This window comes from Opitutaceae bacterium (genome assembly GCA_041395105.1).
Taxonomy (GTDB): Bacteria; Verrucomicrobiota; Verrucomicrobiia; order Opitutales; family Opitutaceae; genus B12-G4.
Map to the genome: position 1 here is coordinate 1,037,604 of JAWLBB010000001.1, position 115,343 is coordinate 1,152,946.

The window sequence follows — 115,343 nt, forward strand, 5'->3', positions numbered from 1 at the left end:
GCTCACCCTCCTCGTGGTGCCCGCCCTCTACAAGTGGTTCGCCATCAATCCCGAAATTGAATCCTAAACCATCATCATATGAAGGAAATCAAGGCATACATAAAGGCTATCAAGCGCGACGAAGTCACAAATGCACTGCACAGGATCAAAGGACTCCAAGGGGCCAGCTTCTCGAACGTGCTGGGTTTTGGTCGAAGCAAAGAGATGAGTTCCGGCCATGCTTCCGGTTCCGACGTGTCCGGCTACGTAAAACACGTTAAGGTCGAAGTTGTCTGCGACGCCGAGCTTGAATCCGCGGTGGTGGAGGCGATCCATCGAGCGGCCCACACCGGGCTGCGGGGTGATGGTCGGATCTTCGTCAGCGATATTGGTTACAGTATTCGGATACAGGAGGATCCTGAAGCGAGACCATCAAGATCCGTTCCGCTGAACGATCCAACGACTGAATCTTAAGGGCAGATACCCCGCGCCTTATGAGCATTCGAGCGCTGAAGGTTCCATGCCTCGGGCATCTGTCTTGGATTCGTAGAGCCCGCTGAACGCGCCTGGATCACTAGCCTCGTTCCGCCGCTTTACTCCTGTTGCTCGTGCGCGGCAAACCCAAGAAAAGGATGAATAACGACGACCACCTCAAAGGGAACCACCACGGGGAGCACGGCCACGACTGCTGCGATGATCACGATTACGGCAGACCTGTGAAGGAGCGAACGGTATTGAATGAGGGTGTCGCAGGGGATATCCAGATCAACCTGCGCGTCGAGGGGATGGATTGCTCGGAGGAAGTCGCGCTGATCGAAAAGGCGCTACGGCCAATGGAAGGCGTTCGCGAAGTGCGGGCTAATGTGGTGACTGAGAAAGTAACCATCGCCCACGACGAGCGCGTTAGCCAGCGGGCCTTGATCGAAGCCATCGGCGCGGTGGGTTTGAAAGCGGAACCCGCGGACGCTCCGCGCGATAACGACGGTGCGAGTGCCGCCCAGCATGCACGGGCTATCTCGGTCGGACTTTCCGCCGTCCTTGCGACGCTCGGACTGGTCGTGCTTTGGACGGGGCTCGGGCCGGAGTGGTTGGCGGTCGTACTCTTCATCGGCGCGATCGTCTCAGGCGGCTGGTTCATTTTTCCGAAGGCGGTCGGAGCTGTGCGGCGGTTTTCGCCGGATATGAATCTGCTCATGACCGTCGCCGTCATCGGCGCGGCCATCATCGGCGAATGGGCGGAAGCTGCCGCCGTGGTCTTCCTCTTCGCGCTCTCCGAAATGCTGGAGGCATTCAGCGTCCAGCGGGCGCGGCGCGCCATCGAATCGCTGCTCGATCTCACGCCCGCCACGGCGCTCGTGAAGCGAGGCGACACTTTCGAAGAACTGCAGGTCGAGCAGGTGGAAATCGGCGAGGTGATCGCGATCAGATCCGGCGCGCGCGTGCCGCTCGATGGCGAAGTCACCAGCGGTGCGTCGGCCATCAATCAAGCGCCCATCACCGGCGAATCCATGCCCATCGAGAAGAAGCCGGGCGACACCATTTTCGCCGGGACAATCAACGGCGAAGGCTCGCTCGAAGCCCGAGTCACCAAGGCGTCCACCGACACGATGCTCGCGAAAATCATCCACCTCGTCGAGGAGGCGCAGTCGCAGAAAGCGCCCTCGCAGCGATTCGTCGACGTCTTCGCGAAATACTACACGCCTGCTGTGATGGTGCTTGCGCTACTCGTTTTCTTCGTGCCGCCGATCGCTTTCGACGGCGATTGGTTCACATGGACCTATCGTGCGCTCGTGCTGCTCGTCATTGCCTGTCCCTGCGCGCTGGTCATTTCCACGCCTGTCTCTATTGTTTCCGGACTCACCGCGATGGCCCGGCGCGGCGTGCTCATCAAGGGCGGCGCGTTCCTTGAGTCCATCGGCCGTCTGCGCGCGCTCGCGCTCGACAAGACCGGCACCATTACCGAAGGCCGCCCGCGCGTCCTCGCCGTCACCGCACTTGGCGGAAAATCCGAGGACGAAATCCTGCGCATCGCCGCTGCCATCGACACGCACTCCGATCATCCGCTCGCCCAGGCCGTCACCGCCTATGCAAAGGAACGCGGCACCGAGTTTCCGCGCGGTGAGAACTACCAGTCGCGCACCGGGCGCGGAGCCGAAGCGGAGATTGATGGCCACAATTACTTCGTGGGCAACCACCGCTTCACCCACGAACTGGCCGTCTGCTCCGAGAGTCTCGAACGCCAGCTCGCCGAAATCGAAAGCCGTGCCCAATCCGTCGTCGTAGTCGGACACCGGCCCCACGCCGATTGCCAGGGCGAAGTCCTCGGCATCCTCGCCATTGGCGACGCCATCCGAGCCAACGCCGGGCAAGCTATCCGCGACCTGCACACCGCAGGCATCGAGCGCGTCGTTATGCTCAGTGGAGACAACCAGCGCACCGCCGACGCCATCGCGGAGCAAACCGGCATCGACGAAGCCCATGGCGATCTTCTACCCGACGACAAAGTCGCCCGCATCCGCGCGTTGCTCGCCGAGCATACGCATGTCGGCATGATCGGCGACGGCGTGAACGACGCCCCGGCGATGGCCGCCGCTACCGTCGGCATCGCAATGGGCGCGGCCGGCACGGATACCGCCATCGAGACCGCCGACATCGCCTTGATGAAAGACGACCTGAGCAAAGTCGCCGAGACCATCCGGCTCGGACGTCGCACCTTGGGCATCATCCAGTTCAACATCGCCTTTGCTCTGGCGATCAAAGCCGTCTTCCTCGTCCTTGCGGTGCTCGGCTACACCAGCCTCTGGCTCGCCATCCTCGCTGACACTGGTGCCACTTTACTGGTGATCGCAAATTCGCTCCGCTTGTTGATGCCAAGAAACTAAGCCACCCCATCTTCTGGAATTATGATTCGTAACGACAATCCCCAAAAGTGCCGTTTCGCTGCTCAAACGAAGAGTGTCCAAGAACGGGATACGCCGACTCCGTACCTCAGTTCTTTGGTTGGTAGCTGGCTTGGGGGCATCGATTTTCCGATCGAACTTGGGTTTTCAGTAGGGGTCCGTAGGGCCGAAATTCCGGGAGGTGGTCAACCATCGATGGAGTTTGACCCAATCAGGGCTCAAAAATCTCAGTATCAGTCAACGTATCAGATACACGGAATTCATATCAGCTGATGATTACGAGATCTGTAATGGTATCTTCAATCGCGATCGCACTTGGCTTACAGTTCCTCACGGCACTGGATGCTTTAGGCAATAGGGAGTCAACAGATCTGACTCTTCCATCGTATCTTGGCCAAACGGAGATCGTTCGTGACCTCTTGAGTGCTGGCGTCGATGTGAATGAATCGAATGCCGACGGTCGTACGCCATTGATGTTCGCCTCTGCTGCGGGCCAGATTGAGGTCATGAAGATCTTGTTGGAGGCAGGGGCTGATCCTGGTGCGGCTGCTAGAGACGGAACCACGGCCTTAATGGCGGCATCCGAAGAGGGTCATGCGTCAACTGTTGCGATTCTGTTAAGGGCGGGTGCTGGCGTAAACGCTCAATTGGCCGACGGTCGAACGCCGCTGATGGCGGCCGCATTCTTTGGGTATACCAAGATTGTAGAGACTCTATTGGAAGCGGGGGCTGATCCACGACTGGCTGATCGTCGTGGAAGGACAGCACTCATGTGGGCGTCTCAGAGTGGCCGAGTCGCGGCGGTGACGATCTTGTTGAAGAACGGAGGCAACGTTGATGTTGCGGCGAATGATGGCGCAACTTCGTTGATGTTGGCGGCTGAGGAGGGAAAGCTCAAAGTCGTCAGAATGTTGATTGAAGCAGGGGCAGACTTGAATTCGGCGGCAAACAATGGGGCGACAGCTCTAATTTTAGCGGCAAATTATGGCAGGTTGGAGGTTGCCAAGGCTCTTATTGGTGCAGGAGCAAGAATTGACGCAGTTACCGGCGATGGTGTCACCGCACTCATAATGGCAAGTCAGAATGATAACGTCTCGATCGTTTCCGCTCTTCTGAAAGCGGGTGCGGATGTAAATGCAGTGACTAAGATTGGGGCTACGGCGCTTATGACCGCTGCTGCTCGGGGGAATGCTGAAATTGTCAGGATTCTTCTGGAAGCGGGAGCCGACGAGAATTTGACCATGAATAATGGCGCAACAGCTTGGATACTGGCAGAAGACAACGGTCACGCCGTTGTTGCCCGAGTTCTTTTGGAATGGAACAGATAGTCGGAGCGCACGCTTGTACTGCATCTTCTGTGTCATTAAGGAAGCGGGATGATCTCAATCATATATGGCAGTTGGCATGACTAACATCGACATTGATATTGCCGTCTTCGCATTCCTCCAGAATCTCTCTCTATGCTCTTGTTTATGGGGAAACCAAGGTTCTTCAACTTGTAGTCTGATAATGAACAATATTCGGTCTGAATTGGATTCGTCGTCTGGTCTTCAGTCAGCGCGGGTATCGAGAGCGGAGCCATGGCGACTGCAAGGGAAGATCTCGCTTCCTTGATAGCGCCTGGTTCCTCATTTCGATTTTCATGGAATAAGCGATACTCCGAAACGCTTCATAACGTATGCCGTAATGACAAAGCATAAAACCGTGAGAAAGATACTTGCGCCAAGTGATGTCCAAAAACCTAGCCCGCGATTTAGCATCCAAGGCATGAGTAAGAACATGGGCAATGTTGGTAAGGCATACCAAAATGTATAATAAGCATGATTAGATATTTTGCCTATCTCTTGGTCTTCGATGTAGAGCCATATCATAATCATGATGGTCACCAGAGGCAAAGCTGCCAAGAGTGCGCCCAAACGATCAGCCCGCTTTGCCACTTCGGAAACTGCGACAATGATAAACGCTGTCACGGCATATTTGATGAGGAGTAGGAGCATTGTTTTTTGGTCGAACGTCAGAGGTCAGGTGGGGCGGGGCTAGTTGTCGTTGCTTGCAGCGGTTTGTGGGCGCCCAGCTTGGGCACGTAGTAAATGAAATGAAAGTCCCCCTATCGGAGAACCAAGCATGATCAAACACGAAAGAAACGACTATCCCGCTGAGTGGGACCATCTGTGGAAGGGTAGAGGAAACTGGCGAGTGGATGAAGAAGAATCGTTTAGAACGCCGACACGACGGATGAGTTGGCACTACACAGCGAATTCCACTGGTTCAGGTCGAGAAGGTAAATACGGAGGTTCTGCCGGGAAGCAACGCGTTCTTAGAGGCTGTCTTAAAAGTGATGAAATGTGTCGTTTGGTCAGAAAAGGCCACGCCGCAAGGCACATCCCAAATGGGGTATCCCTGTAGGGCTTTCCCTTTGGGATGGAACGCGGCACCGTGGTTATTTCTGTCCAAACCCTTCGGGCAGAGTTGCTTTGGGCTCGTGGCCGGCGTTGGGCGCGAGGACCAGGGCCTACAGGCCCGGGCACCTCGCTCCCGCCTTGCCCAACGACCCAAATCAATCTCTGCGACACGCTTCAGCACTTTTAGGACAGCCTCTTACCTGGGGAACTCCCATGGAGGAAATGCCGTGAGAAGTCAGCAGAGGCCATAGTAGTCTCTTCAAATGAGCCGTGAGTAGCCGGCCATGTCTTGCGTGGGGCGAAGGACAGGGAGGTCTAGTCTCAATTGAGATGAAGGCCCAAACTCCATTCCCACGGCCAAGCCAGATGGCCAGCCTGATTCAGTTCCGATTCAAATCAAATGCGGGCTGACCGATCGGGTACGTTACGGTTACCACGTCGTTCACTGCGTCCTGGCGCAGCCTCTCCGCGAGGCGCAAGCAGGTTACGCACCAGGCATTGACTTTGTCGATGCTGGCGAAGGATTCAACGTGAACCTCTCAAGCGTTGAAGAAAGAACCACTCGAAAGCCACAAGAGCAACGATGGCGCCGATGGCAATGATTACGATGGTGGGGTCGACCATGACTTTCATGACGACGAAGACGGTCAACACCAGGGAGTCCAGCAAGATCGCCACAATCAAGACCCACGGATGCGCACCGACTTCGCTGCCGAGATGGCGTAGAACTCCCCAGTGAATGACTATGTCCATGATCAGGTAGAAAATTGCTCCGAGTGAGGCGATCCGGCCAAGATCAAAGAATGCCGCGAGAATCGACGCCAACACGACCGTATAGACCAAGGTGTGCTTCTGGATATTGCCGGGCATGCCGAAATGGCTATGCGGGATCAGTTCCATGTCGGTCAGCATGGCCAGCATTCTGGAAACGGCGAAGATACTGGCGAGCAGGCCCGATGCGGTGGCAATGATCGCGATTCCGACCGTAAACCATACGCCATAGTCTCCCATCGCAGGGCGGGCAGCTTCTGCCAGCGAGTAATCCCGCGCCTGCGCTATCTCGGAAACTGTGAGTGTGGATCCGACGGCCCAGGCCACAAGAAGATAGACAACCAGGCAGATCGCCAGTGAGATGACGATGGCTCGGCCGACATTCTTTTTCGGGTTCTTAACCTCGTCGCCACTGTTCGTGATCGTGGTGAAGCCTTTGTAGGCAAGGATTGCGAGCGCCACACCCGCCACGAATCCGCCCCAAGAACTCCTCTCGCCGATACCCGTCTCCGCCGGTTCAAAGGAAAAGCCCGTCGCGGCGAGCGTGATCACGGCAAAGAGTAGAATACCGCCAATCTTCAATACTGCGGTAACTTTTGAAATTCGGCCGATAACTTTGTTTCCGGCGACATTAACAAGGAATGCAAAAGTGATCAGGCCGATCGCGAGAATCGGCACAAGAACGCCTGCATCGCTAATGCCCAGAGCGTGTAGGGTGTAGGTGCCAAACGTCCGCGCGACCAGGCTTTCGTTGATGACCATGGATATAGTCATCATAAGGGCTGCTGCTCCGGTGATGGTTGAGGGCCCGTATGCCTTCTTGAGGATCATCGCGATCCCCCCAGCCGATGGGTACTTGTTTGAGACCTTGATGTAGGAGTAAGCGCTGAAGCCGCTGATCACCGCCCCGATCAAGAAGGCGAGTGGAAACAGAGTTCCTGCGAACTCAGCAACCTGTCCCGTTAATGCGAAGATTCCTGCGCCGATCATCACACCGGTACCCATCGCGACCGACCCGAGTAGGCTCAGGCTGCCCTTTTCATATTGGCTATCCTTCATTTCAGGGTGGAGTCGGTGGGTGTGCCAGCTCAGTAATTATGAGCTTGAGAAGATTCTGGGCGGCGCCAGTCGATCGGCTCATCGGGTTGAGTTGATCTCCAAAGAAGAGTCGGGCTATGCCGCTTGATGAGCGTCTCGTCGGGGTCAAAACAGCTCTATCGACGGCAGCTGGCGAGTACCGGGAAGGTCATTGTCAACAGATCTGGCTCGGCATTGCTCTATTTCCGAGTGACCCTAATGGCGAAGACGATCAGGACAACCAGCGCGACAATCATGGCAGCCCACCAGATCCACATCCAGCCTCCGGGCCATCCATGTGCGTGTTGCGCAAGGTCGTACATTTGGTTTGTGTCCATCAGAGTGGGGCTCCGCTTCCGCCTTTAGCCCGGATGTTTCGTGAAGGAGTCGTTGGTTCTTTAATTTTGGTTCCGGGTTTGATCCATTCGCTGTTCTTGGCCTGAGATCGGTGTTTTTGGCGAATAGTCGATTGATCAGGCGACACTCCCCCTTACCCCCCATTGGTCAAAAAGGGCGCCGGGGCAGCGCCAGGAGGCAGGCTACGGTGGCGAGAGGCTGGTAGCAGCTTGGGTGAAGAGATCTTTGAGCGGATGATGGGAAGAGATGGATTCGAGTCATCGATTTCTTGCGGATGATGACGGCGCCAATCTTGATAAGCTTCAGGCGGATAGATGCGACGGTGGCTCGGGCCAGGACGCTTCCTTTGAGGACAAGACGTCTGAGGGACTCCAACAGCGTATACGCCAAGCCCGACAAGAGGATTCGCCATTGATTGGCCCACCATCGGTGGGCACTGACACGATCGGCGAAGAGCATCATCTGCTCCTTGATCCGGTTTTCCATCTCGCCTCGGATACAGTAGCGCTGATCGTAGAGTCGCTTGGGCTCGCCAACGATGTTGGTCACGATGAATCGCGGATTGGCCCCCTTGCTGGTGTGCTCGGCCTTGACGATGATCGAGCGGATCCAGCGCCAGGAACCTGCGGCGTAATCAAAGCGATCGAAGAGCCGCTGCTTTTTGCCGGTTAACTCATGAAGAGTGCGGGCGCGCTGCATCAGGTCCTGGGCATGATCGAGCAGGCGGCTGTTTCGGGCGATACCCACGATGTATTTGACCTCGTTGCGATCACACCAGCTAAGCAGCAGGTCGCGGCAAAAGCCGCTGTCAGCGCGGAAAACAAACCGGGTGCGCGGCCAGACCTGCCGCAATCGAGTGACCAGAAGCTTCAGGATCGCAGCGGCATGTTTGGCACCATCGTTGTTGCTTGGACGAAGATAGGCCACAAGCAGCTGGTCACCGCAAAACACATACAGCGGAAGAAAACAATGGCAGTCATAGTATCCATGGAAGTATCGACCCTCCTGGCTTCCATGAACCGGGGCGTCGGTCGCATCAAAATCCAGGATGACAACCGGCGGAGGGCTCTTGTGCGAAGCGATGAACTGCTCGATCAACACCTCGTTGATCGTCCGGGCGCTCTGACGTGTCTGGGCGTTTTCAAAGCGTGACAGGGTAGGCGCACTCGCCAGCTCGCAATCTTTGCCCACGGCGATCTGGTGGATGCTGTCGTGACGCAACTGGGCCGAATCGTTCAGATCCTCCCATCCGGCGCACAGCCCATAGACTCTCTGACGCAGCATTGATTCTGACTCGTGGCGCACCTTGCCCACCTGTCGTTCGTCATCGAGGCGTTCGGCTACCTGTTCGATCAATCCCAGCTTCCGGTCGACCTGCTTAACCAGCAAAAGCCCTCCATCTGAGCTGATCTCGCCACCGGCAAAATCCACTTCGATCTTGCGGCCATTTACTCTTGAAAACCCGATGCCCTTGAGGCACATTTTCTTCATCGCGTGTTTGGTTGATTATTTTGCTACCCACTGATTATCAGTGGGTAATCAGACACGCGATACTTTTTTACGAAATATCCAGGTTAGCAAGTTGGGCAATTGGCCCGATCCAAAGTCAGATCGATATCGTTGACTGCTTCGTCAAGCGAAGCGGGGTTAAGGTTTGGACCGGCGTCGGCCGCCACGGTACCATAGGACCGGTGGCGGCGAGAAGTCGGTTAGCTTGGGGTGATCGGATAGCTAGTTATGGCTGTGGGCATTCTGGGCGCCACTACCATCCGGATCTCCCATCATCATTTCCATCATGGGACACGACATATCCATTCCCCCGTCGGCTCCTTGTCCCTTTCGTTTCTGCATCTTCTGCATGTGGGCCATCATCTGCGAGTGCATTTGCATCATGGAGGTGTTGTCGGACGGCAGCTCTGCCAGGTTCTTCTGCTGATCCTCGGTGAGAATGGCGCGGGCCTTCTTTCCCATGGATTTCTGAAGCTTCTTTAGGTCGTTTACCTGTTTATCGGTCAGCCCGAGTTCGTCTTTGCTACCCAGGAGCATGGATGGTTCATTTGTTGAGAGGTCGGCACGCATCATCATGCGGGCTTCCTTCATCATGGCAGGGGACATGCCCGTCATCTGCATCATGTTCTTCATCTTGTCGCTCTGTGCCATCGCGCTGGAACCGCCCATGCCGTCATTGGACTTCATCATGGATGACGAATCGGCGGAAGTTTTGGTCATCGAGTCACCCGATTCGTGGTCGTGCCCCGTGTTCGTTTGTGCCCATGCTGTCGTTCCTACCATCAGCGCCAGGACTGTTGTTGCCGAAAATTTGACTGCCTTCATTGTGATCATGGTGTGCCTATTCTTTTCTGTGGAGATATTTGCTTTGAACGGAAGTTGACCTTCGGGGATTACTGTAGGTGATTCCTCAAACAGATCTGCGGGTCTCCACCAGATTGCTGGAGATTGATTTCCGATACTTCAGGTCTGCCTCCACCTCTTTTAACGCAGGGAACTCGAATTTCCCTCGGAATTCTTTGAGAAAGGATCGGCGAACGAATTCTGTCTCTGTTTGGTCGACAGAGATTCTATCTTCCTTGCGGTTTCAGAACAGGACACTTACTCCTCCGCCCCACCCGAATTCGGAATGCCAGCGCAGTTCCAGGGCTGTGTTTTTGGTCAGCACATAGTCAAGGGCGACCATGCCTTCCCATTGAGTATCCAGATCGTATTTGACTTCCATTTCGAGGGCGATGCGCGGTGTCAGCATGACTTCACGTGCCAGCGCGAAGCGCGCGTCTCCGTCGGTGCCGATCCAGGAACGTGAATACAGATTGAGGGGCAGGGTATAGGCCAGTCCCACGATGCCGCGGGACCCTTCAAGGGAGGTTTCGGCACCGAGAAAGTCGCCTCCGACAAAGACGGTGGTAAAGCGATTGAGGTAGCGTTCATAGACGGGAATCACCTCCCATTCCGTCTCGGGGACATTTCCCCAGCCAACCTGCCATTCGACGCCGAAAATATTGCGGCTGTTGGAGTATTCGGCCCATCCTTCGGTCATGTTGGAGACGAACGCTGCACGGCCGAATAGGAAGTAGGGGTCTTCGTAGAGCTGCCAGCGTGTAGCGGCCGTGGCGGAATCCGGTTCAAAGCCCTCGTATTCCACGACGCGAGCCATGCCGGCGTGCATGTGATAGAGCAGGTGACAGTGAAAAAACCAGTCTCCCTTTTCATTGGCATCGAATTCAATGACCGTGGTGCTCATCGGTTCGACATCCACGGTGTGCTTGAGCGGGGCATGATCGCCCTGCCCGTTGATGACGCGGAAGAAATGTCCGTGCATGTGCATCGGATGATGCATCATGGTTTGGTTGATCATGATGAAGCGCACCACCTCCCCCTCCCTGATTCGAATCGAGTCGCTGGCGGACAGGGGGGTGTTGTTGATGAACCACACGTAGCGTTCCATGTCGCCGTCGAGGGTGAGGCGGATCTCGTGAACGGGTTTGGCAGGGTCCAGGGTCGTGGGCTGCGTGGCACGGAGCCTGGCATAGGGCGGCCAGGGGCGCTCGGCTGACGCGTCTTCGGCGAGCAGGGGCTGTGAGCTGATGTCGGCCACCATCCAGGCGAATGTCGGTGGAGCCACCATCGGCGGCATGGGCTGTCCCGTCTCGATGGGTTTGGAAGGATGCATCGCTACGGAGGGTGCAGACATTGATTGATGTCCAGCATCATGGGACATGGCGTTCATCGGATCCGCCTTCTGGGATTTCGCGGTTGGGTCATGGTCACCATGGGCCATGTCGGTCATGACCATGTCCCCCATATTCATGCCGGGGCGATCGAAGTCGCCGGCCTTTACGTGGTCGTCCGGCATGCCGATGACCCCGGCCGGGGTGAGCGCAAAAGCCTTTTTCCAGGTGAAGTTCCCCATCGCCTTATAGAGATTGGGCGCGGGGACCAACGGGGCGTAGTGTTTTTCGCCCTCTCCGATCCAGAGCGAAGCGCGCCCAGATCGGTCGTGAGAAGTCGCGCGAAATTCGAATTGGCCGTCTGCGGGCACCGTCACCAGGACATCGTAGGTCTCTGCCACTCCAATGAGCAGGCGTTCGATCTGAATCGGTTCGACGTCCTGGCCGTCGGCGGCAATGATGGTCATCGGGCTACCTGCAAATTGGAGGTGGAAAAAGGTGCTGGCGGAGCCGTCGATGATACGTAAACGCACCTGCTCACCGACCTGGGCCGGGAGGTGATCGTCGACCTCGCCGTTGAGGAGGAAACGGTCGTAGGCGACGTCCGAGATATCCATGGCGGGCATGCGTTGCAGTTCCCGTGTGAGGTAATCCTTCAGGAGTCCGATTCTGATCGCACCAAGGACACTTTGGCTGCTGCGTTTGCGAATGCTGTAGTATTCATTTCCCGCGCGCAAGGTGTGCATGACTTCGTGCGGACCTTCATTGGTCCAATCCGATAGCAGGACAACCTGCTCCTTGAGTTCTGGGAATCGTGGATCGCCGTTCCGTGGCAGGATGACGATTGATCCATAGACGCCACTCTGTTCCTGCAGGTCGGAATGTGAATGGTACCAATAGGTGCCACTTTGCCGGATCGGGAATTCGTAGGTGAACGTCTTCCCGGGGTGGATTGGTGGAAAACTGATGAAGGGCACTCCGTCCATGCCGGGTGGCACGAGCAAACCATGCCAGTGGATCGACGTAGGAACGCCCATTGCGTTCGTAACTTGAATGCGTGCGGTATCGCCTTCGACGAATCGAAGGGTCGGACCGGGAATGCTTCCGTTGATCGTCATGCCCTCGACCGTACGCTGTGCCTTGTCAACCGTCTGCTCCGCGATGGTGAGGTGATACTCTGTCACGGCCGGTCGGGCATTTGGCAGGAGGGTCAGCGGGAGTGCGAAACTCAACAGTGCCCTGTAGATTCGATCCGTATTCTTGATCATCTTCATGTTTGCGTTCGTTGGGCCGCAGTCTGCCCACTGGCTCAGACTCCGGTATTCTCGGAGACTCTTGCTTGTGCGGGGGATGCCTTTGCTTTGACGCGAAAACGTTATGCCAGCGCATCACCGGGACGGCCAATCTGATGCTCACGTCCTTGGGTCGAGCAAACCAGAGTCAACCGCTGACGAACAGAATATTTGATTTGGGCGTGACGCAACCCTGACTCTGTCTGAACTGTGCAGAATAAGCTACCAGATGTCGGCTTCGAGTGAGTCCTTTTTGGGCCACCCGGTTCGATTCTCCATGATTTGGGGACTCCCTCAAAGGCTACCGATCATAGAGAAGATGTCGCCGGTTGGACACGAAAGGTTCCACCATCAGTTTTTCGGGTGGTCGATGGATATTTTTGAGTTTCTGTGGAAAAAGTGAGGGAGAGTATGTTTGGAAGCGTTTACATTCACGTAACCGAAGAGATAGAATCAAAGCTGATTATGGAGCATGAAATCCTTGACGGAGAAGAATCTTTGGACCCGACTTCGACTCGACGAACTGGGACTGGGATGCATTGCCCGATGCCTGCCAGCCCTTGGGGCATCGCGCTATCGATGAAGCTCCCGCCGTCTGGCGGCCGATGAATTCGAAGTACTTGGACTGGATGATCTTGGTATTGTCCTCATACGGAATCACCAGGGACGTTTTCGTCCGAGTGATGCCGGTGGTCTGTATTGGTCTATTTGCGACCGCCGACTTGGCCTTCAGCGAAGGTACTGACGCGTTTTCGAGCGTCCGGCTTGAGGACTATCTGCAGCAGGCGAACGACTCGAATCCAGGCTTACGCGCCTTTGAGGATCACTATGAGGCCTCGATGCAGCGAATTCCGCGGGCCGGCGCATTGCCCGATCCGAAACTTCAGATCACGAATTTCGTCGAGTCGGTCCAGACCCGGACAGGTACTCAGCAGAATGTGGTCATGCTCAGTCAGGGCATCCCCTGGTTTGGCAAACTTAACCGGGCGAAAGCGGTGGCATCCGCTGAAGCCGAAGCGCTCTGGTTTTCTTTTCAGGCGCGGCAACTTGCCCTGGCTCGCACGGTCGCGAACGGCTACTTCGAATACGGTTTTCTGGGTAAATCACTTGAATTGACACGCCAGAATCTCTCTCTTTTGCGCCGGCTGGAGCCTATCGTGGAAGAACGGGTTCGAGGCGGGGGGGACGCCAATCCTCTGCTTCGGCTGCAGGTTGAGATCGGGATGATGGACGATCGGGAGAAGTCGATCCACAGGAAGCGTGAAGCCCAGAGCGCCCGCCTGAATGGCTTGCTTGCACAGTCGGGTAACAGCGTTCTGCCCTGGCCGGTCTTGACGGCCCCCGAAACCGATTCTCTGGACCTCTCAGGTCTGGTCTCGGCGCTGGAGTCGGGCAACCCGGAACTGGCCATGCTGGACCGCAAGATCTCCAGCGCGGAGGCGCGTCGTGAGCTGGCCCGCCTGGAGAACCGCCCCGACCTGACCTTCGGTGTGAACTACATCCAGACCGACGCCTATGCGGGTTCGATTGATCCCGACGCCGGGAACGACCCATGGGGCGTAACCCTGGGCATCAGTATCCCAATCTGGGGCGCCAAGAATGAAGCAATCCGAGGGGAGGCCTTGGCGGCCCGATCCGCAGCCGGCAATGAACGGCTGGACCGGGAGAACAGCCTGAAGGCGGATTTGACGATCCAGTATACAAATCTTGAGGACGCCAATCGACGACTGGAACTCTATGGCGATCGGTTGCTCAACCTGGCGCGTCAGGCACTTGAGATCACCCGGACAAGCTATGAAGGCGGCCGGGCTACCATTCTTGACGTGATTGACAGCGAACGTTCGCTTCTCGAACTCGAACTGAGCTACTGGCGCGCCGCGGCGGATGCCTGGCAGAGCCGTATCGCTATCCAGACGCTGGTCAACCAACCCATTGCCGAGGCTTTCTTGCCCACTTCCATCGATGAATAAGAAACTATGGATCCTGCTGATCGCGACCGGCGCCGTGGCGCTGGTTGCAGGAATGCTGCTCGAGCGTATGTGGTCGAGTGGACCGGCGCCCGAGCACGGGCACGATCATGCCACTACCTCAGCTGCCCAGGAGGCTTCCGTCATCTGGACCTGTTCGATGCATCCCCAGATCCAGCGGTCCGAACCCGGTGCCTGTCCCATCTGCGGGATGGATCTGATTCCCCTGATTGAAGATGACTCGGCCGACGAGGGTCCGCGGGTGCTCACGATGTCCGCCAGTGCCATGGCATTGGCCGATATAGCCACGACAACGGTCATCCGCGCGGTGCCGGAAGTGGAGGTTCGATTGGTGGGCAAGCTCGATTACGACGAGACACGTTTGAAGTCGCTCACCGCCCGGTTTCCGGCTCGGATCGAGCGGCTGTTCGTCAACTACACCGGGATCGAAGTCCGGAAAGGTGATCATCTGGCCGAGATCTACAGTCCGGAACTGTTGATGGCCCAGCGGGAGTTGCTGGCCGCGGTCCAGTTCGATCCCGGTGGTGTGACTGCGGAGATTGCCCGGGAGAAATTGCGGCTCTGGGATCTGCTTCCGGAGCAGATTGAAGGAATCGTGAAATCGGGTGAAGCCCGTGATCATTTTGAACTGCGCGCTCCCATCGGTGGGGTGGTCGTCCAGAAGAATGTGAAAGAGGGCGACTACGTGAAAACGGGGGATACGCTTTTTCGGATTGCGGATCTCTCGACACTCTGGCTTCCGCTGGAGGCCTTTGAGACGGATCTCCAATGGCTGCGCTACGGCCAGACGGTCACTTTCGAAGTGGAGGCCTTTCCCGGGGAGGCCTTCGAAGGTCGCATCGTCTTCATCGACCCGGTGTTGAATGAGCGCACCCGGACGGTCGGGGTCAGGGTAGAAGTGGCCAATCCCTCCGGTCTCCTCAAGCCGGGGATGTTTGCCGAAGCCACAGTTTTTTCGCAGATCGCCTCGGGTGGCCGGGTCATTTCGCCCGAGTTGGCGGGGAAATGGATGAGCCCGATGCACCCGGAAATCGTCAAGGACGGGCCGGGCCAATGCGATGTCTGCGGGATGGACCTAGTCCCGGTGGAGTCACTCGGGTATGAAGCGATGGAAGAGGGTATCCTGCCGCTGCTCGTTCCCACCTCGGCTGTCCTGAGAACCGGCCGGAGGGCGGTGGTCTATGTGGCGATGCCGGACCGAGAAAGGCCGACCTTTGAAGGTCGTGAGATCACGCTCGGCCCCCGGGCCGGAGATGTTTTCCTTGTCCTCGACGGCCTGGAAGAAGGTGACGAGGTGGTGACGAACGGTGCCTTCAAGATCGACAGCGCATTGCAAATCCTGGCCCGTCCCAGCATGATGAACCCCACCGGCGGCGGTCCGGTGCCCGGTCACGACCACGGAGCGGCCACGGCGGCGCAACCCGAAGACGTCCAGATGGGTAACGCGATGGAGGCCGCCCTTTCCTCCGAGGAAACCCTCGGGCTGCTGGAGCACTACTTCGACCTGCAGGCCGCCCTGGCCGCGGATGAGCCGGACGCAGCGAAGGCCGCCCTGGTCGCGATGCTTGAGACGGTGGGTCATCGGTCCTCCGTGGCCGACCTGCTTCACCAGATGCTGGAGGCGGACGATCTTGCCGGGATGCGCCGTCCCTATTTCGACCGGCTCTCGTCGATGCTCATCGTCGGTGTGCGCGAACACCCAAAGTTGATCGACCAAACCCTTTTCCTCAAGCATTGTCCCATGGTGTATCCGGATCATGGAGCCGATTGGCTCCAGACGGACGAGGCCACGCAGAATCCCTATTTCGGCGGGGCCATGCTCTATTGCGGGGAGACGGTGGAAACGCTGACCGTCCCCTGATCCGCTCCAGACGCAATCTCCATGCCTCCCAGCCAAAAACCGTCCCTCATTGACCGACTGATCCGGTTTTGTCTCGAAAACCGGTTGGTCGTCGTTCTCTCGACCTTCGTCCTCATCGTCTGGGGTCTGATGGTGGCACCCTTCGACTGGGAGTCTGAACACCTACCGAGAGACCCGGTCCCGGTCGATGCCATCCCCGATATCGGGGAGAATCAGCAGATTGTCTTCACGGAATGGATGGGGCGTTCACCACAGGATATCGAGGACCAGGTCACCTATCCGCTGACCACGGCACTGCTCGGGCTTCCCTCGGTCAAGACGATCCGCAGCTATTCGATGTTCGGCTTCTCGTCGATCTACATCATCTTCAAGGAGGACGTGGAGTTCTATTGGGCACGCAGCCGTATCCTGGAGAAACTCAACAGTCTGCCGTCCGGAACGCTTCCTGGCGGGGTGCAGCCGCAACTCGGGCCGGATGCGACCGCTCTGGGGCAGGTCTTCTGGTACACCCTCGAAGGGATGGATGCAGAAGGGAGTCCCACGGGTGGCTGGGGTCTGGATGAACTACGAAGCGCCCAGGACTGGTATGTGCGCTATGCTCTCCAAGGAGTGGACGGAGTGGCGGAGGTCGCGTCGATCGGCGGCTTCGTTAAGGAGTACCAGGTCGACGTCGATCCGGACGCCCTGCGAACCTACGGGATCGCCCTCCACGAAGTGTTCAACGCGGTCCGTGGAAGCAACCTGGATGTCGGTGCCCGTACGATTGAGATCAACAGTGTGGAGTATGTCATCCGTGGGCTGGGTTTCATTGAGGACCTCGATGATCTAGGGCAGACCGTCATCACCCAGCGCGATAACGTCCCGATCACCCTGGATCGGGTGGCCCAGATTGAGTATGGTCCGGCCCTGCGGCGCGGGGCGCTCGACAAGGCGGGGGCCGAGGCCGTCGGCGGCGTCGTGGTCACCCGCTACGGAGAAAATCCTCTGGCGGTGATCAAGCGGGTCAAGGCGAAGATCGCCGAGATTTCGCCGGGACTGCCCCGCAAGACGCTGGCGGACGGGACGGTCAGTCAGGTGCAGATCGTTCCCTTTTACGACCGGACCGCGCTGATTTACGAGACGCTGGGTACTCTTGAAGACGCGGTGCGTCAGCAAATTCTGGTGACCATTATTGTCGTGATCGTGATGGTCATGCACCTGCGCAGTGCGGCCCTTATATCCGGAGTCCTGCCCTTGGCCGTTCTGTTTTCCTTCATCGGGATGAAGGCCTTCGGGGTGGACGCCAATGTGGTGGCCCTTTCCGGAATCGCCATAGCCATTGGGACGATTGTGGACATGGGTGTCGTTCTGATTGAGAACATTCTCAAGCACCTCGACGAGGCGCCTCCCGACGAAAACCGGCTCGAGGTGGTTTATCGGGCCTGTGCCGAGGTGGCCGGTGCGGTGGTGACGGCTGTGTTGACCACGGTGGTCAGTTTCCTGCCGGTCTTCACCATGGAGGCAGCGGAGGGCAAACTCTTCCGTCCGCTGGCCTACACCAAGACCTTTGCTTTGATCGGTTCGATCATTGTCGCGGTGACTATTATTCCGCCGCTGGCCTACTGGTTCATCGCGGGGAAACCCAAAACCGGTTGGGCCAAAATGGGCTTATGGGGCGGCCTGGCCGTCGCCGGAGTTCTGGGATCGCTTGTCGTCCCCTGGTTTCCGTGGTGGCTGGGGGTATTCCTGGTGGCGGTGGCCTGCTTTCATCTTTTCGGTCGACGCCTGCCGGAGACGGCCCGGCGCGGCACGCTTTTCGGGTTCAACTTCGTGGTGGCCATCTTGGTGGCCTTTATCCTGGCGGCGGACTGGAAACCCCTCGGCCCCGAGGCTCAGTTCCGCAATATTGTTTTTGTTTTTCTGGTCGTCGGGGGACTCCTGGCCTTCTTCACTCTGTTCATTCGCTTCTATGGCAGAATGCTGGCCGCGGTCCTGCGGATGAAGGCGGTCTTCCTCGCCGCCAGCACTCTGATCATCCTTTCGGGATTTGCGGTCTGGCTGGGGTGGGGGACTCTCTTTGGTTGGATGCCAGAATGGCTGCGGCAAACCCGGCCGTTCGTGGCGATGGCCCATCAGGTCCCGGGCATGGGCAAGGAGTTCATGCCCTCCCTTGACGAAGGGTCCTTCCTCTATATGCCGACCACCATGCCGCACGCCTCGATCGGCGAGGTGATGGATGTCATCCGCAAGCAGGACATGGCCATCAATGCTATTCCTGAGGTGGAACTGGCGGTGGGCAAACTGGGTCGGGTGGAGAGCCCGCTCGATCCGGCGCCCATCTCGATGATCGAGACGATCATCACCTACAAACCGGAATTCATCACCGACGAGGCCGGGCATCTGCGCACTTATGCCTTTGATTCCAAGACCGAGGCCTTTCGACGCGACGCCGAGGGTGAGCTTATCCCGGATGAAGAAGGTCGACCTTTTCGAAACTGGAGGCCGGAGATCCGCAGTCCCGATGATATCTGGGCGGAAATCGTCAAGGCGGGATCCATCCCGGGCACGACCTCGGCGCCGAAGTTGCAGCCCATCGCGGCACGAATCGTCATGCTCCAGAGCGGTATGCGGGCACCGATGGGTCTGAAGGTCTATGGCCCCGATCTCGAAACAATTGAGAAGGTGGCACTCGATATTGAAGGGACCCTCAAGCAGGTGCCCTCAATCAAGGCGGAAGCAGTCCTAGCCGATCGAATCGTGGGGAAGCCCTATCTGGAGATCGAGATCGATCGTGAGGCTATCGCCCGGTATGGAATTCGTATTCAGATGGTTCAGGATGTGATCGAGGTAGCCATAGGAGGCAAGCCGATCACACAGACCGTCGAAGGGCGGGAGCGCTATCCGGTTCGCGTCCGTTATCCGCGGGAGTTGCGCGATACAATCGAGGGCATCGAGATGATTCTGGTCAGCGCGCCAGACGGTACCCAAATCCCCTTGCGAGAGATCGCGCGGATCAATTACACTCGTGGTCCCCAGGTCATCAAGAGCGAGGACACCTTTCTTGTCGGCTACGTCATCTTTGACATGCAAGAGGGCTTCGCCGAGGTCGAGGTGGTTAACCAGGCGCAGGAGGTCCTTCAGCAGAGAATCCAATCTGGCGAACTCGTCATCCCCGAAGGTGTGAGTTATCGATTCACCGGCAGCTATGAGAACCAGGTCCGGGCGGAAAAGAAGCTGCGGGTTGTCCTGCCCATCGCTCTATTCGCGATCTGGCTGATCCTCTATTTCCAGTTCAAACGAATTTCGACCACCCTGTTGGTCTTTTCCGGGATCCTCTTCGCCTGGTCCGGTGGTTTCATTCTCATCTGGTTCTATGGCCAGTCTTGGTTTCTCAACTTCGAACTCTTCGGGCAGAACCTCCGATCACTCTTCCAGATGGGTACGATCAATCTGAGCGTGGCAGTTTGGGTTGGGTTTCTCGCCCTGTTTGGTATCGCCACTGACAACGGCGTCATTGTTTGCACCTACCTCCAACAGGTATTCAGAGAAAAGGTACCTCAGACGGTCGAAGCCATCCGAAAGGCGACGGTGGAGGCGGGGGTCAGGCGGGTGCGCCCGGCCATGATGACGAGTGGGACGACCATCCTGGCCTTGCTCCCGGTGCTGACGTCGACGGGTCGCGGTGCCGATATCATGGTGCCCATGGCTATTCCCACCTTTGGCGGTATGCTCCTGGCTATTTTGACCATCTTCATCGTCCCGGTACTCTATTGCGGCCTGGAGGAGTTGAAGCTTCGTTTCACCAAAAACAGATAACAGAAACAGATATGAACACCATACGACAAAAGGTCCGTCTTCTCTTGGTCGCTAGCATTCTTGCCACGGGAGCCATGGCTGCAGCTCAGCAGGAACCAAACAACCCATTGGTTGAGTCCTATATGAAAGTGGGGACAGCCTTGGCTGATGATGATTTGAGAACTGCCCAAGGTGCGGCTGCCGCGATGATCGAGGATTCCAAGGTAGGAGGAATCCCTGAACAGGTTTCGACTGCGGCCTCATCAGTGGCCGATGCCAAGGATCTCGCGAGTGCACGAGTCGGTTTTCAGGCACTATCAACCGCTGTTCAGAATATGATCGAGGAGTCTACATCGGACGGCGAAAGCGTCTATCTGATGCGCTGCCCTATGGCTTTCGGAGGAAAAGGAGGAACGTGGCTTCAACTGACGACGGCCGTTTCCAATCCCTACTTCGGCTCAAAGATGCTCCATTGTGGCGGAGTTGTTCGGGAGATTGAGGGCGGCCCGGCAACGGACTCAGATCACTCCCACTCAAATCATTGATCAGGATTACGGTAAGAGGCTCGCGATCTGCCAAAAGTTTCGGAATCACGGGTTTTGACGAGGGATAACGCCTCCCGCTGCGTTTAAGGAGGAAAGGCACAGATAACCGGCGTTCGTACCTATCGGGCGTTAGTGAATGGAATCTTTGGGGTCCCGCTCGAATCGGGATCTCCCGATCAATCGGGCCATAATGCAGTGAATGGTCAATTACCCCCATGCTAGAACTCGTTAGTCAGCCCGAATATGTCCACGTTCTCACGAATCCAGTGGTCACTCACCTACTGCCGGTTGCGGCCGTCCTTCTCGTAGCTTCGCTTTTCCTAAGGGGACGCATTCTTCTGGTGACGTCCCTGTTACTTGTCACGGTTGCTTCCTTGTCGGTCTGGCCGGTCGTCCGTTTCGGGCAGCAAGCCCATGAAGAGGTGGATGCGCTTGCCGATTCGACCGGAAGAGACTGGCTGGAGGTGCATATGCAACGGGCCGAGCTTTGGGCTCCGCTGTTTTATGCCACGGCCGGTATATCACTGCTGGCTCTGTCTGTTGGAGCGAAGTGGCCGAATCTGGCAAAACGAATTGCGTTCGCTCCGGCAGTCCTTGCCATTGTCGCCAGCGGCGTTGCTGGATACATTGCCTATCCGGCAGGCAAAATCAGGCATGAGGAATTTCGGACTACCGAGCCTCCGCGTGAGGAACTCCACGAGAACGAGCATACCCATTAGGGCCTGCCTCAACCTGGATTATTGATATGAACCGAATCATCGAGCAATTTCTGGAACGTGAATCAACAGAATTACTGGACTATATCTGCACAGGGATTCAAAAGGAGGAGTTGAATCTTCCGGGACCGGATTTCATCGACAGAGTGCTGATTGCGTCTGATCGATCGGTGCCCGTATTGAACAACTTGCAGCGGATCTTTTCGCACGGCCGTTTGGGAGGTTCGGGCTATCTTTCGATCCTGCCGGTGGATCAAGGGATTGAGCATTCGGCCGGCGCCAGTTTTGCTCCGAATCCCATCTACTTTGATCCGGGGAATATTGTGCGACTTGCGATTGAGGGCGGCTGCAACGCGGTCGCTTCCACCCTGGGAGTCTTGGGAATAGTCGCTCGGTCGCATGCCCACAAGATTCCGTTTATAGTGAAACTCAACCACAATGAGTTACTGACCTATCCGAATGAACACGATCAGATCTATTTCGCAGATGTGCGCCAAGCCGCCGCAATGGGAGCCGCCGCAGTAGGGGCAACTGTCTATTTCGGCTCCCCGGGGTCCCATCATCAGATTGTAGAGACGACTCGGGCCTTTGCTTTGGCTCATGAGTTGGGCCTGGTGACAATTCTGTGGTGCTATCTGAGGAATCCGGCCTTCAAGACGAAGGGTCTGGATCATCACACGGCGGCTGATTTGACCGGCCAGGCAAATCATCTTGGGGTGACCATCCAAGCTGATATTGTGAAGCAAAAACTGCCAACGCACAACGGAGGATTTCGTGCGTTCGAGAACTTCGGGAAGACCGACTCACGAGTCTATGACCAACTTGCGACTGATCATCCGGTCGAGTTAACTCGATATCAGGTGGCCAACGCTTACATGGGCCGGGCAGGACTGATCAACTCCGGAGGTGCATCGGGGGAAGATGACTTTGATGAGGCCATACGCACAGCGATCATTAACAAACGGGCAGGAGGCATGGGTCTGATTTCTGGAAGAAAAGCATTTCAGCGGCCGTTTGCTGAGGGTGTAAAGCTCCTTCAGGCGATCCAAGATGTGTACCTTGAACCGTTGGTTACCGTGGCGTGATCGGTGAGAAAACTCGTAGTTCTTCCAAAGATTTTATGAGGGTTAGGCTGTGTGCAAGCGTTCAAGTGAATGAAGTTTCGTGTGAGCCTGAAGGAAAGCTGGACGAGTCGAAAAATCACTTCATCCAGAAGCACGCGATCCCATCACTAACCAGGTAATACAGAGGAACTCAAAGGAAGCCACAATGAAGAAACGAGCAAGCAAGAAGGCAGTAAGGGTGATCTCATGTGAAGCACCTGAGGCGCAGGAGGTCTATGTCGCCGGAACGTTCAATAATTGGAATCCGAAAGCGACTCCTCTCAAGCGAGCATTAAGCGGGAGGTGGAGTGCCAGACTCAATTTGGAACCTGGTCGATATGAATACCGATTTATCGTGGATGGTGTCTGGTGTTGCGAGCCGGGGTGCGAAGAAGATCCGTCATGTCCCTTGTGTGTCCCCAACGGGTACGGGTCTATGAACAGAATCCTGAGTGTTTCTCCAAAAACAGCGACGGCCACTAAGGCGCCATTACGCAGTTCCTAGAGCCAATTGAAACCAGAATGACTGATTTCTTTAGCGCGGATCACCTTTGCGATTCAGATATCGCCGACGTATATCCCGGCAGCTATGACCGAAATCCGTTCGCTAGAACCCCGTCTTTGAGCATATGAAAGAGATAAAGGCCTATATCAGGCGAGAGTGCCTTGACCGTGTGGTTAATGCTCTGGCGCATGTCCCCAGTCTTTCAGGCGTCAGTCTATCCACCGTCAGTGGTTTTGGAAGGAGCCGCGGTCGCCTGAGGTTTGTCGACTTTGAGACGCACATCAAGATCGAGATTGTATGTCGGGATTCACTAGAGCCAGCCCTGGTCGAGGTGATCAGGAGGACTGGATGTACTCATCAGCGGGGTGATGGGAAGATCTTTGTATCCTCGATGGACAGGGTGGTGCGGATTGAGGATGGGAGTGAAGGCGAAACGTGTGTTTGAAGTAGGGAATTCGCTCTAATTTGGGACTGTTTCAAGGTGGGCTAGCATCTTTTGAAGCCGCTTCTTAGCGCGGTGGATTCGGAGTTCTACGGTCTTTGGGGTTGTCGAAAGAAGCTCGGCGGCCTCCTTCTGCGTTCGCTGTTCAAGTGTGCAAAGGATCAAGGGTAACTTCAGTTTGTCTGGAAGTAGGTTTATTGCCTCGTGAAGCTGACTCAGATCGTCGGAACTTGCGGCTTGCTCGTCTGCAACGGGTGTGTCGTCGGCGATGTCAAGGGAGGGCGTTGATGCAGGCGAAGTCTGGTCGAGAGAGACAAATTCCGGTGCCCTGGTCCGGCGGCGCCCCGCATCCCGACAGAGGTTCAGGGCAATCTTGAAAAGCCACGTCTTGACCGTGGATCGAGGACGAAACGGTCCTGCCCTGAAGTAGGCCCGGACAAAAGACTCTTGGACGATGTCTCGCGCCAGGTGTTCTTCGCCCGCGTATCGTAGTACGAAATAGTATAGCGGAACCTGGTGGCGCTCCATCAACGTCTCAAGTGCAGATCCGTCTCCGGCCCGAATCGCCTCAAGCAGCTCCAGGTCAGGGTCCTCTTTTCGCTCTTTCACGGGGCCGTGGTCAGCGCCATCTCTGCATACTGCATGAGTTGTTGGGTCTGATCGGGGTCCAAAACTGTAGTCATCTCATAGAGGTGGGCGATGGATAACTTCTGGAGTTCGCCCATGTTGAAGTGTAGAGCCTCGACTGCGGCGGCAACTCTTGGTGTGAAGGTTCCTTCCTCTCGAAGGGCAATTGCCAGCTCGGCCTTGGATTTGGCAAGTGCGTTTCGAAGCAGATCTCCTTCGGCGGCGAAATGCTCTTCGATTTCTTCAAGGGCGATCAGTTGCGCATCGGAAATATGGAGCTGGGCGTGCAGCCAGTTGTGCATGTCACGGGATGATACCGGCTTCTCCCTGACAAAATAAGACGTGGTCAACGACGAGATCGCGGCAACTGCGAACACTGAGACAAAGAAGATGATGACGGTACGCATAGGTCAATTGAGTCGCTCGCGTGTGGGCAATGGCTTTTCGGGAAGGATCTCCACGTTCTCAAAAACGTCCAGATGGAGCGATTGGCGGGCGTAGGCCGCTCTTTCCGAGACGGGAGCAGGAACTGGACTCCAGATCCGCGGAATGGCACCCACAGAAACGGCAAAAACCAAAGCCAATACTGCGATTCTTGGTTGAAGTAAGAGTTCGCTCCAATTGAGAACAGGAAGGACTCGCGTCCAGAAGGTTGGTCGTTCGAGACGACGGGAGATATCGGCCCTGACTTCGCGCCGCAGATCCGGCGGGTTGGGTCGTTCTTGTTGACTCAGTTTGGAGAGCAACTCGTTGATCTCGTCTTCTGTCATGGATTGTCTATGGTTTGCTCGACCTGCCTGAGCAGGATAGAGACTGGTTCAGACCCTACCCTGGTTTTCAGGATTGATTTTCCGGAGGCTTCCGCCGTCTGCCGCCTAGACATCAGACCAACCGATCGAGATCGGGGAATTGTCGTGTGTCGGTGACATGAAGGTCAATTAAAACTCCAGGAATTGAGGTCTGAAACGTTGATACTGTGAGATTCAAAATATCCGTTGTTTGTTGATAATGCGTTAGTTAGCGATTGATTGGTCAACCTGGTCCGACTGAGAAGTTGGAAAGTCCGGTAGTCCGTTCAATCTCCTTTAACGCCTAACGGCGGTCTCGCCCTCGCTTTTTCTTGGTCCTTGAAGGCGTTTGGGGTTGGCTGTGCGAAGCAGGCTCATAGCGGAACGTTGAGGCGGAAACGGAATGAATTGGCGATTGGGACAGCGACGGATGAACCGGTGGGCTCGATTGTACGGTGGGGGTAATGGTGAAAAGAATTCCCATTAGTTGTGAGGGATTCGCTAGGGCGACCCGTTTAAGGAGATGAGTGTCTGAAATATGAAGCACGACAATGAAGACACAACCAGGTCGCTTGGAGTGAGCCGCCGCAGGATTTCGGGGTCGATCAACATTCAGAATGTTGGCTCTGCCTTGCCTGCAATCATGAAGAACGAGCGGAGGATGATCTTTGCCTCCGTCGTCTCAGGTATCGTCTTGGCAGTTGTCGGGTTGCACCCTTTGATAGAGTTATTCCACTGGTGGCGGACAGGACCCGAAGGCGGCGCGCCAGTCTTGCGGGACCTTTTGGGCCCTTCAATCTCGGCATTCAGTTTGGAAATGGCCCCAATGACAGCGGTGATTGTCGTTGGTGGTGGCCTCGCCGGACTGCTCTTTGCCGTCCTACAGATACGTCTATTCAGATGGCGTTCGGTCAATCATGAAACCCGGACAATGGATAAGGAAGACTTGATGGAAATTATCCGGATTGGGGAGAGTGAGCGGATCGAATTTAAGTCGTCTCTTCGATGGGACGAAAGATTGGAACGGGTCAACAAGAAGCTCGAGCTTGCGATCGCAAAATCAGTCGCTGGATTCATGAACCGGGATGGTGGAGAACTTCTGATTGGAGTGGGCGATCATGGCGAAATCAAAGGGATAGAGCGAGACTGCCAAACTCTGAGTCGTTCCGACTGGGATGGGTTTGAGCGCTCTTTGATGAACATGGTGACCGATAGATTGGGAGCGGTAGCCTCTACGTTAATCAGGAATCGGAAATACGGATTAGATTCAAAGAGCGTTTGTCGCGTCTCCGTGCAACCGGCAACCGAGCCAGTCTTCTGCAAGGATGGCAACATCGAGCGCTATTATGTCCGGACGGGAAACACAACCCGTGAACTAGATGCGCATGAGGCTGTTGACTATATCACAAGGAGGCACGGGGCGGTTGCTCGATAGGATCTGAACCCGAAGTGAGGGATGGCTGGCCGATTGGCGTTTAACCTATTGAGAACAGCAAGACCTTGAGGTCCACGGTGACCTTCTCGGCGTGGGATCAGCTCAGATTTGTCTGAAGCGTTCGGCGAGGCGCCGTGGGGTCGGTCAAGAATTCCCGAAACAGTCAGTATAAAACAAAATGAAGACTAATTACCCGAAGCTGATGATTGCGATGCTCCTGAGTATTCCAAGCACTCTGATTGGTGAAAGCGGGGCGAATGAGGAGCTGATGCCCGTTCCTATCGGGCACTCAGATGGAGCTTCTGTCGCGGAGCCAAACACCGAAGGGTTGAGAGGGACTGGCAACAGCCAAGAGGTGACGCGGCAATCGGATCAGGCGCTTGAAGTCAACCGGCGCAGTACGATGATTGTAAATACTGGGATTTCCCGTAGTGACCCGTCGGTGGTCCTGGGGCTTGCCGAGGAGCTATCTCTTTCCGATGATCAGGTGCTGGTTCTCAAGGCACTCGCGGCCGTCGCGCGACAGAAAGCAAGATCAGTTCTCTCGGACGAACAGCGAACTCAGTTGGATGTCCTTCCATCCGCGCCGGAGTCGATGAGGGAGATGCACGAGAGGTTGATGGCTGAACTGCCAGAGATGGGTGTCGGTCAAGCAGGCCCCGGCGGGATGGATTCATGTCCCGTTTTCCAGATGATGATGGAGGAACTGGAGGCTGTTCTGGGCGAGATGGCAGAGCATCGACACTAGAGCGTCCACGAGCATTTTCCGCTAGAGGGCCCGAAAGGGAGAAGATTGGCGGTGATTATCTATCTGCGAGTTTCGCTAAAGAACCTACAATCTCGATGAGAAAGAGTAAGAGCGAGAAGCGTTGCGATGATTACGATCAGTTCTCTGAAGAGTATGATGCTTGGGATGCCGAACATCGTTCGGTGGAGCGGCAAAGGCGCTCACTCGTCCGTTCGTTGAAGGGCAAGATTCTGGAGGTAGGAGTCGGAACCGGAGCCAATCTCGAATATTATCCTGAGGGAGCTGACGTAACGGGCATTGATGTTAGCACTGGCATGCTGGAAAAGGCGGTCATGCGGGCACGGGCCCGTGACTGCTGCAACATTAAACTCCTCAACGCGGATGCTGAGAATATCCCGTTTCTTGACGACACCTTTGATGCGGTCGTCGGGACCTTTGTTTTCTGTTCATTTGAGGATCCTTTACGAGCGGCAAGGGAGGTGAAGCGGGTAGTCAAATCCGGTGGGGTGTTCGTGACACTTGGCTATCACACTAAAATGGTAGCCAAAATCCTGCAGGAATCGGGTTGGATCATCCGGTCGCAGCTGGAATGGGATTCCGTCGATCGACCGATCGGGAAGATCGTGGCACGCAAGACGGTCGATTCAATCTGGGGCGTCGGGAGCATCGGAGACCACTCCAAATGAATCCACACCAGCGGAATAGTGTCCGGAGTGGGCGCTCTGGCCACATCTTGACGATCCGATCGCGAAGGAGGTGAACATTACCGAAACGATTCCAGATCAACATGCGGCGGGCATCGAAGCCGTTCGCAGCGATGCCCTTCGCTTCGATTTGTGGGCGGTTGTTTTCGTATTATCGGCCGGCATGTTCGGCTACGAGATTCTGCTTACGCGCATCGCCTCGGTACTACTGACAACCGATCACTTGTTTCTAGTTCTTGCCTTTGCGCTGCTTGGCCTCGCCTTGGGGGCCATTGTTGACTACCATATCGCGGTACGACGGGGACAGGTCGTGAAGAGCCCACCAGGCCTGTGGCTGACCTGGAACGGCGCCGTAATCGTCGTGTCGATCATTGCGTTGGTCAGACTCGGGCCGAGCGGCGGAGCTGCCGTACTTGCGGTATCAGCGGCACTGCCGTTTGCCAGTGCCGGAATGATCTTCTCGCGGTTGTTTCGACTTTACCCCGGGCTGACGGGCAGTCTCTATGGCGCCGATCTGCTCGGTGCCGCCGCGGGTGCGCTTCTCGTTCCGGCGAGTTTGAGTGCGATGGGACCGGTACAGACGATCATACTATACGCGGTGGTTCAGGCAGGCGTGGGAACGGTCTTGATCATCCCGACGAGAAGGGGCCGGTTGGGGTTGATGGCGGCGGCCGTTGCTGTGCTCGCCGGCGGTGTGTTTGTCTTCAATTGGCACGACGGCCTCGTCGGCCCGATTCCGGTCGGGCGCAGTGTAAACAAAGATCTGTATCGTCTTTCAGCGTCGGCGGTGGGTGAAGTCGAAACGGTTGATTCGAGGTGGAGTAATTTTGGTCGCACCGACCTCGTAAGGTTCGCCCGTGAGCCTGATTCGATGTCCATCTTTATCGACGGCGCTGCGGGTACGCCGATGTTTCGCTTCGACGGGGATCTCAGTGCTCGATCGGTCGCGTTGCGCAACGTAAATCGCGCTTCTGCAGGTGCGCTGCCGCTTGCGCTGCTTGAGAGCGATCAGAAGGACAATGCCCTGATTATCGGGCCTGGCGGCGGGCGGGACGTACTCCTGGCTTTGCAAGCTGGCTTCAAGCGAATCACCGCGGTCGATGTCAACCCGCAGATGATCGAGATTGTCAAAGCCAACGAGGCATTTAATGGCGGCCTCTACACAAAGTTCGACAATGTGGATATCATCGTCGATGAGGGGCGTCGGTATCTGAGGGCGAGCAAGGATCGTTACGATCTCATCACGCTGTTCATGCCGATCACCAAGAGCAGCCGCGGACTCAACGCATTCGCTCTTTCAGAAAACTACCTGTTCACAAAGGAGGCGTTTCGCGACTACCACGACCACCTCACTAGCGAAGGAATCGTGCTGATCATGGCCCACAGCATGGAGGAGGCTGTGAAGCTCACGACCACGGCTGTCGAGGCGTTGCAGGCGGAGGGGCTTTCGGTAGGCGAAGCGATGGATCACGTTTACCTGCTTGGATCACACACCATGCCTTACTTCGTGCTCACGAAACGACCGCTCGACGCGGCCCGGAGTGCACAGATTCACGCTCTGGCGCACGCGCCGACATTCGATTCCCGGTATTCCTACGTTCCGGGCGTTGAGCAGGATTGGAGTCCTTTGCCGGTTTCCGCTTCCGCGACCGGTGAAGTGTCGATGATGAACCCGCTACTCTACGATCTGGCGGAGGGAAATTTGCCACTGGGGACGGTCGAACGCGGGCTCGGCCTAAACCTAGTTCCGGCGACGGATGACCGGCCGTTCTTCTCGCAGTTTGGTTTCGGTCCGCCCGGGCTTGTGTTGACGGTACTTTGGGTGTCGCTCGTGACCCTGGTTGCGGCCGTGATTATTCCGGAAAAGCGACTGTGCCGTCGCCTCGTGAAATCGGCGCGAGGATCCGGTGTGTGGCTGCCCGTGTGGTTTGCCGGCATTGGCGTGGGATTCATCGTGTTCGAACTCGTGCTGCTCCAGAAACTCGCGTTTCACCTCGGTGATCCGTCGCGCAGCCTCATCCTGTTGCTGGCATCGCTGTTGATTGGAAGTGGTGTGGGAAGCCTGTTCACCGTTCGGATGGGCGAACGCGGGGCCGTTTTCGCCGGCATTCTCAGTGGTGCCGGCGCGATCGCGATCGCGTTTTTGCTCCCCGTGGTATTCCAGGTGCTGCAGACGGCATCACCCGCCGTAAAGTTGGCCGTCGCGGGCGCACTTTTGGTCGTTCAGGGCGTGCCAATGGGCATGATGTTTCCGATCGGACTGCGTGTGGCCGACCGCACCTTTGGTCCCGTCGCGGTGCCGTGGATGTGGGCGATCAACGGAGCGGCGTCGGTCGTCGGGAGTGCGCTCACCGTTGTATTGGCAATGACCGCCGGCTACAACTGGAGCCTGACCCTCGGGGTCGTCTGCTATGTATTAGCGGCGTTTGCGGCTTACCGAAGCACGCGCTCTTCTTCCCGATCAGGCGGGGAGTTGAAGGAAAATCAACTGGCCGGGAGGTTCACATGATCTCAGCTGCCTCGTGTCGCAGCGAGTTTGAAATCGTAGAGGTATTCCTGACGTGCTCGCTCCGTGTCGTTGCGCACGAGAGGTGTGTGGTCAGTCCGTCATCGCGAGTTGAATGGGAGATTCTATGAATCACGAGAAAATCTCAACACGTGGCGCTAGACAACTGGACTCGATTCGTGAAGAATATGCCGGTATCGCCCGGGTCTACGATTCGCGCTGGTCATTCTACATCGCGGCCTCGACACGCGAAACAATCGCACGATTGAATATTCGGCCGTACGAACGAGTGCTTGATGTTGGGTGTGGTACGGGAATCATGCTTGCCCAGATTGGTCGACGATTCCCGACCGTCGACCTCGTGGGCGTCGATCCTGTGACCGAAATGCTGGCCATCGCGCGGCAACGTCTGGGTGCGTCTGCGCGAGTCGTTCAGGGAGTTGCCGAGAGCCTTCCGCTCCCAGATCGTTGCGTGGACGTAGTGGTTTCCTGCAGTGCGCTCCACTATTTTGACGATCCTACGAAGTCATTTAGAGAAATGAAACGAGTGCTTCGGCCTGGAGGTCAGTTAGTAGTCACAGACTGGCGGCTGGACTATTGGACTTTACCGTTCATCCGAATCTACCTCAGAGCGACCGGAAGGGTTCTGGGACGGATCTTTCGTTCGGATGAGCTGGTAGCACTTTTCGCGGAGACGGGCTTTTCTCAGCCCAAGGTTGCGCGGTATAGGCTGAACTGGATGTGGGGTCTGATGACTGGAAACGCCAGAAAACGCGGCACCCAGAGCGGATGGTCTGAATAGATACTGTGCATTCCTTTCTGAGACTTTTGCTGGGTTCAACTCTCCACCCAAACCTCGCGGATTGGCTTGTCCTGGCTGCGGATCTGGTGGCCTTAGCCACAATTCCGTCGGTACTAGTTCGTCGTCACGGTCGGCCATTGGCCGCGTTGAGTTGGATCCTTGCTTTGTTGACTATTCCTTTCGGTGGTGTGTTCGGATGGTGGCTGCTAGGGCGCACACACTTGCGGCGGAAAACTGCGGAACGTCAGGCCTCTTCAGCGCGAATCTGCAAGGCGTGTCCATTCCCAGTTTCGACCGTGAAAGAGCTAGACAGCGATTTGCGTCAAATGCTTCCGTTCGCCGTTCAGGGTCGACGCTGGAAAGAGGGCGTATTTCCTCCTGCAAGCGGAACAGGAATTCAAGTGTTTGGCGATGGCCTTCTGGCTTTTACAGCAATGGAAGAGGCCATCGATAACGCCCGCCATGAGATTCGACTGTTGTTCTATATTTGGAATGTCGACGAGACCGGGAGAAGATTCGCCAAGAAGCTGATCGAGCGTTCAAGGTCGGGCGTCAGCATTCGAGTGCTTTTGGACGGATTTGGCTGTCGTCCGTTTCTGAGGATCCTCGCCCCATCGATGCGCCAGGCAGGAATAGAGATCGAGTCTTTTGCGTCTCATTTCTGGACACCGACCTGGAACTTTCGGAATCACCGCAAGCTTCTTCTGGTTGACGGGAGTTCCGCCTTTACTGGCGGAATGAACATTGGTTCCGAGTACGAGCTGGATTGGCGCGATCTGATGCTCGAGTTCCACGGGGCCGTTGTTTACAATTTGGATGACGTATTTCGTGAGGACTGGGGATATGCCTGCGGTCGAACCTTGGATAGGATTCGTGGGGGGCTGGCCGAGGTATCCGATCGTCAAACAGGTGTTTGCACGGTCGTGGCCAGCGGTCCCGATCGATCAAGGAATCGAGTTCACGACGGCTTTTTCCTTTCCATCTCCAGTGCGCGAGCTCGGGTGTGGTTGTCCAGCCCGTATTTCATTCCTAGCCCGCCTATAACGGCTTCGCTCTGTGGTGCCGCGCAGAGAGGAGTTGATGTTCGGCTGCTCTTGCCGCATCGCGGCCAGTTCGACCTTCTCGGTCTGGTTGCCCAATCCTATCTTCCGGATCTCATAGATGAAGGTGTTCGCGTCTTTGAGTACCTGCCACGTTTCCTGCACGCCAAATCGCTTATCGTCGACGATCGCATGGCATTTGTCGGGAGCGCGAATACAGACTCGCGCAGCTTCCGGCTGAACTTCGAACTCGGCTGCTTTATTCAATCCCATGAGGTCAATTCGTCACTTTCTGAGCTGTATGAGTCGAACCTTAGCGAAAGCGTGGAGATTAGGGCAATCGACCTCGCGTCCAGACCGATATGGATGACGTGCATGGAGTCCGCAGCCCAACTCTTGAGCCCACTGCTCTAGCCATGAATCGTCGCGAAAGGGAAATTCTGGATTATGTGGCGATGGATCAACGCGGTTCGACTCCGGCAATCGTTGTCACCTGTTACGACTTCTTCGACCGACTCTTCCCGGAATGTGGAATCGATGACTTCACGGAGGGAATCTACTGCGGCGACCCTTCGCTGCCCTATGAAGAGGCGCAACGTAACCAGCACGATTGGCTGCTCGATCGGGCCGAGTGCGTTGCTGGTACCGTCTTACTTGACATTGGTTGTGGAAGCGGAAGCTTGCTCGAACATGCTCGTGAGAGAGGCTGCGGTGCAGTTGGGATAAACGTCTCGCCTCGGCAGGTTGTTCGGTGCCGCAAGCGAGGCCTCGACGTTCGTCTTCTCGACTATCGTTCAATCGGCCAGGAATGGAATGATCAATTCGATGCGATCATCGCAAATGGATCTGTCGAGCATTTCGTGCAACCTCGCGATGTGTTGGAGGATCGAGCAGATACGATCTATGAGGAGATGTTCAGACTCTGCCGTCGGTTGCTGGACCCGGCCTCGATGTCACGACGACTCGTTACGACCATTATTCACTTTGATCGATTTGTGCCTGATCCTCGCGAGCTTCTCCGCAGTCCGTTCAATTTCGATTGGGGATCGGATCTTTTCCATGCAGCTCTACTGGAGAAGACCATGGGCGGATACTATCCTGTGGAGGGACAACTTGAGCGATGTGCGCAACCCTTCTTTGACTTGATTTCTCAGGAGGACGGGACCGAAGACTATCGAAGGACCTCGGAGGAGTGGTTGGCGAGAGTGCGTCGAAACCTACTTTCCTTCAGTCGAGGATGGGGTATTTGGAGAGATCTTCTGCCGTTTGTAGTGCGTCACCCGAGCCAGAGTCTGCTTTCACTGCTTCTTCTATCATCGGAGTCGTGGCAGTGGCAGTTCCGGGGGAAGCGCCCGCCAACGAAGCTCCTGCGGCAGACTTGGCGTGCACGTTGAACCTGACCAGCGTAAGAGTGGCGGAGATGCGCTTCGATCTGCCGACATTGGGGATTTGTTAGTGGATGAGTCTCTCCCATTTTCCGTCTGTCTCTTTCTGAGGGAAAATCGCGCGGGATTCGTTGAATCAGAAATGGGGTTTCTAGAATTTTTCGTTCCGGCATTCAAAGGGATTGGGGTGATCTTTGGGATCCTCTTTCTTTGTCTCTACACCGTTCTAGCGGAACGAAAGATCTCGGCCTGGGTTCAGGGGCGGCGGGGGCCCAACCGAACGACCTTGCCCGTCGTTGGTTCGATTCCCGTAATAGGGCGATGCATAACCCGGATGGGGATGTTTCAGCCGATGGCAGATGGAGGCAAACTGCTCTTCAAGGAGGACTTGATCCCTGGTCACGTGAATAGGTTCTATTTCGTGATCGCTCCAATTCTGGCGTTCATACCGGCTTTGATCGCGGTTTCGGTGGTTCCCTTTGGACAGTATATCAGTGCGACCACTGGGACGGTCCGGACGCTGATACTCACTGATATCGATGTCGGAATTCTGCTGGTCTTTGCCATTGCGTCATTCGGAGTTTACAGCCTGATTTTAGCTGGCTGGTCATCAAACAGTAAGTACCCGCTATTGGGTGGCATCCGCGCTGCAGCGCAGATGATTTCATATGAGATGGCAATGGTTGTTTCTGTAATTCCTGTTTTCTTGTGGGTCAACGGTCCCGGTGGTGCCGGCACGCTGAGTCTTGTCCGAGTGGTCGAGGTGCAGGAAAACTTCTGGTTCGCCATATGGCAGCCCATGTCGGCCCTGATCTTCATTATCGCGATCTTTGCCGAGACGAACCGGCTCCCCTTCGATATGCCGGAGTCTGAGACAGACCTCGTTGGGGGATACCACACCGAATACGCGAGTTTCAAATTCGGCCTGTTTTTCGTTGGCGAGTATGCCAATATGTTGATTGGTTCCTGTTTGGTCGTTCTGTTGTTCTTTGGTGGTTGGCATCCGCTTCCATGGATAACTTGGAATGAGGTGGCGGAGTGGACGAACCTACCGTTCTGGTTCAGTGGGATTCCGGGTGCTTTGGTCTCTTTGATTACCTTCATGGCCAAGACATTCCTGATGCTGTTTCTTTTCATTCTGGTGCGATGGACACTGCCGCGCTTCCGTTACGATCAGGTTATGCGAATAGGCTGGAAGGTCCTGCTTCCGGCCTCGATCGGAAATCTCGTCTTCAATGCGGTGCTCATCGCCATGATTGACCGCTTCTGGAATTAGCCTCGAAAGCCATTTCTGGTCTGTTGGTGGAGTGCTTTTCTGCGCCTTTCTGAGGGATTGTCGGTTTGCAGGCGTTAAATTGAAGGAGACTCAATTACGAATGCTAAAGAACGAGAGCAGACAAGAGAGCGGGAAGTCCGCATTTGGCGTGCCGGCTTGGATGGACTGGCGCCCGGTGCGGTTGGCTATTGGAGAGGTGTGGGTTGACGAAATGGAGGGTGTGATGGGGCGACGAACATTTAGTCACTTTGTTATCAGGGTCTGCGCGGTGGCCTTATCAATCCTTGTTTTTTTCTCTCTTCCGGCCCTAGGGGTGCAGCCAGGCGGTGCTTTTTCGTTTCTCGCCTTCCTTCTGCTCGCCTGGCCCCTTTTGGTTTTTGAGTACGATGAGGAGAGGGACTCCATGAGGCGTGCGTTCCGCCTCGCTCGCATCGCCCACAGGGAGGAAGGATCTCGATGAAGATGTTGTTCCATCACATCCTGATGTGTGGTTTCCCACTAATTCTTCTGTTCCTCCTGCCGGCTTTCGGCGTGAGCGCGGGGGTCACCTTTACTCTTTTCTTCATCCTCATGTTCGGTGGACACATCTTTATGATGCGAGGCCATGGTGAGGGAGACGACGAAACTCAAGACGATAACTCTGGAAAGGAGAGAATTGATGAAACTTAATCCTAAAGGTCTGGGCCTCGCATTTGGTGTAGCGGCCGTGTTTTTCTATTTGGGTTGCATTCTGCTCATGACCATTGCCGGACGAGGCGCCTTGGTCGTGTTTTTCAATGCCCTGTTGCATGGTCTGGACATCGGCCCGATCTTGAGTGCGAAGGTCAGTTTTTGGATGACCATTCTGGGGCTGGTTAACACGTTTATTCTTAGCTGGCTCTTTGGCGCCCTGATCGCGGTTGTCTACAATGGTGCCAACCGACGGATTACCACGGGTCCCTGAAGGTCCACCCATATGTGACGGCAGCAATTTGCTGGTGATTCCTTGTCCCATGACACAACAAACAGCCTGGATGGCTGGAACCTAGGATCTCCGATATTCGAACGAGATATTCGCCTCACGAAACGCCGACATTCCAACAATGAAGCACAAGATCGAATCCGATGAATTGAAGACGGTAGGTTCGTCGACAGGCGAACACACCTCGATTGGCCATGGTCATGTCGAACAGACGGCGGCTCACAGACATATCCATACTGACGGGGTGAGAAAAGGCGCCCCTACGGCGGACAAGCCGGTAGCGGCTCGCTACTACTGCCCCATGTGTGAGGGAGTCGAAAGCGATCGTCCCGGCAATTGCCCCAAGTGCGGAATGAGACTTGAGGAAAACCCCGCCTTCAAGACTTCGGAGGGCAAGCGGATTTGGACGTGTCCGATGCATCCGGAGGTGAGGGAGGATAAACCAGGGGCCTGCCCGAAGTGCGGGATGGACCTGGAGCCCATCGATGCCACCGGGGAGGGCTCCAATGAAGACGAGGCGGAAATCCTGGCGCTGAGGCGTAAGTTCTGGGTTGGGCTCTCCTTGACCGTGCCGGTCGTGTTCCTCGCCTTCGATGACATGATCCCTGGGTTGTCCTTTGAGAGGTTCGTGCCGACGGGTGTCCAGGGTTGGTTGGAGCTGATACTGGCAACCCCTGTCATTTTCTGGGCAGGAGGGTTCTTCTTTACCCGAGCGTGGGCTTCAATCGTCAATCGAAGCCTGAACATGTTCACCCTGATCGCTCTTGGAGTGGGAGCCGCCTACGGCTTCAGTCTGGTGGCGCTGCTTTTTCCCCATGCCTTTCCTGCCTCGTTTCAGAAGGGTGGAGAGGTTGGTTTGTATTTCGAGGCGGCAAGCGTCATCACTATCCTGATCATCCTCGGCCAGTTCTTGGAGGCAAAGGCTCGCAGCGGTACCAATCAGGCGATCAAGAGCCTTCTGGGGCTGGCGGCTAAGACCGCTCACCGGATTATTGACGGGAAGGAAGAAGAGATCGCGATTGATGAACTGCAGAAAGGGGACCTGCTTCGTGTCCGCCCCGGAGAGAAAATCCCCATCGATGGCGTCATTATCGAGGGAAAGAGCACCATTGATGAATCGATGATCACCGGTGAGCCCGTTCCAGTTGAAAAGACCAAAGGCGAGAAAACAATAGGGGCCACCGTCAATCAGACCGGAAGTTTCATCATGCGAGCGGAAGCGGTGGGTGCCGAAACCATGCTCTCGCAAATCGTGCAGATGGTGGCGGATGCGCAAAGAAGCCGGGCTCCGATCCAGAAACTTGTGGATAAGGTCTCAGGGTATTTCGTCCCCACGGTTGTCAGTATAGCGGTTTTGACGTTTGTCGTTTGGAGTGTCTGGGGGCCGGAACCTGCATTGGTCTATGCTTTGGTCAATGCGGTCGCGGTTCTCATCATCGCTTGCCCGTGCGCTCTTGGTCTGGCGACTCCGATGTCGATCATGTTCGGGGTCGGCAAAGGGGCGCAATATGGCATTCTGGTCAAGAATGCAGAAGCGATCGAAGGCGCAGGCAAAATCACCCACCTGATAACCGACAAGACCGGCACTCTGACCGAGGGTCGGCCGGAAGTGGTGGAAATAATCACCTCCCCAGGAGTGGCGCAAAACGTGCTTCTTAGAATAGCGGCCGCTGTCGAGGCACAGTCTGAGCATCCGCTGGCGCGTGCAGTGGTAAAACGCTCCGAGGCCGACGGATTGGAACTCCCGCAGATTTCGGAATTTGAAAGCATCACGGGGGGAGGGGTAAAGGCACGGGTCGACGGATCCGATGTCCGAATCGGGAAGCCTGCATTCCTCAAGGAGAGCGGTATCGAGATGTCGGAAGAGTTGCTTACCCGAACCGGCAATCTCCAGGAGCAGGCAAAGACCGTTATCTGGGTTGCGAGAGACAACCAGTCACTGGGAATCATCGCAATCGCAGATCCGATCAAAAAGACCACCCCGGCCGCAATCGCGGCTCTGCACGAGATGGGGGTGAAGGTCATTATGTGCACCGGAGACAATGCGAAGACTGCTGAAGCAGTTGCGTCGGAGTTGGGAATCGACGAGTTCCGCGCGGAAGTCTCGCCAGAGGACAAACACAATTTCGTGAATGAACTGAAGGCGACCGGCGCCCGCGTTGCCATGGCAGGGGATGGAATCAATGACGCTCCGGCTCTGGCTGCTGCCGATGTCGGTATTGCCATGGGCACGGGAACCGACGTCGCGATTCAGAGTGCCGGCTTGACGTTGGTGAAGGGTGATCTTCGAGGAATCGTAGGGGCGCTGAAACTCAGTCGTGCCGTCATGCGAAATATCCGGCAGAACCTGTTTTGGGCCTACATCTACAACTCGCTCGGGGTGCCGATTGCGGCCGGTGTTCTTTATCCATTCTTCGGAATTCTTCTCAGCCCGATGATCGCAGGTGCAGCGATGTCGTTCAGTTCACTCTCGGTCGTTCTAAATGCCCGCCGTCTGACTCGGTTCAAGTTCTGAACCCGGCCGAAACCTGGAAGTTACTTGAGGATTTTTTTATGGAACAGTATGTAGGCCATTCCGGCGCGTGGGCCATCGCCCTGATTGTTATTGTCCTGGCGTCGTGGTTTCTTTATCGCTATCTCGCACCCAAAACCTGGAGAGAGTGGGCCAGTGCCGGCGTTGTTCAGGCCTTCATCATCGCTCTTTATGCGGAAATGTACGGCTTTCCGCTTACCATCTACCTGCTTGTACGGTTCTTCGGCCTGGATCAGACCTATCTGAATGCGAGCCTTTGGGCTACTTTGTTGGGCCTGGGAGCGACCGGCATGATGATTTCCATGATCGTTGGATACGCGATCGCATTTCTTGGCATCGGAATCTTTATCGAGGGTTGGCGAGAACTCCATAAGGCTCGGCAGGAGGATCGTCTCGTGACCGATGGTCTCTATGGGCTGGTGCGCCATCCGCAATACACTGGGCTCTTCATCGCTATCTTCGGCGAAGGCATCGTCCACTGGCCCACAGTGTTTTCTGTCGCGCTGTTTCCGGTAGTGGTGGTGGCTTACGTGCTGCTTGCTCGCCGGGAGGAGCGAAAAGTCCTGGAGGAATATGGTGATGAGTATCGGGACTACCAACAGCGTGTGCCGGCATTCATTCCGCAGTGGGGGAAATGGCGCACGGTGTTCGATATGGCCAGAGCAGCCATTGTTCGCCGAGATTGAGGCGAGTCGGGTGGGGCGAACCGTAGGGATGAACTTCCCGGTGCAGACGCCATGCTCTGTTGAAGTCGGACGATCGTAAGCGCCCACCCCGACCAGTCGCAGCAAGCCGCTTCTGCTGAAATTATGAGGGAAGCGATGGTTTCCGACGTTCAATGTGATGGAGGCGATCCTCCCAAGTAAATGCGTTATCCAAACAATATGAAGAAGACAATCCTATCAGTAACTGCGGGAGTCATCGCTCTGACCATAACAGCTGGCGTCTATGGCGGCGATCAGGCCGCCTCTGCGTCCACGCCTCCGCCCGCGAAAAGCTCGGGTCCGGCTAAGGCCCCACCTATGGATTCTGAAGCAGCGGCCCTGGCCGCGTATCCGATGACGGTCTGCGTTGTTTCTGGTGATCCTCTTGAGGGCGCCGGCATGGAGCCCTATGACTACGTCTATAAGACGGAGGGAAAACCGAACCAGTTGGTCCGGCTATGCTGTAAAGACTGCCTGCGGGACTTCAAAAAAGACCCGGAAAAATACCTCGCGAAGATCGAAGCGGCAACCGCCAACAGAGTTGCGGAAGCCAAAGCCAGCGAGAGTGTCCATTCGGGACACAATCATTGAGGCAGCCTTTGCAGGTCTGGCTTTGGGTAGGGCGAGTCATCTTGAGTCTGATTCACCGGCCGAGACCTTAGTGTGTTTGAAGTCATGATCGAACTGTTCGGCAGGGTCCATCCGCTCTTGGTACATTTCCCGATCGCGTTACTACTGATTGCCGCTGGGCTTGAAGTGTGGCGCTTGAAGGCGGAGTCTTTGGTCGTTGCGCACTTCGTTCTGTTGACCTCTTTGCTCGGGGCATTTTTCTCGGCTGCTGCTGTTGCGACCGGGTGGGTGTTCAGCAACGAATTCCATCGAAGCGACACCGCTGCTTTGCTCGCCCAGCATCGTTGGCTTGGTTTTGCCACTTTGATTCTGGCCGTTGTCACTGCCGGAGTGGTCTGGCGCTGGAATCGACCCCCGAGCAACAGCCAGAAGTGGATTCGGCGCCTTCTAGTCTGGGCGACTGCTGCGATATTGGTTGCGGCAGCCCATGTTGGCGCGATGGCGGTTTGGGGAGACGACTTTTTCTCCGGCTGAAGCGGATTCACTCCGAGCGACTCGCTCTTGTGTAAGCCGGAAGTGTGCCCTTCGGCTACTGGCCGGTTTGCGTCGTCATCGTCAGAGACAAGGGGAGAATCGATATTCTCGCTAAGTTATTTCGAGGGATTTGGAACTTCTCCGCGTTTAACTGGGTATGCGCCGTCTAGAGTCCTTGGTCTTCAAGCGCCGGACCTATGAAGTGTCCATGCGTCCGCCCCACAGAACTGAACCCTGATTCCATGCAAACATCCTACCCCTCACGAGCCCTGATCAAGTATCGACTCCTGACTGTAATCTTCCTTTGCGTCATTGGGTTCAATTCCTATGCGCAGGCCGCGGACTCAACAAGCGATGATCAGCTTCGAAAGGAATACGATGAACTCAAGCAGACGGTCCAGCTCCTGAACGAAAAGCTTCAGAGCCTTGAGGCGAAATTAACGCAAGTGGAGGAGAGCGAACCCCAGGCAGTTCAATCCCAATCCAACCTCGATAATGCCTACTCTGGTGACTCGATCTACCACATCGCGGGTTATGCAGATGCCGGATTCTATGGGACGGACGGCGGTGACGGGAGTTTCGCCACCGGAAGCTTTGCTCCGATTTTGCACTACCAATACAAGGACCTGGTCCTTTTTGAGGGAGAAATCGCCTTTGTGATGGAGAGAGGTCCGAACGGTGAGACCCTGACGGAAACTGAGATCGAGTACATGTCGATAGACCTGTTTCTGAATGACTATGCCGCGCTGGTCGTCGGAAAGTTTCTGAGTCCTATTGGGCAGTTCGTCCAGAACCTGCATCCTTCGTGGATCAACAAGCTCCCATCGGCTCCTATTGGTTTCAGCGCCGGACATGGAGGGTCGCAAGCGGCTCCTGTTGCAGAATTTGGAATCCAGCTGAGAGGAGGAGCACAATTCTCTGAAAGGCGACTCAATTACGCGCTTTATGTCGGAAATGGCCCTGCGATGTTGGTTGAGGAGGGGGATGATGGCCTCGAGATCGAGGGGATTGACACGACAGGTCGACTCAGCTCTGAAGGGACCTATTCGACAGGTGGCAGGATTGGGTTTATTCCTCTCCCGGATTTCGAAGTCGGTCTCTCGCTAGCCGTAGGTGAGGCATCTGTTGCTGAAGCGGCCGGGCACGGAGACGAAACCATGGAGCCGGATGAGGGAGATGATCACGATGAGGCACCAATCAACAATCGGGATTACCTGGTCTATGGATTTGACTTCTACTATTCTCCCCGCGCCTTCCGGAGCCTCGCGGTCCGAGGTGAATACGTCCGGACATCCTTGGGCAATGGTCAATTGGGCGAAGCAGACCCCGGCGAAAGCGTCTGGGAGGCATGGTATGTTCAGGCATCCTATCTTTGGGAGAAACGCAAACTCGAGCCGGTATTGCGGTACGGACAGTACAACGATCCTCACGGGGAGGAAGCCACTCAATGGGCGATGGGTGTGAACTATCTCTTCTCCAACAACTTGATCGGGAAATTCGCCTACGAATTCAACGAATCAAATGAGGAGGCCGGCGCTGCTAATCAGTACGGGGTGCAACTGGCGTATGGCTTCTGAGTCGAGTGCAGATCCCACGACAGCATCCACGAATCATCCATCCCTGAACAAAATGAAGAGAATCTACGCAATCATCGTCGTCTTGGGCCTCGGCTACATGTTGACAGCAGGTGTCGCATCAATCGCGACGGGCGCCTCTTCGCCAGATCAGAGCAGAAAGGAAGAGACCCAAGGAGACTTTATCCGGGGTGCCCAAGTTTGGGCGAATAATTGTACGCGTTGTCACAATATCCGAGGTCCGAAGGAATTTAACGACCAACAGTGGAAAGTGATTGTAACGCATATGCGTGTGCGTGCCGGACTGACGGGTCAGGACGTCCGAGATGTCTTGGCTTTCATGCAACAGAGTAACTGAGGGCAAGATGAACCAACACATCCAACTAGCTGTCCTCGCGGGACTGGTCGCCGTCGCTTCATCCTATGGGGCCGAGCCCAATATTGACCAGGGCAAGAAGGTTTACGGGACCACTTGCATTGTATGTCACGGGAAAGACGGGAAAGGTACGATCCCCGGGGTCCCCGATCTTGCCGTTAAGAACAGCCGTCTTATGCAGGACGAGAATGTATTGTTTGAGCGTGTTCGAGACGGATTCCAGAGCTCAGGGAGTCCGTTGGCCATGCCTCCGAAAGGTGGGAACCCGACACTGACCGATACCGATATCCGTGATACTCTGGCCTACATGCGTGACTCTTTTCCGAAGAAGACAGGGAAGAAGTAGCAGGGATCAGCTCTGACTTTGATGCCTATTCACGATCCTGATTTGTAGCTTAGAACGAAGGGTTCTTGATCAGTGCTTACCCATTTAGAGCAGCAGGCTCCGCTTAGTTGGGAGACGTTCGCGGAGGGACTCTGGAAAGAGAATCCAGTATTTGTGATGGTGCTCGGTTTGTGCCCGGTTCTCGCAGTGACCAATATGGCAATGAATGCCCTCGCCATGGGACTGGCGACGACTTTCGTTCTTATCTGTTCGGGCGTTTTGGTTTCCCTTCTCCGCCGGCTCATTCCCAATCAGGTGAGAATCGCCTGCTACGTGATCATAATTGCCACTTTCGTCACGATCGCGGACTATGCCATGCAAGCAATCAGCCTTGAGATCTCCCGAGCCCTGGGTGCGTTCACCCAGTTGATCGTGGTCAATTGCCTTATTTTGAGCCGAGCCGAGGTCTACGCATCTCGCAACCGGGCGCTGAGTTCGTTCTTAAACGCATTGGGGATGGGATTGGGATTCACCTTTGCGTTGCTTTGCTTGGGCGTTGTCCGGGAGGTCCTGGGTAGTGGATCGCTGTTCAATTTTGATCTATTCGGTCCCAGGTTTCAACCATGGGCGATTTTTGCGCTACCGCCAGGTGGATTCTTTGTCCTGGCGTTCTGGTTGTACCTCTTCTCGGCGATTCGCAAATGGAGAGGCACGTTAGCTGAACACCCAGTAGGAGAGGGAGGATGCAGTCTGGATCACTGATTTCTGTCTTCCTGGACGCCTTTATCATCAACAACATCGTTCTCGCGATGTTCTTGGGGATCTGCCCGTTTCTCGGCGTATCCGGAAAAATAAGGACAGCCTGGAACATGGGCCTGGCCGTCATCCTGGTCATGCTGATCAGCTCAGCGAGTGCTTACGGCATCAATTGGCTGCTTGTTCGCTTCAATCTGGAGTTCCTCCGGCTGATCAGCTACATAGCGGTGATAGCCTCCGCCGTTCAGCTTGTCGAGATGGTCATCAAGAGGTTTAGCCCAGCACTGTTTCGGGCACTGGGCATTTTTCTGCCTTTGATCACCACAAATTGCGCGATCCTCGGGATTGCCTTGTTCCAGACCAACCGTGAATACAACTTCCTGCAAAGCGTGGTTTTCAGTTTGGGAGCGGGATTCGGATTTACCCTTGCTTTGCTTCTGATGGCCGGATTGAGGGAGAAGCTGGAACTTGCTGATGTTCCCGATCTCAGCACGGGCGCCGCTTTGAGTTTGATGCTGGCGGGTTTGCTTTCACTTGCCTTTATGGGGTTCGCCGGTCTGGGAGGCAGCTAGCCCTGGACCGTCAACGCAGTGGTGAAAAGAGATCGAGATCCGTAGTTGCTCGCTTTAGGCAATGTCGGGAGAAAGGCGCATTCTTCCTTGAGCGGGTTCCCGCCGCATCTCAAACTACGTCGGGTCAGACAGCTGCGGGTTCTGCAGCGCTCACCGTGTGGGTGCGGTCGCAGGTGGTTTGTCGGAAGCGGCCCGTGTACCGGCACGATTACGCACTTGAGTGCGCCCTCATGCAGAACACGGGCCGCCTTTTGCCATGCGGTTGGATTGAATTCGTTGGGTGATCTAGCTACGATTTGAGTTTCACCATGAACATACACTCCTCGCCAGCTTCATTGACGTAGGAGACCTCAGTATGCGACCCGCTCTTGGATCGGGGACCATGGCGGACAACTTTGGATTTCATCTTGCAGGAACCGCATGTAATCTCTTCGCCCTCCTTACACAGGTCCATGGCCTGGTCAGTGCTCTCAATTGTCAAAACGGTTACACTCGAACATTCGGTGCAGACCATGCCGACGGAGTCTCCGGGTTTGAGTTTCGCGAATTCTTCTGTCGTTTGAAGCGGCGGCGCGACGTAGGTTTGTTTGCTGCGCGGAGCGGCGTTCGTGGTTAGTGCGGACGCGAGCAGAATGCTTGTGAACAGAACGGAGTATACGGATTTCATTGGTGGTTTTGGCTGAGCTTCAGTTGAGTGTGGGTCGACCGAAATTGTTCGAACTCGGTTTCGGTCAGACACACTTAAAGAAATGGATGGGCCTAAAATCCCTACTCAGGCCCTAGGACGGTTGAAGGCGGTTGCGGGGCGGGATTTATCAGGGGATTGTTGAAGTATCGAAAGTAGTCGGAGTCAGCGCCGAGTATGAAAGTGGTTTGATTCTGAAGAGACCGGGTGTAGCTCTCAAGTGTACGGAAGAATGCGTAGAATTCAGGATCGGCTCCGAATGCCTCGTTGTAGATCCGAGTTGCGAGTGCGTCGGCTTCGCCCCGAATGACCTCGCCAGCCCTCTTTGCTTCGGAATTGATCTCAGCGAGTAGTCTTTGTGTTTCCCCGTCGATTTCGGCGGCACGGCCTTGGCCTTCTGATCGGAATTGCTCAGCGATTCGTTGTCGTTCCGCGATCATCCGTTCGAAGACGCGTTGTTCGACCTCTACGACGTAATCGACACGCTTGATACGGATATCCACAAGTTCGATCCCATAGTCAGGCATTTGCTTGCTTGCCTGTATGAGGATGGAGCGAACCAGCTCTTCCCGTCCAGTTTGGACTCTCTGAAGGAGGATTTCTTCGTCTTCCTCACCGGCTACTTGTGCACGTGCGAGGTCTTCCTCCGAGACATCCCAGTCTTTTGAGCGTACGATTTCAACCAGATCACTTGCAGACACATAGTCGCGAACAATGGAGTCTAGGATATCATTGAGGCGCAGGGTCGCTCTGCTTTCATTTTGTACCCGCTGTAGGAATTTGAGCGGGTCGACGATCTTCCATCGAGCGGTTGTGTCGACCGAGATGAACTGTTCACCTCTTGTAGGAATCTGATTGGGTTCACCGTCCCATTCCAGAAGACGCTTGTCGAAACGCCGAATGTCTTGTATATACGGGGTCTTAAAGTGTAGGCCTGGTGTGGTAATAGGTTCCCCGACTGGAGCGCCGAATTGAACCACAATAACCTGTTCGGCTTCATCGACGGTGTATAGGGATGCCTTTAAAGTCAGGAAGGCAGTGATGGCAAGAATTCCGCCAATCACGATATAGGTTGTGGATCGGGTCATCGAGTGGTTTTTGGGCTGAGAGTTGATGGCGTCGCCCCACCTATATTTAGGAACGGAATCGGTGGAAGTTGCCGGTCGCCAATGAAATAGATGCTTTCGGAGGTGGGGAGAACCCGGTCGATCATCTCAAGATAGAGGCGACGGCGAGTCACATCGGGAACTTTGCGGTATTCTGCGAGGATGGCCTCGAACCGGGCTGCTTCGCCGCGTGCTCCGTTGACTCGCTCAAGCGCATATCCTTGCGCTTCGGCGATTAGCTGTTTCGCTTGGCCCTCTGCGCGCGGTATCACCTGATTCCGCCGCTTTTCAGCTTCATTGACGAGCCGTTCCCGCTCTTGTTCGGCTTGATTGACTTCATTGAAGGCTGGCTTGACCAACTCAGGGGGCGTCACATCCTGAAGCTCGATCGTGCTGATTTGTATTCCGACATCAAATCGATCGAGGATCTCTTGCAGTTCAATTCGCGCAGCGGTTGCCACTTCGGCGCGCTTCTCGGTCAGAACGTCGCTTCCAAGACTGTTTCCCACGATGCGTCTCATCACTGCTTCGGATGTGTCACGAAGGGTCTGGACCGGATCACGAGCACGGTGCAGATATTTGTCTGGATCACCGATTCGGAATTGAACAACCCATTCGACATCGATGACCTTGAGGTCTCCCGTGAGCATAAGGGACTCGTCGCGGTTGGAACTGTCCTTTTGATACCGGGTTCGTTCACCGTCTCCGGTCGTTCGAAACCCGAACTCCTCCTTAAGGACTCGGGCGGTTGGCACGGTTCGAATCCTGTCGATACCAAATGGAATCTTGAAATGGAGCCCAGGTTCCTTGATTCCGATGACCTTGCCGAATCGTTTCACGACTGCTTCCTCTTCTGGTTGGACGGTATAAAAGCTGCTGTAGGCACCGATCGCGGCGAGTAGCAGTAGTGGAACAGTTAGAATAAAGCCGCGATTCTTTCGCAGGTTGTCTAGAATCTCTCTGATCTCGGGATTGATGGGTCCTTGGGGCATGATGGGTAGGCGGGATGCTTCCTGTTGTGAACGGCAACGTATTCCTGACCATCTCGTCAGAGTCTATTGGGAGTTGTGGCAGATGGTGTTATCCTAGTTCAACGTAATCGGCCCCCCTGATCCCTCGGAAATTCTCTTCGGCATATTCAAGATACGATATAGCAGAAGGTCACCTGTTCCTCCAACCGCAGGCACCAACCCAATGTGGCTTTGTGGTGGGGTAACGGCCAGGAGAACGTGATTCAGGAAATTCGTCCATTTGGGCCTCTTTTCTTGAGGGAAAGAGAGTGTGGTAGCGTTAAACCGTATGAACCGATTCTAAATCCGCTGATGAACTTCCCCCACGAGACCAATCCAGAAGACGACTCCCATCAGGTGCGGATTGCCTGCTTGTTTTCAGATGCCCGTACGTTCTCTTCTGCTGAACGTCAGATTTGTGCTCTCGGTATTCAGATGAAAGGAGCAACTCGGGTGACTACAGAATGGATTCCGGTTGCAGGTCTAGGCAAACGAACTGGATCACAACCGATCACGAAAGCACTCGCCGAGGCCGACATGCTTTGGATTTCGATTCGGACGGACTCAGAATTGCCACAGCCACTTATTGAAGCACTTGCGCTGTGGAACGAAGGAAATCGTGGCAGGACAAGTGCCATAGTCGCGCTGCTTCATATGCCGGTTCGCCAGATGGGTTTCGCCTCGTCCGTTGAGTTGGAACTGCAGAGTCTTGCCCGAATCCACGTCCGGTCGATCTTCGTACGGAGGCTCGTCGAATCCGGCGCCATTTTCGAAGAGGACCCGAGATTCGTATTCCCAACACCGTCTCGCGAGAATCTTTTCCACCGACAGGAGGTCAGAAACCGAACGAGCAGCAACCCTTGTATCGCCTGACTCCAATCTGTCTTCACCGATTCCACATGAAAGAAATCAAGGCATACATCCGACCCATTGTGATCGAACCTGTTATTCGTGAACTCGAACATGCAGGCGCAAGGGACATGACCATCATCCGAGTCGATGCTTTCAGTACGATGTCCGACGGGGCCACGGATCGTGACCATTTCTTTCGAAAGTACTCAAAGAAATATTCGGCCGTGGCGAAGCTAGAACTTGTATGCCGTAGGGATGATGCACTCAAATTTACCAAAATCATTAAGGACTTGGCACATACGGGCGCCCATGGAGACGGTCGGATTTTTGTATCTGACGTCAACCAAGCAATCAACGTCCGATCAGGCGTAGAAGGCCCGGAGGCTCTTTGATTCACCGTCTTTTGGTTGATTCTTTGTGAAGCATACAAATAGATCCAAAGTCACCACCTCTGTGAGAATTGTCAGATTCGGGAAATTGGGTCCGGGAATGTGGGCCACCGCTATGCTCTTTTCCGTTTTGGGCCTCTCAACGCCATTCGCGGCGGTTCTCGACGAGTCGACGGAGGTAGTCTCACAAGGTTCGGATGAAGGGCCGCCTCGCTTACCGGATCTCTCCGCCGCGTCTTCCCTGGAGGACTACATCGCCTATGCTGCTCTCAACAATCCCGGTCTTGCGGCGGCGTTCAACCGGTGGAAAGCGGCAGTAGAGAAGATTCCCCAGGTCAGGGCCCTTCCGGATCCGCGGCTGAACTACGGTTACTTCATCCAGGAAGTCGAAACTCGGGTCGGTCCACAGGAGCAACGAATTGGTCTGTCGCAGATGTTCCCCTGGTTTGGGAAGCTCAAACAACGGGGGAATGTTATGAGTGAGGCCGCAAGTGTCGCCGAAGCGCAGTTTGAGGCGACCAGGCTTCGAATCTTTGACGAAGTGAAGCGCGCGTACTTCGAACTCTACTACTTGGGGCGAGCGATCGAAATCACCACGGAGAATATCGAACTGGTGTCGTACCTCGAAGAAGTGGCGCGGGTGAAGTATGAGTCAGGAACAGCTCTTCACGGGGATGTTATAAAGGCCCAGGTCGAACTCGATCAACTACGAGATAGACTTAGCAGTTTTCAAAATGTGGCGACCCCGTCGAAGGCGCGGCTCAATAGCCTTCTCAATCGACCTCTGAACTCGGAAGTGTCGTTTCCGATTTATCTGATAGCGGAGTCGATCGGAGGTTCAGCCGAGGAACTCGCGGAAGTGATGCTCAGAGAAAATCCAGAGCTAAGGGGCCTTGATGCGGCTATGTCGAAGGAGGAACAGGCGATATTGCTGGCAAAAAAAGATTACTATCCGGACATCACTGCCGGAATCGACTACGTCTCTACGGGAGCCACCCGAATGCCTGGAGTTGAGGACAGTGGGAAAGATCCCATTATGCTTGGTCTTTCAATCAATATCCCGATTTGGCGTAAGAAATATGATGCAGGGGTTGCTGAAGCTAGGAGAAATCTGCGGGCTGTTCAGTCAGAACGTCGAAATCGACAGAATCAGCTCTCAACCGATCTGGAATTGGTGCTATTTAGGCTGAAAGACGCAGAACGAAAAATCGCTCTATATAGGGATTCGTTGATTCCTAAAGCAGACCAGAATCTACGGGTCACCCAACGGGCCTATGAATCGGGCAAGGTTGAATTTCTCTCTCTCATGGATTCTGAGCGTCAGTTGTTAGAGTTTCAGCTGAATTTTGAGCGTGCACGAGTGGATCGGGAGGAAGCGATTTCCAGTCTTCAAAGGCTAACCGGGACTGTTGTGGCGCATATCAACAGTCCGAAAACAGATTGAGGTTCATGAAAACAGAGAAGAATTTTGTTCAGGACGCCAAGCGTTGCCGGGCATTTGCGTTCATCGCTGCACTCTTGGCTTTTGGAGGAATGTACGGTAGGGCTCAGCACGCCCACAGCCCATCGGCTGGCGAAAAAGACAAGCCAATGGAAATGAACACGATGGGCGTGGAAGCCGGAGCTCCCGGTCACGCGATGGAGAGTGATCAGCGGTCGGAGAAGGTAGGGGTTCATGGACGAAATCCGGTTGTCCTTGATCAAAGGCAACGGCAATTGATCAATGTCCGGACAACCCCGGCCACAATGGGCCCTGCTGTGGTTGAGCTCCGAACGGTCGGAATCATTTCTTACGACCAGACGGCGATTTCAAATGTCAATACTCGGATCATGGGATGGGCGGAAAAACTCTATGTCGACAAACCTGGTCAGTATGTTCAAGCAGGCGCGCCGCTTATGGATATCTACAGTCCTGAACTCTATTCAGCCCAGTCAGAATACTTGTTGGCCTATCGTCACTGCGAGCGGCTTGGACATCTTGAGCCGGCGGGAGCCTCCCAGGATCGGTCGGTTGCGTGGCAGCAGAGCATGAAGGATTCGGAAACCCTGCTAAATTCAGCGAGAAAGCGATTGAAGCTTTGGGATGTTACAGATGAGGAAATCGACGCCCTGGAGGAGTCGGGTACACCGAGTGACACCGTTCAACTGCGGGCACCGGCGACAGGATATGTCATCGAGAAGAACATTGATCCAGCGCAGATGGTCCGACCGGGAATGACCCTCTATCGGATCGCGGATCTTTCCACGGTTTGGGTTAATGCGGACATTTATGAGTATGAGTTGCCGCTGGTCGAGGCGGGTCAGAAAGCCGTGGTTACAACCATTGCACAGTCGGGCCGGGCCGTTCCGGCTACGGTGGACTTCATTTACCCTTACTCTGACAGCCGGACGCGGACCACCCAGGTCCGTCTGGTCATGGACAATTCGGATGGGCGGCTCAAGCCCGACACCTATGTGAATGTCGAGATCATGATCGACCAGGGAGAACGTCTCTTGATTCCGGATTCTGCGGTCTTTGACACGGGAACCCGGCAATACGTCTTTATCGAGGAGTCTGCCGGCTTCTTTGTTCCGCGAGCCGTCGAACTGGGTGCAAAGGTAGGCCGAATGTTTTCCGTTTCTGGAGGCGTAATGCCCGGGGAGTCGGTGGTCGTGGATGGTAACTTCCTCCTCGACAGCGAAAGTCAATTGAGTGCTTCCGGCAGCGGCGGCTCACATAACCATTGAGTTCGAGAAACGTGAAAAAAGGACCAGAAGATAATCGGCCGCGACCGTTGGAAGAGTCGGATTTTTCGGTTCCGAGCTACCCGGAAGCATCGTTTGTAGAGCGAATTATCGGGTGGTGTGCGAACAACCAATTTCTTGTGCTGGTCGCGACGGTCTTTCTGATCGTGGCTGGAGTGATCGCTGTCAAGCGTATCAACCTTGATGCCATTCCGGACCTGTCCGATGTGCAGGTGATTGTCTTTACGGAATGGATGGGAAGGGATCCCCAGTTGGTCGAAGATCAGATCACTTACCCAATTGTAAGTGTTCTTGCGGCTGCCCCGAACGTCAAATATGTCCGAGGTCAGACCTTCTTCGGGCTTTCGTTCGTGAATGTCGTCTTTGAAGATGGCACAGACATGTATTGGGCGCGGTCCCGCGTGCTCGAATACCTGAACCAGGTGATGGGGGATCTTCCTCCTGGTATTCGACCAACACTTGGACCGGATGCGACTGGGGTGGGCTGGGTCTACGAATATGCTCTGGTCGACCGGACTGGACAGAATAGTCTGGCCGACCTGCGGTCATTGCAGGATTGGACTTTGCGCTATTACCTTCAGAACACGCCGGGGGTGGCGGAGGTGGCGAGTATCGGAGGGTATGTTCGGGAATATCAAGTAGACGTCGATCCGAATAAACTGGTTGCCTACAACATACCGCTTTCGAAGGTCGTCGCGGCCATCCGTGATTCAAACAACGACGTTGGAGGCCGGGTGATCGAGTTCGGCGAGACCGAATATATGGTGAAAGGGGTGGGCTACATTAAGGAGATCACGGACATAGAGAAGATCTCCTTGGGGGTCGATGCGGATGGGACGCCGATAACTGTGAAGCAAGTGGCAAATGTCCACTTCGGACCCGATCTGCGGCGCGGCGTCTTGGAGTTGGACGGTGAAGGAGAAGCTGTCGGTGGGATCGTTATCATGCGGTATGGTGAAAACGCACTGACGACGATCGAGGCAATCAAAGCCAAGTTGGAGGCAATTAAACCGTCACTTCCTCCGGGTGTCGAGATTGTGACGGGCTATGACCGATCTGATCTGATCATTCGTGCGATCGACAACCTAAAATGGAAACTGATCGAGGAAAGCATCGTTGTCAGTCTGGTCTGCATTATATTTCTCTTCCACCTGAGAAGTGCGCTCGTAGCGATTCTTGTTCTGCCCATCGCCATTCTGCTCTCGTTCATCTTGATGGCCGCCATGGGCGTCTCGTCCAACATCATGTCGCTTGGAGGTATCGCAATAGCAATTGGTGCGATGGTGGATGCGGCGGTTGTGATGATCGAGAATGCTCACAAATGGCTTGAGAGGTGGAACCATGCCCGGGCGAAGCGAAACAAAGAGGGGGACGACGCCCTGACGCCGGGTGAACGCAGTGTGGCGAACCTTACACGATTGGAACTGATGGTGATGGCGGCTCGTCAGGTCGGAAAACCTCTCTTCTTTTCGCTTCTGATCATTACGGTTTCCTTCTTGCCGGTGTTTGCACTGGAAGGACAATCGGGCCGCCTGTTCAAGCCGCTTGCCTACACGAAGACGTTTTCCATGTTCTTCGCTGCGCTTCTTTCGGTTTCTATCGTCCCAATCCTGATGGTTTGGTTTATCCGAGGGAAGATCTTCCCGGAAAACAAACATCCAATCAGTCGATTCTTCACCTGGGCTTACCGCCCGTTTCTTGCTTTCGTACTACGATTCAGATGGATCACCCTTTTGGCCGCGGCTGTGGTCCTGGGAGTTACTTGGATCCCGTTTTCCCGGATTGGCTCAGAGTTCATGCCTCCCTTACGAGAAGGGACGCTTCTGTTTATGCCGACCAGTGTTCCTGGGATTTCGATCACTGAGGCAAAGGCTCTGCTCCAGCGACAAGACGCCATTATTGCATCCCACCCTGAAGTTGAGCGGGTCTACGGAAAGGCGGGACGTGCACGCACTGCAACCGATCCGGCTCCACTCTCTATGACAGAGACGGTTATTACCCTAAAGCCCGAAGACGAGTGGCGGGAGGGGATGACCTTTGAGAAGATCAAGGAGGAACTCGACGAGATGGTGCGGACCCCGGGTGCGCCGGCGATCTGGTGGATGCCAATTCAGACCCGAATTGAGATGTTGGCTACAGGAATACGGAGCCAGATTGGTATCAAAGTCCTCGGACCGGATCTGGCTGTGATCCAGGAAGTCGCCGTGAAGATTGAATCCGTGTTGAAAGGAGACCCAAATACGGCAACGGTTTTTGCCGAGCGGGTCACTGGTGGTTACTATGTGGATTTTGAGATCAAGCGAGATGAGATTGCCCGGTATGGCCTCACTGTCGGGGATGTTGAAATGGTCATCGAAACGGCGATTGGCGGGAAGACCATCTCTACCACAGTAGAGGGACGTGAACGCTACCCGATCAATGTCCGATACGCTCAGGAGTTCCGGGAGGATCTGCCGGCGCTTCGACGCGTGCTCGTCCCCACCCCTACGGGCGCTCAAATTCCATTGGAGCAACTTGCCGATATCCGGAAAAGGACGGGGCCGCCGGCGATTCGAGATGAGAACGGAATGCTGGCGGGCTTTGTTTTCGTCGATACCAAGGATATCGATCTGGGTAGCTATGTCGTGCGGGCGAAGGAACTCATCGCAGACAACGTGGAGATGCCTGCGGGCTATTTCCTCCAGTGGGGTGGTCAATACCAGTACATGCAGAAGGCGCGAGAAACGCTTCAACTGGTTGTCCCGGCAACGCTATTGATCATCTTTGTTCTTCTTTACCTGAACTTCCGCAATCCTGTGGAGGTGTTTATTGTCCTCTTGACGCTGCCCTTCGCTGCGGTCGGCAGTATCTGGCTGATGTGGGGACTGGGCTATAATTTCAGTGTCGCTGTGGCGGTTGGATTTATTGCCCTGGCTGGTGTGGCAACCGAGATTGGCGTGATCATGATCGTGTACCTTGATGAGGCGTGGCAGAATCTGCTCAAGGGAAACCGGCGCCCCTCTTATCATGATCTGTCAATGGCGATTCGCGATGGTGCTGCCCAACGCGTTCGTCCGGTCATGATGACCTTTTTTGCCATCGTTGCCGGACTTCTTCCCATCATGTGGAGTCACGGAACGGGTTCACTCGCGATGAAGCGGATAGCGGCCCCGATGGTGGGTGGAATGGTCAGCACGACCATTCTCACGCTCTTGATTGTTCCGTTGGTCTATTTCCTTTGGCGTTCTCGTGCTGTCGAGGCCCCAACCATACGAGAACGATCAGGTCACATCGTTCGGAACACCGCGATTACCCTGGGAATCGTCCTGCTCGGAGTAGGGGGATGGTGGGGCTGGAATTCCATAGCCGGCACCTCCGGGCCCTCTCATTTGATTCTGACTGAGGAGATCGGACCGTACCGCCTCAACCTCTTCGGCGATAAGGCTAAGCTTAGCGTAGGCGACAACAAGCTCCGGGTTGAAGTGGTAAACGCCGCTTCGGACGATCCAGTTGAGAATGGGGCTGTCTGGCTCGAATTGCGGATGGATATGCCGGGCATGCCGATGCAGGCGACCGCTCAGTTGGAACTGACTGATGATCCGGGGGTGTTCTCGGGCTTTATCCGTCCGAGTGGTAGCGGGGAGTGGCACGGCACGGTAGGGGTGCGAGTGGGCCAAGTTCAGAACGAGACAGGATTCACGATCAATGTAGCGCAGTGACCCGGGCGAATTCCCCGGGGGGCATTAAGTAGTCGCCGTTCGTTTGTAACCCGGCTTTTTCGTTGGATTGACGAGAAAGAGTTCCGGTCGGGATTTATCGAATTCGGCACATGAGCCCGATGGATGCATCGGGTACGTCGTGTGTGCAAAATGGCACATTTCGGCTCAAAGTGGAGTAGCGATGAGTGGCGACGGATACGTGTAACTCATTGGTTTTAAGCATCCGAGCCGAGTATCACACACTGAGGGTCGGACAATTCTTGTTTTCCAATCCCTCGGTGGGTAGGTCGGGTTTCACGGCGTAGGGGCTGTGTCTAGCGGGATTTGGGCAGTAGACCCGCTCGGTCTTGCTGGCACCTGTTGAATTGGATCCAAGGCGGTCCCATGAGGATTTCTGATTCGTCGCGGCGGCTCTCAGCGATCAACTCCTCCTGCTCGAACGAACGTGAATCTCAGCGAAGAGGGGTGCCTGAACACGTCTACTGAGGAAATTTCCTGCCTTTTCGAAGATGTAGGAAGATGAATAGAAAATTGGTCCTCGAACCTGAATACGAACCTCAACGAAGCTCGCAGGAGGTCTACGCCTCATCTTGCGGGAGTTTCTACTTTGTGCGCGACTCGCTGGAAGGAGGTGAGCCTTGAACGCTTTGGCTGCTCATCAAGGACCCCCAAAGGAAGAGCCCCGGCGAGACAGACGACTGGTCGACGGGCCGAAGTTGCTCGAATTGCTCTTTGATCCAGACTCCCGACCCTCGCTCAGGTGGTTGCGGAAGATGCAGCGCGAGAAGCGGATTCCCTACATCAAGATCGGGCATCTTGTCCGATTCGATGTGGAAGAGGTTCGGCAGGCTCTTGATGAAAGGTGGACCGTCCGATCGAGGGGAAGAACCTGAAATCTGGGCGGATTCAGCAGCCGAAAGGTCTGAGCTAGCTAGCTTGCTTCTTTGAACGGTTCTGAACCTCTACGTATCGTCCATCCTTCTTCGGCAATTTCCTGAGTCGCTTTGAGGACGACGGAACGATTTGCCAAAACCTGTCGGCCTCTACCTCTGTCTTCAGATCAAGATAGTGCCTTCTGACGATGGCTTCTGAGTCGCCGGCCTGGATAGCGGCGTCTCCGACGGACCTGAATGCTCCGACTGTCATTGAGATGAAGGTGTGGCGGAGAACGTTGTGACCCAGCTTCCACGTCTTGCGGATGTCCTCACGAAGATCACGGAAACGCCGGCGTGCGATGATCGGGAACTCCTCCACCGGGTATTTCTCGAGCCAGAGCTTGAGGTTTGGCTGGATCTTGATCTGACGGCTTTCGTTGACCTTCGAAACATCCGGTTCGATCCGGATGACCCCGGTATCGAGTCTGATGTGCTCGGGTTTCAGTTTCGAAAGCTCGCCGTCTTTCCAGTCCGGCCTAATTCCGGCGAAAAGTGCCAAGGCGAAGTAGGGGATCATTGCTCCAGGCTGGCTCCACCATGTTCCGTCCCTGTTTTGCTGGCCTCGGTAGGTTTCCAGCCACTTCATAAGTTCTGCGGCCTGATCTGCGGTCAAGGTCTGAGCGGTTCCTCTGGCCGTTCGATTCTTTCGCTGAGCGATCTCCGAAACCGGATTTGCCGGAACGTATTTCTTGGCCAGGCAGAACGAAAAGAACGTATTCAGATAACCTCTCCGGTTGTTCCATGTCTTGTCCGAAGGGGCTCCGGTCGACCGACCGATAGGCGCCTCCAGGTAGGAGGAAAGGTCTCCCGGCTTGATCTCTGAAACCTGAGTCCCGGCAAAGTGACCTTTGGCCTTGGTCAACTCCATCTTGATTGACCGAAGCTGACGAGCGGTGATCCCGCCCCGTTTCTGTTCTTTCAGTTTCAGATTCAGGTATTCAGAGATTGCCTCCTCAACAGTGCGAGCATTTGCGACCTCGTGATGGTGCTTGAGCAGGTATTGCGCTGCGAAGGTGAGGGACCTCTTTGAGCCGGCAGCCTGGAGCAAACCGACCGCGGCGGTCGCGTCTTGGATCTCTGAGTCTGTAAGGCGGGTGAATCTTAACTCGCCATTTCGGATCCGATTCTGGTGTTCGATTTCGAGTTCTTTGGCGTGACCGATCGCTTCAGCCTCGGACTTGAATCGTTCCCGGTGCCGCTGGCCGCCTAGAGATCCGGAAAGGGCCCATGTCCCGTTCGTGGTCTCTTCTATCTTGAACCACTGCTTACGCTTACTTTTCACAAAGTTTGTCAATCAGACTTGGCAAACTTTGTCAACTCAGTGGTGGAGGTGGCGGGAGTCGAACCCGCGTCCCCTGAGCCTTCATGCACAGCCTCTACATGTTTAGTGCTTCTTTGGATCTCGCCGCAACCCAGCGGAAACACGCGTTCAGGTTGCAGCCAGCACCCCGGGGAAGATACGACGAACATCCGGCGTGCGGCCTTGTTCGCTATGCCTGCTGTCGTCGCTCCATCCGGCCAGCAGGCGTCGCCGGGGGAACGTGGTTGCGTTTATTTACGCAGCCAAGGGCATTTCTTCATTGGTGCCACTTAGTGTGTTGATGGAAGTTTAACGAGGCCAACCATCATCCTCGACATGCCACCGTGCACTCCAATTCAAGGTCGAATCCAGAACACCCCCTTTGCCTGTCCGTCGGACCTGCCGGCCCGGTGGAATTCAATTCAGGGTTCTGTTTGAGTTGTGGTGCAACTCTCAAAGAACAGGTGGACTATCGGTGCGTTTTGGGTAAAGGCAAGCGGCGAACCCGAGATTGGCTGACCAAGCTGGTTTGGATTCCATACTGATTGCGGCCCTTCCAGGGATTCTCGCCGCGAACGCGCCTTGCTGAGGCCCGCCCGCAGTTCCCGCCAGTGCACGACTTGAATGTCGATTTGCCCTGAAGTCATCTCGTGACTCGCCCGGTAAGGTGGAACTGCCGGCGCCCGGACGGCAGGGGTATTAGGGCGGGTAATGGACACTTTGAAGGGGATTTCTAAATAAGTTCAGCTGATGGGATAGCCTTCCTGCTATAAGGATAGCTCTTACGATCGCACCGCAATGAACCTGAAATCGCGGGAGGAGCACAGATGAGCGGTGGGACAGAACTGGGCGATCTGCTGGACTGGGTGAAGGGCATGCGCGGCACGGTGCGGGAACTGGTGCGTGAGTGGGAAGGCCGCGAGGGCAACCTGATCATGATCCTGCATGCGATTCAGGGGAAGTTCGGTTACATACCGCGCGGGGCGGCCAACGAGCTGGCGATGGAACTGGGTATCCACATGGCGCGCATCTACGAGGTCATCACCTTCTACAATTACTTCCGGCTGACGCCGCCGGGGCGGCACACCATCCAGGTCTGCATGGGTACGGCCTGCTACCTGAAAGGGGCCATGGGGCTGCACGACGTGCTGGCGCGGCAGCTCAAGCTGCTGGACGCAAGCGGCGGGCGCGAGGGCGAATTCGAGTTGGAGACTGTCCGGTGCATCGGCTGCTGTGGGATGGCCCCGGCCGTGGTGGTGGACGGTGAGACGCACGGGCGCCTGTGCCCGAATGCGGTCGCGAAAATCCTGAAAGAGAAGCGAGGCGGATAAATGGACGAAAAGCATCTGACAGCGAGCGCGCTTGAGAGGTATTGGGCGTCGGCGCCGGCGAAGCGGCCGTGGATCCGGGTTGGGATGGACACGGGCGGTATTGCGGCCGGTGCGCGGCACGTGTATAATGCGCTGATCGAGACCCGGGACGAACTGGGGCTGACGTTGGAGGTCCAGCGGTCGGGATCGCTCGGGCTATCGTATGCGGACCCGGTCGTGATGGTCGCGCGTGAAACCGGCGCGCCGGTGGTCTTTGGCGCGATGGACCCGGGTTCGGCGCGCGAGTTGATCAGCCGGTTCTGCCGTGACGGAATGCTGCTCGAGGACCGGGTGATCGCGAGTCGCGACCGGGGCAAGGGGCTGGAAGGCAAGCAGCCGGTTGCGATCCTGGTCAAGGACACCGGTGAGGGGAAAGCGGCAGACCGCACCGGATTCTTTCAGGAGCTGATCCGCGAGGAACTGGCCGTACATGGGCTGGACCAGCGGGTGCAGGTCTACCGCGCGCTGGACATGGGACTCTATGAACGGGGCATCTGCGTGCAGTTGCTGCCTTCACGGGTCACCTATGCGAATGTCAGCGGACCGGACATCCGGCGCATCATCAAGGAAAGTCTGCTGGGCGGCCAGGTGCTGGAAGATCTGCTGGAAACCGGCGGTGATCCGCAGGAGCGGATTGTCCTGCGCAACTGCGGGCACATCGATCCCGACGACCTTGAATCCTATCTGCGGGCGGGCGGTTATCGCGGCCTGAAGCGCGCTCTGCTGGAGATGAGCCCGGAGCAGGTGATCGAGGAAATGAAGACCAGCGGATTGCGTGGACGCGGAGGAGCCGGTTATCCGACCTGGTTGAAGTGGAAGAAAACCCGTGAGCCGGTTGCCGACCGCAAGTTTGTCATCTGCAATGCCGACGAGGGGGACCCGGGCGCCTTTATGGACCGCAGCGTGCTGGAGGCGGACCCGCACTCGGTGCTGGAGGGACTGCTGATCTCCGCATACGCAATCGGGGCGGAAAAGGGATTCTTTTACGTAAGGGCAGAATACCCGCTTGCCGTGGAACGGATCCAGCGCGCCATCGGGCAGAGCCGCGCCGCGGGATTGCTCGGCAAGGACATCATTGGCAGCGGCTTCTCGTTTGACGCGGAAGTGCGGCTGGGCGCGGGTGCCTTCGTTTGCGGTGAGGAGACCGCCTTGATCGCCTCCATCGAGGGCCGCCGGGGCAGTCCCGAGCCGCGCCCTCCCTACCCTTCGGTAAAGGGGTTGTGGGACATGCCGACTTCGATCAACAATGTGGAGACCCTTGCCGCCGTTTCGGCGATCCTCGACCGGGGCGGCCCCTGGTATGCCGGCTTTGGAACGGAGAAATCGCGCGGCACCAAGGTGTTCGCGGTGACCGGCAAGGTCAGGAATCCGCAGCTTGTCGAGGTGCCGATGGGGATCCCCATCCGTACCGTGATCGAGTCGATCTGCGGTGGAGCGAGCGGCGGTTCGCGGATCAAGGCAGTCCAGACCGGCGGTCCGTCCGGCGGCGTTATTCCTCTGGGCAAGATGGACACGCCGGTGACCTACGAGAGCCTGCATGAACTGGGCTCCATCATGGGCTCCGGCGGCATGCTGGTCATGGACGAGAGTGACTGCATGGTTGATGTGGCGAAGTTCTACCTGGGCTTCTGCGTGGACGAGTCCTGCGGCAAGTGCGCTCCCTGCCGCATCGGCGGCTTCCAGATGTTAAGACTGCTGGAAAAGGTCCATTCCGGGAAGGGAACGCTGGACGACCTGGAAACCATCCGGGACATCTGCCACTGCATGCGCACCGCCTCGCTGTGCGGCCTCGGACAGACGGTTCCGAATCCGGTGCTCTCGACCCTCCGGTATTTTGAACACGAATACATCGACTTCATCAACGGGCGCGGCTTTTCCCGCGGCGGGCAATCGGTTCGGGAGCCCGCGGTTGCGGAAGAATGGGAAAGGATTTGAATATGATCCAGCAGATGGTCCAGGCAAAGATCAACGGGGTGGGGGTGGCAGTGCCGGAGGGCGCTAGCATACTCGAAGCGGCCCGTCAGGCCGGTATCCGGATTCCCTCTCTGTGCAAGCACGACGACCTGCTGCCCTCGGCGGCCTGTGGCCTGTGCATCGTGAAGGTCGCCGGGGAATCCCGGATGCCTCGCGCCTGTGCGACGGCCCTGCGCGAGGGAATGGAGATCACCACGCATGACGGCGAGTTGACCCGGATCCGGCGCATGGTGCTGGAACTGATCCTCTCGAATCATCCCAACTCCTGTCTCACGTGCGGGCGCACCGGCAACTGCGAGTTGCAGACGCTGGCGGGTGAGTTTCGCGTGCGGGACGATCGCATGGAGAAGTATGTTCCGGAGATCAAGCCGGACCGCTCGAACGGCTCGATCACGATCGACTTCACCAAATGCATCAAGTGCGGGCGCTGCGTGCAGGTCTGTCAGGACATCCAGAACGTCTGGGCATTGTCCTTCCTGAAGCGTGGCATCCATACCCGCATGGCTCCGGCAGGCGACATCGCCCTCGCCGATTCGCCGTGCATCAAGTGCGGACAGTGCGCCGCTCATTGTCCGACCGGTGCAATCGTCGAGAACGACGAGACCGCGGACGTCTGGGAAGCCCTTCGCGATCCCGGCAAATTCTGCTCGGTCCAGATCGCCCCGAGCGTGCGGGTGGCCCTTGGCGAGGAGTTCGGCTATCCGCCGGGCACCAATCTCACCCGGCAGATCTACGCCGCCCTGCGGCGCATCGGCTTCGACGCGGTGTTCGACACCAACTTCTCCGCTGACCTGACCATCATGGAGGAGGCCAGCGAGTTCGCGCAACGCCTCCTCCATGGCAAGGGCGCGTTGCCCCTGATCACCTCCTGCTGTCCGGCCTGGACCGATTACATGGAGAAGTACCACCAGGATTTCATTGCCAACTTCTCGTCTGCCAAGAGCCCGCAACAAATGCTCGGGGTGCTGGCCAAGACCTATTACGCGGAAAAAACGGGCATCGATCCGGCCAGCCATTTCCAGGTCTCCATCATGCCTTGTACGGCCAAGAAGTACGAACTCGAGCGCACCGACGAGATGTTCGCCTCCGGTTTTCAGGACGTCGATGTCACCTTGACGACCCGCGAACTGGCCCGCCTCATCAAACAGTCCGGGCTGGTCTTCCGCGAGATGCCGGAGGAGGAGGCCGACTCGCTGCTCGGTGAATACACGGGGGCGGGTACCCTCTTCGGCACCACCGGCGGGGTCATGGAAGCGGCCCTGCGCACCGGCTATTTCCTCGTGACCGGCGAGAACCTCCCGAAGGACGCCCTGGAGATCCTGCCCGTGCGTGGACTGGAGGGTGTCAAGGAGGCCGCGATCAACATCAAGGGAACCAAAGTCCGGGTCGCGGTGGCCCACGGGATGGCGAACGTCGACCGGGTTCTCAACAAGGTGCGCGCCGCCCGCGAGCGCGGCGAGGATCCGCCCTACCATTTTATCGAGGTCATGGCCTGCCCGGGCGGCTGCATCGGCGGCGGCGGCCAACCCTACGGGATCAGCAACGAGGTGCGTCGCATGCGCATGGCGGGGTTGTATCAGGATGATCACGACAGGGCGCTTCGCCTCTCCCATGAGAACCCCGCCATCCGGCAGGTCTACCGTGAGTTTCTCGGCGAGCCGCTGGGCGAAAAGTCCGAAAAGCTGCTTCACACCCGCTACAAGAGCCGCAAGGTCTACCGGCGGTAAGCCCGCCGGTGCCGCCTGACTGAACCCCAGCGGGTTGGGAGTCGCGGGGTGATGGAAGTCCGACGAGGTCCACCATCATCCTCGACATACCACCGTGCACTCGGACTGACGGTCGAATCCGGAACGGCCCCTTTGCCTGTCCATCGGGCTTGGGGGTCCGGCGGAGTTCAATTCAGGGTTCAGTTTGAGCGGTGGAGCGACTCTGATAGAAAGTGGGGACTTCCGGTGCGTTTGGGGAAGAGGCAAGCGGCGAACAGTGGATTGGCTGACCAAGCTGGTTTGGATTGCGAACGAAAACGGTGATTGTTGCGATCACGCAATTTGGGCAAGTATCACGGAAAAGTGTGATTGATCTTGCGGTGATAACAGTTTTGTGTGATTACGGTGGGTGATGATTGAGGACTTTGCGGACAAGGAGGCGGAGCGCATCTTCAGTGGCCGTTTGTCGCGAAGACTCCCCTCAGACATCCAGCGTCGCGCACTGAACAAGCTTCGAGTCCTTCACGCCATCGTGCGAATTGATGAACTCCTCAATCCTCCCTCCAGTCATCTTGAGGCTCTTCGGGGCGATCGTGACGGGCAGTTCAGCATTCGAATCAACGACCAATGGCGCATCTGCTTTCGCTGGGAAAGTGGAGGCGCACATGAAGTAGAAATCACTGATTACCACTAGAACCATGAGCGAAGATTTCATTCCACTCGACCCTCCTGGCACCATTTTGCTGGAAGAGTTTATTGAGCCCTCCGGGTCCACCCAGAAAGCCGTGGCCGAAGCCACCGGCATTGCCTATGTACGGTTGAATGAACTCGTCAACGGCAAGCGACGCATGTCCGCCGAGTATGCCTTGCGCCTGGCGACTTACTTTCGTACCTCTCCGGAACTCTGGCTGCGGTTGCAGGTGGACTACGATCTGCGCCTGACGGAACGGGAGAAAGGCAGAAAGATCCGCCTGGAGGTGAAGCCGTGTGCCGCCTGAGGCCGGGGCCGTTCAGAAACCCCGGGGATTGGCTGCCCGGGTAGGGATCGAACCTACGACAAAGTGGTTAACAGCCACCTGCTCTACCGCTGAGCTACCGGGCAAAGAAAGGACGATTGAGAATAGGGCGGCTGCACCAATGTCAATCCCTTCGTCGAATATTGTGCCAGGATATGCGGACGATGGATGAGACGGCACGGACCGAGGTCCGGCCCTACAGTGGGTTTTGTGAGGCGCGGCCGGCGGTCACGTCCCTCTGTCATTTGGGGGCGGAATCGAGGTTCCGGGTGGTGCTCCGGTGCAGATTTGGCAAACTTTTGATTGATTTCCGCCCATTGGGACCTACGATCCGCTCTCTTTTTCTCCAAACAAGCACTTTCCCATCCTCTCGATGAAGCAACAGAAACTGACAGTTCGGGCCCGCAAAGGTATTGGCCGGGGTCACTCCCGAAGGATTCGGGCCGGCGGTGAGGTTCCTGCCGTTATCTACGGCAAGCACAATGCCCCCCAAGCCCTTGCGGTCAATCAGAGGCTCCTGGCCAAGCTGCTCAAGGATATCGGCAGTTCTGCGGCCGTGCTCGAGATTGAGGAAGAGGGCGGCAAACCCCGTCTCTCGGTCATTTCCGAGGTTCAGCGCGACCCGATCACCGATCAGATTCTTCATCTTGATCTCCATGAGGTGGATGCGAGTGAGACGATGGATGTGAGTGTCACCGTTCATACCACCGGCACCGCGTTCGGGGTCAAGAATGAGGGTGGCGTCATCGAACTGGTTGCACACGATGTCCTGATCCGCTGCCTGCCGGCCAATTTGCCCGAATTCGTCGTGGTCGACGTCACGGACATGCATGTCGACGACACCATCCACATCAGCGATTTGAAGCCGATCGACGGCGTCGAGTTTCTCGATGATCCAACCCAACCGGTCGTGTCGTGCGGCAAGGCGGTGGCCGAGGAGGTCGCGGTTCCGGTTGCGGCAGTGGCTGTTGAAGGTGCCGAACCTGCGGCGGCCGGGGCGGAACCGGCTGGAGCGGCTCCAGCCAAGGCCTGAGCCGGCTGGAGGGTCGTTCGAGTCGTGGCCGGGTCGGCTGATCTCACTTCAGGCGGGTCCCCGGGCCGGCCTTTCCATCACCAATCGATTGCTTAACCGGGGTCTCCGACCCCAATTGTTCTTTGAGAATGTCCCCTGGGCTTATTGCCGGTCTCGGCAATCCCGGAGCTGAATATGAAAAGTCCCGGCATAATGTCGGGTTCGTGGCCGTGGATGCCTACGCCGCCCGATACCGGGCAAAGTGGGAGCGTTCCGCCAGGTTCGACGCCATGATCTGCCGGATCCGGCATCCGAACGCCGGCACGATCATCGGGGTCAAGCCGTTGACTTTCATGAATGAGAGTGGGCGGGCCCTCGGAGCGGTCGGGCGGTACTACGGAGTGCCGACGGAACGCATCGCGGTGATTTACGATGAGTTGAATCTCGACCTGGGTCAGATCAAACTCTCGGTTACGGGCAGCGCGGGGGGACACAACGGGGTAGCCAGCCTACTCCGGCATCTGGGACCGGGGTTCACTCGTCTTCGAGTGGGCATCGGCCCGAAGCAGCCGGCCGAAATCGACATGAAGGATTTCGTCCTTGGCCGTTTTTCCGAGGAAGAAGCGCGACAGATTGAGTCGATCCTTCCTCAAATCCTCGATGGTCTGAACCTGCTCGTTGACAGGGGGGCGGCCGTCACCATGAATCACCTGAACCGCAGGACAAAACAGACCGATGAGTTCGAAAACAAATAACTACAGAGCCACTTTCATCCTCGATCTCCGCGAGACCGAAGACGCACCCGAGGCGATTATTGAGTCCCTCAAGGGCGAGATTGCAGCCGCCAACGGGGAAGTGGGTCAGGTCAACAACCTGGGCCAGCGGGATTTCGTGCGGGTGACCGACGTGAAACGCCCGACCGGTCATTACGTGCAGATCGACTTCAAGGGACCGGCGAACTCGAATGCCGTTCTCCAGGAGCGATTCCGGCTCAACAAGGTCGCCTACCGCCTTTTGGTCCAGGAACTCTGAACGGGTTTGACGGGCCGGTCGACACAGCCCCGCGAAACGGGATGAAGTCGCCTTTCCCGGTCAATCCGAGTCCTCTCCACCTTCAACCTCACTGCCAATGGCCTATTTGAACAAAGTCTTTCTGATCGGAAATCTGACCCGGGATCCGGAGTTGAGAGTGACGCCGAAAGGAACCGCGGTCTGTTCATTGGGTCTCGCGGTGAATCGCTCGTATCGGGATGACTCCGGAGCGACGCACGAGGAGACGACCTACGTGGATCTTGAGGCCTGGGGCAAGCAGGGCGAATTGATTTCGAAGTACCTATCGAAGGGGAGCCCGGCAATGTTTGAGGGCCGCCTCCGGTTTGATTCGTGGGAGTCGAAGACCGGTGAGAAGCGCAGCAAGCTCCGGGTGGTGGTCGACAACGTTCAGTTCCTCGGGCGTGGTGGCGGCGATAGTGGTGGGGAAGGGGAGTCGCAGGGTTTCGAGCGGCACAGCCCTCCGGCCCGATCGGCTCCGACTCAGGCTCCGGTGCCTCCGCCCGCGGATGACGAGATGGACGACGATGTCCCGTTTTGAGCGGATTCAACGGGCGGAAGTGAACGAGGCAGGTTGGAGGCAGGAACAGGAAAGAAGGACGTGAATCGGGTGCCGGAAAGAGGTTCTCCCGAAAAAGGCAGGTGTAAAACCAGATAACAAATTCTTATGGCAACTTCAGATATTCTCTTGGTTAAGCCCGTTGACGGGCTCGGCAACGAAGGCGACGAGGTCAAGGTCAAGGCCGGTTATGCGCGCAACTTTCTCCTTCCGCGCAAGTTTGCGGTTCCGGTGACGAAGTCGAACCGCAAGCAGGTCGAGGCCTTGAAGCGGGCTCGTGAACTGCGCGAACAGCGTGAACTCGAAGGAGCCCGGGCTCTGGCGGGCAGGCTCGAGGCCCTGCACATCGCGATCGCGGTGAAGACCGGCGAAGGCGGGCGCATGTTCGGCGCGGTCACCGCAGCGGACATTCTCGCAAAGGTGATCGAGGCCGGAATTGAAATCGAAAAGAAGAAGGTGCATCTTTATACCCCGATCAAGGAACTCGGCAAGCACACCACCACGGTGAAGCTTCACCCCGAGGTCTCGGTCGAGCTTTCCTTCGACGTGGTATCGGAAAACCCGATCGTCGAAGCTGCGACGGAGTCCGATTCGGAAGACTGAGGGCGGGCTGCCCTGCACTCGGTTCATTGACGATCGGGAGACAACGCGAATGGATTTTCCAGGGCTGTCCTGTTTGATCGCCCGGGGAGATCGGTGTGGATCGGACGAAATCGATCCGGGCCCGGGCCGCTGTCATGTTCAGGCTGCGGGACGGAATGGTTTCCCGGGCGGACGGGTTGCGATCGACTACCGGAAGCGACCATGGTGAGAGCGGGTGAAAGCCGGACGGCCCGTGGCAATGGCGAACGGCGGCGCGAATCCCCTGCGCCCCTGCCGGTGGCCGGCCGTGTCCTGCCGCACAGTGATGAGGCGGAGGCCGGACTTCTGGCCTGTTGTCTGATTGACGGCGCCGATGTCGTCGCCAGGTGTCAGGAACAGAAAATGACGGCCGAGGCGTTTCACAATCCCGCCCATCGTTTGATCTTCGAATCCATCTGGTCGGTTTATGAGAAGAAATCGACGGTCGACATCATTCTGGTCTGCGAGGATCTGAGCAGCCGTGGACATCTCGAGGAAATCGGTGGCCCGGCCTTTGTCTCGGAGGTTTCCAATCGGATCGAGACGACCGCGCATGCGGTTCATTTCATCGACATTGTCCGGGAAAAGTACCTGCTTCGGCGGTTGATCCGGACGGCCACCCAGACGGTGGAGAAGTGTTTCAACTTTGCCCATGAAGGTCTCGAGACCTTCATCGAGGAAATCGAACAGGAGATTTTCCGGATCAGTGAAGACCGCATCGCGGAATCGGCCCAACCGATCAGCGATTCGGTGGGGGAAGCGGTCAAGATCATCCACAAGCTGATCGAGCGGAAAGGGGAGTTGAGCGGCATCACTTCCGGCTTCACCGACCTGGACAAATTGACTTTCGGTTTTCATCCCCAGGAAATGATTGTCCTGGCGGCCCGGCCCTCGATGGGCAAGACCAGCCTCGCCCTGAACATGGCGGAGGCGGCCGTCCTGCCGCGCCGGGAGCGGGACAAACCGACCCCGACCCTGATTTTCAGCCTGGAAATGAGTGCGGAGCAACTGGCCATGCGTCTGCTCTGCAGCCGGGCCCGGGTCAGCGCCGTACGGATGAGGGAATCCTTCCTCAATCGCGAGGAGATGGAGCGATTGGCGGCCTCGGCTCTTGAAATCAAGCAGGCTCCGCTCTGGATCGATGATTCGGGTCACCTGACAATTGTGGAATTGCGGGCCAAGGCCCGGCGGCTCCATGCCCGTCAGAACCTCGGCCTGGTGATCATCGATTACCTCCAGCTGGTCTCGGGATTGGACAACCGGGTGCAGCGCGAACAGCAGATCGCGGAGATATCTCGGGGACTTAAAGCCATGGCGAAGGAACTTGGCGTCCCGGTCATTGTCCTTAGCCAGCTCAATCGTGAATCTGAAAAGGAAAAGCGCCAGCCGCGTCTCTCTGACCTCCGCGAATCCGGTTCGATCGAACAGGACGCCGACGTGGTTTTGCTGCTGGCTCGACCCAGAGACGCGAAAGACGACTTTTCCGTGGCCACCGACCGAGCCGATTTAATTGTTGCCAAGCAGCGAAACGGGCCGGTAGGGGATATCCGACTAACCTTCCTTCGAGAGATCACCCGATTTGAAAACTTTACTGAGTAGCGGCTTGCGCCCTGCGGCAAGCGGCGTGGCGCTGCTTTTCGCCGTTCTTGCCGGCCTGCTGCTGCCCACGATGCTCGTCGGGCAGGTGCCGGAGCCTGAAACGGTGACGATCCGGAAGATCGACGTGAAATTCACCGGGGTGGCCAATATCTCGGAAGAGGTGGTCCGGGCCAATATGTCGATGCGGCCCGGGATGGACTACAGCGACACGACGATCGACCGGGATATTCGATCACTCTACCGGACGGGTCTGTTCGAGTTCATCGAGGTCAAGCGGGTGCCGGTCGGCGCCACCCAGGTGGACCTGATCGTGGAGGTTCGTCCCAAATACCGGGTTTCGGCGGTGCGATTCGACGGCAACAAGAAGATCAAGGACAAGCGCCTGACCAAGGAGATCACGACCCAGCCGAACTATTCGATTGATGAGCGGCGGATCAAGGAGGATGCCGAGAAGATCTTCGATTATTACCAGAAGAGCGGTTACTCGCAGGCCAAGGTCGACTACGTGATCGAGCGCAATCCCGCCACAGGTTTCGGTACGGTCATTTTCAAGATCGAGGAAGGTGGGAAGATCAAGATCAAGGACATCCAGTTCACCGGCAACGCCAACGTGAAAGGCGGTTCGCTGCGCAAGGCGATGGATACGAAGAAGTGGTGGTTCTTCTCCTGGTTGACCGGCAAGGGGAAGTTCAACGACGAAACCTTTGAGGACGATCTCGACAAGCTTCGCGACTATTACCGGGAGCAGGGTTTCCTCGATGTCGAGATCTCGCAGGCCAACGTGTCTTTCACCTATCCGAGCCGGGACAAGATGGTCATCAACATCAAGGTCTCCGAAGGTCGGCAATACCGGATTGGTGATGTCAAGTTCACCGGCAACACAACCTACCCGGCCGATCTGCTCCGGCGCATCGTCAAGACCAGGAGCGGAGATATCTTCAAACCGACGGCCCTTGACGAGGAGATTGAGCTGATCACCGATTTCTACGGCCAGTTCGGGTACCTGGAGACGCGGGTCCGCCTGGTCCGCAATCCCAATATCCAGACCGGTGACATCGACATCGAGTTCGAGGTGACGGAGAGTGAGAAGTACTACGTCGAGTCGATCAATATCGAGGGCAACACCAAGACCAAGAGCATCGTGATCCTGCGCGAGCTCGCCCTGGCCCCGGGCATGGTTTTCGACAAGATCCGGATGAAGACGAGCCAGATGCGCTTGGAGAACACGCAGTTCTTCGAATCTGTCGACGTGGTCCCGGAAAGCACGAACATCCCGCAACGCAAGAACCTGAAGATTTCGGTCAAGGAAGGGCGGACGGGCAACCTGACCTTCGGAGCGGGTTTCAGCTCGCTCGAGCGGGCGGTTGTTTTCGTCGAGCTGACCCAGGGCAATTTCGACATCTTCAACCGCCGGTCCTTCTTCCAGGGCGACGGGCAGAAGATGCGGCTGCGGGCCCAGCTGGGGTCGCAGTCCAGCGAATTCATCGTGGCTTTTGAAGAACCGTGGCTTTTCGAACAGCAGCTGGCCTTCGGTTTCCAGATCTACCGGACCCAGACTGACTTCACCAGTTCGATCTATGACGAGCTGCGGTTCGGTTTTGAGGTCTATTTCCGCCGCCGGGTCTTCGGCCTGGTCGAGGGAAGGATTTCCTACCGCTACGAAATCGTCGATATCTTCAACATCAGCCCGGGCGCATCCCCACCGATTCAGGCCCTGGCGGGAGATACCCTGGTTTCCAAGGTGGGATTGACCTTCCTGCGGGACACCCGGGACAGCCTGGTCACGGCGACCCGGGGCAGCCGACTGGAATTCATCACGGAGTTGGCGGGTGGTCCTTTTGGCGGGGATATCGACTACTACCGGCTGGAAGGCCGGGTGGCCAAGTATCTGCCGATCTTCAAGTTCCAGAAACAGGTCATCGAAATCCTCGGGAGAACGGGCGTGGTCCAGCAATACGACGACAGCCCGACGGTTCCGTTTTATGACCGCTATTTCCTTGGCGGACCCACGACCATGCGCGGATTCGAGTTCCGCGACGTCGGACCGAAGGACCTGTTTGGGGAGCCGATTGGCGGCAAGACCTACGCCTTTGGCAGTATCGAGTACTCCGCGGACATCGTCGATCCATTGCGGTTCGCGCTCTTCTACGATGTCGGATTCGTCAACCGGGGGGCCTACGACTGGGATCCCTCGGGATACAATGACAACTGGGGTGTGGGTATCCGCTTTTTTGTGATGGGTTCCCCCTTGCGGCTCGACTATGGTATCCCCCTGACCACGGATCGCTTCAACAACCAGGGGGCGCAGTTCAATTTCTCATTTGGTACCCGGTTCTAAAACTCAGACTATAGAATATTATGATCAGAATCAGAAATGCATGGGCCGTCGCAATGGCGGTCGGATTAGGTGTCCTGGCGAGCCAGGCTCAAGCGGCGGTTACCGTGATGACCGTCAATTTGGCTGACGCCTACGACGGCTACTACAAGACCAAGGAAGCCAACAAGAAGCTTCGTGACGCCCAGGAAAAGGCGCAGGAGCAGATCGAAGCGCTCAACCAGGAGGGCAATCAGTTGGTGGAGTCCTATCAGGAGATGGTTGAGCAGTCGAAGAATACGGCTCTGACCGAAGAGGCCCGCCGCAAGGCGGGCGAGGATTCCCAGAAGAAGCTTGAGGAGATCCAGGCCAAGCAGGCCGAGGTCACCCAGTTTGGCCAGAACACCCAGCGGGCGTTGGCTCAGCGCCAGAAGACCCATCGCGATCTCATGTTCGACGAGATCACCAAGGTGGTGGCCGACATGGCCAAGGCCAAGGGCGCGACCTTGGTTTTTGATTCCTCGGGACCCTCCGTATTCGGAGCCCCGGTCCTCCTTTACGGAGACGCCTCCTATGATGCGACGACTGAGCTTCTGGCGATCCTGAACAAGGACGCGCCTCCCGGCTCACTCGACGACGATCCGGTTGCTCCGGCCGCGAATTGACCGCGACGGATTGAGCGACACAGTTTCAGCCCCGCCGGATTCGTCCGGCGGGGCTTTCTTTTTGTGTGGGTGGGAGGAATTGGGTTGTCCACGAAGTCGCACGAAGACTGGGAGGGAGGAAAGAGCCGAAGGTCGAAGGTCGAAGGTCTGAAGATTCGGCCCGGTGAGGCCTGCCATCAGCCTGGCGGATGGTCTTGCGCCTCGCATTCAGGAATCGGGTTCCTTCCTGTCCGGGACCTGTAGGGCCGGACCTTGGTCCGCGCCGGATGCGTCAATTCACGCAGCACACCCGGATGCTTCGGGGGGCAGGCCCGGCGGTCCAGCCCTGCCTTTGCGGGGGGGGCGGACTGCGCAGATGGAACCGTGTCGTCAATTCACATGGACGACAGTGACGGCTTCCGGGCTGGTCGCGAGCACAGCGGAGCCGGTCCGGGTGCCCCACTGGAAGTCGCGGACTTCGACGTAAAGGATGATCGGTCGGTCGGTCGGGATCGTTTCCGGGGGGATTTCAAGGGTCCCGGCGAGAATGCGGTCCCAGTGTCCGGACCAGAGGGGGGCGCTCCCGTCCCCGGGGTAGCCCGGATGGACGAGCTGGAGGCTCACGTAGGGAGGGCGCTGGTAGAGGGGATCGACCAGCGAATCGTCAGGCACGGGCGCGCCGGTGATGCGGATCGCGAAGACGTTTTTCCCGTTGGTCGGAGCCTCGACCGGCCCACCCGAAGCCGGTGCGGATTCGGTTGGGGCGAAGTCGACGGACGGGACATTCCAGCGGAGGCCTCCATCGCGGCTTCGGCGCTCTCCGTTTCCGGTTTCAATGACAAGGGCTTCGCTCCCGGGCTCGAACCGGATGGATCGGGCCTCCTCGTAGAGTATCCAAGAAATGGATACCCAGTCGGATTCGTGGGTCAGGGAGCGGCGGAAGACCCCGGGCCGGCCGCGCACGGCGGCGAATTCGAAGAGTTCATCACCGACCCGGCCCCGGCAGGTGGCGAGGATTTCGCGGACCGGAAGTCCTCGGTTGCAGGATTCCCAGGCGGCGCCGGCATCTCTGGAGCGGTAGATGCCGACATTGGTCCCGGCGTAGACGATCGACGGCTCCCCCGGGGTCACCGCGAAACTCCGCGCGAATTCGCAGGTGAGGGTGATGCCGAGTTCCTTCCAGGTTTGTCCGCCGTCCGTTGTTTTCCAGTTGGAGTAGTCGCTGCCGGCGTAGAGGGTCCCGTCCTGGTTCGGATCGAAAGCCAGGCCGCTGATCAGAACAGCTCCGTAGTGCGGGGTGCGCTTCTGCGGCTCGAGGCCGCGGCTGAGCGAGACCCAACTCCGGCCCTGGTTGTAGGAACCGAAGAGCCCTTGATGGTGGGTGGCCGCGTAGAGGATGTCCGGGTGGATCGGGTCGAAATGCATCCGGTCGACGCGGCGGAAAATGGGCGAGATCGTTTCATGGCTCCAGGTCTCCCCTGCATCCTCGCTTCGATGGTAGCCGCCTTCCCAGCGTGCACCGATTGTGACAATACCGGGGTGGTGGGGATCAATGGCGATGCCCTGGAAGCGGGTCAATTCCCACGGTTCGGCGGGCCAGCCTTCCTGGCGGTTCGCGGAAAGGAAATCCGGGTAGTCAAAGACGTGTTCCCAGGATCCGGTGGTGGCATTCTCCGTCCGATAGACGCCGTCTGGTGCGAGCACGTAGATCCGGAGGGGGTCGTCGGGAGCGATCGCGATATCGAGCACGGTCGCAGCGGGCAGGCCGATGTCTTCCCAATGGTCACCGCGGTCCCGGGAGACCCACAGCCCGGTGTCTTCTCCGCCGGTGAGTATCCGGGACGGGTTGGCGGGATCGATCGCGATGGCGTTGAACTTCCTCAAGTCCGAACCGGGTGTGATTGATTCCCAGGAATCGCCACGGTTGGAAGAACGAAACAGGCCGGCACCCTGACTGGCGGCGTAGAGGATTTCAGTCCGGGCGGGATCCACCACGATGGACTGGATATAGGCCGAGGCCGGCGGCGGGACCGGGGGCATCTGTGGGACGGAAGGCTGGCTGGATGCCTGCAGCAGGGAAGTCACCAGACCCAGAAGGCACAGCGAAAGCGATCGGATGGAGATCATGGGGTGTGTGGACCTGGATGAAGCCGGAGGGAAGAGGCTGCAAGCCGGCTGGCCGCACAATCGTTCGGGGATGGGTCCAGGTTGGTTTTCTGATGCAGGCACCGGAGGGGAGGACCGGGGTGATTCCTGCGGGGATTGAACACAGAAGGCAACGCAAGGGAACAGAAGGTCTGAGACGCGAGAGAGCACTAAGCGGATCAGCTCTCGGGATGCTCTATGGCAGGGGTGGCCCCTCGATCTTTGCTATCTCGCGGAGAGGGAGTGGAATCCGACTTCGGCTAGCGCTCTCCGTCTTCCGAAGCGAATGGATTGAACTCACGCTCGGCGGCGATCGAGGTCAGCGGACCATGGCCGGGAGCCACGACCGCGTCTCCGGGCAGATCGCGCCAGAGGCGGCGCACTTCACCGAGGAGTAGCCGGCGGTCGAAAAGGCCGGCCGCCACCGATCCCGCGAAAAAGGTATCGCCTGCGATGAGGAGGGGGCCGGCCCGGCAGGTCATGGACGACACCAGGTAACTGTTGTGGAAACGGCAATGGCCGGCGGTCGAAAAGACCCGGACGGAGAATCCATCGATTTCCAGAACTTCCCCTTCGCGCACCACCTGGGCACCGATCGGGCCAGGTTCGGGGGCAAAGACGCGTACTCCGGGATGGCGGCGCCGGATGTCGCGCGAAGCGCCCGCATGGTCGGAATCCCAATGGGTGATGAAAAGGGCGGTGATCGATTCCAGGGAGGGCGGCCAGGCACGGTCCATGGCCCGCGGGGAGACCCCGGAATCGAAAAGCAATCCGTGATCGGCCCCGCAGCGGCAGACCACGTAGGCGTTCACTACGCCGACGCCGTAGGGCATGGAAATGACATGCAGGCAGTAGGGCAGACACGTCGGGGAAGGCAGGGGGTAGCGTCCTTCGGCCAGCGCCTGGAGGCCGATTTCGTTCAGACCGAGAACCTTGGCCAGACCGGCCAGCTCGCCGGCGGTCAGATCGTAACGGTAGTCGAGGGCATCCTTGATCCGGCCGACTTCAATACCGGTCGCTTCCGCCAGATCGTCTTCGGTCAGATCGCGGAGCCTGAGCGCCTTTTCCAGGACATCGCCCAACTCGTCCTCGAATGGTGGATCCTGAGTCATCTGGATCTTAGTTACACGTGTCAGGCCCAGGATGCAAAAAAGGATTCTGTTTTCACCGCAGTTTCCGCAAAGTCCACCCCATGGAATCGACCGACAACGAGGTTCTTGAGATCTTTACCCGGACAGGAGCCCTGCTCCGCGGCCATTTTGTGCTCCGATCCGGACTCCACAGCGGCCATTTCTTTCAATGTGCCAGGGTCGGCGAAGACATGGGCGCGATCACCCGGTTGGCCGAGATGCTGATAGGCAAGCTGGCGGGTCTGGCGTTCGACACGGTTCTGGCTCCGGCCATGGGAGGACTCGTTCTCGGCCAGGAGGTGGCCCGTCAGACCGGATCAAGGTATCTTTTCGCTGAGAAGGTCGACGACCGTCTTGTCCTGCGCCGGGGGTTCACGCTGCGGCCCGGGGAGCGCATCCTCGTCGTGGAGGATGTGGTCACCCGAGGGGGCCGGGTGCGCGAATGCCTCGATATCATCGCGGCGTCCCCGGCGGTAGGCGTGGGAGTCGCCATGCTGGTCGATCGGAGTGGTGGTGAACGCAATCTCGATTGTCCGGTCGTCTCGCTGCTCGAATTGAGTTTTCCCACCTGGCCGGCGGATCAGTTGCCTCCGGAGCTCGCGGCAATACCCGTGGAAAAGCCCGGAAGCTGAGGGACGGTAGGGTTGAGGGCGGAAAGAGGACAGGAAGTTCCGAGCGTTTCGCGACAAGACCGGATCCAGTTCGGCTGGAGACCGGAACACGGAAGAAAGGGAGAGGGGGTAGAGGATTGAACTGCGAAGGAACGAAGGTAACGAAGAGGAGACGAGGATGGTGGACGGATTCTTCGGGGAGTTGGATGGAGGTAGGGACGGACCGCTGGGCCATCCTTCGACCAGTCCCGGCCCATTGCGATGGTTCGGGAAGCGTAGCTGAGGGATCCTGAGGATCCCATGTAGGGCTGGCGCTCGCGCCATGCCTCCGAGTTTCCAGGGGAAGGCACGGACCAAGGTCCGGCCCTACGGAATGATCAGATGGATTGTAAGGCCGGCGCTCGCGCCATGTCTCCGAATCTGTGATTTTCCGGATTTCCGGGTCGAACGAAAAATCCGGGTGAAAAAGCTTTCGGTCCCGACCGGAAACTCCAATAGTCCGAGATTAACATGGGCGAAGCGAATTTCAGAGTGTTTGCCGGGAACTCAAATCGAGCGCTGGCCGAGGAGATCTGCCAGTTTGTCGGGCGACCACTGGGCGACGCCACCGTGAAGGTTTTCCCGGATGGCGAGTCGTTTGTGAAGATCAATGAGAACATCCGGGGGCAGGATGTCTTCATCATTCAATCGACCAGTCCCCCGTCGAACCACCACCTGATGGAACTGCTCATCATGATTGACGCGGCCCGGCGCGCTTCGGCCAAGCGGATCACGGCAGTTCTGCCCTTCTACGGTTACGGACGGCAGGATCGCAAAGACCAGCCGCGGGTGCCGATCACGGCCAAGCTGGTGGCGAATCTGTTGGTTGCCGCGGGTGCCAACCGTGTCCTGACCATGGACCTGCACACGGGACAGATTCAGGGGTTCTTCGATATTCCGGTCGATCACCTCTATGCGTCGCCGGTCTTTTACAATTATCTGGACAAGTCGTCGCGGACCAACCCCTTGGTCGTGGTGTCTCCGGACGTCGGCGGCGTGAAGATGGCCGCGGCCTATGCCGGTCTCCTGAAGGCGGGCCTGGGCTTCGTGGCGAAGCGGCGGGTCGACTCCACCACGGTGGAAGCGATCAATCTCGTGGGCGAAGTCGACGGATGCGACGTTCTGATTGTCGACGACATCACGGAGACGGCGGGCACCCTCTGTGCCGCGGCCAAGTTGCTTCGGGATCATGGCGCGGTCAGCGTAAAGGCGGCGGTCACCCACGCGAATCTGACCGAGGCCGGCTACGAAAAGCTGAAGACGGGCCTGATTGACGAGCTGATCACGACCAACACGATCCCCGTTGATACACGGGGCATGCAGGTCAAGGTCCTCACCGTTGCGGAGCTTCTGGGCGAGGCGATCATCCGGATCAACTGCAATGAGAGTGTGACCAGCCTCTTCATGGTGAAGGGGTTCTAGGCGGCTGTTACCGCTCGGGACAACGAGCCTCTGTCCTCTGTCCAACGTCCACCGCCGCCGAGCGAGCTTGCACCGGGCGATGGTTCGGATAGCTTGTCTTGGACTCGAATCATCAACACCGGCTTTTTGGGAGGAAACCCACCCGGGACAATCGTGGAACATCCTCCTTCCTCACCATGTCGAAATCGACCTCAATGAAGATCAAGATACTGTTTGTTTTTGTATCCGTCATGCTCGGCTTCTACGGGCTAAACGTATTTCTCGGTGCGAAGGAGGGCGGAAGTGCCATGACTTCGACCTCCGGCAGCGCCGGCGCCGGAGTTTCCGACGTGGGTCCGGCCATCGGGGGCGCCTCTTCGGAGAAGACCCTGCTGGATACCGGCTCGGTGGACGTCGAGAAGGTAATCAAAGCCGGCAAGGGCGAGCGTTCGGCGGTCGTCCTGGTCGACCGGACTCCGATCGAGCATGGAAAGTCAACGGTGGTGACGAGCTACGCCGACGGTCTGGAGGCGGTCCGGCCGGCAGTGGTCAGCGTCTATTCGACCAAGACCGTGAATTCGGGGGGAGGACGGGGATTCCCTTTCGATGATCCCATGTTCCGCCGGTTCTTCGGGCCGGGCTTCGACCAGCAGCAGGAGAGGATCCAGCGGGGCCTCGGTTCGGGCGTGGTCATCTCGGCCGACGGGTATATTCTGACGAACAATCATGTGGTGGAAGAGGCCGACGAAGTGAAGGTCGGCCTGGGTGATGGGCGCGAACTCGTGGCGGAGGTCATCGGGACGGATCCCCGCACGGACGTAGCCGTTCTCAAGGTGGAGGCCACGGACCTGCCTCATGTGACCCTGGCGGACAGTGATGCGCTCCGGGTCGGCGACGTGGTCTTTGCCGTCGGCAACCCCCTCGGTGTCGGGCAGACCGTGACCATGGGGATTGTCTCGGCGACCGGCCGGTCCAATCTTCAGCTCCTCGATGGAGGCTATGAGAATTTCATCCAGACGGACGCCTCGATCAATCCGGGGAATTCGGGCGGTGCTCTGGTCGATGCGCTCGGGCGGGTTGTCGGGATCAACACGGCGATCATCTCCACCTCGCGCGGCAATATCGGCATCGGCTTTGCCATCCCGGTCAACCTGGCGTCCAGCATCATGCAGAGCCTGATCGAGACCGGGACGGTTTCCCGGGGTTTTCTCGGGGTGAGTATTCAGGATATGGATTCCGAACTGGCCTCCGAATTCGGATTGGGCGACACCCGCGGGGCGCTGGTTGTCCAGGTGAGTGAGGACAGTCCGGCCGATGAAGCGGGCCTTGAGCGGGGCGATGTCCTGATCAGCGTCAACGGGAAATCCGTCGGGTCGACGGCGGAGTTGCGACTCCTGATATCGCAGTCTCAACCGGGTTCGACGGTGACCGTCGGCTACATGCGCAGCGGCGAAAAACGTGAGGCCAGGGTGGTCCTGGGCAAGCTCGACGAGGAAACGGTAGCGGCCGGCCCGTCCAGGAACCAGGACGTCATTCCCGGAGTGCGCCTGCTTCCTGTGGATGATGAGACCCGGGGCCAGTTCCAGATCCCGGATGAGGTTGACGGATTGATCGTCGCGGCGATCGAGCCGGGATCCCGTTATGCGGAGTCCTTTCCGGTCGGGACGGTGATCGAGCAGATCAACCGCAAAGCGGTGAAGAGCTTGGACGATGCCCGGGAAGCCCTGGTCGAGGGGCGCAATCTCCTCTATGTCAGCTTCCGCGGGGTTTATCGCTACGTCACGATCACCATTCCCAAGGAGTAGGGGGAAGTCGGTTAGTCGGAGAGAGGTCAGAAAAGCCGCTTTGCGGCGAAGATGGGAGATGGGAGATGACAAGGGAACGAGGACCAGGGCCTGCGGGCCCGGGCACCTCGTTCCCGCCTTGCCCAACGACCCAAATCAATCTCTGCGCCACGCTTCAGCACTCTAAAGACAGCCTCTTCCGTCGAACCTGCAGTCAGGTTCTCATCCTGTCACTGCAATGGTCGGGGTGACAGGATTCGAACCTGCGACCTCTACGTCCCGAACGTAGCGCTCTACCAGGCTAAGCTACACCCCGAAGCCATGCATCCGGATTCGTCGAGAAGCATTCCGGATGCGGGAAAGCGGGCAATTGAGGGCTTCGAAAGAGTCAAGGCAACACAATTCGATCAGGAATGGCTGAGCGGGCGTTCTGGGGAGGGAAACCGCAACTCGGAAGTCCAGGGGCGGAGGGCGGAAGAGGGATAGGAATTGGGGGAGCGGAAGGTGCTGTTCACGAAGGGCGGGATTTCCGATTCGGGCTGCGGATCAGGGTGAGGGACGGGCAGGGGTGTTAGGGGCTTCGTTCGAGGAAGTCGGATAGGGTGGATCTGTCCGAACGGATTCGAATTGGATTCGCCCCCGGGGAAACGGCATCGGAGATGGGCGGTTTCTCTCAGATCCCGTTGTTCATTAGGGGATTGAAGGCGAGGTGGTCGTTGTGATTAGGCTATGTTCTGAACTTTCGTATTCCAATGGAAGTCAGATAGTAACGAAATCGAAGCTGTTCATTTCCGGTGTCTGGAGTCCGCAAAAGTACGGTATCTCGCTGGGTATTAGGGGATTCCCTTAGAGGCGGTTAGTGCGGCTCCCTCTAGGAAATCCTGCATCCATCTGCTATTGTTACATCGAACAACGGGAAGACTCCTTTCCGTAGTCGTCAACCAACTGTCAAATCGTGGGGGAACTTAACTCAATCCAGAAGCTCTTGCTGTCCGTTTTCGTCCTTGGGGGCGGGGCGGTCAGTTTTGCGTCGGTCGTTTTCCTGACGAAGTTGGTCAAGGATTTCGCGATCCGCCGCAATCTGGTTGATGCTGGGGGTGGACGCAAGGTTCACAAGACTCCGACGCCCCGCCTGGGCGGTGTGGCCATCTTCGGTGGTTTCAGCATCGGTCTCGGATGCCTCTGGGTGATGGCGCAGTTCATGCCCTCAATTGCGGAGTTTGTGCGTTTCCCGCACCCGGCGGTCATCACGGGTGCCCTCATCATGTGCGCATACGGATTGGTCGACGACCTGATGGGTTTGAAGCCCTGGGAGAAACTGGTCGGCCAGTCGCTCATGGCGGTGGTGGTCATTCTGGGCGGCTACCGTTTCTCGGTCGGCTCCTATACGTTGAATCAGCTCGGGATCGAGCCGGATCTGGTTCTGATTCCCCTCACTTTCGTTTGGATCCTTGGTGTTGTTAACGCCGTCAACTTGATTGACGGGATGGACGGACTGGCAACCGGGGTCGCTTTCATGGTGGTCGGCAGTCTGACTGCCGCCATGGCCTTGGCGGGTGGGCAAGTCGGGTTTGCTTTTGAAGCAGCCTTCCTGGGAGCCCTGATCGGCTTCCTGGTCTACAATTTCCACCCGGCCAAGATCTTCATGGGCGATTCCGGAAGCCTGTTCATCGGCTTCATCCTGGCTACTTACGCGCTGCCGGTCACGACCAAGGCGGCGACGGTCTATGGCTTCCTGATCCCGGTGGCCGCGCTGGGCCTTCCTCTTCTCGACACCACGATGGCCTTTGTCCGTCGGATCATGAAAGGCACTTCGCCCTTCATGGCGGACAAGGATCATATCCATCACCGGATTTCCCTGATGTTCGGACTCTGCCACCGCGACACGGTCTTCGCGCTCTACGGGATCACCATGGTCTTCGGTGTGACCGCGGTTGCCCTGGCCACCGGCCAGTTCCTCGTCGCCATGGCCAGTGTGACCGTCGCCCTGATCGTGGTCGGCGTCATGCTTTCCAAGCTCGGCTACTTCCAGCCGCGGCGTCTTCTCTTTCGTTCTTTTGTCACAGTGCTTTCAGGGTTTGAGCGCTTCCGGATCCCGGAAGTCTCCCAAGCCCGGGCGGTTCATCTGGCGACAAAGGAACACACCTAACCACTTTCTTCGTTAACAACGAGGGGAAAAAACAAAACAAGGACACCATGAAAAAACTACTAGTAATAACTTCGGCAGCGTTGATTGGGCTCGTTTCCCAGGCAACGGCTGCTTTGACCGTCACGAATGTTGGCGCCTCTGATCTGGCGACCGAACTTCGTGGACTGAACAAGAACGATTGGGCAGCTGCGACATTGTCCGGCATGCTCAACACCGGTTCCGGCATGTTCATCCAAGACAATACGGTTGATGATGGACCGGTCCCGATCGCTGCGGGAACGACTGTCGTGATTGAGAGCATCTACAAGCAGGCCAATTTCCAGAACGATTTTGGCGTGGTTGTGGGGAATGCACTTGCCGCAACTCTGCTGACCAACCTCAATCTGAACGAGAGCAAGAAGATCACTTCGGATTCGCTCGATGTTCAGGAGCTCGGTTTTGCAGCTGATGTCGGCGGACTCAACCCGGCAAAGTCCGCTGGGGTGGTGACGTCGTCTATGAACAACAATGTTTGGACCTTCGTCAATGCGAAGACCAGCAAAACCCACCTGCTCTGGCTCCTCGAGGATTTCCAGGAAGGTGTGGTCGGTCGCGACGATGACTTCAATGACTTCATTGTTCTCGGCACCATCAGTGCGGTTCCGGAGCCTTCCACGATCATTTCTCTGATCGCAGTCGGTTTCCTCGGATTCGTCACCTGGCGCAATCGTCGCAAGGCCAAGGCCTGATCGAGCTTGTTCGACAGTCAGAAAACTCGAAAGGGGTCCCTTCATCGGGGCCCCTTTTTTTTGGTCTGCCCGATGTTTCGATGTTTGAAGCGGTCTAGTGGTCGGACACGCATGATCTGACTGGTTGGGCAGGAGAGGCTTACGCCTCGATTCTTGTCTAGACCGGCTCTGGATCGAGGCGTAAAGCCTCTCCTACACACTCTCGTGGATACCTGATACCCATCAGTTGATCAGCGTCGGTCCACTAGTGGATTGGGTCATCCATGACGGCCACGAAGGTCAATGAATGCGAGTAAGGCGATCCTTGGTATTGTCCGTGTGCGCAATCACCGTGGGGCCAGACACTCCTCCGGGCTCATGGCCCCGCCCGGGTTTTCCATGGTTCAATGGAGTCATGGATGGCTGAAGGCGTTGAGCCGGCGTGCTCCGTGTGCCGGGTTTCAGACTCGAGATTTCCCGGAAGAGGTTGGCAGGGAAATTTCAATGAGGGTTTCCCTGATCTCGGCATCGTGCGGGTGTCCTATATCTGGCAATTCGGAAATCTGGTACTCTGTTGTCGTTCGACCGGGGAATGTTTCCACCGGTCCGAAACAACACTATGAAAAAGTTTCTCTGTCTTACTTCGGCGACGTTTATTGGGGTTGTTTCCCAGGCAACGGGAGCCTTAACCGTCTCGAATGTCGGCGCCTCTGATCTGGCGACCGAACTTCGGGCCCTGAACAAGACCGATTGGGCCCTGGCCGTCAGTTCCGGCTCGCTGGCGACAAGCGCGGGATGGCTCGTCAAGAACAATACCATCGACGATGGTCCGGTCACGATTGTAGCTGGAACAACGGTTCTGGTTGAGAGCATTTACAAAAGTGCCTCCTTCGAAAATGAGTTCGGGGTGGTTACGGCCGGTCCGACCTTTGGCCCGACCTTGCTGACCAACCTCAACCTCAATGAGAGCAAGAAGATCACCTCGGAATCGAGCGATACCCAGGAGCTGGGCTTTGCCACGGATCTGGGTGGTATGAGCCCGGGTGGGGCTGCCGGGATCGTCTCCTCATCGATGAACGACAATGTCTGGACCTTTGTCGGTGGCACCTCGAACAAGACGCACCTGCTCTGGTTGCTCGAAGATATCAAAGTCGGTGTGCCCAACCGGGACAGCGATTTCAACGATTTCATCGTTCTCGGCACCATCAGTGCGGTTCCGGAGCCTGCCACGATTATTTCTTTTATTGCGGTTGGTTTTCTCGGATTCGTCACCTGGCGCAATCGTCGCAAGGCCAGAAACTGAGTCGATCCGTCGATTCATGTTGACCTCTCAAAGGGGTCCCGGTTTCGGGGCCCCTTTTTCATCTCTAGAACTGGTGGCCGCTTCCGATTATAGACTGGCATCCGGGCGAAATCGGAGCAACCTCGAATAGTCCCACGCAGTCACGCACCAGGTATGGCAACTCAGGCACTCGTCTCTCCTCAGGAAAAACCCAAGCGTCGCTGGGTCGTCGTCGTTGCGGTCATCGTCGCAATCCTGCTTCTCGCAGTTTCCATACTTCCGGGCTGGCTCTCGAGCCGTTGGGCGGGTGAGGCGGAAACATTGCTGGCTGCCGGATCGAGTGAGGCGGCCGCGACCAAGGCGTGGGCTGCATTGCAGGCGCGGGAAGAGAACACCCGGGCTCTTCGTGTCCTGATCGAGATCAATTCCGGACGCGATAAGGCGGAGGCAATCCAATTGTCCCATCGTCTGATGGATACCGGTCGTGCCGAATTCGGAGATCGGGTCCGTTTCGCGGAGTTGTCCCAGGCAGTCGGGGACGCGGAAGGTGCGCGATTGATTCTGGATGGCCTGAAAGCAGAGCGTCCGACGGATGCCGAAGTGGTTCTGCTTGAGGCCCGCCAGGCGGCACTCGATGGGAATGGTGATCTGGCGCTGGTGAAGGTGGAGGATGCCCTCAGCATCGAGCCCACCATGGCCAAGGCAAAGCTGTTGCGGGGCCTGTTGTTGACTCAGTCGACAGATCCTGTCCGCCGTCTGCAGGGCAAGGATGCCCTGGTCGATGCCTCCCTGTCGGAGAAACAGGTGGGTATTGAGGCATTGATGGCTCTTCTCTCCTCGGAAAATCTCAATGTCTACGACGATGAGCGGCGTGCGCTGGCAGACCGTCTGCTCAATCATCCGCTCTCCGGTCTTTCGGAGAAACTGATGGCCATACAGAATCTGATTCTCTCAGACCCCGCGGGTCGGGCCGGATACGTCGCTAAAGCCGTATCTCTCTTCGAGGGCGATGATCAGCCTGCGCTTCTCGTGCGTTGGCTCATCGCGGTGGGCGAACCGGAAATGGCCCTTGAGCGAATTCCGGAGGACACCAGTGGGAATCGCGTCTATTTCGATGCCCGGATCTCAGCTCTGATGCGATTGGGACGGTATCAGGAGGTGTCCGAGGTGGTCCGGAATGACACTGAATTCCTCACTGAACTTGAAAAGGCATCGATACAGATTTATCTGGGCACCTCTGGAGACGATCCGCTGGCGCTCGAGGAACTGTGGCAGAAGGTCTTCCGTCTGGCGAAGGAGAACAATCGGCCGGATATCCTGTTGAGCCTGGCCCAATATGCCTTGGCCCAGCAGCATGTGGATCGCGGTCTGAAATGCTACGAATCGGCAGTTGAAATCGGACTCGGAGACCGGGAAACGCCGGCGTTCTGGCAGCAGTATTTCCTGGCCAGTCTGAATCAGCCTGATCTTGAGGTTCCCCGACAGATTGCGGAACAGATTGTCGCACGCTACCCGGATGATGCGTCCCAGCGAAACAATCTTGCTTACCTCGATCTGCTGTTGGATCGGAATGTGGATGAGGCCCGGAGGGTCAGTGAATCCCTCGTCGAATCGAATCCGGAGATCGCGGGTTTCCGGACGACGCTTGCCCTCGCACTCCTGAAGAGTGGTGATGCCCAAAGAGCGTGGTCCGTCCTTGAAGCAGACTCGATCGACTGGCAGAAGCAGGATGCTCCCTCGCGAATCATCGTGGCATTGGTCGCCCAGGAAGTCGGTCGATCTGCCGCGGCTCAGGATTACCTGGTCGGCGTGAATCCGGATGAGGTTCTTCAGGCCGAGCGGGAGCTGTTGGAGAAAATCCGGTGAGCCAAAGCGCCAGGGGGCGCTTTGGGGTTACTGGTTATCGGTTAAGGGGTGTAGTGGTAAGAGGGAAGGCCTTCCCGACGCCGCGTCTCGGGCCGGGACAGAACGGCTCGGAGAGCGCGGATGAAGAAGAGGTCGGAGGACTGAGGTCGGATTTTGGGAAGATGTCGGAGGTCAGAGGTCGGAGATCTTGTGAAGTCCCGGTTCGAAGAGATCGGGATCGAATGGCGTTCAGAGGACTTTTTGGCCCGCTAATCTACGCGAATTTCCGCGAATGGACTGGATAGAGGCTGCCGGGCATGTTCGGTGGATGTTTGAGGAGGTTCCTGCCGGGCCCGCTTGAGCCCTTTACGGCGTAGTCGCGCGAAGACGGACGAGCGTCCTCGAAGGAAACTCCTGTAGCAACCGCGCTCTGCCGCGGTTCACCCATCGGCATCTTCCCGCCGTTGTCGTGTGTCCCTGAAGAAGGCCGCGTCGGCTCCGTCTTCGCCTGGTTTCGATTTCTGCCGAGAAAATCAGTCACTCTGCGATCATGTCCCGACTGGCGAAGTCGCGATCAGCTCCAACGATACTGTCCGCAGTCGACTGTCAACCGTCCAACTGTCGCCTTTGTGTCAGTAGAAATGCGAGACACTGCTCCGCGGCCCCGAAGTTCAGTTCGGCGGCGAGATACCAAGCCCGTTTAGGTAATCGATCTCGGGGGTGGTCAGAGCGGCCCTGTCGATCGACCCCGCCAGTTCACCGGCTTCGCCAGAAAGTCCCTGGGCCTTGAGGAGTGCGACGACAACAACCTTCCAGCCGTCGCGGAATCCTTCCCTCTGGGCCAGGGCGGGGTCCAGGACACCGCGCGCTGCGCCCGCGTCGTTGGATTGGAGATAGGCAAGGGCGAGAGTGACGCGGTAATCGATGATGGAGGGAAAACGCGCGACTAGGTTTTCAGCGATTCTCCGGGCTTCGTCGATATCGTCGCCCCGCAGAAGCTTCACATAGGCGAGGGTATTCTGAGGCTGGGGGTAGGGTCGCAAGTCTCTCAACTGGAGTTCGTTGACCAACGATTCAATGATGTCGTCCCGCTTCAGTTCGTAAGCGAGTGCGAAAAGCCGGCTCTTTCCCAATAACGCGAATCGTGGGTCCCGGCTGACGCGTCGAAAGAAATCGAGCATCAGAGTGTCGTTGTTGAAATACTCGATGGATCGTTGGAGATAACCGAAATCGCGGACTTCAGCTCGCGCGATGGCGAGTCCCGCAGCAGTCTCCGAGGACTCTTCGAGGCCGAGCGCCTTCTGGATCCCTGCCTGATAGATCAATCGCTCCACCGGGGAAAGCGGCACCGGTTCACCTGAGGCCAGAATATCGAGGACCTCCTGCCCGCGGCCGCTTTCGAGCATCGCGGTCAGGTAGATCTGGAAGAATTCCTTGTTGGTCTTCGCCTTTTCTTCCGGAATCAATGCAAGCGCATCGGTGGGGAGACCATTGAGCAAGAGCCAGCGCGCACTGTCCCTGAGGTCCGCGTCTTTCGTGAGGTCGAATAGGGCAAAGATTTCGGTTCTGATATCCGGAAAGCCGACGGCCTTGCTTGCGAGAAGACTGGAGAAGGCCATTAGGCGGTCGTCCCGCCCTGCCAGCGGATGAGCAAGAAGGCTGCGTGAATAGCCCGCACGTTCAGTGGCGGAAATCAGATTGGTGGCGAGAAGAATACGGAGAGCGGTCAAGCCGTAGATATCATCACGATTGGACTGACCGCGAAGAAACGCCAGGCCCTCGTCGGTTGTTTCAGGAGATGATCCGTTGAGGGCCAGGGATGCGTAGAGGTTGAGAATCTCGGTATCTTCCGGATGCTCGCTGACGGCTTCCCGGACCTCGTCCAGAGCCTGTTCCCGCCGGCCCTCGGCCATGAAATACCGGATATTCAGGGCGATTGTGGACGCACTGTTTCCTTGGGATTGCTGAAGCCAGGAAAGGTAGGGCCGCGCCTGGGCGAGGTTGCCCCGGCGAATCGATTCGGTGACATAGAGCGCGATAATCTCCGGGCTTGGTTCGGGTCGAGAGAGGGCAATGGAAAGGTAATCAAGCGTCTGCGGATGATCGATAGCTTGGGCCAACTTGGCGACGGTATCGACAGCAATCGGGTTCGTGCGGTTGAGCAAGAAGGCGGCTTTGGCGGTGTCAAACGCCTCCTGATCGCGTCCTTCGGCCGCCATTTCTATTGCACGTTCAGCCAACTTTACGGCACGCCAGGTGAGCAGCTGTCTGTAGGCGGGCTTTGCGGTGAACGGAGCGCTGACCAAGCCGGCGACAATAATCAGAAGCAGCGCTCTGGCCCAAACGGGTCGATTCCAAAAAAAGGCCCGGGTCTTCCGCAGGAAACCCGCAAATCCCCGGGTGAGTTCGGCTGGCTGTTCCTGAGCTTGGACCTGGGCTCCCTTGACCGAGGTTCGAACGGAATCAGACAAACCTTTCCCTACTCGTGAAGCGCCTTTGACGCCACCCCGGACAGCTTGGGGTAGGGAGGCGATGCCACGACCGATGGCCGAGAGGAAGTCGGGTATGATCCGAAAACCCCGACGAGCCGATGAGCCCATCCTGGTTGGAGCATTCTCGAGCGACCTCTTTGCCGATTTCGTGGACGTCCGTATTGAATCGGTGATCCTCCTCCGGGACCGACGGAGGGAACCCACGAAATCAGACCAGGCGTTTCGCCATTTTGTCAGAAGTCGTCGGAGTTGTCGGCTCATGCGTTTTCGTCCGGTCTGTTTTCACGCCGGTATGGAGTTTGTTAAACGGAAGAATCGGTTGAAGATTTACCCTAAAGCCCGGACCTGTCGAGTTTTGTCGAGACAATGGGCTTGGAAGGTCGGCAGGGGAGTGGATCGACTCATTGGTCGGACTCGCTCTCCTGAACAAGCTTGTCAGATGTGCCGGATAGCCATTCAAGTGACGCCAGCAATATGCGATAAAGGGAGATGCATATTTCTATTCATCGTGTTTGGTCTCAGCGGAGACCTCAAGAACAGGAGTAATTCCCAACGACCCCGTGCCGTTGATTTCGGATCCTTAGGAAATGATCCTTCCCAACTTCCTGATCATCGGAGCGTCGAAGGCAGCGACGACGTCTCTCTATCATCACCTTGCCGCTCACCCGGAAGTATTCATGAGCCGGGTGAAGGAGGTCAATTTCTTTGCGTATTCACCGACGGGGCTGGGCTTTCCACCGGAGTGGGAGAAGGACAAGCATCACCAGTTTCCGGCGAAAACGATTGAGGAATACGCTGCGTTGTTTGATGACGCTATCGGCTGCAAAGCGACGGGTGAAGCCTCGCCTCTCTACCTTGACAGCCCATTGGCTCCGGAGGCCATCCGCAAGAGGCTCCCGGATGTGCGGCTGATCGTCAGCCTTAGAAACCCGGTGGATCGGATCCTGTCGGACTTCAAGATGCGCCTCCGATGCGGGTTCTCAACGGATTCGTTTGAGGAGGCCTTCCAACCGGGGAAGCAACTCTACGAATTGGGTTTTGTATCCGGTCTGCTCGGGAATTACTTGGATCGTTTTGATCGGAGGCAGATCAAGATGCTTCTTTTCGATGATATCGTCTCGGCCCCGGCGTCCGTCATGGCCGATGTCTATCGATTTCTCGATGTATCCGATGCGTTCGTGCCTGACCTGGAGCGGCGTTACAATTCCGCTCCGGATCGTCGAACGAAGAGAACCGGTTCCGGCCTTCGCGGATGGGCTGTCAGGTTAAAGCGGAGATTGCTTTCCGGAATCAAGTCTGGAGACAAGGTCACCCGAGATACCCCGGGGCTGACGAGCGACGATCTCGCGAAATATCGGGAGCATCTCGCTATCACCTACGGAGAGGAAATCAGACGGCTCGAGGCGATGATTGGAAGGGACCTGAGTGGTTGGATTCCTAGAGCCTGAGTGGAATCCACCTCGCCTCTACGGTCAGTCTTTGAGCAATCCGTTTTGGGCGAGGGCAGCGATCATTCGCTCGCAGGCGTGGGGCCACGTCCAGTAGTCTAGAATGTATTGACGGGCCTGGTGTCCGATTTCCACTCGACATTCCAACTCATGGATGACCCGGGTCAGCTCTCGGGCGAAAGGCGCCTCGAAACGCTCGGTGAGGGTAGAGGCTCCGGGGCAGCGCATGGTTTCACGGACCCCGCCTTCGCTCACGGCGACCACCGGCACGCCGCAGGCGAGGGCCTCCAGCGGACTCAACCCCATCGGTTCCATGATCGCGGTATAGGCGTAGACGGTAGCGCCCTGGTAGAGGGCAACCAACTCGGACTCGGAGACGTCCACCCTAAAGCTTAGGTCAACCGAGCATTCGCCAGCCAGATCTGTGAGGTGGTTCACTTCTGACGCGCTGGCCGTATTGCCCACGATAATCACCGGCAATCGGCTCGGCTTGTCGATCAGCCCGACAGATCGGATGAGAAAGTCATAGCCCTTTAGGGGCGCAACTGCGCCAACACTCAGGATATACCGATCGGGCCGTGGGGGTTCCGGCGGGACGAATTTGTCGGTATCGACTCCAAGGTGGATGACGGACGCCCGACGACCGTAGGCGCGATAGATCGTTTCGTTCGAATAGTGCGAATTGGTCACCAACACGTCGATGGAGGCTAGATTCTCCCGGTCTAGTCGCTTGATGGCACGCTCGAGGGCGTTTTGCGAAGGGCTGTACCACCACTCGGCTAGTCGAGCTGACCTCTTTCTGGCCGGCCCAAACTGGCGATCAATCCTGGGTTCGTAGAATCGGCGCATGGGCTCGGCGCAGAAATAGACCGTTGGGCAGACAAGATATCGCCCGACGTATGGGCTCTGCACGATCCTGTCATGATGAAGGAAGGCGAAGTCATATCCTTCCAAGTCGATGTCCGATGCGATCCGACGCGCAACCTTATCGAGTCTGCTCAGAGTCCGGAAAGTGCCGATCACATTGAGGTGATTGCGGAGAGCGGGCAGACTCCCACTAATCCGTTTGACCGGCTCCAGAGGATAGACCTTATCGAAGCGGACAAAAGCGTTGAGCGGAAGGTAGTCTTCGTTGGCGGTGGCGGGACGGTAGAGGTCTATTGTGTGTCCGCGTCGATGGAACTCCTTCGTGAACTCGTATAGTTCCCGTTTACTTCCTCCTGACGTCAGATTGTGGTAAATCGCGATTTTCAAAAGGAAGACTTGGGGGTTGGTGTTCGTCTTGCCAGGACGGTGATTCGTGTCACGGTTTTAGGTCTTCAGTTTCGACGTCTTCGATCACCAGTGCTGAATGCAGGATTTTCTCCACGGCCGACCATGCATCATCGATGTTCGCTTTTCCTTCAATGCCGATCAAGAGCATGGCTACAGGGAAATTCCGGCGTCCCACGCGGATGCGCTCCACCGCACCACGGAAGTGGTCCGTGATGGATTGGTTCCGGGTTCTGAATGAAACCACGTCATTCAATTCGCTTTCAGATCCCCGCAACCAGACTGCTCTGAACGTCTGAAAGGATTGATCGATCTGGGGGTAGCGCATCTGGTAGGTATCAAATGGAATCTGCGAAGATAGTAGATCGAATTCCTTCGGAGCCGTTCTTGCTTCGACCACGGCGCCTCCATTTCGGACCATGCAGATGTCTGGCGAATGATTATCGACCGCCTCCATTCCAAGTATCCCGCGGTCCCAGGTCAGAAAGTAGATTTCTATGCGACTTCCGTCGGGCAGATAGAACTCTGCCCGCTGGCCGTGATCGTAACGAAGGAATTCCTGGACATTATTAGGTACGTCCAGAAATTGAAACCCTGACTCGGCCGAAGGATCTGGCCAGTTCATGATGAGGGATTCGCCGACCGGTGCATCCTGGTCGTGCCTCGCGAACCACCACTCGATCAGAACAAATGACAGAACGATCCAACTGAGTGCGAGCCGTGCGAAGGCCGGACGAATCGGGTTGAAGTCCCAGAAGGATTTCTGTGACTGTGCGCCACCACCGGTCGTCTTCTCTCCTCGGTTGAGCCATTCCGAGACGAGAAAGAGGCCGAGACAGGATCCTCCGAAGGCCAGAGCTCCGACCCAATCGTGCCAAGCGTCGAACATGCCAGGTTCTCCGTAGAGGACCACCAGAGTCAGGGTGAGCGCCCTGAAGCAGTTGAAAGCAAACGCAAAGAAGCCGGCGGTGAAAACGAGGAGAAGCCGCTTTCCAATACCGTGTCGGAAGAGTTCGCCAAAAAAAAGGCCGACCATGACGAGCGCCTGGAGCGATCGAATGCCGCTGCAGACGTCGCCGACCATTACGGTCTGGCTGCCCACTTCGATGACGTTGCCGGTGTATATTGCGGGAACGGCAAAGAATCGGAGACATTCGACTGTGAAGTGGACGACTCCATCGGTCAGACCCGAAATGATTGGAATCTCGTAACGCTGAGGCCAAGGAAGCGCCGTCACGAGGAATGCAATGGGGAAAAAGAGGTGCGCACCAAACCGGCGCCCTCCCATCAGGATGGCAATACCGAGGGATAGGAAAATCACAGTTCCAGTATGAATCCAGGCGATCATCCTCCAATTTGGGATGGCCTCCGTGAACAACTGAACGAAGGGCAAAATAAGAAACGCTCCCACCACGAAGACGCAATCCAGGACCGACGGCGGAACAGGCGTGGGGCGGTCGCCTAATCGCCGCCAGATGAGAAAGAGGGCGAGAACGGGAACTACCCATCCGTAATTGTAGTAGGATTTCGCGTCCCAGAAAATCGAAAGCTGGAAAGCCCAATTCATCCAGACGATCACGGCTGAAAGGACGAGCAGCATGATGGCAAGGCGACCCGGTCCGGAACGGATCGGGATGACTGGCTCCTGACCGGTGCCTTTGTCAGTTGGAGTGGTCAAAATGGAAAGGGATGAGACGTAGACTGAATCGACGGGAAGCTGTACAATCTTAGCGCCCTCCGCAACTCCTCGTGTCACTAGAGCGGCGGAAAATGCCAGGCTGGAACCGGGTGGCAGCAGCCATGGTCGGTCTTGAGTCCAAGTGCAAACACGGCGCCAGGACGACCTGGTTTACGAGATTCAAGACGAACGGTCGACGCGTCTAGGTCCGATCCCAAATCAGACTAGTGGTCAGGGGACAGGATTCGGCCATGGACCCGGATTCCTGCCATTGGTATAGCCAATGTCGACGCCGATTCCGTTGGCCTCGCCGCCTTTCCGGAGATGAAAGTCTCCCACTTCTGCGTTGCGGAAATTCCTCCCATTGGAATTATCGCCATTGAGGAGGTTGTTCTCAACCCGGTTGGGGGTCTTCGTGAGGAACCACCAGCGGATGTTGTTCCCGTCGAGGCTCGGGCTGTCTGGGTTGGTCCCTGTCGGGCCTTCTGTAGAAATCTGTTTGGAGTTGTTGATCACTTCGCAGAGGTAGAAGGCGCCATTCCTCTCGACAGTATTTGACGTGTAGTAGGTAGTACCTGATTTCCAGGGTCCTGGATCCTTTGGATTTGCCCGGCTATCAGAGGTAGGGCCGCGCTCAAAGTAGTTTCCTTCAACGACGACCCCTGCCGGGTCCTTTGTCATTGCGCCCGATAGATTGTAGCTGCTCCAGGCGATATCTGGCAGGTCGGGATCCGAGTATCCGAAAAAGATATTGTTCTGGATCCGGGTCAGACTGGCACTGCTTCGGTAAAAGTGTACGCCATACCACCGTGAATATCCTATGGCATTGTGTGCGATCTCACCGGCTGTTCCTGTGGTTGAAATGCCTAGGTGTTCGTTGCCAATCATTACGTTGTGGGTGATAGTTGCTCCTTCAGGGGCGGGAAGATCATTGCCGTCAGATACCTTGTGTTGATTGGACGCAGCGCCTGTTACGTTCATCAGAAGACTCCGACGCAATTCATAGGCGCTGCCTTCTCCTTCGCTGGAAATATAGACGCAATGGTCGTGAAATGTGTTCCCGCCATCATGGATGAAGACTCCGTCGATGATGAGTCCCTTGGCGTTACCCTTGATGCCGGCATGAAGGAAGTTCCTGATTTCAACGTCGAGAATGCGGCAGCCCACGCCGTTGCTGGCTATCTGGTTGGCATGGGCGAAGAACCGAAATGCACCTTCGTGAATCTGGTCACCGTAGGGAACCTCGTCGCGGCGCTGATCGAAGACGATTCCGCTGAACTCGATGTATTGGCCCTGCAGTTTGACCAATTCAAACATGCCGCCTCGTCCTCCTCTGTCCCGCTCATCAAGCGCGCGCTCAACCGCTTGACTGGAATAGGTGACAATGGGGCGTGGTCCGCCGTCCTTTGGGCCGCGGATTGCCAACCAGTTGACTGGCGAACCCCATGAATTGACGTCGATCCGGTCGTCCAATTCGTAGACTCCACTTGCGAGTTCGATAAGCGTGGATCGGGTCAATTGACTGGCTGCGTTGGTTGGAATGGCGTTGACCGCGCGATTAAGGGTTTTAAAGGGTCGAGTGAAGGACCCGCTTCCGAAGAGATCGTTTCCCCGGATCGGATCGACGTAGATCTTACGCTCCGCTTCACCAGCAAATGATCGATCGGCGAGTCGAGGGACGCCGTTTCCGATATCCAAATCCTTCAGCGAGTTCCAGACCTCGAACAATTCTTCCCGGTGCATCTTGGTGTCGACCATCCAGGGCCACCCCCACTCTCTGAGGCTATAGACATCGCCGCGGGCTCTAGCCAGAGGGGGTAGGAATGCCAGGCTGTTGCCTTCATTGTAGAGCGTTCGGATTTCCGCAGATGAGAGGGTGCGGTTCCAGAAACTCAATTCGTCGAACATGTGGCGCTGACCGCTCACGTTGAGCGACGTCGATGTTGAGCAAAGATGGGGGTAGGAGTCCGATGTCACGAAACTACGGTTGTCGCTGGTTTGACCGTCCCGATCCAACTCTCCGTTCACATAGAGTTCGACGTCGTCTAGTTTCGCACCTCTATTCGGCACAACCAGGGTGACCATGGTTGGCTTCCCAAGAAAATCCGGCTCGGGCCAGACCTTCTCCGATCCAGCAAAACTCAAGACGATTTCACCTCCGTTCTTTCCTCGGCTGAACAGAGTGTAGCCGGGTTCGGTTTCCGAAGATCCGACCGAAATGAAGTAAGTGTCCCGACGGATGTTGTCTGCATTCCAATACCAAAAATTGACCGCTCGCGGCAGATCGGAACCATTCCAGGGAATCGGAGCATACTGGATGCCGTTCCGCTTCAATCGAACACAACGGCCGATGACTCCCCCATCTTGTTGATTGCCGATTTCGCCACGTGTGATGATATTCTGACCAGCGATTCGATCGACGGTCCAGTTGTCTGGACCGAAGGCATAGTGTGCAATGAGGCCGTCGCTCAGGCTGGTATCGTCGTGTTTGACCGCCGAAACCTGCTTTGGGGCGCCGGAATTCTGGGCGAGGATTAGGAGCCGATCGTCCGGAGAAATGTCGGCCAATGTGGTCGAAATCAGCAGATTATTCGAGGCACGGGAAGGAGATCGGATCGAATCGAGCAGTTCTTTGTTTTCGTTGGAATCCTGCATCTGGCACCCCGCAAGGGTCAGGGTGCCTTCGCTGTCGAAATTGACGGCCGGACTGAAGCTCGTCAGATCGAGACGCTGGAGTTCGATTTCGCTGGATTTGGCAACCTTGACACCCGACTGGGCGGATCCGGCGAGGGTGAGGTTGGAGAGGACGATTTCGCGCGCGGATCTGACCTCGATGACGGCTTCGGCGGCACTGCGAAGATCGATGATCGGTCGTTCGTCTCCATAGGCGGAGAGCACAAAAGGCGCACCTTCCCGACCGGAGAAATCTCCACCCAGAATAACCGACTTGCTGACGGGATATCTTCCGTTGCGGACTTCGACGGAGACTAACTGGTCATTCTCCTGCAGCGCGATACGGGCGGCACTCAGAGCCGCTTCGATCGTTGCGAAAGGGCCATCGGTCCCATTGAACTCGGGATCGCGATAGGCGCCGCTCCAATTGTCATCTCCGTACGTGGCGACGTAGAAGGTTCGCGTCTGAGATTGCCCAACTGCATTCAGCCAACCAATCATTCCGCTCAAGACGAGGATGAAGGCGCTGCAAATGTGTGGACAGCGTTTGAAATCGAATCGGAAAGATTTGTGATTAGGCACAGGACCGTTGGTGTTGGCTCAGATTTGTCTTGGGAAGCTGAACGGTGGGCACTCTTGGCAAGACTCTGGTTCAAGTCATTGACCCTTTTGTGGACAGAAAGTGATTACGACTCGCGGGGAACCGGGTTGACGATAGGTAGCTCGATTTCAGGAGTTTTCACATCTGAATCTTTCTTGAGCCGAATCATCGACAATTGCCTACCCCAATCACTATCAGATTGCAGGTCTATCGGTTGCCGAAATTGGCTTTCATTTTTTTCTGAAACAACCGATGCTCCAGCGGGTGATAGAAAGAAATGCCAGCTCGGTCGGAAATCTGAACCGGCTCGAACTCGATGTGCTCGCGTTGTTTGGTCAGTTTTCCAAGGTGTTGGGTTATCCAAAATCGGTTGGTGAAATCTATGGAACACTCTATCTTTCAGGTGGTTACATGTCCATGGGAGATATTGTGGGAAAACTTGAGATTAGCCTGGGATCGGTGAGCCAGGGCCTCCGGGTTCTCAAGGACCTTGAAGCCATTTCGGTCGAGCATTCTGATGTTGCCCGTAAGGATCTGTTCAGAGCGGAAACCGACTATGGTCGATTTCTTGCGTGTTTTCTCAGAGATCGTGTACAGCCTGAGATTCAGGTTCTTCGAGAGCGGATTGAGCGTATCGGTTTGGAAGCGAGCCGGGATTCGGGGTTCGAACCATCCGTTGTCAGACGGATCGATGGGATACGAGAAATCCATACTTTGTTGGTCGAACTGATACCCGCTGTCAGGGTGGTTCTGGAGGCGCAGAAGTGACCGGTCTGAGTGACAAGTTTGCCTGGTATTGCCTGCGATCCAAGACCAAGCGGGAGCACATCGCAGCTGCTTTTGTCGAGCAACAGTGTGAAACGGAAGTATTTGCACCGCGGATTGCGGTCTGGCGGAAAACCCGAAGTGGGCGCAAATTGTTCGTCGAAGCCCTCTTCCCCGGCTATTTCTTTGCTCGTTTCCAATGGGGTCAATCAGGGCGGCGGATTCTGTCGGCTCAAGGTGTTACGGGGGTCGTTCGGTTCGGCAACAAGGTGCCGTCCGTGTCTGACCTAATCATTGCCGATCTGCAGGCGACGATGCGAGAAGTCAGTGCAGCAGGTGGGCAAGGTGTCGGCTTGGAGGAAGGCGAAATCGTCGAGATTCTGACCGGTTGCTTCAAGGGTTCGACGGGTCGAGTAACCAAGGTGTCGGGGAGAGCCGATCGGGTTTCGATCCTGATCGATTTCCTCGGCCGATCGGTAAACATAGACCTTCCAAGATCGTCGTTACTGGCCAGCGAAACGACGGAGGTTGTTGTTCCCGAGCAATTCCTGCGATCCTGTAGAATTTGATCCAGTCTCAGTCAGCGAGAACTCCACTTGTAGTTTACCCGACGGCTTTGCTGGATATATTCCGGCATTCGGCCGGTGGCGGCAGCTTGTTAACATACTTTCCGAAAGTAGAAACCGGATTATGACACAATGACTCAACCGATGATCGAAATCAGCGGCCTTTCCAAGCGTTACCGACTTGGCAAGATCGGGGCACGAACCCTGCGAGATGAATTGCAGCTGTTTACGGAGAGATGGCGGAACCGAAAGACGGCTGATTCGGTAAGAGCGGATCGACCGGAGGATTTTTGGGCGTTGCGCGATATCGAGTTCTCCGTGGAACAGGGTGAGGTGCTTGGCCTAATCGGCCGAAATGGAGCTGGGAAATCGACCCTCCTCAAGATCTTGAGTCGGATAACGGAACCAACGTTCGGAAAGGCTGTTCTGCGAGGTTCTGTTGGCAGCCTGCTTGAGGTGGGAACCGGTTTTCACCCGGAGCTTACCGGTATGGACAACATTTTCCTGAACGGTGCCATACTCGGGATGGACAAAGCGGAGATCCGGCGGAAATTGGATGAGATTATCGCCTTTTCCGGGATCGAGCGGCATATCGAAACACCCGTCAAGAGATACTCAAGTGGCATGATTGTCAGACTTGGATTTGCGGTGGCCGCTCATCTCGAGCCCGACATCTTGATCGTTGATGAAGTGTTGGCGGTGGGTGATGCCGAATTTCAAAGGAAGTGCATCGGAAAGATGCAGGATGTGGCCGGGCACGGGCGCACCGTGATCTTCGTCAGTCATCAAATGGGGACAATCCAGCAATTGTGCACCCGATGTGTTTCCTTGCATCAGGGCCGCGTGGTTGATTCGGGCCCGACCGCCGATGTGGTTTCCAACTACCTGAACAGCTACGAAGAGGAGGCAGGAGTGGCGTTTACGGAAGAGAACCCCTATCGAACCGGATCCAGGGAGGTCAGGTTGACCGATGGTCGGATAGTTGATTCTGACGGCCGTTCGGTTACTTCGGTCGTTGCAGGGGCGGACTACGCCTTCGAGTTCGACTATGTGACCGACAATGATGACCTGCCCTTTACCTGCCTGGTCAAAGTTCACAACCAGAGAGGTATCGACATCGTCCACTTCTCGACACAATTCGAGGGGGTTCGCATGCGAACCGCTGGTGGCGAGGGTCGAGTTCGTTGTGCTGTGCAACGGCTGCCGCTACCGCTCGGAAAGTACCGGGTTGAGGTTGTTATCGAAGCATTTGGCCGGGCGACTGATTCGATACCCAACGCATTCTATTTCATGGTCGATTCGAGCGTCTTTTTTTCCAGCGGGCGGACCCCCAGGGACAGTCAATGTGCTGTTCTGGTGGATCATGACTGGAGTCACGACGCCCGGACCTCCAAACCTCAGATTTCAAAGTAAGGCAGACTCACAGTCAGCCTCTGGGAACCCACAGACAACCAACGGATCTTGACATGACCATGCTTGAAGAAAAACCCGAAATCGTGATCGCGCCGTCTAAAGGGTGGGCAAGAATCGATTTCAAGGATCTATTTGATCACCGGGATTTAATTTTCCTGATGGTCGGACGGGACTTTGCTGCCAAGTACCGGCAGACCATTCTGGGACCGGCGTGGTTCGTCATTCAACCCCTTCTGACCACGATCGTTTTCACGGTGATCTTTGGCAATGTTGCCAAGATTTCGACCGACGGGACTCCAAAGTTTCTGTTCTATTTGAGTGGGTTGCTTGGGTGGGGCTATTTCTCCGGGGTGCTGAACCATACGGGAAATATCTTTGTGACTCAAAAGGGATTGATGACAAAGGTCTATTTTCCGCGTCTGGTTTTGCCACTTACAGCCTCCCTGTCACAATTGATTGCCCTTTCGATCCAGATCGCGACTTTCCTCGGTTTCTATACCTACTATCTCTTTTTCACGGCCTGGGGTGACGAGATACGGCTGAATTGGGTCATCCTGCTCTTCCCTCTCATGATCCTGCAAGCGGGAGTGCTGGGTTTGGGAGTCGGGTTTATTACGTCGGCGGCCTCGGCCAAATACCGGGATCTGAATTTTCTGCTCAGCTTTTTGGTCCAGATCTGGATGTATGCGACGCCGATCATCTACCCATTCTCGAAGATTCCGGAGAAATACCAATTGTGGATGGCGCTGAATCCGATGACGACAATTGTCGAAACGATCAAATACGGATTCCTTGGAGTCGGCGGCGTTTCTATGGCGAATTTCCTGATCTCCCTCACCGTCTCGCTTGCCGTTTTCTTCTTTGGCGCGGCGATTTTCAAGCGGACCGAACGTCGGTTTGTCGATACGGTCTGATTCCCGGATTTCCGGTCTGAGTGGTTGAGTCTTGGCGGCCCTTGCAGGCCGGTCAGCGATTTTGTCCTCCTGTTTAGAACTCTTGCGGATGATGCATTTCGGCTTTGTTGAGAAGGGTTACCCGGGGCCCGCCGGAGGAGGCGGGGCCGGTACCTTTGTCCAGGTGATGGGGCGTCACCTGGTGAAAGAGGGTCACCGCGTGACGGTTGTCGCCACGAGTCGTGACCGGCAGAGGATGGAGGAGAATGACGAAGGGGTTCGGGTGGTCCGTCTCCCGGTGGGGCGTGACCGGATGATGAAGATCTTTGCCCTTCCCGGTGCGTACGCCTTTCGCCATATGGCGCGTCACCTCTGCCGCGGGTGGATGGTTGCGCGAGAGATTGATCGCCTGAACGCCGATCGACCGTTTGATCTCGTGGAGTATTCCGAAGGAGGGGATTATTGGCACGGAAGGCGTCGGAGGTTCAAGTTGGTCTCCCATCTTCACGGATCCCGCTATACATTCCTCAAACAATCCGGCCGACCGGTCGATGCGGCCGAATGGCGCCAGCGCAAGCTGGAACTTTCCTTCATTCGGAGTGCGGATTGGGTCTTCTCGCCGAGTCGAGCCCTTGCTGGAATTGTGGAGGAAGAAGCCGCCTGCCGATTGACGCACCTTACCATTCAACCGTACCCGTTGGATGCCGAGTCTGCGTCGGAAGCGGTCAGGTCGTCTCGGACGTCCGGGGAGATGAAGGTCATTTTTGCCGCGCGGAACGACCCGGTCAAAGGGGGGGATGTTCTTCTGAGTTCGGTCAATCATGTCGAAGCCTCCGGGGGAGGGATCCTGTTTGATTTCTATGGTTATGCTCCCAAGCCCGGCCAGCTGCTTCCTCGTTCAGTTCGAGTGCATGGCTTCGTCCCGAGGAAGACGCTTCTTGACTGTTATAAGGAAGCCGATGTGGCGGTGATTCCGTCGTTCTGGGACAACTCACCGAACACGATCTACGAGGCGATGGCCGCTGGTTTGCCGGTCATCGGATCCTCAGTAGGAGGCATCCCGGAACTGGTCAGCCACGGAGAGACAGGATTCCTAGTTGAGGCGAGGGACTTCCGCGGGATCGCCGCACGTCTATTGGAATTCAGGGACAATCCGCAGATGCGAATTTTCATGGGCGCCGCCGCTCGTGAGAGGATCATGCACCTGGCGAATCCTGAAGCCAACCTGCAGGCACGTCTTGCGGTCTACGAATCGATTGTTTCGACCAATCCGGTTCGCCCTCTTGTCACCGAACCATGAGAATAGTCCTTTGCAGCAGGCTCTCGGGTCACGGAGGAGTGGCGGTCTACAATCGCACCCTGGCCCGTGCCCTCTCAGACGACGGGCACGACGTCACGATTGTGACATCTGACGCCTCACTTGCAGCCAGATTGAGACAAACGGAGCAGGATGGGATTGCAACGGTATATATCCCCACGGAAATCCCCCGGCATTGGCGGTTGCCGGGCCTCCGCTATTATGCACGTTCCTGGAATCACCGTCGCTACAGCCGATCCCTCGACGGTTGGTTGTCCTCGCTTCCCCAGGCCGAAAAGCCGGATGTTGTCGAGTTCGCCGAGGTCGGCGGGGAGGGGTTTTTTTTCACCCGTCGCCTGGACCGTCCGGCGGTGGTGGTTCGCTGCCACACCCCCACCTTTATTCTTCGCAAACACCACGTGGGTGGCGAAATGAAGTTTGATACAGGTATCGTCGAGCGAATGGAAAAAGCCTGTATCAGGGGTGCGGATCTCTTGACCACACCGAGCGTGGATATGGCGGAGGTCGTCTCTTCTGAAACAGGAGTGCCTCTCGATCGGTTTCATCCTGTGGCCAACGCGGTTGACGTGAATCTTCCTGATCCGGCTGATTTGCGAGTCGGTCAGAGTCAAGTTCCAGAAGGCGCTGTTGTCGTTCTGCACGTAGGTCGTTTGGAACGGATCAAGGGCATTGGCGTTCTCGCGGACGCCATTCCCAGAGTACTCCGGGCTTGTCCGAACGCCTTCTTCGTCTTCATCGGCCAACCCCGTGCTGCGGAAGACGGGCAAATGTGGGATCGGAAGCTTCATGATTTTTTTGAGCACGCAAGTGTTTCCAGTCGGGTCCGCCTTCTGAATTACGTCGATACCCCGGTCATGAACGGGTGGTACCGGCGGGCGGACCTTGCTGTGGTTCCGTCCCTGAATTACGAGAGCTTTTCTTATACCTGTGCCCAGGCCATGGCCGCGGGACTCCCGGTGGTAGCCACGGCGATTGGAGGAATGCCGGAAACACTAGGGCGTGGCAGTTGTGGCATCCTCTATGATCCACCCGAGTCTAAGCCATTGACCGATGCCCTGGTTGCCCTGATCCGGGACGGCACACTTCGGAGGAAGATGGGGTCCCGTGGTCGGGAGCGTGCCAACGCCTGCTTTGCGGCTCCTGTGGTCGCACGGCGCATGGTGGAACTCTACGAGAAGGCGATTCGGTCACGGAGCTGATCAGGCATGCGGATTGGTTTCATTGTTCCATACCTGTATCGCTTTCAGCGCGGCATTGAATCGTCCGCCTGCTGTCTGGCCTCGGCCTTGGCCGAGGACGGTCATGCGGTGACTATCCTCACCTGGGCTCAGCGTCCCAGGTCAAGCCAGCCCGTCCTCTCACCGTTGGTCGAAGTCCGATCGGTTCCGTATTTTAGGTACTTCAGAGAGCGGATCGCCGCGCCGTTTTACCGCAGCTATTTGAGGAAGGGACGCTTCGACCTGCTCAACATCTACTTCGCGGACTGTGGCGAAGCCAACGCCATCAGGAAGACGAAGAGATCTCTTGGCTACAGGGTTCAGTTCATTGCCGGTTACCCTCCGGATCTCGTCCCACATCGCTACGAAGCGTTTGACCGATTGGGTATCACCTCCCTGGTGGATCGCGTGGTGGCGAAAAGTCCGGCAATGGTCGAGGGCATTGCTGGAAGAATGGGTCGACCGACGGTCATGATTCCGAACGGAGTCGATATCGGCTATTTTGCACCGGATTCGTTTCCGAGAGAAGAATGCCGTCGAGCCCTTGGAATTGGTGCGACTGAGAATCTCATCGTTTCGGTGGCGGCCCTTGAGGAAAGGAAGGGCCTTCAATACCTCCTGAGGGCTCTGCCATCGCTGCTGGGCCAGGGCCGGAAGGTGAAATATCTGATCGCCGGGGTTGGATCCTTTCAGACTCAACTGGAGATAGAGTCGGCCAAACTGGGAGTCGAGGATGCAGTCAGGTTTCTCGGCAACGTTGAGGATGTCCGGCCGGTCCTGGGGGCGGCCGATGTCTTCTCCCTGCTCTCACGAGGCGAAGGGTTTCCGAACGCCCTGCTCGAAGCCTGGGCAATGGATCTGCCGGCACTGGTTTCCCAACATCCTCCTTATCCGGATATCGTTTCGGATCAATTGGGCCTTCTCGTGAATGAAACGGATACCGGTTCGGTCGTGCGAGCCCTCGAGCAGTTGCTGGCCTCGGATCTGAGTGAACGAGGGACTCGACGCACTCACGTGGCGAATCGATATAGATGGTCGCGGATTGCAACAGAGATCATTCAGCAAGAATCTGATTGAGGGATGGCGGAGTCAGGCAATATGAGTTCTGGAAACAAAGGTTTGGGCAACGGACTCAGATCGCGTTTGAGTCTTGCCCGTGAACTCCTGACCTCGGAAGTCGATCATCGAGCCATTGGTTTCCGGAGGCTTTTCAGTCACCGGTCGAAGGCTGGTCGGTTCCGGTTTCGGGGTCATCAGACTTCGAAATCTCCGTGTCAGGTTAATCTGGGAGGGGACTCCGCCTTATTGTTCCGATGAAAATCAGCGTGCTCATATGCACATACAACCGGCATGAGCTGCTCGAGTTGGCCATCCGCTCGATTGTGGAGGGCTGTCGCGTCAAGCCAGACGAACTCGTGGTGGTGAATGGCGGCGATGACCGGGCGGACGTCGTGGTCAATCGGTTTGTCGGACTAAACTCGGTTGACGTTCGCCTGATTCGGACGGTCAATGTCAATCTGGCAAATAGCCGCAATATAGGATTGGCTGAATGTCGCGGTGACGTGGTCGCAATGACCGATGACGACGCTGAGGTCTTTCCAGACTGGATCGAGAGGATTCGCGACACCCTCAAGCAGAACCCCGAGGCCGGGGCGGTGGGTGGGCTGGTGATCGGGACCAATTCGGATTCGCTGGTGGGCAAAGTGGCGGATGCGATCACCTTCCCGGGTTGGGCGGAGGCCAGGGACGTTCGGACGCTTCCCGGCGTCAACATCGCCTATCTCCGTGAGGCGGTTGAAAAGGTCGGCCTGCAGGATATCACCCTTTTCCGAGGCGAGGATGTCGACTTCAACTGGCGGATCATTCAGGCTGGCTACAGGATCCGATTCGATCCGACGATCCGGGTTTATCACACTCACCGGCCGACGGTGAAGGGTTTCCTCAATCAACATTACATGTACGGCCGGGCTTACGTTCTGGTCAGAAGGAAGTGGCGGGACATGTATTGTATTTACCCACACGGCATTCACCGGTTCCGCGACCTGCTGAAAGGTGTCCATTTCTTCGTCGGAGCCATCTACCAGCCGCTTCAGCACATGATGCGCATTCCGGGACCCTGGGATCGGCTGCGGGCGCTTCCTCTTCTTTATTCGGCAGCGATCGGTTGGCGGTGGGGCATGATCAAGCAGGGGATGACGTCCTGAAGAGAATCCTGATCATTCCCGCGTCCTATCCCCCGGTACTGGGGGGAGTACAGACGGTCGCCCAGCGTCTCGTCCGCCACCTGATCGAAAGCCATCATCAGGTAGAGGTTTTGACGCGCCGCTACCCGAGGCGACTTCCGGCTATGGAGGTGATCGAGGGCGTTCCCATCCATCGACGGCCTTTCCAGCCGTCTCCTTTTGAAGGCCTTCAACGCATGAGGCCGGATCTGGCCTTAAGGGCGTGTCTCAGTCTGCCGATAGACCGGCGGGTTGGCCGCAGGATTCTTGAACGATTCGATCCGACTCTGGTCAATATCCACTTCCCGGATTGGCAGGTGGACTTGATTCCCTTTATCCGATCGCTCAAAAGGAGCCGCTTGGTTGTCTCGCTTCACGGAGATGAGGTCATGCGGGCGGTGAAAGGCGAAGGAGGACAACGGGACCGATTGCTCACGGCATTGAGAGCGGCCGATTTCGTGACGGCCTGTTCGGGTTGGCTCCTGGAGCAGGCGATTCGTCTCGAACCGGCGGTGAAGGCGAAGTCGATGGTGATCTGGAACGGGTTTGATGCCAAAGGTGCGGGAACCCTCGATGCCTCGCCGCACAAGCGGCCCTACATGCTGGGGTTTGGCAGGTTTGTCGAGAAGAAGGGATTTGATCTGCTCATTGAAGCCTTTGCCGGTCTCGAAGTTGACCTGGACCTTGTGCTGGTCGGGAGTGGACCGGAACGTGAGCGCTTGAGTGGATTGACGGAGAAACTGGGCCTCTCCGGGCGGGTGTTCTTTCCGGGACGGGCTTATCCGGATGAGATGAATCGCTGGATAGGTGGGGCGCGCCTGGCGGTCGTTCCCTCCCGGGAGGAGCCTTTCGGGATTGCGGCACTCGAGGTGGTCGGCGCAGGAACGCCATTGGTCGCCACCACGGTGGGGGGAATGACGGAATTCTTGGAGCCGCTGGTCGACGATTCGGAGGCGATCAGGCTGTGTGATGTCACTGTGGGATCGATTCGCAATGCCATTCATGACCTGCTGAAGAAAGAGGCAGGGACTGGGAAGCCATCTGTCCAGGCTGATAGAATTCGAGATCGTTTTGACTGGAGTCGTCGCATACTTGACTACGACGCAGCGTTCGCGGCGGCGGAGAGGGCCTAGGGGCCTTCATGTCACGAAACGTTTGAATGGTGGCAGTTTCGCTGCGAACATGGATGCCAGCAGAGCGACGACAAAGACGAGGATGGTTCGGGCGAATCCCCACCACTCGGAAGGGAAAAAGACATCGAAGAAATCCATCTTCTTCACGAAGAGGACATGGACGCAGTAGATCCCCGTGGCGAGTGGGCCCAGCCGGGCGAGTCCATCCAGCAATCCGGAGGGTTCCCAACTGATCGCTAGGAGAAAGGCCCCATAGCCGAAGAAGAGTGTGCCGATCACGAAATTGTAGCCGAAAGGGGAGGCATGAAAGAGGAGATAGAAGCGGGTGATTTCGAGTCCATGAACAATGGCACCGGCCGCGAAACAGAGCCACGCCATGCGCCTTCCGGGTTTGAACCCGATCCAGCCGGTGAGGAACCCGAGGGCGACGAAGATGGTGCTGAAGAATGGTCCGTCTCTGGGATTGAGGCCGAGGTCAATGGAAAGGACCGAGCCGTGGTAGGGGCCTGCGGCAAGTGCGATGAGGTAGAGAAGCGACCCCAACAAGACTCCGGGAATGGCGGTTCGGCGATTCACGAGCCAGACGAGGAACAGACCCATGGCGAGGGAAACAAGATACCAAAGGTGAAGTGCGGTTCCGTTCAGCATGAGCTGTACCGGACTGGCCGTTAAGAAGTGCCAGCGTTCACGATAGGATTCGAACCAGCCAAATTCCTGAATAGCCGCGATGCTTGGGTTGAGGAAATAGACAGCGGACCAGAAGAGAAAGAGAGAGAGAATTCGCCACTCGTAACGCCAAAGGGTGTGCCACGTTGCGGCATGACGGTAGCTCCGGGCGAAGAGCCATCCCGATACACAAAAGAAGAACGGCACGGCAAATCGAGCGGCTTGATTGAGCAACTCGCCCGAAAACCCGGGAGCCTCAGTCCCGGGACCGGCATGGATGGCGACCACAAAAAACGCGGCAGTCAGTCGACCGAAATCCAGACCTAGATGCCGTTCCTTCGCTGGACGACTGCTTGGCTGTTCGGATGAACCGGCTTCGTTCGTATAATCTGCCGCCTGCACGTGTCCCGATTCATTCAGAATGCGATTCAGGGTCAAGCCAACGGCTGCGAAAACGGATCGAATCCGGAAACCTAAAGCCGGATCCGAATTGAGACGATGATAACGAAACTGATTATCCTTGCGGGGGGTGCGATCATCCTTGCGCTCCTGCTTGCCCGCAAATACCGCCTTCTGTGCTGGGTGTTGCTGTTCACCATGGTCATTGGACCGCGCCGGGCGCAGTTCGTTTATCAGGATATCGTTCGCGAGATCAACTGGAAGTTCGAGGTCATTCCATTCACCGTTCTTCTCCTGCTTTTGCTGCTTTTGACCGTCCGCTTCATCCGCTTCACTCTTGGCCGGTGGGATCTGGTCGCTCTCGCGCTGATCGCTTTTTCGTTTGTGGTGGCAATGGCCAGTGGCGTGCCTTTCGACAAGGCTGTTCTCTGGATGGTCCCGATCTCAAGCGTCTTTCTGACCAAGCACGTCATCATGGTCTTTGTGCGGAACGGGGCCGCCTATGAGACGGCAACCCGGATTTTCCTGCTGGTCAGTTTTCTTATCGCCGCGGGTTCCCTGATGACGGCGGTCGGGATAACCTTTGGAGGATTTCTCCTTCCCTCGCAGGCCTATGGCGTGATCGTCGACGGAAAGGTTCAGGCGGTGACCCGAGCGGAAGGGTTCTGGGGTACGGCCACGGTCGCAGGTGTAACCGTAACCTCGATTCTGTTGTTGCCCACGCTTCGGGCTCCGTCTCTGATCAAACTGGGTTTGGCCGGGGCTCAAGTTGCAAGCGTAATGGTCTCGGGCAAACGCTTGGCTTTTCTTTCCATGGCGCTGACCTGTCTCTTCCTGATCGTAGGATCCAAGGGGCGCTATCGAAAAGTGACTGGAATCGGCCTTGCCGCGATCATCGCTGTGGTGGCCTGGATTTATCTGCCCTCAACCGGCATCATCGAGCGATTCGGCGAAGCCGAACAGGCCCTGTCGGGCGAGAGGGAAAATGATCAGCGGATACGGCGATTCAGTTACGCCATTGATTCATATCTGACGAATCCGATTCTTGGCGGAGGTGCGGGAAATGTCGCCTACATCCACAATGGGTATCTTGAACTGCTGGCCAATATGGGTCTGGCTGCCCTCCCGGTTATTGCGGCTTTGCTTCTCCCGATCTGGACCGGCTATCGGGCCGGGGGGGCCACCCGTGTCTGGGCACAGATTGCCGGCATATTCATGGTTTCACCTTTCATGCTGGAGGCGGTTTTGAACCGCCCTGAACACCTGACCTTCCTGGGATTCTTTCTGGGCATGATTCAGGCAACTCATTTTCTGGAACGCCGACCGGTGCGAATCCCGACGCGGGGGCCGACAACGGATGACCGGCCGGAGGTGCCCGAACTCAAGGAGGAGACGCATGCCAGCTGATCCGCCAGATCGATCGGGCCTTACGGTCATCATCCCGACGTATAACGTTGAGGCCTATCTCGACCGCCAGCTCACCTTGCTTCGCGATCTGGCTGACGAGGTCCTGGTCTGTGATTCCTACTCGACAGACAAAACGCTTGAGATCGCGGCCCGTCACGGAGTCCGGGTCATACAACATGAATACGTCACGTCGGCCATCCAGAAGAATTGGGCCATTCCCCAAGCCAGTTTTGAATGGGTTCTCATCCTGGATTCGGACGAAATTCCCGAACCGCAACTTACGGACGAAATCCGGTCTTTTCTCCAAGGCCCACCTCCGACGGATGTCGATCTGGTGTGGATACCGAGAAAGAACCTTTTCTGGGGAAAGTGGATGCGGAGATCCTCCGATTATCCTGACCGGCAATCGCGGCTCTTTCGGCGAGACAAGGGACGTTACGACGGTCGAGAGGTTCATTCCCATGTGGTCGTGCCAGGGCGTTCGGTTCAATTTGAGCACGCGTTGATTCATGACGATTTCACCGACATCAGCAGTTGGTGGCTGAAGACGAACCGTTACCTGAGGTATGAACTGCAGGAGACGCAGAAACGTGGTAGAGGATGGTCGTTTCGGCGACAGTTTGTTTACCCGTGGGCGATCTTCGGTCGGGACTATTTCCTCCGAGGTGCATTTATCCATGGTGTTCCGGGTTTCTTCCGGGTCTTTCTCAAGGTGCTCACCTACGTCATGGTCCAATTCAAGATCTTTGAAAGTGAGCTGCAACTTCGAGCGCCAGAACGTGTCCGGGAAAAGTCTTCTAATCCTCGTTGATGGCGATTTTGTCGGCGGTGCCGAGACCAACTACCGGTTTATTTTGCCGGGTCTGTTGAGTCGCGGTTGGCGTCCGGTCTTTGTCTGTCCGGAAGACCAAAACTTGCGCGCCTATTTTGACGCTTTCGGCCATCGGATCGAGACGGCGACGGGAATGCTTCGCTATCCGCCATTTTCAGTGGGTGGGCGGACATCTCCGATGAATCTGTTTCGGGTCTTTGCCGCAATCCGGGTCAATCGCAGGCGGGTGATGCACCTCATTCGCGAGCATTCGGCAGTGGCCGTGATTTCGAACTCGATGGTTTCACATCTGCTCAATGCATCGCTCCCTCTCGATCCGGGGTATCGACGGGTGGTGCATCTGCATGACATCGTGAATCGGCGCAAAGCCAGAGGGCTCTATGGGAAGGGTCTTGATTGGATCTCCCGGCGTGTGGATGCGATAATCACCATTTCTGATGCGGTCGTGGAGACAATTCCCAAGTCGGAGCGATACAAGTCGACAAAGCTCTACAATCCGATCGGAGAGATGCCCGTGAGAAAGAGGGCAAGGGAAGAACGACTGAGGGTGGGTATGTTCGCTCGATACACCAAGTGGAAAGGGCATGGCGATCTGCTTCAGATCGCTGCGACGTGCACGGATGCCCCGGTGGAGTTCGTGTCGTTCGGGAACGTCTCCGCGAGCGATCAGGTTTACCTGGACGGACTAAAGACGATGGCACAGGCTCTCAAGCATCCCGACCGGTTGAGACTCAACGGATTCACTCCAGATCCTCTTCAGGAAATGGCAGATTGTGATTTCGTCCTTCACCTTTCCACATCTCCCGAACCCTTTGGCAGGGTCCTGATTGAGGCCAATGCCTGTGGGGTTCCCATACTGGCTTACCGGGGTGGGGGAGTGGATGAACTTTTCGAGAACCTAGGTTTGTTCGGAGAACGCTTTTCCAATGGAGATTGGGCGGCGGTGGCGGCGTTCATTTTGGCTGCGGCCGCCGGGAATCAGTCAACGACGAGTGTGGCGGAGGCTCTGCCAAAGGCTCGACTCGGAGGGATTGCGGCGGAAAATTACGTCGATTCCTATCTTAGGGTTTGCCATGATTGAAGACGGAAAGTTGATGCCGTCTCGAGAGACCTTGAGCGGCCGTGTGCGCCTCGCTGTCGTCGCGGTGTTATTGGTCGGACTGCATGTCGGCCTTTCCTGGTGGTATGGCCTGTTTCTGCCCTGGGGTGGTGATGAATGGTACACCTACGAGGGAAGAACCCTCATGGCGGTGCCGAATACAATTCTGATTGAATGCGCGCGCCTGGTCCTGGGGGGAGTCAATCCGGGGAACTACATGTTCTATCGACTGACCGGCGTGGTCTGGGTCAGCTTCGCCGTCGCAGGGCTTTTTCTCCTCGGGCGGGACAATCGTGACTTCAGGATGCTGCTTCCGATGGCGGTATTTCTGGTGTTCAGTCCGTTTGTCTTCTTTCAGGAACAATATTTCAGATACTACGGATTCTACCTGGGGGCATCGTTTGGAGTCTTCATCCTCATCCGTTATCTCGACTACGAATACCGAAAATGCCGCCTGGTCTTCTGGGGGTTGCTTCTGCTTTCACCCTTTCTCTATCTCTTCTTGGGACTCCAGATCGGTTGTTACGTCGCCTTTCGAGAATGGTCGTGTCTGAAAGCAAGAGGTCGGATTCTGGTGGCCTCCTCCGCGATTCTCGTGGCCCTGGTCCTGATTACATTCTGGAGCTGGTTCATCCGATTCGGGATGGAAATCGCCTTTACCGGGATGAGCAGCGTGGCGGGAGAGAACGCCTTCCGCGGTTTCAGTCCCGGACTGGCCATCAAGCCGTTCTATTTCGTTTTCGAGACATTTTGGGGCTACCAGGTTGAACCGACGGAGAATTGGCTGGTCATTCTGGGATCGGTCTGGCTCTTCTCCCTGCTCGCGTTTCGGTTTTCCCAGCTTCTCCTGAAAGATCGCGAGCGCGCGGGCTTGGTGGCTGCATGTCTGCTTGTTCCATTGGCTGCCATCTACCTGGTCCTGGAGCCGATGACGCCGCCTGGCGCGACCCAACTTGAGTCAAAGCACGCGTTGTTCGGGTTACCCTGGCTCCTCCTGCTGGTATTTGATGCCCGCGGGCGTCTAGGCAAGTGGCTGGCCGGAGTCACCGTTTTCGGCATCCTGGGAATCGCCTTGGTTCACACTTTCCGCAGACCGGGGCCGCTTTGGCCGGAAATTGCCGATGTGGCGGCATCAGTGGTGGAGTCGGGCGGGCGCGTTGTCGTGGATGGGCGCAGCAACCGAACCTTTCGTTTCTACGCGAGTGACCGGATTGATCCGGACTCTGTCTCCGTCATAGGTGACTTCGATTCGCTCGAAGACGGGAGTCTTGATCCAACGGCCGAGATCATGGTCATCCAGAACGACTGGAAGGCCTACCAGGTGCTTTCACTTGAGCAGAATTGGAATTCAGGTTCGGATTCATCATCCAAAGTCCAGGCCGTAACGGAGACGATCAGTTTTCTGAAAGAGGGGGGCTACGTGGGGAAGTGGGGGGCGGTGCAATTTCCGCTGCAGGCATTTGTGTACGCGCCGAAGGCGGGTTCGAAGGCACCGATCCCGTCCGTTCTGCCAATTGCTTACCGGGATCTTTCGTTTCCGCGAGAAATCGGCGGAACAAGGTTCCTTGGTGCGGCCAACCTGAGACCTGGTGACCAAGTGGTCCTGGGTCGCCGAAACGAAGGGCTGATCGTGGTCGACTGGTTCCTCAAAGGGGCGGAGAACCTGCCGAAGGGTACAACGTTCGGAACGATCCAATTGGGAGATCTGATTATGCCTCTGAAGGTCGGGCCGGAAGTTTCATCCAGATACCAGATGGCTCTGTGCCGGGGCCTCGAGGGCAGCCGACCGATCGATTCCTGGAATAAGCGTCCACTCATTTCCCAAGCTTCAAGGTATCCTGAATCCTTTTTTTCAGCTGAGGGTGTGATTTGCCAGTCGGTTTTCGAGGGTCATGATTCCATCACGATTTCCGTGAGCCATCCATCGATTGAACTCATCATTCTAGTTCCAGAAAGTGATTCCTAAAGCCACCTCCCCCATCGAAGACAATCTTCTGTCGATCATCATTCCTTTCCTCAACGAAGAGGAGGTTCTCCCGATGCTTCGAGCGCGATTCGAACGGATCGAAGGGATGCCACCCAAGTGGGAACTGATCCTGGTCAGCGATGGCTCCACTGATGGAAGCATCGCCCTTGTCGAGCAATGGACGACCGAGGATCCGAGGGTTCGGTTGGTCGTGCTGTCTCGCAATTTCGGTCACCAGGCGGCGGTGACGGCGGGCCTGAGTTTTGTCTCGGGTGACTTCGTCGCCATCATGGACGCCGATCTCCAGGATGAACCGGAGGTCATGCTGGAGTTGCTGGCAACGGCGCAGGAGGGTTACGACGTGGTCTATGCCACCCGTGAGAAGCGCAAATCGACTCTATGGAAACGTTGCGCATACTCCGCATTTTATTGGTTGTACGGAAAGCTGGCCGAGACGCCAGTTCACCTCGATAGCGGGGACTTCTGTGTCCTCAGTCGCCGGGCGGTGGATATCCTGAACGCCCTGCCTGAACGGGTCCGCTTTGTGCGCGGCCTTCGCTCATGGATCGGTCTGCGTTCGACTTCGATCGGGGTTCATCGTCCTGACCGCGCGGGTGGGGTGGCCCAGTACAATATGGTCAAGCTAATCAAGCTGGCCATGACGGGACTGACCTCTTTTTCGACGAAGCCTCTTCGTCTGGCGATAGGGGTAGGTTTCTGCCTGTGCATTGTCGCGATTGCGTTGGCGGTCTTTTACCTGATTAAGGCCCTGGTCTTTGATCTCCACAGTGCGGCTCCCGGCTTTGCCACGATTGTGATTCTGCTGCTCTTTCTCAACGGCGTGACCATGCTCCTTCTCGGAATCATCGGGGAGTATCTCTCACAGATTTTTATCGAGGTGAAGCATCGCCCTACCTTTGTGGTGGAACGACTCGTCAACCTGCCGGAATGACGGCCCCGCCGTTACCCCTGACGACCCAAAGACGTGACCGGGCGCATTCCGTGAACGAAGGAACAGCGCTGGGACCCGATCAGAAACATGAGTAGAGCCTCACATCTGGAAAAGATCCTCCTGTGTTCATCTCCGAGATCGGGTTCCACTTTTGCGGCGAACCTGATCCAGAGTTCACCGGAGGTTGTTTTTCTTAACGAGATCATGACGCGCAAGCGCCATCTGCTTCCTCGCTTCGTTCGTGATCAGGATTCGGACGACTGTGCCCTCCTGCGCCGGTCTTTTGAGGCCGATCTTGATCAGCTGTTGAGGTATACTCTGCCCTACCTCCGGAACCTGGTACACCGAAACCGATGGCTGAAGTCATCCGTCTTTGGACTCTTTAAGGTGGCGTCATCGGTCACCTCACATCTCGGGATGCAGGGATTTGAACGCAATCCCTTCTACTGGTTCTACTTCCTAAACTCGCTTCACGAGCCTCTGTTCAAGCCGTTTGTCGAGGTTCAGTTTCCAAAGAGCCCGCATTGCTCCCGGTTGCTGATCAAGGATGTTCATCTTCTCCGTTCTTACCGGACATACCGCTTCATGTATCCCGACGCCAAGGTGATCTACATGGTGAGGGATCCGTATGCGCAGGTGGCTTCCCAAAAAAAACATCATGGCCAGATGGATACCGGGCAGCGGATGGAGCGTTCCGGCGAGAGCGAACGTCCCCCGAATGAAGACCAAGCTCAGCAGATCGAGCATCTTCGCGGAATTTACGGCGAGAGCGATCTCTTGGATCGCTTCTATGGGAGGAGCTTTGAGGAGACATTTGCCCTTTTCTGGCGCTTGAACAACGACGCGTTGGTCGAGTGCATGAGGACGGAATCCGAATCGCGTTTTCTGGCGATCCGATACGAAAGCCTGGTTGAGGACACTGAAAACCAGATCCGCACGATCCTGGAGTTCCTCAATTTGCCCTTCTCGGGCAACCTCACCCGTTACCTGAACGTCCTTGCCGCATTCCGGGGCGAGCAACGTCACGGGCGTTCCACCTTCGTTTCAGGCGAGGGCAAGTCGGAGAAATGGCGTTCGGCCTTCTCGGAGTCACAGGTGTCATCCATCAGCAGGGTGTTGGAAGGCAGTCCCGCCATGGCACACTTCGGTTACCTTCCAAGGAACTGAATGTTGAATCTCGGCCAGAGTTTGATACTTCGTCCCGATGAGAACGGGGTGGACGGCGATACGGCAGGGGAGGGTTCTGCCTCTATCCGGTGGGGGTCGAGAGCGAGGGATTCCGTCATTGCTCTCTATTCAAACCTTGAGACCGGATTTGTCACAATCGATCGCCAGATCCTCGACGAGGCATTTGGGTGTAAACTGGTCATTGTTGGCCGCAACGCATCCGGCGTAGCAGCTGCTGTCTGCACGGTGGCCCGAACATCGGCCTGCGTCGGTTGGTTTGCTTCCTGGCACACTTTTCCGGTCGTCCTTGCTGCCGCTTTGCTTCGGAAGCCCTTCCTCTTGATTATCGGTGGGTATGACCTGGCAAACATGCCCGAGATCGAATATGGACATCAACGGGGCGGTTTGAAGCGATGGATTTCCCTCGCCACAATGAAGCTTGCCTCGCGGTTGATGACGAATTCCGAATACAGCAGGGGCGAGGGCAAACGAAATGCGGGTCTCGATCCCAAGACTGTGGGCGTGGTCCACCACGGGGTTCCCGACGTGTTCGGGAAACGACCGCCAAAGTCCTGGAAACGACTGGTGGTGACGGTGGGGAATGTCGATCGGGCCAATCTCTTTCGGAAGGGTCATGAGCCCTTTGTGCGTGCGGCCGCGCTGCTGCCCGATGTGGAGTTCCGTCTGATTGGGTCGTGGCGGGATGATGCCATCGACTACCTCAAGTCAATCGCAACGACCAATGTCGTTTTCCCGGGACGGGTTTCAGATGATGAACTCAACGCCAGCCTTATGGAAGCCTCGGTTTATGTCCAGGCATCGGCTCACGAGGGATTCGGCATGAGCCTGGCCGAAGCCATGCTGGCCTGTTGTGTTCCAGTGGTGAGTTGCAACGGTGCCATCCCGGAAGTGGTCGGCGAATGTGGACTTTATCTCAGTCGGATTACGCCGGAAGCGCTGGCGCAGAATATCGAGGCTGCGTTGGCGAGGGGGCCCATCATCGGACCAGTTGCGCGGGAGAGGATCATACACTCCTTCCCCCTCGAAGTGAGGAGGCGCGGGTTGGTGAGAGAGATTAGGGCTTTGATTGAAGATGAGGGCAGAGTGATATGAGTTCCGTTGTGGATTTCAGCGGAATTCGAGGGGACCAAAACGGCGGACTTGGTTGTCCGGGATTGGTTTCCATCATCGTCCCCTGCCGGAACGAAATCGGCTTTGTTGAGCGTTCCATCAGTTCACTCCTAAGGCAGAAGACGGACGGATTGCGAATGGAACTGCTTGTTGCTGACGGCCTGAGTGACGATGGAACGCGCGGAGTACTTGATGCGATTGCCTCGAGTGACGATCGCCTTCGAGTCATTGACAATTCAGAGAGAACGACACCAGCGGCTTTGGCCCTGCTACTGGAAGAGTCATCGGGTGAGTTCTTGGTGCGGGCAGATGCTCACAGCGAGTATCCGGATGACTATGTGTTCACATTGGTCGAATTCCTGAGGCAAGAGGGAGCGGACAACGTGGGTGGTGTTTGGGACACTCAACCAGGAGCGGAAACGTTGCAGGCTCGGGCAATTGCCGCTGCGTTGACCTCACGTTTCGGAGTGGGTGTATCCTACCGGAACCGGCGGGGTGATCGGCCGATCGAGGCTGAGACGGTCCCTTTTGGTGCATGGCGACGGGCACACTTCGACCGATTTGGACCGTTTGATCCCTGGTTTGTTCGCGCACAGGATCTGGAGCATAATATCCGGGTGCGCAGGATGGGCGGACGAATCGTCTGCTTGCCATGGTTGAAGATCCGCTATTTCGCCCGACGAAGCCTTGGAAAGCTTGGCCGGATGGCATTCGACTACGGCTATTGGAAGATCCCGGTTCGGGCCAAGCACCCGGTCCGATTCTCGGTCCGGCAGTTCATGCCTCCGGCCCTGGTTGCGGTCGTGACAGTCTGTCTATTCGCATCGATCTGGTACCCGCCGGCGGCTCTGCCGGTTTTGAGTTACCTTTTCGCGGTCGTTGGCGCCGCCGTCCTGGCGGGTATCGAGCACCGATCCATGTTGATCGTCCCGTATTGTACGCTTGCGCTTGTCCTGATGCACTTTGGCTACGGTGTTGGCTACTTTTGCGGCCTGATCGACGTTCATCTCCGCCATCGCTTTGCATTCGAGGGTGAAAACCCGGTTGGCGTGGGGCCGGAAGGCAAGACAAAGACGTCTCGTCGTACTTGAGAACTACTGTCCCCGTACGGATTACTATGAACCAGACTGTCATTTTCGTTCATATCCCAAAGACGGCCGGAAATACCTTGAGAGCGGTCCTCACTAGGAATTGCGGCCCAGCCCGATTTTATTACCGAGAAGGAGGCGATCTTGGCCGTCTTGAGGCCTTCAAGCGAGATTATGCGACCGCGATCTCCAGGTTCGGAGTGGTTGGGGGGCATGTCTATTTCGGCTTTCACGAGGTAATGACGAACCCCTTCCGCTATCTGACGATGGTGAGGGAGCCTGTGTCTCGGGTGGTCTCGCAATATCGCTTTATACGGTCGGGACAGTCGGGCGCCTGGCTGAAGGGGCGTCTCGATGAGGTCTCTCTCCGGGAGTTCGTCGAACGCGGACTGGATGAGACCACCGACAACTGTCAGGTCAGGCGTCTGGCGGGCCTTTACGGACGGTATGAAGAACAGCCCTATGGGGCGGCCCGGAAGTCACTCCTCGATGATGCGTGGAAGAACATCTGCCACCATCGGATTCTAGTCGGGGTGCAGAGCGAATTTGACCGCAGTCTTCTCCTCTACCGCAGAGAATTGGGATGGAAGCGACTCCCGGTTTATCGGAACAAGAACGTGACCCGACCGGTCAAGGGAATTGCGAGGAAGCCGGAGTCGCTTGCGACGGAGGAAATCGAAGCCATTCGCGCGAAGAACCTTCTGGACCTGGAGCTCTATGGGAGGATCGACGAGAAATTCGGCGAAGTGCGTCAGTCGATCTCCGATCGTGACGTTCGACGTTTTCAATTTCTCAACCGGATGATCAATTCCCTGGCTTTCTGGAAGAAATGAGAGGAATCGCTGAGAACCCGGCAGCGCGACCAGGTTTGGTTCGGGCGGATCGGTCCGGGCGCGGTCGTTCCGACTCCTTTAGGGAGTGAATGGACAATCCGCAGCTTTCCCGTTTACAGGTCCGGTGGCAGGGTCTAGAGACTGCAGCTTAAGGACGGGTTTAATTCCGTCGATTCAACGTGGCAAACATGGACGCAGCTAATTCACTCGATCCCCTTTCTGATCCATTCAGCGGCGGGGAGAGCCTAAAACCGGCCGATTTCCTTCGGATGATCCGGGACCGTTGGTTCGTGGGTCTGTTTTTCGGGCTGCTGGCCGCGGGTGCCTTTGCCTACTTTTCGCTCCAACAGGTCCCGCTTTACCGGTCCAGCGCGTCGATCCTCTTCGAGCGCACCGCTGACCAGGTGGTCAATATCCAGGGGGTGGTCGATGCCCAGATGATGCAGGGAACCGAGGATGTCATCCAGCGTCACCTGATTCAGATCAACAGCGGGACGATGCTCAGCCGCGTGGTTCAGTCGCTCTCTCCCGAGGAACAGGAGGCCGTTGTTGCCCCCTACCGTTCCGAGGAGAATCCGAACCCTTCAGTCGCGGGAATCATCCGCGGATCTTCGAAAATCACTCAAGGGGGCGTTGTTTTCTACCTGACATTTCAGCATCGGGACCCAGAGGTGGCGGCCCTCCTGGCCAATGCCTTCGCTGACGAGTATATCAATTACATGCTGGACCGTGCGGGCCAGAGCAATGAGTCCGCCATCCGATTTCTCCGCGCCCGGGTAGAGGAGACCGGAGAGCGGGTTCGCCAGGGTGAATTGCGACTCCA

Annotated in this window: 90 protein-coding genes, 2 tRNA genes, 1 other RNA gene and 1 pseudogene (2 of these 94 cut by a window edge); 73 read left to right on the forward strand and 21 right to left on the reverse strand. The window is 56.8% G+C overall.

Annotated features, from left to right (window positions below):
• The 4 genes from R3F07_04060 to R3F07_04075 form a co-directional block, all read left to right on the forward strand.
• Positions 1 to 67: the 3' portion of a CusA/CzcA family heavy metal efflux RND transporter gene (locus tag R3F07_04060; GenBank protein ID MEZ5275539.1), read on the forward strand. Its footprint begins 3,041 nt before the window's first position; only the last 67 of its 3,108 coding nucleotides appear in the window; its start codon lies off the left edge, out of view; it ends in the stop codon at positions 65 to 67.
• Between the two features lie 11 nt (positions 68 to 78).
• Positions 79 to 453: a P-II family nitrogen regulator gene (locus R3F07_04065; protein ID MEZ5275540.1), complete on the forward strand. Its 375-nt coding sequence runs from the start codon at positions 79 to 81 to the stop codon at positions 451 to 453.
• Between the two features lie 158 nt (positions 454 to 611).
• Positions 612 to 2,861: a cation-translocating P-type ATPase gene (locus R3F07_04070; protein ID MEZ5275541.1), complete on the forward strand. Its 2,250-nt coding sequence runs from the start codon at positions 612 to 614 to the stop codon at positions 2,859 to 2,861.
• A gap of 308 nt (positions 2,862 to 3,169) precedes the next feature.
• Complete coding sequence (locus R3F07_04075; protein MEZ5275542.1) at positions 3,170 to 4,207, forward strand: ankyrin repeat domain-containing protein; 1,038 nt, start codon at positions 3,170 to 3,172, stop codon at positions 4,205 to 4,207.
• A 312-nt stretch (positions 4,208 to 4,519) separates the two neighbouring features.
• Here the strand turns inward: R3F07_04075 and R3F07_04080 are convergent, their stop codons facing one another.
• The 5 genes and pseudogenes from R3F07_04080 to R3F07_04100 all read right to left on the reverse strand — a co-directional run bounded on the left by R3F07_04080 (position 4,520) and on the right by R3F07_04100 (position 12,443).
• The gene (locus R3F07_04080; protein ID MEZ5275543.1) at positions 4,520 to 4,876 is read right to left on the reverse strand and encodes a DUF3147 family protein; all 357 of its coding nucleotides are present in this window, start codon (positions 4,874 to 4,876) and stop codon (positions 4,520 to 4,522) included.
• 930 nt (positions 4,877 to 5,806) lie between these two features.
• Positions 5,807 to 7,111 (reverse strand): APC family permease, encoded by a 1,305-nt coding sequence (locus tag R3F07_04085; GenBank protein ID MEZ5275544.1) that lies wholly within the window; start codon positions 7,109 to 7,111, stop codon positions 5,807 to 5,809.
• Between the two features lie 557 nt (positions 7,112 to 7,668).
• A pseudogene (locus tag R3F07_04090) lies at positions 7,669 to 8,968 on the reverse strand (IS1380 family transposase).
• 249 nt (positions 8,969 to 9,217) lie between these two features.
• Complete coding sequence (locus R3F07_04095) at positions 9,218 to 9,829, reverse strand: hypothetical protein (protein ID MEZ5275545.1); 612 nt, start codon at positions 9,827 to 9,829, stop codon at positions 9,218 to 9,220.
• Between the two features lie 253 nt (positions 9,830 to 10,082).
• On the reverse strand, positions 10,083 to 12,443 hold the full coding sequence (locus R3F07_04100; GenBank protein MEZ5275546.1) for a multicopper oxidase domain-containing protein: 2,361 nt from the start codon (positions 12,441 to 12,443) through the stop codon (positions 10,083 to 10,085).
• Between the two features lie 653 nt (positions 12,444 to 13,096).
• Between R3F07_04100 and R3F07_04105 the strand changes: the two genes are divergently transcribed.
• From R3F07_04105 to R3F07_04130, 6 genes are all read left to right on the forward strand, one after another.
• Positions 13,097 to 14,431: a TolC family protein gene (locus R3F07_04105; GenBank protein ID MEZ5275547.1), complete on the forward strand. Its 1,335-nt coding sequence runs from the start codon at positions 13,097 to 13,099 to the stop codon at positions 14,429 to 14,431.
• Positions 14,424 to 16,310, forward strand: coding sequence for an efflux RND transporter periplasmic adaptor subunit (locus tag R3F07_04110; protein ID MEZ5275548.1), 1,887 nt, complete (start codon positions 14,424 to 14,426; stop codon positions 16,308 to 16,310). Before R3F07_04105 ends, R3F07_04110 begins: the two co-directional genes overlap by 8 nt.
• A 21-nt stretch (positions 16,311 to 16,331) precedes the next feature.
• Positions 16,332 to 20,105 (forward strand): efflux RND transporter permease subunit, encoded by a 3,774-nt coding sequence (locus R3F07_04115; protein ID MEZ5275549.1) that lies wholly within the window; start codon positions 16,332 to 16,334, stop codon positions 20,103 to 20,105.
• A gap of 11 nt (positions 20,106 to 20,116) precedes the next feature.
• On the forward strand, positions 20,117 to 20,629 hold the full coding sequence (locus tag R3F07_04120) for a DUF3347 domain-containing protein (protein MEZ5275550.1): 513 nt from the start codon (positions 20,117 to 20,119) through the stop codon (positions 20,627 to 20,629).
• Between the two features lie 215 nt (positions 20,630 to 20,844).
• Positions 20,845 to 21,348 carry a hypothetical protein gene (locus R3F07_04125; GenBank protein ID MEZ5275551.1) on the forward strand — a complete coding sequence of 168 codons (504 nt, stop codon included), beginning with the start codon at positions 20,845 to 20,847 and terminating at the stop codon, positions 21,346 to 21,348.
• Between the two features lie 26 nt (positions 21,349 to 21,374).
• The gene (locus tag R3F07_04130) at positions 21,375 to 22,430 is read left to right on the forward strand and encodes a class I fructose-bisphosphate aldolase (protein ID MEZ5275552.1); all 1,056 of its coding nucleotides are present in this window, start codon (positions 21,375 to 21,377) and stop codon (positions 22,428 to 22,430) included.
• Between the two features lie 983 nt (positions 22,431 to 23,413).
• Here the strand turns inward: R3F07_04130 and R3F07_04135 are convergent.
• The 3 genes from R3F07_04135 to R3F07_04145 are packed head-to-tail and all read right to left on the reverse strand — an operon-like array spanning position 23,414 to position 24,792.
• Positions 23,414 to 24,004, reverse strand: a complete 591-nt coding sequence (locus R3F07_04135) for an RNA polymerase sigma factor (protein MEZ5275553.1) — start codon at positions 24,002 to 24,004, stop codon at positions 23,414 to 23,416.
• Positions 24,001 to 24,429, reverse strand: a complete 429-nt coding sequence (locus R3F07_04140; GenBank protein MEZ5275554.1) for a periplasmic heavy metal sensor — start codon at positions 24,427 to 24,429, stop codon at positions 24,001 to 24,003. The genes R3F07_04135 and R3F07_04140 overlap by 4 nt, the downstream gene beginning before the upstream one ends.
• 3 nt (positions 24,430 to 24,432) lie before the next feature.
• Complete coding sequence (locus R3F07_04145; protein ID MEZ5275555.1) at positions 24,433 to 24,792, reverse strand: hypothetical protein; 360 nt, start codon at positions 24,790 to 24,792, stop codon at positions 24,433 to 24,435.
• Positions 24,793 to 25,348: 556 nt separating this feature from the next.
• Here R3F07_04145 and R3F07_04150 point away from each other — a divergent pair.
• The 18 genes from R3F07_04150 to R3F07_04235 all read left to right on the forward strand — a co-directional run bounded on the left by R3F07_04150 (position 25,349) and on the right by R3F07_04235 (position 43,611).
• Positions 25,349 to 26,245 (forward strand): ATP-binding protein, encoded by an 897-nt coding sequence (locus R3F07_04150; GenBank protein MEZ5275556.1) that lies wholly within the window; start codon positions 25,349 to 25,351, stop codon positions 26,243 to 26,245.
• A 178-nt stretch (positions 26,246 to 26,423) separates the two neighbouring features.
• Entirely contained in the window at positions 26,424 to 26,993 is a 570-nt protein-coding gene (locus R3F07_04155) for a hypothetical protein (protein ID MEZ5275557.1), read from the forward strand.
• A 95-nt stretch (positions 26,994 to 27,088) separates the two neighbouring features.
• Positions 27,089 to 27,679, forward strand: a complete 591-nt coding sequence (locus R3F07_04160) for a class I SAM-dependent methyltransferase (GenBank protein MEZ5275558.1) — start codon at positions 27,089 to 27,091, stop codon at positions 27,677 to 27,679.
• Between the two features lie 70 nt (positions 27,680 to 27,749).
• Positions 27,750 to 30,206, forward strand: coding sequence for a hypothetical protein (locus R3F07_04165; GenBank protein MEZ5275559.1), 2,457 nt, complete (start codon positions 27,750 to 27,752; stop codon positions 30,204 to 30,206).
• A gap of 124 nt (positions 30,207 to 30,330) precedes the next feature.
• Entirely contained in the window at positions 30,331 to 31,005 is a 675-nt protein-coding gene (locus R3F07_04170; GenBank protein MEZ5275560.1) for a methyltransferase domain-containing protein, read from the forward strand.
• Positions 31,006 to 31,091: 86 nt separating this feature from the next.
• Positions 31,092 to 32,459 (forward strand): cardiolipin synthase, encoded by a 1,368-nt coding sequence (gene cls / locus R3F07_04175; GenBank protein ID MEZ5275561.1) that lies wholly within the window; start codon positions 31,092 to 31,094, stop codon positions 32,457 to 32,459.
• Between the two features lie 2 nt (positions 32,460 to 32,461).
• A complete protein-coding gene (locus R3F07_04180; protein ID MEZ5275562.1) occupies positions 32,462 to 33,439 on the forward strand; it encodes a class I SAM-dependent methyltransferase in 978 nt (325 codons plus the stop codon).
• Between the two features lie 133 nt (positions 33,440 to 33,572).
• Complete coding sequence (locus R3F07_04185; GenBank protein ID MEZ5275563.1) at positions 33,573 to 34,706, forward strand: complex I subunit 1 family protein; 1,134 nt, start codon at positions 33,573 to 33,575, stop codon at positions 34,704 to 34,706.
• 658 nt (positions 34,707 to 35,364) lie between these two features.
• Positions 35,365 to 35,649: a DUF5676 family membrane protein gene (locus tag R3F07_04190; GenBank protein MEZ5275564.1), complete on the forward strand. Its 285-nt coding sequence runs from the start codon at positions 35,365 to 35,367 to the stop codon at positions 35,647 to 35,649.
• Positions 35,650 to 35,788: 139 nt separating this feature from the next.
• A complete protein-coding gene (locus R3F07_04195) occupies positions 35,789 to 38,182 on the forward strand; it encodes a copper-translocating P-type ATPase (GenBank protein ID MEZ5275565.1) in 2,394 nt (797 codons plus the stop codon).
• 38 nt (positions 38,183 to 38,220) lie between these two features.
• Positions 38,221 to 38,886: an isoprenylcysteine carboxylmethyltransferase family protein gene (locus tag R3F07_04200; GenBank protein ID MEZ5275566.1), complete on the forward strand. Its 666-nt coding sequence runs from the start codon at positions 38,221 to 38,223 to the stop codon at positions 38,884 to 38,886.
• Between the two features lie 198 nt (positions 38,887 to 39,084).
• A complete protein-coding gene (locus tag R3F07_04205; GenBank protein ID MEZ5275567.1) occupies positions 39,085 to 39,495 on the forward strand; it encodes a hypothetical protein in 411 nt (136 codons plus the stop codon).
• Positions 39,496 to 39,579: 84 nt separating this feature from the next.
• Positions 39,580 to 40,008 (forward strand): DUF2231 domain-containing protein, encoded by a 429-nt coding sequence (locus tag R3F07_04210; protein ID MEZ5275568.1) that lies wholly within the window; start codon positions 39,580 to 39,582, stop codon positions 40,006 to 40,008.
• 242 nt (positions 40,009 to 40,250) lie between these two features.
• Positions 40,251 to 41,585, forward strand: coding sequence for a hypothetical protein (locus tag R3F07_04215; protein MEZ5275569.1), 1,335 nt, complete (start codon positions 40,251 to 40,253; stop codon positions 41,583 to 41,585).
• A 52-nt stretch (positions 41,586 to 41,637) separates the two neighbouring features.
• Complete coding sequence (locus R3F07_04220; GenBank protein MEZ5275570.1) at positions 41,638 to 41,940, forward strand: cytochrome c; 303 nt, start codon at positions 41,638 to 41,640, stop codon at positions 41,938 to 41,940.
• A gap of 7 nt (positions 41,941 to 41,947) precedes the next feature.
• Complete coding sequence (locus R3F07_04225; GenBank protein MEZ5275571.1) at positions 41,948 to 42,304, forward strand: c-type cytochrome; 357 nt, start codon at positions 41,948 to 41,950, stop codon at positions 42,302 to 42,304.
• Positions 42,305 to 42,376: 72 nt separating this feature from the next.
• Positions 42,377 to 43,045: an electron transport complex subunit E gene (locus R3F07_04230; protein ID MEZ5275572.1), complete on the forward strand. Its 669-nt coding sequence runs from the start codon at positions 42,377 to 42,379 to the stop codon at positions 43,043 to 43,045.
• Complete coding sequence (locus R3F07_04235; GenBank protein MEZ5275573.1) at positions 43,027 to 43,611, forward strand: RnfABCDGE type electron transport complex subunit A; 585 nt, start codon at positions 43,027 to 43,029, stop codon at positions 43,609 to 43,611. The genes R3F07_04230 and R3F07_04235 overlap by 19 nt, the downstream gene beginning before the upstream one ends.
• A gap of 768 nt (positions 43,612 to 44,379) precedes the next feature.
• Here the strand turns inward: R3F07_04235 and hflC are convergent.
• Both hflC and hflK read right to left on the reverse strand, forming a co-directional pair.
• Complete coding sequence (gene hflC, locus R3F07_04240) at positions 44,380 to 45,384, reverse strand: protease modulator HflC (GenBank protein ID MEZ5275574.1); 1,005 nt, start codon at positions 45,382 to 45,384, stop codon at positions 44,380 to 44,382.
• Complete coding sequence (gene hflK, locus R3F07_04245; GenBank protein ID MEZ5275575.1) at positions 45,381 to 46,394, reverse strand: FtsH protease activity modulator HflK; 1,014 nt, start codon at positions 46,392 to 46,394, stop codon at positions 45,381 to 45,383. The genes hflC and hflK overlap by 4 nt, the downstream gene beginning before the upstream one ends.
• A 330-nt stretch (positions 46,395 to 46,724) precedes the next feature.
• Between hflK and R3F07_04250 the strand changes: the two genes are divergently transcribed.
• The 5 genes from R3F07_04250 to R3F07_04270 all read left to right on the forward strand — a co-directional run bounded on the left by R3F07_04250 (position 46,725) and on the right by R3F07_04270 (position 54,096).
• Positions 46,725 to 47,285 (forward strand): hypothetical protein, encoded by a 561-nt coding sequence (locus R3F07_04250; GenBank protein ID MEZ5275576.1) that lies wholly within the window; start codon positions 46,725 to 46,727, stop codon positions 47,283 to 47,285.
• 26 nt (positions 47,286 to 47,311) lie between these two features.
• Positions 47,312 to 47,656, forward strand: coding sequence for a P-II family nitrogen regulator (locus tag R3F07_04255; protein MEZ5275577.1), 345 nt, complete (start codon positions 47,312 to 47,314; stop codon positions 47,654 to 47,656).
• Positions 47,657 to 47,768: 112 nt separating this feature from the next.
• Positions 47,769 to 49,097 carry a TolC family protein gene (locus tag R3F07_04260; protein ID MEZ5275578.1) on the forward strand — a complete coding sequence of 443 codons (1,329 nt, stop codon included), beginning with the start codon at positions 47,769 to 47,771 and terminating at the stop codon, positions 49,095 to 49,097.
• A 5-nt stretch (positions 49,098 to 49,102) separates the two neighbouring features.
• Positions 49,103 to 50,380 carry an efflux RND transporter periplasmic adaptor subunit gene (locus tag R3F07_04265; GenBank protein MEZ5275579.1) on the forward strand — a complete coding sequence of 426 codons (1,278 nt, stop codon included), beginning with the start codon at positions 49,103 to 49,105 and terminating at the stop codon, positions 50,378 to 50,380.
• Between the two features lie 11 nt (positions 50,381 to 50,391).
• The gene (locus R3F07_04270) at positions 50,392 to 54,096 is read left to right on the forward strand and encodes a CusA/CzcA family heavy metal efflux RND transporter (GenBank protein ID MEZ5275580.1); all 3,705 of its coding nucleotides are present in this window, start codon (positions 50,392 to 50,394) and stop codon (positions 54,094 to 54,096) included.
• Between the two features lie 927 nt (positions 54,097 to 55,023).
• Here the strand turns inward: R3F07_04270 and R3F07_04275 are convergent.
• Positions 55,024 to 55,617 carry a hypothetical protein gene (locus R3F07_04275; protein ID MEZ5275581.1) on the reverse strand — a complete coding sequence of 198 codons (594 nt, stop codon included), beginning with the start codon at positions 55,615 to 55,617 and terminating at the stop codon, positions 55,024 to 55,026.
• 736 nt (positions 55,618 to 56,353) lie between these two features.
• Positions 56,354 to 56,712, reverse strand: a transfer-messenger RNA (tmRNA) gene (gene ssrA, locus R3F07_04280).
• A 446-nt stretch (positions 56,713 to 57,158) separates the two neighbouring features.
• On the opposite strand from ssrA, the gene R3F07_04285 reads away from it, so the two are divergent.
• The 5 genes from R3F07_04285 (at position 57,159) to R3F07_04305 (ending at position 62,379) form a co-directional block, all read left to right on the forward strand.
• The gene (locus tag R3F07_04285; GenBank protein ID MEZ5275582.1) at positions 57,159 to 57,662 is read left to right on the forward strand and encodes an NAD(P)H-dependent oxidoreductase subunit E; all 504 of its coding nucleotides are present in this window, start codon (positions 57,159 to 57,161) and stop codon (positions 57,660 to 57,662) included.
• Complete coding sequence (locus tag R3F07_04290; GenBank protein ID MEZ5275583.1) at positions 57,663 to 59,636, forward strand: NADH-ubiquinone oxidoreductase-F iron-sulfur binding region domain-containing protein; 1,974 nt, start codon at positions 57,663 to 57,665, stop codon at positions 59,634 to 59,636.
• Between the two features lie 2 nt (positions 59,637 to 59,638).
• Positions 59,639 to 61,402, forward strand: a complete 1,764-nt coding sequence (locus R3F07_04295; GenBank protein ID MEZ5275584.1) for an NADH-dependent [FeFe] hydrogenase, group A6 — start codon at positions 59,639 to 59,641, stop codon at positions 61,400 to 61,402.
• 391 nt (positions 61,403 to 61,793) lie between these two features.
• Positions 61,794 to 62,075 carry a type II toxin-antitoxin system RelE/ParE family toxin gene (locus R3F07_04300; protein ID MEZ5275585.1) on the forward strand — a complete coding sequence of 94 codons (282 nt, stop codon included), beginning with the start codon at positions 61,794 to 61,796 and terminating at the stop codon, positions 62,073 to 62,075.
• A 4-nt stretch (positions 62,076 to 62,079) separates the two neighbouring features.
• The gene (locus R3F07_04305) at positions 62,080 to 62,379 is read left to right on the forward strand and encodes a HigA family addiction module antitoxin (GenBank protein MEZ5275586.1); all 300 of its coding nucleotides are present in this window, start codon (positions 62,080 to 62,082) and stop codon (positions 62,377 to 62,379) included.
• Positions 62,380 to 62,408: 29 nt separating this feature from the next.
• On the opposite strand, the gene R3F07_04310 is transcribed toward R3F07_04305, so the two are convergent.
• A tRNA-Asn gene (locus R3F07_04310) sits at positions 62,409 to 62,483 on the reverse strand.
• Positions 62,484 to 62,770: 287 nt separating this feature from the next.
• On the opposite strand from R3F07_04310, the gene R3F07_04315 reads away from it, so the two are divergent.
• The 8 genes from R3F07_04315 (at position 62,771) to R3F07_04350 (ending at position 70,217) form a co-directional block, all read left to right on the forward strand.
• Complete coding sequence (locus tag R3F07_04315) at positions 62,771 to 63,430, forward strand: 50S ribosomal protein L25 (GenBank protein ID MEZ5275587.1); 660 nt, start codon at positions 62,771 to 62,773, stop codon at positions 63,428 to 63,430.
• Positions 63,431 to 63,558: 128 nt separating this feature from the next.
• On the forward strand, positions 63,559 to 64,164 hold the full coding sequence (gene pth, locus R3F07_04320; protein MEZ5275588.1) for an aminoacyl-tRNA hydrolase: 606 nt from the start codon (positions 63,559 to 63,561) through the stop codon (positions 64,162 to 64,164).
• Positions 64,145 to 64,441 carry a 30S ribosomal protein S6 gene (locus R3F07_04325; GenBank protein MEZ5275589.1) on the forward strand — a complete coding sequence of 99 codons (297 nt, stop codon included), beginning with the start codon at positions 64,145 to 64,147 and terminating at the stop codon, positions 64,439 to 64,441. Before pth ends, R3F07_04325 begins: the two co-directional genes overlap by 20 nt.
• Positions 64,442 to 64,538: 97 nt before the next feature.
• On the forward strand, positions 64,539 to 65,000 hold the full coding sequence (gene ssb / locus R3F07_04330; protein ID MEZ5275590.1) for a single-stranded DNA-binding protein: 462 nt from the start codon (positions 64,539 to 64,541) through the stop codon (positions 64,998 to 65,000).
• A 126-nt stretch (positions 65,001 to 65,126) separates the two neighbouring features.
• On the forward strand, positions 65,127 to 65,621 hold the full coding sequence (gene rplI, locus R3F07_04335; protein ID MEZ5275591.1) for a 50S ribosomal protein L9: 495 nt from the start codon (positions 65,127 to 65,129) through the stop codon (positions 65,619 to 65,621).
• Positions 65,622 to 65,822: 201 nt separating this feature from the next.
• A complete protein-coding gene (gene dnaB / locus R3F07_04340; GenBank protein MEZ5275592.1) occupies positions 65,823 to 67,238 on the forward strand; it encodes a replicative DNA helicase in 1,416 nt (471 codons plus the stop codon).
• Positions 67,219 to 69,576, forward strand: coding sequence for an outer membrane protein assembly factor BamA (gene bamA, locus R3F07_04345; protein ID MEZ5275593.1), 2,358 nt, complete (start codon positions 67,219 to 67,221; stop codon positions 69,574 to 69,576). Before dnaB ends, bamA begins: the two co-directional genes overlap by 20 nt.
• 20 nt (positions 69,577 to 69,596) lie before the next feature.
• The gene (locus R3F07_04350; GenBank protein MEZ5275594.1) at positions 69,597 to 70,217 is read left to right on the forward strand and encodes an OmpH family outer membrane protein; all 621 of its coding nucleotides are present in this window, start codon (positions 69,597 to 69,599) and stop codon (positions 70,215 to 70,217) included.
• A 369-nt stretch (positions 70,218 to 70,586) separates the two neighbouring features.
• On the opposite strand, the gene R3F07_04355 is transcribed toward R3F07_04350, so the two are convergent.
• Positions 70,587 to 72,323: a hypothetical protein gene (locus tag R3F07_04355; protein ID MEZ5275595.1), complete on the reverse strand. Its 1,737-nt coding sequence runs from the start codon at positions 72,321 to 72,323 to the stop codon at positions 70,587 to 70,589.
• A gap of 278 nt (positions 72,324 to 72,601) precedes the next feature.
• A complete protein-coding gene (locus tag R3F07_04360; protein MEZ5275596.1) occupies positions 72,602 to 73,453 on the reverse strand; it encodes an MBL fold metallo-hydrolase in 852 nt (283 codons plus the stop codon).
• Positions 73,454 to 73,533: 80 nt separating this feature from the next.
• On the opposite strand from R3F07_04360, the gene pyrE reads away from it, so the two are divergent.
• From pyrE to R3F07_04375, 3 genes are all read left to right on the forward strand, one after another.
• Complete coding sequence (gene pyrE / locus R3F07_04365; protein MEZ5275597.1) at positions 73,534 to 74,103, forward strand: orotate phosphoribosyltransferase; 570 nt, start codon at positions 73,534 to 73,536, stop codon at positions 74,101 to 74,103.
• A gap of 489 nt (positions 74,104 to 74,592) precedes the next feature.
• The gene (locus R3F07_04370; GenBank protein ID MEZ5275598.1) at positions 74,593 to 75,543 is read left to right on the forward strand and encodes a ribose-phosphate pyrophosphokinase; all 951 of its coding nucleotides are present in this window, start codon (positions 74,593 to 74,595) and stop codon (positions 75,541 to 75,543) included.
• 194 nt (positions 75,544 to 75,737) lie between these two features.
• Complete coding sequence (locus R3F07_04375; protein ID MEZ5275599.1) at positions 75,738 to 77,327, forward strand: Do family serine endopeptidase; 1,590 nt, start codon at positions 75,738 to 75,740, stop codon at positions 77,325 to 77,327.
• Between the two features lie 218 nt (positions 77,328 to 77,545).
• Here R3F07_04375 and R3F07_04380 read toward each other — a convergent pair.
• Positions 77,546 to 77,622 (reverse strand) — tRNA-Pro (locus R3F07_04380).
• Positions 77,623 to 78,261: 639 nt separating this feature from the next.
• Between R3F07_04380 and R3F07_04385 the strand changes: the two genes are divergently transcribed.
• The 4 genes from R3F07_04385 (at position 78,262) to R3F07_04400 (ending at position 83,310) form a co-directional block, all read left to right on the forward strand.
• Positions 78,262 to 79,455 (forward strand): MraY family glycosyltransferase, encoded by a 1,194-nt coding sequence (locus tag R3F07_04385; GenBank protein ID MEZ5275600.1) that lies wholly within the window; start codon positions 78,262 to 78,264, stop codon positions 79,453 to 79,455.
• Between the two features lie 47 nt (positions 79,456 to 79,502).
• A complete protein-coding gene (locus R3F07_04390; GenBank protein MEZ5275601.1) occupies positions 79,503 to 80,183 on the forward strand; it encodes a PEP-CTERM sorting domain-containing protein in 681 nt (226 codons plus the stop codon).
• Positions 80,184 to 80,781: 598 nt separating this feature from the next.
• Positions 80,782 to 81,465 carry a PEP-CTERM sorting domain-containing protein gene (locus R3F07_04395; GenBank protein ID MEZ5275602.1) on the forward strand — a complete coding sequence of 228 codons (684 nt, stop codon included), beginning with the start codon at positions 80,782 to 80,784 and terminating at the stop codon, positions 81,463 to 81,465.
• Positions 81,466 to 81,618: 153 nt separating this feature from the next.
• Positions 81,619 to 83,310 (forward strand): hypothetical protein, encoded by a 1,692-nt coding sequence (locus tag R3F07_04400; GenBank protein ID MEZ5275603.1) that lies wholly within the window; start codon positions 81,619 to 81,621, stop codon positions 83,308 to 83,310.
• Between the two features lie 650 nt (positions 83,311 to 83,960).
• Here the strand turns inward: R3F07_04400 and R3F07_04405 are convergent.
• Positions 83,961 to 85,508: a hypothetical protein gene (locus tag R3F07_04405; protein MEZ5275604.1), complete on the reverse strand. Its 1,548-nt coding sequence runs from the start codon at positions 85,506 to 85,508 to the stop codon at positions 83,961 to 83,963.
• A gap of 860 nt (positions 85,509 to 86,368) precedes the next feature.
• Between R3F07_04405 and R3F07_04410 the strand changes: the two genes are divergently transcribed.
• Positions 86,369 to 87,229 carry a sulfotransferase gene (locus R3F07_04410; GenBank protein ID MEZ5275605.1) on the forward strand — a complete coding sequence of 287 codons (861 nt, stop codon included), beginning with the start codon at positions 86,369 to 86,371 and terminating at the stop codon, positions 87,227 to 87,229.
• Between the two features lie 24 nt (positions 87,230 to 87,253).
• Here the strand turns inward: R3F07_04410 and R3F07_04415 are convergent, their stop codons facing one another.
• From R3F07_04415 to R3F07_04425, 3 genes are all read right to left on the reverse strand, one after another.
• Positions 87,254 to 88,483 carry a glycosyltransferase family 4 protein gene (locus R3F07_04415; protein ID MEZ5275606.1) on the reverse strand — a complete coding sequence of 410 codons (1,230 nt, stop codon included), beginning with the start codon at positions 88,481 to 88,483 and terminating at the stop codon, positions 87,254 to 87,256.
• 49 nt (positions 88,484 to 88,532) lie between these two features.
• Positions 88,533 to 90,179, reverse strand: a complete 1,647-nt coding sequence (locus tag R3F07_04420; GenBank protein MEZ5275607.1) for an exosortase/archaeosortase family protein — start codon at positions 90,177 to 90,179, stop codon at positions 88,533 to 88,535.
• 231 nt (positions 90,180 to 90,410) lie between these two features.
• Entirely contained in the window at positions 90,411 to 92,834 is a 2,424-nt protein-coding gene (locus R3F07_04425; protein ID MEZ5275608.1) for a hypothetical protein, read from the reverse strand.
• Positions 92,835 to 93,705: 871 nt separating this feature from the next.
• On the opposite strand from R3F07_04425, the gene R3F07_04430 reads away from it, so the two are divergent.
• From R3F07_04430 to R3F07_04470, 9 genes are all read left to right on the forward strand, one after another.
• Positions 93,706 to 94,221, forward strand: a complete 516-nt coding sequence (locus R3F07_04430) for a hypothetical protein (protein MEZ5275609.1) — start codon at positions 93,706 to 93,708, stop codon at positions 94,219 to 94,221.
• Positions 94,218 to 94,787 carry a transcription termination/antitermination NusG family protein gene (locus R3F07_04435; GenBank protein MEZ5275610.1) on the forward strand — a complete coding sequence of 190 codons (570 nt, stop codon included), beginning with the start codon at positions 94,218 to 94,220 and terminating at the stop codon, positions 94,785 to 94,787. The genes R3F07_04430 and R3F07_04435 overlap by 4 nt, the downstream gene beginning before the upstream one ends.
• Positions 94,788 to 94,928: 141 nt before the next feature.
• Positions 94,929 to 96,197 (forward strand): ABC transporter ATP-binding protein, encoded by a 1,269-nt coding sequence (locus tag R3F07_04440; protein MEZ5275611.1) that lies wholly within the window; start codon positions 94,929 to 94,931, stop codon positions 96,195 to 96,197.
• A gap of 53 nt (positions 96,198 to 96,250) precedes the next feature.
• Positions 96,251 to 97,111 (forward strand): ABC transporter permease, encoded by an 861-nt coding sequence (locus R3F07_04445; protein ID MEZ5275612.1) that lies wholly within the window; start codon positions 96,251 to 96,253, stop codon positions 97,109 to 97,111.
• A gap of 88 nt (positions 97,112 to 97,199) precedes the next feature.
• Entirely contained in the window at positions 97,200 to 98,390 is a 1,191-nt protein-coding gene (locus R3F07_04450) for a glycosyltransferase family 4 protein (GenBank protein ID MEZ5275613.1), read from the forward strand.
• Positions 98,387 to 99,607 (forward strand): glycosyltransferase family 4 protein, encoded by a 1,221-nt coding sequence (locus R3F07_04455; protein ID MEZ5275614.1) that lies wholly within the window; start codon positions 98,387 to 98,389, stop codon positions 99,605 to 99,607. The genes R3F07_04450 and R3F07_04455 overlap by 4 nt, the downstream gene beginning before the upstream one ends.
• 6 nt (positions 99,608 to 99,613) lie before the next feature.
• A complete protein-coding gene (locus R3F07_04460) occupies positions 99,614 to 100,702 on the forward strand; it encodes a glycosyltransferase family 4 protein (GenBank protein ID MEZ5275615.1) in 1,089 nt (362 codons plus the stop codon).
• Between the two features lie 248 nt (positions 100,703 to 100,950).
• On the forward strand, positions 100,951 to 101,829 hold the full coding sequence (locus R3F07_04465; GenBank protein MEZ5275616.1) for a glycosyltransferase: 879 nt from the start codon (positions 100,951 to 100,953) through the stop codon (positions 101,827 to 101,829).
• On the forward strand, positions 101,796 to 102,980 hold the full coding sequence (locus R3F07_04470) for a glycosyltransferase family 4 protein (GenBank protein ID MEZ5275617.1): 1,185 nt from the start codon (positions 101,796 to 101,798) through the stop codon (positions 102,978 to 102,980). Before R3F07_04465 ends, R3F07_04470 begins: the two co-directional genes overlap by 34 nt.
• A gap of 6 nt (positions 102,981 to 102,986) precedes the next feature.
• Here the strand turns inward: R3F07_04470 and R3F07_04475 are convergent, their stop codons facing one another.
• Positions 102,987 to 104,048, reverse strand: a complete 1,062-nt coding sequence (locus tag R3F07_04475) for an acyltransferase (GenBank protein MEZ5275618.1) — start codon at positions 104,046 to 104,048, stop codon at positions 102,987 to 102,989.
• A 96-nt stretch (positions 104,049 to 104,144) separates the two neighbouring features.
• Here R3F07_04475 and R3F07_04480 point away from each other — a divergent pair, with 96 nt between their 5' ends.
• The 10 genes from R3F07_04480 to R3F07_04525 form a co-directional block, all read left to right on the forward strand.
• Positions 104,145 to 105,452: an O-antigen ligase family protein gene (locus R3F07_04480; GenBank protein MEZ5275619.1), complete on the forward strand. Its 1,308-nt coding sequence runs from the start codon at positions 104,145 to 104,147 to the stop codon at positions 105,450 to 105,452.
• Positions 105,442 to 106,263: a glycosyltransferase family 2 protein gene (locus tag R3F07_04485; GenBank protein MEZ5275620.1), complete on the forward strand. Its 822-nt coding sequence runs from the start codon at positions 105,442 to 105,444 to the stop codon at positions 106,261 to 106,263. Before R3F07_04480 ends, R3F07_04485 begins: the two co-directional genes overlap by 11 nt.
• Positions 106,205 to 107,365 carry a glycosyltransferase gene (locus tag R3F07_04490; GenBank protein ID MEZ5275621.1) on the forward strand — a complete coding sequence of 387 codons (1,161 nt, stop codon included), beginning with the start codon at positions 106,205 to 106,207 and terminating at the stop codon, positions 107,363 to 107,365. The genes R3F07_04485 and R3F07_04490 overlap by 59 nt, the downstream gene beginning before the upstream one ends.
• Positions 107,358 to 109,349: a hypothetical protein gene (locus tag R3F07_04495; protein ID MEZ5275622.1), complete on the forward strand. Its 1,992-nt coding sequence runs from the start codon at positions 107,358 to 107,360 to the stop codon at positions 109,347 to 109,349. Before R3F07_04490 ends, R3F07_04495 begins: the two co-directional genes overlap by 8 nt.
• Complete coding sequence (locus tag R3F07_04500) at positions 109,339 to 110,301, forward strand: glycosyltransferase family 2 protein (GenBank protein ID MEZ5275623.1); 963 nt, start codon at positions 109,339 to 109,341, stop codon at positions 110,299 to 110,301. The genes R3F07_04495 and R3F07_04500 overlap by 11 nt, the downstream gene beginning before the upstream one ends.
• An 87-nt stretch (positions 110,302 to 110,388) precedes the next feature.
• Positions 110,389 to 111,468, forward strand: coding sequence for a sulfotransferase (locus tag R3F07_04505; protein ID MEZ5275624.1), 1,080 nt, complete (start codon positions 110,389 to 110,391; stop codon positions 111,466 to 111,468).
• Entirely contained in the window at positions 111,469 to 112,581 is a 1,113-nt protein-coding gene (locus R3F07_04510; GenBank protein ID MEZ5275625.1) for a glycosyltransferase family 4 protein, read from the forward strand.
• Positions 112,578 to 113,690, forward strand: coding sequence for a glycosyltransferase family 2 protein (locus R3F07_04515; protein MEZ5275626.1), 1,113 nt, complete (start codon positions 112,578 to 112,580; stop codon positions 113,688 to 113,690). The genes R3F07_04510 and R3F07_04515 overlap by 4 nt, the downstream gene beginning before the upstream one ends.
• 26 nt (positions 113,691 to 113,716) lie before the next feature.
• Positions 113,717 to 114,520, forward strand: a complete 804-nt coding sequence (locus tag R3F07_04520) for a sulfotransferase family 2 domain-containing protein (GenBank protein ID MEZ5275627.1) — start codon at positions 113,717 to 113,719, stop codon at positions 114,518 to 114,520.
• A gap of 188 nt (positions 114,521 to 114,708) precedes the next feature.
• On the forward strand, positions 114,709 to 115,343 hold the beginning of the coding sequence (locus R3F07_04525) for a polysaccharide biosynthesis tyrosine autokinase (protein ID MEZ5275628.1). Its footprint extends 1,507 nt past the window's final position; the window shows 635 of its 2,142 coding nt (coding positions 1–635); its start codon is at positions 114,709 to 114,711; its stop codon lies off the right edge, out of view.

Coding starts and splice junctions, on each gene's coding strand:
- hflK (MEZ5275575.1), bottom strand. CDS start 46,394: ATGCCCCAAGGACCCATCAATCCCGAGATCAGAGAGATTCTAGACAAC.
- R3F07_04255 (MEZ5275577.1), top strand. CDS start 47,312: ATGAAAGAAATCAAGGCATACATCCGACCCATTGTGATCGAACCTGTT.
- R3F07_04275 (MEZ5275581.1), bottom strand. CDS start 55,617: ATGAAGTGGCTGGAAACCTACCGAGGCCAGCAAAACAGGGACGGAACA.
- R3F07_04515 (MEZ5275626.1), top strand. CDS start 112,578: ATGAGTTCCGTTGTGGATTTCAGCGGAATTCGAGGGGACCAAAACGGC.
- R3F07_04405 (MEZ5275604.1), bottom strand. CDS start 85,508: ATGGCGGCCGAAGGACGCGATCAGGAGGCGTTTGACACCGCCAAAGCC.
- hflC (MEZ5275574.1), bottom strand. CDS start 45,384: ATGACCCGATCCACAACCTATATCGTGATTGGCGGAATTCTTGCCATC.
- R3F07_04080 (MEZ5275543.1), bottom strand. CDS start 4,876: ATGCTCCTACTCCTCATCAAATATGCCGTGACAGCGTTTATCATTGTC.
- R3F07_04425 (MEZ5275608.1), bottom strand. CDS start 92,834: ATGCAGGATTCCAACGAAAACAAAGAACTGCTCGATTCGATCCGATCT.
- R3F07_04115 (MEZ5275549.1), top strand. CDS start 16,332: ATGCCTCCCAGCCAAAAACCGTCCCTCATTGACCGACTGATCCGGTTT.
- R3F07_04460 (MEZ5275615.1), top strand. CDS start 99,614: ATGCGGATTGGTTTCATTGTTCCATACCTGTATCGCTTTCAGCGCGGC.
- R3F07_04130 (MEZ5275552.1), top strand. CDS start 21,375: ATGAACCGAATCATCGAGCAATTTCTGGAACGTGAATCAACAGAATTA.
- R3F07_04210 (MEZ5275568.1), top strand. CDS start 39,580: ATGATCGAACTGTTCGGCAGGGTCCATCCGCTCTTGGTACATTTCCCG.
- R3F07_04250 (MEZ5275576.1), top strand. CDS start 46,725: ATGAACTTCCCCCACGAGACCAATCCAGAAGACGACTCCCATCAGGTG.
- R3F07_04510 (MEZ5275625.1), top strand. CDS start 111,469: ATGTTGAATCTCGGCCAGAGTTTGATACTTCGTCCCGATGAGAACGGG.
- R3F07_04235 (MEZ5275573.1), top strand. CDS start 43,027: ATGCAGTCTGGATCACTGATTTCTGTCTTCCTGGACGCCTTTATCATC.
- R3F07_04290 (MEZ5275583.1), top strand. CDS start 57,663: ATGGACGAAAAGCATCTGACAGCGAGCGCGCTTGAGAGGTATTGGGCG.
- R3F07_04085 (MEZ5275544.1), bottom strand. CDS start 7,111: ATGAAGGATAGCCAATATGAAAAGGGCAGCCTGAGCCTACTCGGGTCG.
- R3F07_04350 (MEZ5275594.1), top strand. CDS start 69,597: ATGATCAGAATCAGAAATGCATGGGCCGTCGCAATGGCGGTCGGATTA.
- R3F07_04395 (MEZ5275602.1), top strand. CDS start 80,782: ATGAAAAAGTTTCTCTGTCTTACTTCGGCGACGTTTATTGGGGTTGTT.
- R3F07_04120 (MEZ5275550.1), top strand. CDS start 20,117: ATGAACACCATACGACAAAAGGTCCGTCTTCTCTTGGTCGCTAGCATT.
- R3F07_04155 (MEZ5275557.1), top strand. CDS start 26,424: ATGAAGACTAATTACCCGAAGCTGATGATTGCGATGCTCCTGAGTATT.
- R3F07_04100 (MEZ5275546.1), bottom strand. CDS start 12,443: ATGAAGATGATCAAGAATACGGATCGAATCTACAGGGCACTGTTGAGT.
- R3F07_04300 (MEZ5275585.1), top strand. CDS start 61,794: ATGATTGAGGACTTTGCGGACAAGGAGGCGGAGCGCATCTTCAGTGGC.
- R3F07_04355 (MEZ5275595.1), bottom strand. CDS start 72,323: ATGATCTCCATCCGATCGCTTTCGCTGTGCCTTCTGGGTCTGGTGACT.
- R3F07_04485 (MEZ5275620.1), top strand. CDS start 105,442: ATGCCAGCTGATCCGCCAGATCGATCGGGCCTTACGGTCATCATCCCG.
- R3F07_04145 (MEZ5275555.1), bottom strand. CDS start 24,792: ATGACAGAAGACGAGATCAACGAGTTGCTCTCCAAACTGAGTCAACAA.
- R3F07_04390 (MEZ5275601.1), top strand. CDS start 79,503: ATGAAAAAACTACTAGTAATAACTTCGGCAGCGTTGATTGGGCTCGTT.
- R3F07_04325 (MEZ5275589.1), top strand. CDS start 64,145: ATGAGTTCGAAAACAAATAACTACAGAGCCACTTTCATCCTCGATCTC.
- R3F07_04520 (MEZ5275627.1), top strand. CDS start 113,717: ATGAACCAGACTGTCATTTTCGTTCATATCCCAAAGACGGCCGGAAAT.
- dnaB (MEZ5275592.1), top strand. CDS start 65,823: ATGGTGAGAGCGGGTGAAAGCCGGACGGCCCGTGGCAATGGCGAACGG.
- R3F07_04265 (MEZ5275579.1), top strand. CDS start 49,103: ATGAAAACAGAGAAGAATTTTGTTCAGGACGCCAAGCGTTGCCGGGCA.
- R3F07_04225 (MEZ5275571.1), top strand. CDS start 41,948: ATGAACCAACACATCCAACTAGCTGTCCTCGCGGGACTGGTCGCCGTC.
- R3F07_04065 (MEZ5275540.1), top strand. CDS start 79: ATGAAGGAAATCAAGGCATACATAAAGGCTATCAAGCGCGACGAAGTC.
- R3F07_04450 (MEZ5275613.1), top strand. CDS start 97,200: ATGATGCATTTCGGCTTTGTTGAGAAGGGTTACCCGGGGCCCGCCGGA.
- R3F07_04185 (MEZ5275563.1), top strand. CDS start 33,573: ATGGGGTTTCTAGAATTTTTCGTTCCGGCATTCAAAGGGATTGGGGTG.
- R3F07_04495 (MEZ5275622.1), top strand. CDS start 107,358: ATGATTGAAGACGGAAAGTTGATGCCGTCTCGAGAGACCTTGAGCGGC.
- R3F07_04400 (MEZ5275603.1), top strand. CDS start 81,619: ATGGCAACTCAGGCACTCGTCTCTCCTCAGGAAAAACCCAAGCGTCGC.
- R3F07_04095 (MEZ5275545.1), bottom strand. CDS start 9,829: ATGATCACAATGAAGGCAGTCAAATTTTCGGCAACAACAGTCCTGGCG.
- R3F07_04160 (MEZ5275558.1), top strand. CDS start 27,089: ATGAGAAAGAGTAAGAGCGAGAAGCGTTGCGATGATTACGATCAGTTC.
- R3F07_04375 (MEZ5275599.1), top strand. CDS start 75,738: ATGAAGATCAAGATACTGTTTGTTTTTGTATCCGTCATGCTCGGCTTC.
- pth (MEZ5275588.1), top strand. CDS start 63,559: ATGTCCCCTGGGCTTATTGCCGGTCTCGGCAATCCCGGAGCTGAATAT.
- R3F07_04190 (MEZ5275564.1), top strand. CDS start 35,365: ATGAAACTTAATCCTAAAGGTCTGGGCCTCGCATTTGGTGTAGCGGCC.
- R3F07_04285 (MEZ5275582.1), top strand. CDS start 57,159: ATGAGCGGTGGGACAGAACTGGGCGATCTGCTGGACTGGGTGAAGGGC.
- R3F07_04180 (MEZ5275562.1), top strand. CDS start 32,462: ATGAATCGTCGCGAAAGGGAAATTCTGGATTATGTGGCGATGGATCAA.
- R3F07_04315 (MEZ5275587.1), top strand. CDS start 62,771: ATGAAGCAACAGAAACTGACAGTTCGGGCCCGCAAAGGTATTGGCCGG.
- R3F07_04150 (MEZ5275556.1), top strand. CDS start 25,349: ATGAAGCACGACAATGAAGACACAACCAGGTCGCTTGGAGTGAGCCGC.
- R3F07_04295 (MEZ5275584.1), top strand. CDS start 59,639: ATGATCCAGCAGATGGTCCAGGCAAAGATCAACGGGGTGGGGGTGGCA.
- R3F07_04445 (MEZ5275612.1), top strand. CDS start 96,251: ATGACCATGCTTGAAGAAAAACCCGAAATCGTGATCGCGCCGTCTAAA.
- R3F07_04125 (MEZ5275551.1), top strand. CDS start 20,845: ATGCTAGAACTCGTTAGTCAGCCCGAATATGTCCACGTTCTCACGAAT.
- R3F07_04170 (MEZ5275560.1), top strand. CDS start 30,331: ATGAATCACGAGAAAATCTCAACACGTGGCGCTAGACAACTGGACTCG.
- R3F07_04075 (MEZ5275542.1), top strand. CDS start 3,170: ATGGTATCTTCAATCGCGATCGCACTTGGCTTACAGTTCCTCACGGCA.
- R3F07_04205 (MEZ5275567.1), top strand. CDS start 39,085: ATGAAGAAGACAATCCTATCAGTAACTGCGGGAGTCATCGCTCTGACC.
- R3F07_04370 (MEZ5275598.1), top strand. CDS start 74,593: ATGGGCGAAGCGAATTTCAGAGTGTTTGCCGGGAACTCAAATCGAGCG.
- R3F07_04360 (MEZ5275596.1), bottom strand. CDS start 73,453: ATGACTCAGGATCCACCATTCGAGGACGAGTTGGGCGATGTCCTGGAA.
- R3F07_04410 (MEZ5275605.1), top strand. CDS start 86,369: ATGATCCTTCCCAACTTCCTGATCATCGGAGCGTCGAAGGCAGCGACG.
- rplI (MEZ5275591.1), top strand. CDS start 65,127: ATGGCAACTTCAGATATTCTCTTGGTTAAGCCCGTTGACGGGCTCGGC.
- R3F07_04110 (MEZ5275548.1), top strand. CDS start 14,424: ATGAATAAGAAACTATGGATCCTGCTGATCGCGACCGGCGCCGTGGCG.
- R3F07_04505 (MEZ5275624.1), top strand. CDS start 110,389: ATGAGTAGAGCCTCACATCTGGAAAAGATCCTCCTGTGTTCATCTCCG.
- R3F07_04455 (MEZ5275614.1), top strand. CDS start 98,387: ATGAGAATAGTCCTTTGCAGCAGGCTCTCGGGTCACGGAGGAGTGGCG.
- R3F07_04200 (MEZ5275566.1), top strand. CDS start 38,221: ATGGAACAGTATGTAGGCCATTCCGGCGCGTGGGCCATCGCCCTGATT.
- pyrE (MEZ5275597.1), top strand. CDS start 73,534: ATGGAATCGACCGACAACGAGGTTCTTGAGATCTTTACCCGGACAGGA.
- R3F07_04305 (MEZ5275586.1), top strand. CDS start 62,080: ATGAGCGAAGATTTCATTCCACTCGACCCTCCTGGCACCATTTTGCTG.
- R3F07_04440 (MEZ5275611.1), top strand. CDS start 94,929: ATGATCGAAATCAGCGGCCTTTCCAAGCGTTACCGACTTGGCAAGATC.
- R3F07_04195 (MEZ5275565.1), top strand. CDS start 35,789: ATGAAGCACAAGATCGAATCCGATGAATTGAAGACGGTAGGTTCGTCG.
- ssb (MEZ5275590.1), top strand. CDS start 64,539: ATGGCCTATTTGAACAAAGTCTTTCTGATCGGAAATCTGACCCGGGAT.
- R3F07_04480 (MEZ5275619.1), top strand. CDS start 104,145: ATGATAACGAAACTGATTATCCTTGCGGGGGGTGCGATCATCCTTGCG.
- R3F07_04430 (MEZ5275609.1), top strand. CDS start 93,706: ATGCTCCAGCGGGTGATAGAAAGAAATGCCAGCTCGGTCGGAAATCTG.
- R3F07_04070 (MEZ5275541.1), top strand. CDS start 612: ATGAATAACGACGACCACCTCAAAGGGAACCACCACGGGGAGCACGGC.
- R3F07_04140 (MEZ5275554.1), bottom strand. CDS start 24,429: ATGCGTACCGTCATCATCTTCTTTGTCTCAGTGTTCGCAGTTGCCGCG.
- R3F07_04220 (MEZ5275570.1), top strand. CDS start 41,638: ATGAAGAGAATCTACGCAATCATCGTCGTCTTGGGCCTCGGCTACATG.
- R3F07_04260 (MEZ5275578.1), top strand. CDS start 47,769: ATGCTCTTTTCCGTTTTGGGCCTCTCAACGCCATTCGCGGCGGTTCTC.
- R3F07_04215 (MEZ5275569.1), top strand. CDS start 40,251: ATGCAAACATCCTACCCCTCACGAGCCCTGATCAAGTATCGACTCCTG.